Consider the following 115,343-nt stretch of genomic DNA (forward strand, 5'->3'; position numbering starts at 1 on the left):
GCGACGGCGCCGTGTAGCGCGAAGGCGGCCAGATTCGCACCGATCAGCAGGGCCACCGTGACGCGGTGGGCTCTGATGGCGATCCTGCGGGCGCGGAGGATGTCCCCGCGTACGGATCCGATCGACAGATGGGCCGCGCGCAGGACGAGCACGGGTGCGAGGGCGATGGGGAACCACCAGTGCGCGGCCCCCATGACGGGGGCGGCCACGATGAGCAGTCCGGCCACGACGGTCACCGCGACGATGAACACCGCGTTGCCCCGGGCGGACACCAGGGCGGCGACGGTGATCCGCCCGGCCGCGCGGTCGCCGGCGGCGTCGTTGGTGTTGGAGTAGAGCCCGAACAGCATCGGCCCGAACCCGAACAGCACGGCCTGGACGAGGACCGGGGCGCTCACCTCGCCGGTGAGCAGGCCGTACGGCACCAGCACCCAGCCGACTCCCAGGCCGATCAGGAAGATCTCCTGGAAACCCCGGTAGCTGATCTTCAGTCCCCAGGAGTACTGCACCGACGCCACGAAGCAGACGGCGGCCAGGGCGATCGCCCATCCCGGGCGGTGCGGCGCGGCGGCCACCACCAGCGTCCACAGCGCGGCGCCGAGTCCGGTCGCCGCCCAGGCGAAGCGCAGCGCCTGCGTCTCGGTCAGGGTGCCGGCCACCAGCGGTTTACGGGCCAGCCGCCGCCGCGCGGCATCGGCCCCGTAGTTGGCCGCGTCGCTGCCGTCGCGGTGGCCGGTGATGTCGTCGAAGCCGACCATCGCGGCCACCACGGCGACCTCGGCGAGCAGGATCAGCGCCAGCAGGCCGATGCGGCCGGGCTGCCATCGGTCGCCGGGGGCCAGCAGGGCCCAGACCAGCGGCAGGCCGATGTAGTAGTCGTAGATGTCGAGCTTGGCCAGCCGTACATAGGCCGCGAGACCACCACGCGCGGCCGAAGTCGGCGACCCTGCCGGGTCCGGCTTCGCTGCCTGGGTGGTCTCCGACGTGCCGCCGAGATCGGCTGTCGGGCCGGTGATCCGATCGGTCATCGTCTCCTCTGGAGGGTATGGGCGAACGCGCAGACGGTGTCGGCGATGTGCTCCACCTGGGCGTCGGTGAGGTGGGGGTACAGGGGCAGGGAGAGGTTGCGCTCGGCGGCCCGGACGGCGTTCGGCCAGCACGCGTCGCCGGGCGCGTACGGCGCGAACGCGGGCTGGCCGGGCAGGGGCCGCGGGTAGTAGACGTGGGAGTCGACACCGTGCGCGGACAGATGCGCCCGGAGCTCCGCACGCCGTTCCGCCAGCACGGAGTAGACGTAGTAGGAGCGGCCGTCGCCGCCGGCCGGGGGCGCGAGCACCCCGTGCGGGGCCAGGGACGCGAACCGGGTGGAGTAGTACGTCGCGATCTCGGCCCGGCGGGCCAGCCGGTCGTCGAGGCCGTCGAGCCGGTGGATCTGGAAGGCGGCCATCACCTCGTCGAACCGGCTGTTGTAGCCGATGGCGTGGTGGACGAAGCGGTGCACGCCGTCCTGGCCGTGGTTGCGCAGCATCCGCACGCGCCGGGCCGTCTCGGCGTCGTCGGTGACCACGACGCCGCCCTCCCCGGGCATTCCGAAGGTCTTGACCTGCACGAAGGAGTACACCCCCGCGTCGCCCCAGCGGCCGGCCGGCCGCCCGCGCAGTGTGCCGCCCTGGGCGACCGCCGAGTCCTCCACCAGCCGCAGGCCGTACCGGTCCGCCAGTTCCCGGAACCGGGGCATGTCGGCCATCATCGAGAACACGTGCGCGGGCATCAGCGCCCTGGTGCGCGGGGTGATGAGCGCCTCGGCCGCGGCGGGGTCGGCGGTCAGCCGCACCGGATCGATGTCGGCGAAGACCGGCCGGGCGCCGATGTTGACGACGGTGGCGGCCAGCGGGGCGCAGCCGAAGGCGGGCACGACCACCTCGTCTCCGGGGCCGATCCCCGAGGCGGCCAGCACCAGCGTGAGGGCGGCCGTGCCGCTGGAGCAGGCGATGACGTCGCCGGCGCCCAGCCTGTCGCGCAGCCGCCGCTCGAACCGGGCGGTGTGCTCGCCCAGGATGAACCTCTGGTCGTCGCCGGCACCGACGGCGCGCACCGTCTCCAGCAGAATGTCGCGCTCGCTCTCGAAGGAGTCGGGCGGGAAGAAGGAAATGGTCGCGATGGGGGGTGCGGTCACCGTCGTCTCCCGGCGTAGAAGTGCGTGATCTCGTCGCACACCCGATCGACCTCCCGCTCGGTCAGGTCGGGGTAGAGCGGGAGCGCGAGTGCCCTGGCGCAGGCGGCCTCGGCGCGCGGGAAATCGCCGGGACGGTGCCCGAGGTAGGCGAAGCAGGGCTGGAGGTGCAGCGGCACCGGATAGTAGATCTCGGTCCCAATGCCCTTGGCGGCCAGATGCGCGGCGAGCGCGTCACGCTCCTCGACCTCGACGAGGTGGACGTAGCAGACCCGGTCGCCGCCGGGGTGCGGCGGGACCGCGCCGGGCACGGACGCCACCCCCGGTACGGCGCACAGCCGTTCGTCGTAGCGCGCCGACAGTTCGGCGCGGCGGACGATGTCGGCGTCGAGACGGTCGAGCTTGGCGAGCAGCACAGCGGCCTGCAGGTCGTCCATCTTGCTGTTGAGACCGGACAGCACGGTGGGGTTGGCGATGCCGGGAAAGTGGTTCAGCGTGCGTCCGCCCCGGCCGTGATGGCGCAGCGCCCGCGCCGTCTCCGCGACGGCGTCGTCGTCGGTGAGCACCGCCCCGGCGTCGCCGATCGCGCCGAGGGTCTTGGCGGGGAAGAACGACAGCACCCCGCCGGTGCCGAGCAGCCCGGCGTGCCTGCCGTCCAGGCGCATGCCGATGGCCTCGGCGCTGTCCTCCAGAACGGTCAGGCCGTACCGCCGCGCCACCTCGTGCACCCCCCGCATGTCGGCGAGCCGGTCGAACAGGTGGACCGGCAGGACCATCCGGGTGCGTGAGGTCACCGCGGCCGCGACGGATCGCGGGTCGATGCCGTACCCGCGCTCCTCGATGTCGGCGAAGACGGGCACGCCTCCGGCGAGCACCACGGCGGAGGCCGTGGCGATGAAGGTGTAGGCGGGGACGACGACCTGGTCGCCGGGGCGCAGACCGGCGGCGCGCAGCAGCAGCACCAGCGCGTCGGTGCCCGAGTTGACGCCGACGACGTGCCTCGCGCCGGTCCACCGGGCGAGCGCCTCCTCGAACTCGGCGACCTTGGCGCCGTGCGAGAACTTACCGTTGTCCAGCACGTCGACGCAGTGTCCGCGGATCTTCGGCCACAGCTTCGCGAACGACGCGGACTGGGAGAAGAAGGGGATGGATGCGGCCTCGGCCCGATCTAATGTCGGAGGGGGAGGGCTGGTTGTCTCCACGACTCTCTTCCTGTGAGGTCTGTTGCCGTTCACACGGCCGACGGAGGCGGGTCCCCGAGCTCACGCGGGACTCTGGCGGTGCCGAGCCTCAGGGGGATGGGCTCGGGGTCGCCCCCACCCGGCTCGTGGGCCCGCGCTTCCGGTCTCACCATGGGAGCCGACCGCCGCGTCTTCCGACAGCCCGCGACGGTCGCCCCGGAATCAGCGGCCGAGTAGAGGGACGTCGTGCTTGCCGAGGTGGTAGTCGCGAACCGCGTCGACGAGCTCGGTCACGGAGAGCTTGCCGTCGCCGTTGGCGTCAAGCTCCTGGAACGCCCTGTCGGTCACGCTCCGCTCCAGGCCGATGGCGTCGAACCATTTGACGACCTCCGCCTGGCTGACCTCGCCGTCGCCGTCGACGTCCAGGACGTTGACGATGGCCTGAATCGTCGGGCGTACCACGCTGGCGAACCCGGCGTCGCCCTTGCTGATGATCTCCTGGTCGGCGACCTGGAGGAACTTGTCCTTGCTGATCCGGGAGGTGCCCGCCGCGCTGGCGAGCCGGTCGAACATGTCCAGGTACGCCTGCTTGAGCTCGGCGCCCCGCGCGGTGCCCTGGACCCCGAGGCGGTTGATGATGCCCTCCGCTTCCGATTCGAAGTCGGAGCGCTCGATCACTCCGTTTCCGTCGATGTCCCAGAGGCGGAATCGCTCTTCCAGGCGGGTGGACTCTCTGACATCTGTGGCCATTTCAGACCTTTCTCGTGATGCGGGGCCGTCTCCATCGATGAGGGCACCCCGGACCGAACGAAATCGACGGCGCAGGGAGGCTGCCGGATTTCGTTTTCCTGCTACAGGGATTGCCAGGCTCGGCATTCGGTAAACGCGGAATCAAGGAAGTTTACTTATCCCCAATAGAGAAAGCGGCGGAGCGCCTGATCACACAAAATGCGCAACCCACCCATTAAGGGTGTCGATATGATTTGAATAACCGCGAAATCGGTGAGAGGGCCGCTGGATTCATCCGTAATCATTTCCCGGGAACTCCCCCTGCCGGAACTCCACCGGCGCCTCCGGCGTCAGCCCCAGGTCCCGGCCGGTGACCACGGGATCGGCATGGACCAGCACGTTGTAGTGGTTGGGGAAGTGGCAGCCGTCGAACCCGAGCAGCACGCCGATCCAGCGACCCCCGATCCGGACCTCGTCGCCCCGGTCGAGCACCCCCGCATTGGCGATCTCGACGAAACCGACGAACCCGACACGATCGATCACCGCACCGGCATCGGTCTCGGTGTGGTCGGTGAGGACCAGCTCGTGCACCTCGCCGGCCCGCACGCACCGGCTCGCGTACGGCTCCAGCCGCATGCCGCGATCCATCCGGCGGTGGACCAGGACCTTCACAAGGGTCGCGGCCACCACGCGCTTGGGTCCGTCCTCGCAGGGGTTCACGCCGTCTCCTTCCCGGCGTCCGCCGCCAGCCGGTACACGTCCGACACGAGCCGCAGGGCGGGCAGCCCGCCGTCGCCGTCGCCCGTCCCGTCCCGCACCCGTCGCTCGAACGCGCGCAGCACGCCCACGTACTCGTGCCACAGTGATCCCTTGAACCCCGGGTGGCCGGCCAGCATGTCGGCGTGCAGGGTCCGGCCGTCGGCCAGCCGGACGTCGATGTCCTTGCGTTCCCCCTGGTAGGACCAGTCGAGCAGCACCCGGACCCGCGTCGACCCGGCGCGCAGTTCGATGTCGGCCCGCCGGTCGACGCCGGTGGCATCCCGGGTGATCCGGGCGGACACCGCCTCGGCCGGGCCCACCAGCCGATCGACCAGATCGAACGCGTTGGGCCCGTTGTCGGCCACGCATCCCCCGCCGCATCGCCCGGGGTCCAGGTACCAGCTGTCCGCACCCGCGTGCTCCTCGATGCGCTCCAGGTAACGCACCGTCAGCTCCTCGGCCCGTGCCCCGGCCGTTTCGGCCCGGAGCCGGGCGACCTCGTCGTTGTACCGGCGGTGGAAGGCCGTGAACAGCGGAACGCCCACGTCCGCCGCGAGCCGTACCAGCCGCTCCCCCTGGGCGGCGTCCAGGGCGAGCGGCTTCTCCACGCACACGGCCACCCCACGCTCCAGCGCGTCCGCGCAGACCCGCGCGTGCGCGTCGTTGGGCACGGTGACGACCACCGCGTCCGGGCGCGCCTCCTCCAGCAACCGCACGTGGTCGCGGTAGCCGGGCACCTCAGCGGCCCGGAGGGCCGGCGCCGCCGGATCCCGGTCGCACACCGCGCACAGCCGCAGCGTCGCCGAGTCGCGCAGCGCCGCCAGATAGAAACGGGAGATCACGCCGAGGCCGATGACCCCGACCCGCAGTGGAGCCGTCAACTGTCCTCCAGAACGTCGGGTACGGCCAGGCCCGCCCGCGCCGCGACCTCGGTCAGCTCCGCGTACACCGCCGCGTCGAGCGGGACACCCGTACGCAGCCGCTCCTGGGCACGCCGATGCTCGTGCCAGCCGGGGTAGCGCACCGGCCGGGCGGGGTCGGCGGGCGGGCAGGCGAGCAACGCGCCGAACAGGGTGCCCGCGTCGGCCTCGGCCCCCTCGCGCAGCGCACCCGGCGCGACCGCCATCACGAAGAAGCCGATGTCGTCGTCGCGCCCGCTCGGGCCGCCGTCTCCGCGGAGCGCGTCGGGGTGTGCGCCGAGCCCGGCGCCCGGCACCAGCGCGGCCAGCACCTCGACCGCGATGCCCAGCCCGAACCCCTTGTGCTGCGCGGCCTCACCGCCCAGCCACATCAGATGCGCCCGCCCGGCGTCGAAGGCGGCCGGGTCGGTCACGGGAGCGCCCCCGTCGTCGCGGAGCAGCCCCTCGGGTACGGTCCGACCGGCCCGCGCGGCCTGGCGAATGCGGCCGGTCGGCGCGGCGGTCGTGCTCATGTCGAGCACGAACGGGGGGTGTTCTCCGGCCGGGGCGGCGACGCTGAGCGGGTTGGTGCCGAGCATCGCGAGCGCACCACCCGGTGGCCTCGCGATCCGCTGCCCGCCGCAGTTGCTGGCGACCAGCCCGATCATGCCCCGCTCCACCGCGCGCAGCGCGTGATGCCCGGCGCAGCCGAGGTGGGTGGCGCCGCGCACGGCAGCCACGCCGACGCCGTACCGCATGGCACGCTCCACGGCCACGTCCATGGCGGCCCCGGCGATCCACAGGCCGAGCGCCCTTTCGGCGGCGATGAGCACGGCGGCGCCGCGGTCGGCGACCGTACGGGGCCGAGCCCGGGGGTCGATCCGCCCCTCGTCGATCAGCGGCAGGTAGATCCGGGTCAGATTGACCAGGCCATGCGAGTCCATTCCGGTGAGATCGCCGTAGCACAGCGCCCGTGCGGCCTCGTACGCCTGCTCGGCCGCCATGCCCCGGCCGGCGAACACCCCAGAGGTGAAGCCGAGCAGGTCGGCGTAGCGCACCCGGACGATCTCCGGCGCCGCCGGGGCGGGTCCGATACGCGATGCGGGACACGGCGCGGTGGCCGCCAAGTGCGTGTCCGCCGGCCTCATGGTCGTCCGCTCCTGTCGTCGGCGAAGGCCGCCAGCAGCCTGGCCACCGCGTCGGCGAACTCCGCGAGCTCGCCGACCCCGACGAACTCCCCCGCGGCGTGGGCGTTGTTGGCGGCCAGATCGCCCGGGCCGAGCACCACGGTGCAGGCATCGGCGATGCCCGACATCCAGATGGCGTCGCAGGTGAAGCCGGGTTCGTGGCACGGCCACGGCTCGATCCCGGCCACGTCGCGCAGCAGCCGGTGCCCCCAGACGTCGTGGTCGTCCAGGACGGGCAGCCCGCGTTTGAGCCACTCCAGCCGGGTGATGGCACGCGCGTCGGCCGCGGTCCTGGCGAACAGCGCCGTGTCCGCGAAGGCCTCGCAGAACGCGTCGAGCCCGTCGTCCAGGGCGGCCCGCAGGTCACGCTCCAGCCGCCGTCCGACGTCGGCCGAGGCGTAGGCCAGGTTGAGCAGCAGCGAGCCGCGTCCGTAGACCTTGTTGTGCCGCGTGCCGGTGTGCAGGCCGGCCACGCACACCCCGCCTTCCGTCGCCGGCCGGTCGAGCGCCCGGGCGAGATGCTGGGTGAGGAAGCCCAGCAGCACGCCGGCGTTGTGTCCGGTGGCGGCATGGTCGTCGACGGCGTCGGCGCCGTCGACCACCACACGCGCGGTCATCGCCGCCGTGCTCCGCGGCAGGAACCGCAGCCGGGTGGGCTCGCAGAAGACGTTGAGCCGCCCGATGTATCCCCGCTCCACGAGCGGTCTGGTGCCGAAGACGCCCATGGCGCCGCCCTCCTCACCGGCCACGGCCTGGATCAGTACGCCGATGTCACGGCCGATGGCCGGGCGCAGCGCCCGCGCGGCGCGCACCCCGGCGAGCAGCGCCACCGCCGGTCCCTTGGCGTCGACCGCACCGCGTCCGTAGAAGTGATCGCCGTCGAACCGGACCGGCTGGCGACCCGCGACGGTGTCCAGGTGCACGTTGAACATCACGGTGCGTGCGGCGGGCAGTTCCGGCCCCAGCCGCAGCACCAGGCTGGGCTGGTCGGCGAGGAAACCCGGCAGATCGCGTGCCGCGCGTACGGGCGCGGGGACGTCGGGGCGGTCCAGCTCGGCGGCCTCGGGGGGCGCGTGCCGTACGGCCCGGAAGCCGATCGCGGCGGCGGCCCGCGCGTAACCGGCCTGTGCCTCCCGCAGTCGTGGCGCGGGCGCACCGGCACCGGTCTCCAGCGGACCCGCCGTGGGCAGGCGCAGCAGCCACAGCAGCAGATCGCGGTCTTCGGGCGCGAGCGGAGGAGGCGGCACGACCGGCATCGGTGCGGTCAACGGGTCCTCCCCGCGTCTTCGGCGGGAGCGATCCGGCCCACCAGCCGTTCCAGCGCCCGTCCGTACGCCACGAAGGCGGCATGGTCTCCGCTGCCGGGATCGCCCACGCCGGAAAGGTGTGGGCGCAGGTGCAGATGGGGCTCGATGGAGAGCACTCCGGTGTAGCCGTGGGCCAGCAGCATGCGCAGGCACTCCGCGACGTGTGCCGTGCCGACGCCGGGCGACACGAAACCGACCCCGCCGTCCGAGCCGATCACCGCGTCCTTGACGTGCACATGCGCCACATGGCCGATGACAGCGGCGAGCATCTCCGGCGACGAGTATCCGTACGCGACGCCGTTGCCGGTGTCGAACAGCAACCGGAACGCCGGGCTGTCGATCGCGGTCACCAGGTCCAGCATGCGTTCGGCACGATCGCCCGCCCAGCCCGCGCAGTTCTCCAGCGCCAGCAGCAGCCCGGCGTCCTCGGCCCGGCGGGTCAACTCACGCAGCCGGCTCAGGGCGCGGCGTCCCCATTCCGCCTCCGGCAGTCCGCCTGAGGGATAGGACATGACGCGCACCAGGCGGGTGCCCAGGACGGGGCAGCGCCGGGCGAGCACCTCGAGCTCGGTCAGGTCGAGCGCGAAATCCCCGGTCACCGGCCGAGACCAGTCGCCGATCTTGGAGGCCACGCCGACCACGGCGACACCGGCCGTACGGATGCGATCAGCCGATCGGGCGAAGGCCGTCTCGTCCAGCCGTGCGATGGGAACACCGGCGATCGTACGCAGCTCGAGGCGGTTCCAGCCCAGCTCACGCACGGCGTCGAGCTGCCCGGGCAGATCCGGTGCCGCCTCGTCGCCGATCCCGGCCAGCGCGATCCCGCCCGACACGATCCCGCCCGGCAGCCGCCCACCGGCCACGGGCGCAGGAGCGGGAGCCGAGGCGGCCGGGGTCGGGGCCGGGCCGGGCTCAGCGGACGCCGTGGACACGCCGTTCCTCCTCGTGCCGTGTCTCCTCGTGCTGCGTCTCCTCGTATTGGGCCTCCTCGCGCTGGGTGGCTTCCCGTTCACCGGCGGCGCACAGATCCTTTGCCTCGGTGAGCAGCCGTACGGCCTCCACCTGCACGGGCAGCGCCCCCCGCGTGGCGGGGAGACGGCCGTATCGCGAGTAGGTGCAGCGGACGAAGGCGGAAAGGGCGTCGTCGTCGAAGACGGTCCGGATCGCATCACGGCCCTCGGCCACCACCCGGAGTTGCGCGGTGTGGTCCGTGTCGCTGCAGGGATAGTGGCCGGTGAGAGTCGCCCGCTCGAATTCCAGGGTGATGCGGCGCTCGCGAACGGGCGAGGTCAGATCCGAGTCGATCTCGGTGCGCACGCCGGAGTGGTGCTCCAGCCGGAGCGCGGCGCGGCCCAGGCGGGGCAGCCGGAACCGACCGGTCGCCATGTCCGCCCAGGACGCGCCGGTGATCCGGGCGCCGCCCGCGAGGGTGAGCACCACGGCCAGCGCGTGCGGCACCTCCACGTCGAAGGCGGTGGGGTGATCGGGGACCATGGCGCTGCGGGTGAACCGGGGCTTGTTCTGCACGAAGCGGATGCCGCGCAGCCTGCCGAACTCCTCCATGTCCACGGCCTCGCGCAGCCGACGGGTCAGGTCGCTGTGGAGCCATTGGGTGGCGACGGTGATCTCCAGTCCCCGGCTGCGTCGCAACCGGGCGATCGCCGCCAGTCCCACCAGATCCAGGGCCAGCGGCTTCTCCACGATGATCTTTCGATAGCCGAGCCCGGCCAGCCGCTCCAGCACGCCCAGGCGGATCTGCGGCGGCGTGCAGATGTGCACCACGGTGCGGTGCGGGGGAGTCAGCGCGGCCGCCTCCTCAAGGGTGTCGGCCATGACGACATCGGTCATGCCGGAAGGCGGCCGGAAAGGATCGTGGGCGACGACCGGCCCGGGAGCGAACAGGCCGGGGCTCAGCGAGCGCGTTCTGGCGAGCGCCGGAAGATGCAGTCCTCCCCCGGCTCTGCCCATTCCGAGGATGAAACTGTGTAACACGCAGCAACTCCGTTCTGCTCCGCCTGCGGCGCATCTCATCGAAATGCGTTTCATCGGCTGATCCGGACTCGGCGTCGGACGGCCGGGGAGGCCTCCGGCGAAATGATTCATCGACGCCGCGTCAGTGATCCGGAGCGGCGTGGATCGGTCCAAGCGTCGGATCCGCTTTCGCCCCTACGGACATCCGGCGCCCGGTGGAAAATCGCGTGTTGAATCGAATTACCGGCCATGGACATGAAACGGAGCGTCGTCGCCGGTCAGGCGATCGGAATCGTTCGCGGTGATTTCGTCGGCGGTCGAGCCGGATGGCCGCCGACCCGATGACCCTCTGGGCTCACCCGCGCCGATCAGGCGACGGAGAAACTGAACTGCCCGCTGGGCGGAGCGTGCCAGCCGTGGTTCGGGTCGACGGGGATGCCGGGGCCGAGGCACGACGGCGTGGCGTGGATGAACACCCTGGAGCCGGTGAGATTGATCAGCACGTGAGCGGTCGGCGGAAGCCGCCGGCAGCTACCCGCCGGCAGGTTCTGATACCTGCTGAGCTGCTCGACCTCGGTGGTGAACACGACGACCTCGCCCTTGACCTCATCGCTCGGTCCCGCCCCCGCGAGAAACGCCGTGGCCGACACCGCGGCCAGCCCGAGAACCGTGCTGAACACCTTCACTCCCCTCGCTCGACCACCTCAGGGCACGCCTGTAGAGCTCTCGCCGTCCGCTTCCGCCCCATGGAACACCCTTGACACGGCCATCATCAGGTAATGGAGAGTGACATGTCAATCACTCTGCGTGATTGGATTGCTCCACGCACGGCGGATACGCTCGCCTCGTCGGCGACCGGGCCGTGATGCGCACCGGACTCCGTCAGCGGGAGTCGCCCGCTTCGAGGACCATCTTCAGGCCGCGCGAGGTCGCCGGCGAGCCGGAGCGGTTGAGCGGTTGAGCGGTTGAGCGGTTGGAGCGGTTGAGCGGTTGGAGCGGTTGAGCGGTTGGAGCGGTTGAGCGGTTGGAGCGGCGAGGGGTGGCCGTACACCCGGGCGCCGGCCATCCCCGCGCGGAGAATCCCGAGCCGAGGTCAGTACTGGTTCGTCCTGGCGTCCTGGGCGAGCCCCTCGTCGATCTCCTCCACCGTCATCTCCTTGATGCCCAGATGGTCCTTGGCGATCCGGCCGAGCGTGGGCAGGCTCTTGCGGTCGGGCCAGGTCTCCGGCTGCCACAGCGACGAGCGCAGGAACGCCTTCGCGCAGTGCATGTAGAGCTCTTCGACGTCGACGAGGACGGCCAGTTGCGGCCGCCTGCCCTTGACCTCCAGGTCGTCGAAGAACGGTGCGTCCGACACGAGCGTGGCGCGCCCGTTCACACGCAGCGTCTCGTTCATCCCCGGCACGATGAACAGCATGCCGACGCGGGGGTTGTGCAGCATGTTGCGTAGGCTGTCCAGCCGATGGTTGCCGGGCCGGTCGGCGAGGACCAGCCGGTGGTCGTCGAGGACCAGCACCGAGCCGGCGGGGTCGCCGCGGGGGGAGACGTCGCAGGTGCCGTCCGGGTTCGAGGTGGCCAGCAGCACGAACGGCGAGTGCGCGATGATCGTGCGCGCGTGCTCGTCGATCCGTGCGATGTCCTTGTCCCAAATGGCCTGCGCCGGCTCTTTCACGATCTCCCGGAGCTCGGCCTCGGTCGTCACCGTACGGATCTCAGAAAAGTTCACCTTTCAAATATAAGGTAAGCCTAACCAGCGGGCCGGACCGAGGTGCTGGAGTGCGGAAACGGGCACCGACCTCGCACGTCGGGTCGCCGCGGCACGCACCCGGCACGGGGGCCGTCGCGGCGTCGGCACGGGGCCACCGGAACGATCACCCCCGGCCTCCGCACGCCGATCCGGATAAAAGACGTCTCAAACCCGAGATTGCGACAAGTCGGTTATTTCTCTTAGAGTGCTGGCAAGGCAAGGCTTACCTAACTAGGTGGTGCCGGCAGAGGGTCGCCTGTCGCGGCCCTTGAAAGCACACCTGAGCAGGGGTTTTGCCGCAACACGGTGCGCAGCTCCACGAACGCCTATCGCGAGCCAGGACGTGAGAGGGCCGCCACCAGCGGAATTCTGAGACCGGAGTACGGATTGAAGCGTCGACTAAGCCTCCGCATCCTCGCTGTGGCGGCCATCCTGACGGGCATCGTGAGCTGCGGCGGCCCGGCTGAGACCGAGCAGAAGAGCACGAGCGGCGGTTCGAGCGCCTTCCCCATGACGATCCAGCACGCGCTGGGAACGACCACCATCCCGGCGAAGCCGGAGCGGGTGGCCACGGTCAACTGGGCCAACCACGAAGCGCCGCTGGCCCTCGGCGTCGTCCCGGTCGGCATGGCCGCCGCGAACTTCGGCGACGACGACGGCGATGGGCTCCTGCCCTGGGTGGACAAGCGCCTGAAGGAGCTCAACGCCCAAAAGCCCGTCCTGTTCGACGAGACCGACGGCATCGACTTCGAGGCCGTCGCCGACACCAAGCCCGACGTGATCCTGGCCGCCTACTCGGGCCTGACCAAGCAGGACTACGACACGCTGAGCGAGATCGCGCCCGTGGTGGCCTACCCGGACGCCGCGTGGGCGACCCCGTGGCGCGAGATCATCCGGATGAACAGCAAGGCCATCGGGCTCGCCGAAGAGGGCGAGAGGCTCATCGCCGACATCGAGGGCGACATCGCCACGGTCGTCGCGAAGTATCCGCAGCTCAAGGGCAAGTCGGCGATGTTCATGACGCACGTCGACCCCAACGACGTGAGCGAGGTGGGCTTCTACACGAAGCATGACACCCGCACGTTGTTCTTCGAGGACCTCGGACTGAAGATCGCGGACAGCATCGCCAAGGCGTCCGAAGGCACGGACAAGTTCGCCCTGACGCGGAGCGCGGAGCAGATCGACCTGTTCGACGACGTCGACATCATCACCGGATACGGCGACGAGAAGGGTGAACTGATCGAGACGCTCAGGAAGGACCCGCTGCTGTCGAAGATCCCCGCCGTCAAGCGCGGCTCGGTGTACCTCCTGCCCGGGAGCACACCCCTGGGCACCGCAGCGAACCCGACGCCCCTGTCCATCTCCTGGGTGCTGGAGGACTACGTCGCAGCGCTCGCCAAGGCAGCGGACAAGGTCAAGTGACGTCGGTCGTCGACGTCGACCACGCGCCGGACGCCGCCCTCGTGCGGCGTCCGGCGCGTGTCCGCGTCCTGTGGCTGCTCGTCACGATCCTGGTCATGGCCGCGCTCATGGTGGCCTCCGTCGCCCTCGGCTCGCGTGACGTCTCCTGGGCCGACGTGTGGGCCGCGCTCGGCGGCGCGGACGACTCCCTCGAACAGGCGGCGGTGACCAAGCGGATACCGCGCACCCTGCTCGCCGTGGTGGTCGGCGCCGCGCTCGGCCTCGCCGGCGCGGTCATGCTGGGGGTGACCCGCAACCCGCTGGCCGACCCGGGAATCCTCGGCGTCAACATGGGCGCTTCGCTCTTCGTCGTCACCGCCGTCGCGTTCTTCGGGCTCACATCTCCGACCGGCTACATCTGGGTCGCGTTGGCGGGGGCCGCCGCCTCGGCCGTGTTCGTGTACATCGTCGGCTCCCTCGGGCGGGGCGGAGCCACCCCGCTCAAGCTCGCGCTCGCCGGCGCGGCCACGTCGGCGGCCTTCGCGTCCCTCGTCAGCGCCGTCGTCCTGCCGCGCAACGACATCGCGGGAAGCTTCCGGCTCTGGCAGATCGGCGGTGTCGGCGGCGCGTCGTACGAGCGCATCGGGCACGTCCTGCCGTTCCTCGCCGTCGGCTTCGTCATATGCCTCCTGTCCGCCCGTGCGCTGAACTCGCTCGCGCTCGGGGACGAGCTCGCGGCCGGGCTCGGCGAGCGTGTCGCCGTCGTCCGGGCCACGGCCGCTCTCGGCGCCATCGTGCTGTGCGGCGCGTCCACGGCCGTCGCCGGGCCGATCGGCTTCGTCGGACTCGTCGTCCCGCACGCGTGCCGTCTGCTCGTCGGCGTGGACCACCGCTGGCTGCTGCCGTTCTCCACCCTGGTCGGCGCGGCGCTGCTCACCGCCGCCGACGTCGTCGGCCGCATGGTGACGCGTCCCTCGGATGTCGAGGTGGGCATCGTGACCGCGTTGATCGGCGCGCCGTTCTTCATCCACATCGTCCGCCGGCAGAAAGTGCGTGACCTGTGAGCGCCCCAGCGGTCACCCGGCCGTCCATCCTGCAGGCCGTCGCGAGCGGACGCCGCCGGCGCTCCGCCCGCCGCCGCCTCGTCATCCTGACGCTGGCGGTGCTCGTCGTGGCCGGGTTCGCGGTGACCCTGATGGCCGGGCAGACCTTCTACCCTCCCCGCGACGTGATCCGCGTCGTCCTCGGCGAGCAGGTCCCGGGGGCGTCGTTCACGGTCGGGCGGCTCCGGCTGCCCCGGGCCGTACTCGCCGTGATCGCGGGACTCAGCTTCGGCATGGCCGGCGTCACCTTCCAGACGATGCTCCGCAACCCGCTGGCCAGCCCCGACATCATCGGAATCAGTTCGGGGGCGAGTGCCGCCGCGGCCATCGCGATCGTGTCGTTCTCCCTCGGCGGGACCCAGGTGTCGATCATCGCCATCGTCGCCGCACTCGCCGTCGCCCTGGTGGTGTACGGCCTGGCGTTCCGGGACGGCGTCGCCGGCACACGGCTCATCCTGATCGGCATCGGGATCTCCGCGATCCTCGACAGCATCACCTCCTATGTCCTGTCCCGGGCCCCGGAATGGGACCTGCAGGAGGCCATGCGCTGGTTGACCGGCAGCCTCAACGGCACGACCTGGGAACAGGTCCTGCCCGCCCTCGCCGCGCTTGTCGTCCTCTCCCCCGTCCTGCTGTCCCGGGCGCGTGACCTGTCGGCGATGCAGCTCGGCGACGACACCGCCTCCGCCCTCGGGGTCCGGGTCGAACGCACCCGCATCACCGTGATCGTCGCAGCCGTCGGCCTGATCGCCTTCGCCACGGCTGCGGCCGGGCCGATCGCGTTCGTGGCGTTCCTGTCCGGCCCCATCGCGGCCCGGATCATCGGGGTGAGCGGCTCCCTGCTCGTGCCCGCCGCCCTCGTCGGCGCGCTCCTGGTCCTCGTCGCCGACTTCGCCGGCCAGTTCGCGTTCGGCACCCGCTATCCGGTCGGCGTCGTCACCGGCGTCCTCGGGGCGCCCTACCTCGTCTATCTGATCGTCCGCAGCCATCGGGCCGGAGGTTCGCTGTGACCACATCCCACTCCCTCGCGGCCGAGCACCTGACGCTCGGCTACGGCGACCGCGTCGTCGTCGAGGCCCTCGACCTGGTCGTACCACCCGGCGAGATCACGGTCATCGTCGGCGCCAACGCCTGCGGGAAGTCGACGCTGCTGCGTTCGCTGTCGCGGCTGCTGGCACCCCGCGGGGGCCGTGTCGTCCTGGACGGCAAGGAGGTGCACCGCATGCCCGCCAAGGAGCTGGCCCGCACTCTCGGGCTGCTGCCTCAGTCGCCGGTCGCACCCGAGGGCATCACCGTGCTCGACCTCGTCGGTCGCGGACGCCATCCGCACCAGGGGATCTTCTCCCGCTGGAACGACAGGGACGACGCAGCGGTGGCGGCGGCCCTGGAGGCCACGCGTACGGCGGATCTCGCCGACCGGCCCGTCGACGAGCTGTCCGGCGGCCAGCGCCAGCGGGTCTGGATCGCCATGGCGCTGGCCCAGCAGACCGATCTGCTGCTGCTCGACGAGCCCACCACCTTCCTCGACGCCAGCCACCAGATCGAGGTCCTCGATCTGCTGACCGACCTGAATCACACCCGTGGCACCACCATCGTGATGGTGCTGCACGACCTCAACCTCGCCGCCCGGTACGCCGACCACCTCATCGCGCTCGCCGATGGCGGGCTGCACGCCTGCGGCACGCCGGCCGAGGTCCTCACCGAGGACAGCGTCCGCACCGTCTTCGGCCTCGACAGCCGCATCATCGAAGACCCCGTGTCCGGCCGCCCGCTGATGCTCCCCATCGGCCGCCACCACATCCGGCCGAGGCCGGCTCCGGCGCCGGGCCGGGTTCAGGACGCGTCTTCAGCGGCCGAGCGGGACGACCGCGTCACCGCTTCGCAGGGCTCATGAGGTCGCGACAGGTGGCGGCAGCGGCCCGGGCACTGGACGCGCATGGGCCCGGGTGACACTCCCTCGATCGGGCGAATGCCCCTATCTTGTCCGGTCATTTCGACATGATGGGGCGATGAACTGGATCGCTCCGCCAATCGACCGTGCCGAGGTGCCGACGGTCGGGGATGAACGCGCCCTCCTTGAGGCCTGGCTCGACCATCACCGGGAGACCCTGCTGCTGAAATGCGCCGGGCTCACCGCCGACCGGCTCAAGCTGCGCGCCGTCGAGCCGTCGAGCATGAGCCTGCTCGGGCTCGTACGCCACATGGCCGAGGTCGAGCGTTCGTGGTTCCGCCGCAGGTTCGCCGGCGAGGCGGTCGACTTCCTCTACTGTGATCCGGAGACCAATCCGGACGGCGACTTCGACGACGTCGACACCGCGGACGCCGAGGCGGACTTCGCCGCCTTCGCCCGGGAGGTCGAGCTGGCCCGGGCGGCGGCGGCCGGGCACTCCCTGGAGGAGACCTTCCGTCACCCGCGCCGGAACGTCGACATGAACCTCCGCTGGGTCTATCTGCACATGATCGAGGAGTACGCCCGCCACAACGGCCACGCCGATCTGCTCCGCGAACGGACCGACGGCGCCACCGGAGCGTGAGGCGACATGGACGCCGAGACGCACCGATCCGAGACGTACCGATCTGAGCCGAACCTGCCCGAGACGACGTACCGGCCCGAACCGGCTCGGCCGGGGATGCGGACACCGGAACCCGAGCTGGACTACTACGTGATCACCGGCGAGGCCGCGGCTCCCGCGGGACCGCCGGCGGGGATCGTGGCCGAGGAGTTCGTGCTCTCCGATGACGGTACGGCCACCGGCCTGAACGGCGCGGCCTGGACCCGGATGGACGGCGCCGCGGGCGGTGCCCCCGACGGCGCGTGGTGGAGCTCGGCCGAGTTCACCCGCGCGATGCGGGCGGATCCGGAGCTGCGCGGCCGAATCGTCGCGGTCTCCCGGCACGAAGCGGAGGCGGCCTACCGACGGCTCGGCGCGGGCGAGCTGCCCGGCGAGGCCACGCTGAGGACCTACTTCCACGACACCCTGCCGTTCGACGGGTCGGCGCCGCTGCGGCTCGGCCCTCCGGACGCGCCCGAGGGATTCCACGACCGGCGGGTCTATCGGATCCTGTTCGCCGGGGACCTGAGTGAGACCGGCCTGGTGAACCTGTCGGCCGGATGGCGGATGCGCGCCGCCGACGACGACGCCCGAGGTCGCGTCGTCGGCACGGCGCACATCACCCTGGCGGGCGACCTGTTCTCCTGGGACCTCCGCCGGGTCGGCGGCATGGCCTGGTCCGTCGACCTGACGGCCTGCCTGGGCGAGCCGTCCCCCCGGACGGGCGGCGTGATCCGACGGCTCCTGCGGGAGCTGACGACGGCGATGCGCCGCGAGGGTCTGATCCCGGTGACGATCGAGCGCTTCTCCTGACCCCGGCGGATTCCGCCACCATCGGAATCGTGACCGGGAAAGCGTTCGCGCTGGTGACAGCGTTATTTGTTAAGAATCTTGACAAATGAGGCCGTCGGTCCCGACCATGGGAGCACGGATCCGTACTCGTCCAGCGGCTCGCTGGTGAACACAACCACCGGCGGCGTCGCCGGTGCGCCCTCACCCCCCACGATCGGCGCCATGGCTCCGATCACTCCTGGTTCAGGAGACCTCCATGCGAAAGCGCACGTCCCGCCTGCTGACGCTGGCAGCATCGCTGCTGCTTGCGGCCACGGGCATCGTCCTCACGCAGGCGCCGGCCAACGCGGCCAACCTGCTCGTGAATCCCGGCTTCGAGACCGGAAACCTCTCGCCCTGGTCCTGCACCGGCGGGCTGGGGTCGGTCGTCGGCTCCCCGGTCCATTCAGGCACGAAGGCACTCGCCGGTGCGGCCAGTGCCTCCGACAACGCACAGTGCACGCAGACCGTTTCGGTGAAGCCGAACACGGCCTACACGCTGAGCGCCTGGGTCCGCGGAAGCTACGTCTACCTCGGTGTGAACGGCGGCGCGTCCACCTGGACCTCGTCGGCCTCGGCCTACACGCAGCTCACCGTGCCGTTCACCACGGGCGCCAACCAGACCACCGCCGTGATCTACCTGCACGGATGGTACGGCCAGGGCACCTACTACGTCGACGACGTCAACTTCGACGGCCCCGGCGGCTCTCCGTCGCCGTCGCCCTCCCCGTCCCCGTCGCCTTCCCCCTCACCCTCGCCTTCGCCGTCCCCCTCGCCCTCCCCATCTCCTTCGCCGTCGCCTTCCCCCTCGCCGTCTCCGTCGCCGTCACCGTCACCCTCTCCGGGGGACGTGACCTGCCCGGTGAAGGGCAAGCCCAGCGGCAAGGTGCTCCAGGGCTACTGGGAGAACTGGGACGGCGCGTCCAACGGCGTACACCCGCCGTTCGGCTGGACCCCGATCACCGACGCCCGCATCCGGCAGCACGGCTACAACGTGATCAATGCGGCGTTCCCGGTCATCCGCTCTGACGGCACCGTCCTGTGGGAGGACGGCATGGACAGCACCGTCAAGGTCGCCACTCCCGCCGAGATGTGCCAGGCCAAGGCCGCCGGCGCGACGATCCTGATGTCCATCGGCGGGGCGACGGCCGGCATCGACCTCAGCTCCAGCACGGTCGCCGACCGGTTCGTCCAGACCATCGTGCCGATCCTGAAGAAGTACAACTTCGACGGCATCGACATCGACATCGAGACCGGCCTCAGCGGCAGCGGCAACATCAACCAGCTGTCCGCCTCCCAGGCCAACCTCATCCGGATCATCGATGGCGTGCTCGCCCAGATGCCGTCGAACTTCGGCCTGACCATGGCCCCCGAGACGGCGTACGTCACGGGCGGCAGCGTCGTCTACGGCTCGATCTGGGGCGCGTACCTGCCGATCATCAAGAAGTACGCCGACAACGGCCGCCTGTGGTGGCTGAACATGCAGTACTACAACGGAAGCATGTACGGCTGCTCGGGCGACTCCTACTCCGCCGGCACGGTTCAGGGTTTCGTCGCCCAGACCACCTGCCTGGACAAGGGCCTGGTCATCCAGGGCACCACGATCAGGGTCCCCTATGACAAGCAGGTGCCCGGTCTGCCCGCGCAGCCCGGAGCCGGCGGCGGCTACATGTCGCCCTCGCTGGTGAGCCAGAGCTGGAACAGCTTCAACGGTCAGCTCAAGGGTCTGATGACCTGGTCCATCAACTGGGACGGGTCGAAGGGCTGGACCTTCGGCGACAACGTCAGGTCCCTTCAGGGCCGCTGACCCGCCCCCAGCCACCCACGAAGGCCGCTCCCCTTTGACCGGGAGCGGCCTTCGCCGTGAGAGACGCCGCCGATATGCCGCCTCGGGTCGCGGTCTTTCCGATCTCGGGAAGGCCTGCCTCAGTCGGCCGCGGCGGCGAGGCGGGCGGCCCGGGTGGTGAGGTAGTCCCGTTCCGGGATGCTCAGCGTGCGGCTCGCCGCCGCGCGATAGTCGTCGACGGCCGCCCGGTGCTCGCCCGCCATCTCCAGCAGGTGCGCCCGGGCCACGTGGAAGCGGTGGTTGCCCGCCAGGCGGCCCTCGGCCTCGAGTGCCTCGAGCATTTCGAGGCCGGTCGCTGGGCCGTGCGCCATCGCGGCGGCCACGGCGCGGTTGAGCGAGACCACGGGGTTGTCCGACATCCGCTCCAGCAGGCCGTACAACGCCAGGATCTGCGGCCAGTCGGTCTCCTCGGCCGTCGCCGCCTCGTCGTGCAGCGCGGCGATCGCGGCCTGGAGCTGATAGGGCCCGACCGCGCCCCTGGCCAGGGTGCGGGTGATGAGCTCCACTCCCTCGGCGATCGCGGCGCCGTCCCATCTGCTCCGGTCCTGCTCGGCCAGCGGGATCGGGACGCCGTTCTGATCGGTCCTGGCGGGGCGGCGTGCATCGGTCAGCAGCATCAATGCGAGCAGGCCGGCCACCTCGCAGTCGTCGGGAAGCAGGCGGTGCGCCATCCTGGTCAGCCTGATCGCCTCCCGGGACAGCTCGACCCGGTGCAGCTCGGGCCCGTCGCTGCTGGCGTACCCCTCATTGAAGATCAGGTACAGCACGTGCAGCACCGAGCCGAGCCTGCCGCGTCGCTCCTCCGCCTCCGGCAGCAGGAACGGGACGCCGGACGCCTTGATGCGCTGCTTGGCCCGGCTGATCCGCTGCGCCATCGTCGCCTCCGGCACCATGAACGCCTTGGCGATCTCCGCGGTGGTGAGACCGCCGACCGACCGCAGGGTGAGCGCGATCGCCGATGCCGGGGTCAGCGCGGGATGGCAGCACAGGAACAGCATGGTCAGCGTGTCGTCCCGGTCCGTCTCGTACGTCTCGTCGGCCGGCGGCGTCGTCGCCCTGCCCTCGATGGGCGCCTGCGCGGCGACGAGATCCTCACGGCGGCGCCGCGCCTGCTCGCTGCGGATCTGTTCGATCATCCGGCGGTTGGCCACCTGGACGAGCCAGCCTCGCGGGTTGCCGGGCACGCCTTCCTCAGGCCACTGGGCGGCGGCGTCCAGCAGCGCCTCCTGCACCGCGTCCTCCGCCATGTCGAAGTCGCCGAACCGCCGGGTGAGCACGCCGACGACCTGCGGCGCCAGCTCGCGCAGCAGGTCGTCGACGGCCGGGCCGCCCAGGGTCACAGCTCCGCTGGCGGGGCCGACATCACCTGGCGCACCTCGATCGGCATGTTCAGCGGCTCGCCGCCCGGGCCGGGCGCGGCCGAGACGTACGCCGCCAGATCGACCGCACGCTCCTGGCTCTCGACGTCGACGATCCAGTAACCGACCAGGAACTCCTTCGTCTCGGGGAACGGACCATCGGTGACGACGGGAGATCCGCCCGCGCCGGACCGGACGATCCTGGCCTGGTCCGGCATGGCCAGCCCCTGCGCGTCGACGAGCTCCCCGGTTTCGACGAGCTTCCTGTCCACGTCGCGCATGAACTCGATGTGGGCCTTGACGTCCTCCGGCGGCCAGGTCCCGATGGGCGGCAGGCCGGTCTGGTCGCTGAACTGCATCAGCAGCATGTACTTCATCAGATCGTCTCCCTGTCTGCGCGGGGCCTCTCCGCGACTTTCACCCATGGGTCGAAGCACGCGGCCCGATTCTCGACATCATCGCGGGAATCGACACGAGAATTCTGGGGGCGACCGCCTGAGGCAGGGGAAGAGCGGCGTCAGGCGGGGGCGGTGTACTTGTGGAGGACCTTCTCCAGTTGCCGGACGACCGGGCCCCAGGTGCTGGGCAGCGTGTAGCGGCTGGCCCGGTGCCCCTGATAGGTGAGCGTGTACTTGATGAAGTCGGCGCCCTGCGGCCGCTTCTCCGAGCAGCCCACGCGCAGGCGCTTCAGCCGGCCGCGCAGCTCGCGCATCTCCCCGCGGGTCAGGCACTTCTTCACGGCGGGCGTCTGGCGGCGGCTGAACCGGGCGCATCCGTTCGTGTAGACAGTCACGCGGTCGTCGATGCCGGCGAAGCCGCCCGTCTCGTGGAGCTGCACGAGCACCTTCTTGTGCCCGTTCGACTGTGCACTCACCTGTTGACCCGCCTGTTGCCCCACCTGGGCACCGGCGGCGGCCGGCAGTGCCGTACCGCTGCTCACGGCCAGGACGAGTGCCGCCGACGGCACGATTCGCGAAATCCTCATGCCTACTGAAACGGATCGGGGCGGTGAACGGCTCACAGCGATCTTCACTCGACGACCGGCCGGGGGAGTGTCCGGATCACGACATGGCCAGCCGCACCACGTCGGCGACGGCCCCGGCGGCGCAGGTTCCCACCACGACGTCGGCCGCCGCCAGGACGTCCGGGTGGCCGTCGCCGACCGCCGCCCCCAGCCCGGCGGAGGTGATCATATCGATGTCGTTGGGGTTGTCGCCGACGGCCGCGATCCGCTCCAGCGGCACGCCCCGGGCGGCGGCCAGCTCGCGCAGCGCGGCGCCCTTGGTCGCCCCCTCGGGCAGCACCTCCAGGTAGGTCACCTCGGATTTGACCGCCACGGTGCCCGGGATTTCGAGGCGCGGCAGCCGATCGCCGATCAGCATGCATTTGGTGATCTCATCGGCGGGAAGCGCCGTCCACGCGCCCGGATCCCGCAGCGTGATCCCGTCTCGGCGGGCGTAGGCCCGCAGCTCTGGCACGTCATGCCGGGCCAGGGCCTCGCCCGCGGAGAACGCGACCGGATAGACGCCCTCCGGAAGGTCGTCGAACAGGTCGAGCAGCACCTTCCACGCGGTCACCGGCAGGTGGCGTGAGCGCAGCACCTCCCCGGTGGCGAGGTCGACCGTCCTGGCGCCGTTGTAGAGGATCGCGGCCCCGCTCAGCCCCAGCTCGTCGTAGTAGGGGCGGGCCGACGCCTCCATCCGCCCGGTCGCGATGATCACCTCGCCGCCGGCCGCGCGGAATCGGCCGAGTGCCTCCCGGCCCGACGGCACCATGGCGAGGTCGCGTCCGACGAGTGTGCCGTCCAGGTCGGTGACGATCCAGCGGATCACGAGGCCCCCCGGCCCGGGGCGTCCCCTGCCGGCATCCCTGCCGTCTCCCCTGTCGACGCCCCCGTCGGCTTCCCTGTCGGCTTCCCTGTCGCGACGGCCGCCGAGATCGCCGGGAAGACCTCGGCCAGCACCGATCCGGCCAGGTCGAAACCGCCGACGCAGGCGAGATAGGCGCCGGGAGTAAGGACGCTGCCCGACAGCGGGATGAAGACGCCTCCGGCCCGCTCGACCAGGAGCGACCCGGCCGCCACGTCCCAGGCGTTGACGTGCGTGCCGAACGCGACGTCGGACCAGCCGGCGGCGATGTGCGCCAGCTTCAGCGCCGCGCTTCCCGGCCGGCGGGTGGTGGCGAAGGCGTACTGCATCCTGGCGAACCGCCGGAGCGCGGTCTCCTCCCCGTCGGCGGCCAGATCGCGCGGGGTCGGATAGCTCGCGAGCAGTACGGCCTCGCGGTCCGTGCGCGCGCCGGTGCTGCGGATCGGCTCACCGTTGCAGGTGGCTCCCGCCAGGGAGGCGGTGAACTCGTCGTCGCGCACGGGGTCGTAGACGACTCCCGCGACGACCCTGCCGTCCACCACGGCCCCGATGGAGGTGCAGAAGAAGGGCAGCCCTGCGGCGAAGTTGGCGGTGCCGTCGATGGGGTCGACATACCAGCTGATGTCCCCCTGCCCCCGGGTCCCCTTCTCCTCGCCGACGACGACGCTGTCCGGGCACAGGCGGGCGATGACCTCCCGGATGCGCTCCTCGGCCGCCTTGTCGTGCTCGGTCACCGGGTCGTGGAAGTCGCGCTTGGTCTGCACGGCCGGCCGGGAACGGAAGGCGCCGCGTAGCCGGTCGCCGACCGCCCGCGCCGCCTCGACCGCGATCGCGGCCAGCTCACGCGAGGTGTTCAGATCCATGTCTCCTCCAGCAGGTGCAGCAGACCGCGCGGATCCTCGACGGTCGCCTGCGGGTTCTGCCGCACCCGGTACGGGATCTCCTCGGTGCTCCGGGAGATCATCAAAACGGTGGCGGCCACGCCGGCGCGGGCGCCGCAGACCACATCTCGGTCGTAGTTGTCGCCCACATACCAGACCTGCCCCGGATCGACGCCGAGCGCCCGGCAGGCGATCCAGATCATCTCGGGGTTGGGCTTGCGCACACCGACCTCGTCGCTGTAGACCTGCACGGCCATCTGGCGGTCGAGGCCGGTGGCGGCCAGGAAATCGCGGTGGACGATGCCGCACAGGGCGTTGCTGACGACGCCCGGCCTGATCCCGCGCGCCCAGCACGCGGTCAGCAGCTCCACCATCCCGGGCCTGACCTTGCGGCCGCTGCGCAGCTCGCCCATCCGCCGGCACAGCGGGGTCGCCTCCGCCGTGACCAGTGCCCTGGCCTGGTCGGGCCAGTCGGCCGCGACGTAGTCGGCCCAGAACCCGCGATGGGTCATCTCCGCCGGGGCGAACTGCCGGGAGGTGGAGTCCTTCCAATATTTGTCGGCCCGTGCGCCCGCGCGGATGTCGCTCTCGATGTCCTCCGTTCCCAGGCCCTCGAAACCCGCCCGGAGGAGGAGGCCGTGCACCTCCGCGGCGAGCTCGGCCACCCACGACGGGCGCCTCGTGGTCTCCACGACGACCCCGCCGAAATCCAGCAGCAGGGCCTCGGGCCGGATCACGCCCGGACCTCCGCCCCGTCCAGGGAGAAGATCCGTATGCCGTCCGCGTCGAACAGGTGCATCTGCTCGGTCCAGCAGTCCAGCACGTCGCCGGGGGCGGCGTCGACCGGGGTGTAGGACACCGCGTACAGCTCGGTGTCCAGCACGCGCAGCCGTACGGTCCAGGACGATCCGGCCGGCAGCACCGCCTCCACGACGGCCTCCTCACGCCATCCGGCACCGGACGGCGGCGTGCCGAGGCGCAGCGCCTCGGGCCGGACGCCGACGGCGGCGGGAGCGCACGGGCCCACCCGCGACTCGGCGAAGCGCGTCAGCGACGCGGCCAGCCCGGTGGAGGCCCGCCCGCCGCCCGGGGGGACGACGTCGATGATCGCCATCGGGGGGCTGCCGACGAACTCCGCCACGAACCGGTTGGCCGGCCGGGCGTACATCTCCATCGGCGCGGCCAGTTGCTGCAGCTCGCCCTCGTTCATGACCGCGATGTCGGTGGCCATGGTGAGCGCCTCGAGCTGGTCGTGGGTGACGAAGACGATCGTCGCGCCGGACTCCTCGTGGATGCGCTTGAGCTCGGCGCGCATCTCCAGCCTCAGCCGGGCGTCGAGGTTGGACAGCGGCTCGTCGAGCAGCAGCACCGAGGGGTTGATCGCCAGCATTCTGGCCAGCGCGACGCGCTGCTGCTGGCCGCCCGACAGCTGGGAGGGATAGCGGTCCATGGCCGCGTCGACGTGCACCATCCGCAGCGCCGCCTCGGCCTTGGCCCGCCGCTCGGGGGCGGGCACCTTGCGCATGCGCAGACCGAACTCGACGTTCTCGCGTACGGACAGGTGCGGCCAGAGCGCGTAGTTCTGGAAGACCAGCCCCATCCCGCGTTTCTCGGGCGGGACGTAGAGACCGCGCTCGACGGAGTCGAGGATCCGGTCGTCCACGGCGATGGTCCCGGAGGTCGGCTGCTCCAGCCCGGCGATCATCCGCAGCGTGGTGGTCTTGCCGCAGCCCGACGGGCCGAGCAGACACATGAACGCTCCGTCGGGAACGGTGAGATCCAGGTTCTTCACGGCGTAGTCGCCCCCGCCATAGCTTTTGGCGACTCCGCTCAGGGTGATGTTCGGCATCTATCCTCCTATGCCGGACGCCAGGCTGCTCTTGGTCAGGCGCTGGGTGAGGTAGGTCATGGTGAAGGAGACCAGCGCGATCACGAGCACGACCGCATTGGCGAGCTGGGTGTATCCGTAGTCGACGAGGCCGATCGAGAGGGTCGTGAGCAGCTGGGTTCCGGTCGTGGTCAGCATGATCACGATGCTGAGCTCCTTGAGCCCCGAGATGAACGGCAGCACCACCCCGGTGACGAGGGCGCCCTTCTGGATCGGGAAGATGATCCGCCGCATCCGCTGCCACCACGAGGCGCCGGCGATCTGCGCCGCCTCCTCGGGCTCGACGCCGAGCTGCGTCATCGCCGCTATCCCCGAGCGCGAGCTGTACGGCAGATGCGTCACCGCCATCACCAGGATCAGCAGGAAGGTCGTGCCGTACAACGCGGGGATGGGGCCCCGGGCGACGGCGAACAGCGACAGCGAGGCGGCGGCGAAGGCGATGCCGGGGACGAGATAAGGCAGGAAGGAGACCTGGCGGAGGAAGGCCGCGACCTTGGGCGCCGTACCCCGGACCACCACGTATCCGACCAGCAGCCCGACGACCGCGCAGATCAGCGAGGCCAGACCGACGACCCGCAGCGAGTTCCAGGCCGCCTCCCACATCTCGGCGCCGCGGAACACCCCGTGCGGGAAACCGACGGCCCCGGGCAGCCGTTCGGCGAACCAGTAGTCGAGGGTGAAGGTCTTCAGGTCCATCGGCGTACGGGTGACCGTGGACAGCAGCAGCGTGAGTATGGGGACAAGCACGCTCACCCCGAAGGCCAGCAGGCCGAGCGCGAACGCGGGCCAGCGCCAGCGGCGCAGGTCGCCGAGCCGGTCCATCGCCCCCTTGCCGCCGACCGTGACGAAGCGGCGGTGCTCCCGCATCAGCCGCATGTCGGTGAAGACGATCAGCACTCCGATGATCACGATGACGGTGGCGAGCACGGAGGCCACACCGGTGCTGCGGTCGCGGATGGACTGGAACAGCCCGGTGGACAGCACCCGGTAGTCGGCCGGCAGACCCAGCACGTACGGCGTGCCGAACGTGCCGAGCACCCGGCCGACCACCAGCAGCACCGCCGACGACAGCGCCGGAAGCATCAGCGGCACCACGATCCGCCGCACGACGGTCCGCCGTGGCGCGCCGAGGATGCGTGCCGAGTCCTCCAGTTGCACGTCGATGCGGCGCAGCGCGTTGCCGACCAGGAGCAGCACGAACGGGTAGTAGTGCAGCCCGAGCGTGATGATGATCGGCATGGCGCCGTAGGCGAGCCAGTCGGGGGTGCGGATGCCCTGCGCCTGGAGGAACCCGACCTGGCCGCCGGCTCGCTCGTTCTTGAACAGCGAGAGCCAGGCCAGCGAGAAGGTCCACGACGGCAGCATGTAGGGGACCACGAGCGCGCCCGCCAGCCACTTGCGGCCGGGCACGTTGGTCCTGGTCACCAGCCAGGCCATGCCGCCACCGATGACCAGTGCGAACAGCGTGGTGCCCACGGCGATCACCAACGTGTTGAGCAGCGGCTCCCAGAACAGCAGACCGCTGATCTGGGAGCGGAGCACCCGCCACAGGTAGTAGCCGGTCCACTCTCCCGCCTGCTGCCCGGCGTGCACGTCGTCGCCGTACTGCACGCGGAAGGCGTCGGACAGCACCGCGACCAGCGGCGCCACCACGAGGTAGGCGAGCAGGACGACGAGGATCAGCCCGAGCGCCGCGGTCGGCTCGTGGCGCAGCACACGCAGCCGGTAGACCAGCCTGCGCAGCCGCGGCGGGGGTGGGGGTGGGGAAGGCGGTGTCTCCGCCTTGGTCGCAACGGCCATGTCCACTTCCTTAGGGGGTCGGTCGGCCGGGTTCGGTCGGGGGATCTCCAGGGGCGACGACGGAGGTCAGTGGCTGCGCTTGAGCATCGCGTCGGCGAGGGCGTCGGCGGCCTCCCCCAGCCGACGGCCCACCGCGTCGAGCCGGGACAGCAGCTCACGCCTGCGCAGCGTGTCCATCTCCAGCGGACCGGCGAACAACTCGGTGAGCCTGGTCTGGTAGAGCTGACGGATCCGGCTGCAGGCCTTGCGCGTGGCCAGCACGGCGACGGTGACAGAGCCGGGATCGTCGAGCATCTTCAGCACCGCGTTCTCGAGCTCGTCGAGTCCGTCGATCACGGCCTCCAGCGGTTCGACCGCGAAGTCGAGGTCCTCCGGCCCGAACAGATCGGTCTCGCGCACGTAGTCGCGCAGGTGGTCGAGCACGTCGTCGATGGAGCGGGAGAGCCGGAAGAGGTCCTCGCGGTCGACGGGGGTGGCGAGCATGCGACGCAGGGCACGTACGAGCTCGGCCCGCGCCGCGTCGCCCTCGTGCTCCACCTCGGCCATCCGGGCGCGGGCCGCCGACCGGTCGATCACGCCGGCCGCGGTCGATCGCGCCAGCACGGCCCCCGCCCGCGCGACGGTCACCTGACCGCGGACCAGGCCGACCACCCGCCATCCCGACCGGCCGCGCAGCTCGTCCCAGGCTCGCATCAGCCCCCGGGGTCGGCGGCCTCTGCCGCCGCCCTTCCGGCCGCCGCCCGGCTCTCCTCCGGTGCGGCCGCCCCTGCCGCCGCTCACAGCAGCCTCACCGCGAGGCCCGCCAGGCAGCCCAGCGCCATCGACGACGGCAGCGTGACCAGCCATGCCGTACCCACGTTCAGCACCCCCTGCCACCTCACTCTCTTGACTCCTTCGCTCGCCGCGACGCCGACGACGCCCGCCGTGATCGACTGCGTCATGCTCACCGGACTGCCCAGGGCCGAGCTGCCCAGGACCGCGCAGGTCGCCGCGGTCTCGGCCGAGACGATGTGCAGCGGCCGGGTGATCACCAAGCCGCGGCCCAGCCGCTCCCCGACACGGGTGAGGCTGGTCAACGACCCGACGAGGAAGAGCACGGCGAGCACGGCCACCCAGCCGGGCGAGACCTCGACCCGGCCCACCGCGCCGAGCCCGCCCGCCCGGCCGGCCACATCGAGCGCCACGCTCACCACCGCGATCATCTTCTGTCCGTCGTTCGCGGCGTAGGCGACGCACTGGGCCGTGTACGCCACCAGGTGGGCGGCGGACATCAGCCGGGACATCCGCCGATGGGACGGCACCCGCCGCGACAGCGCCCCGAGCAGATAGCCCAGGAACAGGCCGACCAGCGGCGCGCAGACCCCGATCGCCAGCACCGTGCCCAACCGCCGCCACGACACCGGCAGCCCGGCGCCGAGACCCGCACCGGCGATGCCGCCGATCACCGCGAGCGTCAGGCTGGTCGGCAGCCCCCTGCGGGTCAGGACGGCGATCACCACGACCGCGACCACCACTCCCGCCAGGAACGTCGCCGTGCCGCCGGGGGTGTCGAGCTCCGCCAGCCCCTCGGTGAAGGTCCGCGCGACCGCGACCCCCAGCACGTACGGCACGGCCAGGAGCGCGACCAGCAGGATCGCGGTGATCAGCCATCCCGGCGAGCGGGGAAACCGCAGCCCGAGCCCGATCAGGGTGGCGCCGTCGTTGGCCCCGCTGATCAGCACGAAGAGGATCGCCATCACGGCGAACGCCGCCGCCCACCCCATCAGACGGGAGTCGGGAGGAGGGCGAAGCGAAACGGACCTGTTCGACCGAGATCCGGCGACAGATCCGGCAACAGACCCGGCAAGCACAAAGGCATGAAGGCTCCTCGTCCGGAGGCCTCCAGTTCTAAGTGTTCGGTAGGGAAAGAGTCAAGACTTTGTCCTGACATTCGGACGAACTATCATCCTCAAGATCAAAAGGCACGCCGCCAGAGTGACGACCGGAACGTTGTGGGACCACCGGGAGGCGTGGGAGCCGTACGTCACGACCCCGCCCGATCGTCGCAGGCCGGCGAGTGCGCGGACGAAGGAGCGCAGGTAAGAATGTCTTGACAAATTATCTACCGGACGTTCATCGTTGAGCTCATGGCGCTCGATCGGGGTTCGGGGAAGGCGCCTACACCCCCTAGAAGCAAGAGGAGTGACGCCACGTGAGGCGTACCCGAAAGATCCTTCCCATCGCACTGCTGGCGGCCGCCGTCGCGTCGTGCGCGCCCTCCACGTCCATGGACACCTCCGCCGCGTCATCGGCGACCCAGGCCCTGCCCGGCCCCTCGATCGACTCGAGCTTCGATCTCAACGCACTGGTCGAGGCCGCCAAGAAGGAGGGCAGCGTGCTGGTCTACGACTCCAGCGGCGACATCGAAGAGGTGGCCAAGGCGTTCACCGCGAAGTACGGAATCACCATGGAGGGGGTGAAGTCGGACTCTCCACAGACGGCCGAGAAGATGATCAGAGAGCACGCCGCCGACAACGTCACGATCGACGCGACGATGTACGAGGACGGCGGAGTGCTCGTGGGCCAGCTGATCCCGCGGGGCGTGGTGCAGACCTGGGTGCCGGCCGACCTGAAGGACCAGATCCCGGCCGAGAACCAGAACCCGCTGCTCGCGCTCTCCAAGGCGACGGTCTTCGCCTACAACACCCGGCTGTCCCCCGACGGCTGTCCCGTGAAGAACGTGTGGGACCTGACCGAACCGGAGTGGGCCGGAAAGCTGGTCATGCAGGATCCGCTCGGCAAGCCGACCGTGCTGTCGTTCTTCACCCAGCTCGTCACACACGGCGGCCAGGCGCTCGAGCAGGCGTACCAGGAGAAGTACGGCGAGCCGCTGAAGACCGAGGAGGAGAGCGCGGCCTACGAGTGGATCAAGCGGATCGCGAAGAACAAACCTGTGCTGACCGGCTCGGATGAGGACATCTCGGGGGCGGTGGGCGCGCCGAGCGCCACCGAAAAGAAGATCGCCTTCATGTCGTTCTCGAAGTTCCGCAACAACGAGGACAAGGGATACCACCAGTCGACGTGTGAGGGCCTGGTGCCGTTCGTCGGCTTCAGCTACCCCAAGTACGTCGCGATCGCCAGCAAGAGCAGGCATCCCAACGCGGCCAAGCTGTACGTGCACTTCATCATGACCGAGGAGGGCGTCAAGCACGAGATCGGCGAGGGCGGTGTCTCCGGGAACAGCACGGTCAAGCCGATCGTCACCCCGCCCGGCCTGCCCGACTGGCAGGGGCAGCTCTTCCACACCGACCCCAAGGGGCTCGTCCAGGACCTGCACAACCGGCAGGGGATATCGGACTTCTGGCGTATCAACCACGGCTGATCCGAGCCGTGGGCGGCTCAGTCGGTGGGCGGCTCAGTCGGTGGGCAGCAGCGTGCCGAGCGGCCCGAGGTCGAGGTTCAGGTCGCTGAGCGACAGCCCGAAGCGGTCGCACAGCTCGGTCATCGCCTCCTCCAGGCGCATCAGCGTCAGGCCCAGCGTCTCGACCTGCTCGTCGGAAAGATCGCCCTGGTCCATCCGCCTGATGCACTGGCGCTCGACGAGCTGGCGGATCAGCTCCACCAGCGTGAGCACGAGGCGGCTCAGGTCGCGTTCGACCGCCTCCGGGTCGGTGTTGAGCCGCCACTGGGTCGCCGGCCGCCCGCCGTCACACCGGTCCCGGCTCCGGTCGTCATCGGTACGGCTCATGCTCTCGCTCCTCATATCCCAGTTCAGGACCGACGACATCGGCCTCCCGTACGGACGCGATGAGCGCGCGCAGAGAGATCCGGACGAGATCGATGTCCGCGATGGACAGCACCAGATCCCCGGCGACCACGACGCCACCCGCCAGCAGCCGGTCGAGGAGGTCGACGAGCGCCACGCGCTCGGCCGGCAGGCGTCCCTCGGCCGCCAGTGCCGCCCCCCTGCCGCTTTCGACGGTCATGGCGATGCCTCCGGGGGAACATCCCCGTGTGTCTCGGCGGGCAGCTCGGTGAAGGAGTAGGGCGCCCAGGGGCCGTTGATCTCCACGTCGATCCCCTCCTCGCGGAACGAGGCGGGCACCGCGGCGAACTCCTCCTCTCGGCCCGCGTCCACGAGGTAGGCGCCGTTCAGCACCATCCAGTCGGTCCTGCCGGACAGCCGCGGGTCCTGGGGGCGATGCCGGCGTGCGGCCACCGCCACGGTCTCCAGGGCGGCGTGCAGCCGCTCAGCGCGTTCCGCCGCCGCCCGCCACAGGTCCTGCCGGCTGCGCAGCGATGCCTTGCGCCGCCGGAGATAGGCCGTGCCCGGGCTGTCCGCCGCCGCACCCGCCGCGCCTGCGGCGGATCCGCCGGTCGGCCCGCCGCCTGGTCCGGGCGCCGCCGCGTCCGGCTGCACGTACGCCTTGACACCCCACTCCCGCCGGCCCGCGACCCGCGCCAGCACGGCGGCGAAGTCGGCGTGCCTGCGGTCGAGCAGGCCGCGGACCTGCTCCTCGCCGCTGTAGACGGTGACCAGCCGCACCGGCGCGGTCGGTACGGCCTCCGCGAGGGTCTCCACCACGTGGTGATGGGCCCGGGCCACCCCCTCGACCCAGTCCAGGTCCTCCAGGTGGCGGCGCAGCGGCTCCTCCCCGAACCGGTCCAGCGGCACCCGGCTGACGTGCGCGAGCAGTCCTCGGTGCCCGATCACCTGGACGGGCGCGCCGAGGATGCCGGTAAGTCCTTCCCGCCGGCCGTCCTCTCCCAGGTCGCCGGTCACCGCGTACAGGTACACGCCCTGGCCACCGTGATCGTCCCGCTCACCCACCGTGCCGCTCCGTCCCGCGTCGCCGACGCTCGCCCGTGATCTCCGGTCCCGCGCCTTCCCGACCCGCGTCCCCCTGAGCCCTCTCCTCCAGGGCCGTGTCTTCAACAACCGTGTCTTCAGGAGCCGTGTCTTCAAGAGCCGTGTCTTCAAGAACCGTGTCCTCCGGAGCCGTACGTCTCGGCAGGGAGGCGTGCTGCTCGGCGGCGGCGAGACGGTCGCGCAGCCGCCGGTTCTCCTCCAGCAGCTCACGGTTCTTCCCGGTCAGCCAGGGATCGTGCTCCCACCAGTCGATGCCGAGCTCACGCGCCGTGTCCACCGACGCGATCACCAGCCGCAGCTTGATCGTCAGCAGCTCGATGTCCAGCAGGTTCACCCGGATGTCCCCGGCGATCACGATGCCCCGGTCGAGCACCCGCTCCAGGATGTCGCCCAGGTTGGCCGACTCCCTGGCGGCGGGGGCGGCCGGCACGTACGAATCCCGCAGGACCGGGCGAGCACGCGGATCGGTCATCGCGGCAGGCCCTCGACGCAGTCTCCGGTGCCCCGCCGATAGCGCCGCACCCGTCGGTAGGCCAGCAGGTTCCCCTCGTCGTCCATCTCCGCCTCGTAGACCGCGAGGATGTCGCCGGACGACGGGATCCGATGGTCCTCGACCACCTCCACACCGACCACCCAGCCGTTCTCGAGCGGCTCCACCAGCGTGACGCCCTCCGGGACTTTCGCGGTCAGGTCGGCTATGTAGCGCGCGCCGGCCCGTCCCGCCGTCGCCGCGTTGAGTGGGCGCTGCCGGGCACGGGACTGTTCGACCCGCTCGTCGCCCTCCTCCGCCTCGGACACGGCGGTGCGCCCGTACGGCCCGGCCTGGTATTCGTAGCGCGATCGTCGGCTGGGAGGCATCGCATCATCACCCTCTCCGCGGGCCGCTCATCAGCCGGAGCACCTCTTCCACGGCCTGTGCCTCCTCCTCTTCGGAGATCTCTCCCGCGCGCCTGGCCTCCTCGATCGCCTCCAGGCGCCGCCGGACCGCCGCCGGGTCGCGCAGTTCGCGCTCGGCCTGTTCCTGGATCAGCTCGCCGAGCCGGATCACCGCGTGGACGGGGGCGAGCGGCCAGCCGAACAGCACGCCGAACAGTCCCATCTGTCCTCCTCCTTCACGCGCTCGGGTCGTCCTCCCTGCCGCATCCGGTGCCGTCTCACCCGTGCCATGTGCCGTCTCATCCGGTGGTGACGAAGTCGTACAACGCCATCGGGCCGAGCAGGCGGAACTCGACGTGGTCCGCCCACTCGCGGCACAGTTCGTCCAGCGTGTGCTCGAAGTCGGGGATGCGGTCGGCCTCGACGAGAAACGCGACGTGGGCGGCGTCCCGCTCGTGTGTCGGCTCCCGGACGTTGGCGGCCGCCGTGCACGAGGCGAAGTGATCGATCAGCCGTCGGGTGTCGGCCTCGCGTTTGGCCTCGATCGCCTGGGTGATCACCTCGCCGAGCCTGATCCGTTCTGGGCGGGTGGCGTCCTCCGGCAGGTCGCGGATCCGGTCACGCAGCCGTCTGGCCTCGGGGATCTCGGCCAGCACCGCCGTCAGGATCGGGCGTTCCGCGTAACGGGCCTTCACGACGTACTGCACGCGGCCCTCGATCTGCTTCAGGGCGGTGGCGAACTGGTCGTGATGCGGGGTGAGCAGTTCCTCGACGACCGCGTCCGGCGTGGTCAGCACGGCGCCGAACCGAAGCGGCAGCACGGGCACCTCGACGGCGGCGGCGTCCAGCAGCTCTTCGTGTGCCACGAGATCCCGCGCCCGCCCCAGGGGACGGCTCACGTCGACGTCGCTGATCAGCGCGGCGATCTCGCCATGCCGTACGATCTTGACCTGGTTGGGCGGGTCGCCGACGCCGACGGCGTCCGGGCTGGTCTCGACGTCGGCGGGCACGATGCCGTAGACGTAGCACGCGATGTCGCGCGGGGCGGCCCCGCCCCGGTCGGCGGTCCTGTCGGCGGCCTTGTGGGCGGTCTTGTCGGCTGCCCGGCCGTCCGCTCTTGCGGTGGTTCCCGATGCGGCGGCTCGGGACGCGGCCCGCGGCGTGGCCTGCGACGACGCCCGGGCGCCGCCGGACATCCCGGTGTGGCCCGGCATCTCAGCTCCCCTCCCGTCGACGGCGCGGGCGGGACGCCGGTTCGTTCTGCTCCGCATATCCGGAGACGAAGTCCTGCAGTTTCTCCCCGGCCGCCTCCAGCACGCCCTTGGCCACGCCCTTCGACTTGCCCTGCGCCACACCCTCGGTCATGCCGCTCAGGAATTCCGGCAGCGTGTCCTGGGTCTTGGAGAGATCCAGCCGATTCACGGCCTCGGCGAACCGGAGGTAGGTGTCCACGCTCGCGATGACGATGCGCGCGTCGATGGTCAAGATCTCGATGCCGACGAGTGACACCCGGACGTAGGCGTCGATGACGAGGCCCTTGTCCAGGATCGTGTCGATGACGTCTGCCAGGCCGGATCCGGATGAGCGACCGGGTAGGCCGCCGCCTCCGGACGGAACGGCTACGGTCATGCGTTCCTCCCCTTCGATGTGCGTGTCTCCGCCATGGGCGGCCGGCGGCGCCGTACGGGCCGCTCCATGGGTTCACGACCTCGGCGGGCTCTCTCGAACGGGACGGAGGCGTACTGTCCTGCCTCGCGCTCGCCCGCCGCCTCCTCCGCCTCGGTCTCGGTCTCGGGTTCCACCTCGGCCTCGTACTCCGCCTCCGCCTCGGGTCCGGGCTCGCCGGGGAACCCGTGCTCCTCCTCTTCGCGCAGGGCGGCCTCCTGGTCCTTGACGACTCGGCTGTCGCGGATCTCGCCCCGCCAGCCCTCGACCTCCTCGGGGTGCAGCAGGGTCTGGGTCATGACATGCCGCCGGAAGTGCTTGAACTCCAGTCGGGCCCGGCGGCCCTGGGCGCGCCACAGATTCCCCATGCCCTCGAACAGCCCCTGGGGGTGATATTCCAGAACCAGCAGGACACGGGTCAGCCGAGGCGCGAGCTCGTGGAAGGTCACCGCGCCGTCCACGTACCCCTTCGCCCCCTTGGAACGCCAGATGATGTGGCTGTCGGGGACCTGCTCGACGATCGTGGACTCCCAGGTGCGGTGCGACCACCAGATCTGGGCCTTCCAGGCCAGCTTCTCGTCGGACTTCTGCTCGACCGACTCGACCTTCTTCATGAAGGACGGAAAGTCCTCGAAGCGTGTCCACTGGTTGTAGACCACCGGCAGCGGGGCCCCGATGTCGAGCGTCTCGACGATGTTCGTGACCTTCAGCTTCTTGCCCTTGCCGCCCTTGCCCTTCTTACCTCCGCCGAAGATGCCCTTGATCTTCTCCTTGGCGTACGCTCCGAGCGCCGCACGGATGGGATGGCTGCCGCCGTCGCCGCCATCACCGGTGAGCGCCTGGGCCATCGAGGCGAGCAGCCCCGTTCCGCGCCCCGTCACCGCGCCGAACAGGCCCGACTCGCCGTGCTCGACGTAGTCGGTCAGCCGACCGGCCATACCGTCGACCTTGTCGGTGATCGACGAGAGCGCCCGCTCCGCCACCGCCGTCGCCAGGTTCTGCACCTCCCGGCCGAGCCTGCGGGTCGGCATCTCGGGGACCGCCGTCTGCCCGGCTCCCGTCTTCGGTGTCCCCGTCTTTCCGGCTCCCGTCTTCCGCACCCCCGTCGCCAGGGTGGTCGTCTTCCTCAACTGCTCGGTCATCGGGCCTCACCTCCGCCGGAAGACCGGCCGCGACGGGCGCTGGACGCGCGGCCTGGGCCGTTCCTCGGCTGCGATCTCCTCGGGCTCCTCCTCTTCGTACGGCTCCTCCTCGAAGCCCTCCTCTTCCGCGTAGCCCTCTTCTGCCTCGGGCTCCGCGGTCTCCGGAGCGGGCCGCCCCGTGGGGACCTTGGGATGGCGGAGGGCCTCGGCGCGCTCGTGCAGCTTGTCGCTCAGCGCGTCGATCTGCTTGCTGGTCGCGGCCACCACGGCCGCCTTGCCGATGTCCAGCAGGTCGCCGCGCACCCGTTCAGTGATCTTTCCCAGCTCGGGAGATGCGCCGCCGAGGACCTTGACGCCCTGTTGCAGGAGGCCGCCCGCCGTCCCCTCCCCACGCAGCCGGTTCGCCAGAATGATCAGCGCCAGCACGGCCACCAGGCCCAGCTTGCGGCGCCGCCCAAGGTAGTAGCCGGCGAGGACGGCCAGGGCCACCTTCAGTCCGTCTTTCATGATCGCCCCTCCTCGTGGCATCGCCGAGGGCCTGCCGTACGGTGATCCCGGACAAACCGGATGCATGCCCTAGAAGGGGGACTAGAAACGCAAATCTGCACATAACGGACCGCCCGCCGACCAAGTCGTGTTTCGCGCGGTCAGGCGGTGATCAGGGATTCAGGCATGGGCCGTACGGCTCAGCCGGCCCGCTCCGACAGGAGATCGGCGAGTACGGCGGCGTTGCTGTGCGCCACGTCCTTCGTCGCGGTCAGCAGCGTCAGCGGACCCTCTTCGCACAGCCCGCGTAGCCGGTCGAAGGCGGCCCGCCGGGCGGGGTCGGTCAGCTCGTCGAGGTAGCGGTGCCGGAACTCCTCGAACCTCTCCGGCACGTGGCCGTACCACTTGCGCAGCTCAGACGACGGTGCGACGTCCTTGAGCCACTCGTCCAGGTGTGCGGCCTCCTTGCGCAGGCCCCGCGGCCAGATGCGGTCGACGAGCACCCGTGCCCCGTCCCCGGACTCCGGGGCGTCGTAGACGCGGCGAACCGCGATGGACGACGACGGCATCTGTCCCACCCCCTGCTCAGGATATGCCGATCCCCGCCGCCGGGCTCAGCGTACGAGCGGTGCGACGGACAGAATCGCCTCATAGTCCCGCGGATTGTGCGTGGTCGCCAGCAGGCTCCCGACGGCCGCGGCGGCGACGAGCACGATGGCCACCTGGCGCTTGGTGAGCCTGCCGCTTTCCCTGCTGCGTGCGGCGAGTCGCAGGCCGACCATCGAGGTTCTGAGCAGGACTCCCATGACCACGCTGAGCAGGATGGGCACCACCGTGTCGGGCAGCGGGGTGAAGCCCGCGCACAGGACGCCGACGGCCGGGCTGACGCAGGCCGCGACCAGCCACGGTGCGAGGCGCTGCCGGGCCACGCCCAGCAGCGCGGCCAGCGCCAGCCCCTCGCTCGCCGAATGGACGGCCAGGGCGATGACGACCACCGCGGACGTGGTCAGCGCCGGCGACGCCCCCTCGATCCCGCGTTGCAGGGTGAATGCCGCCGCGGTTCCCAGTGCGCCGAACAGCGCGGCGTCGACGGCCACCCTGACCCGGCGGTGCCGGCCGGGAGCGTGCAGCCCACCGAGCCGGGTGGCCGGGTGATCGGGTGTCCGATCGGCTCCCCCGCGGGTGAAATAGGTGGTGACGAGGAATCCGAACCCGGCGGCGAGCCCGAGCCACCACAGCGGGGTGCCGGCACGGAATGCCGCGAGCCACGCGCTGGGCAGCAGGTCGACCACGGCCGTGACCAGCATCACCGCCGAAGCCGCCGCCAGCCATACGGCGATGCGCCGGGAATTGCGCCTGGCCGGCCACGCACCCACCATGGTGGCGGCGCAGACGAGCAGCACGGCCGCCCATGCCTCCCGATCGGCGGCCTGTCCTTCCAGCACCGGCCCCACGGCCCGTGCCCAATCCGAAATCGGCATCGGTGAGACCTTCTGTCGTCGCTTTCCGACACGGACTGAGGGGCTCAGCCCTCTGGAAGTGCGGCGTCCCGTGACCCCGCGGACTGCATGGTTCCCGTCTCGCACCCGTCCGGGTCCTGGAGGCCGTCGAGCAGGTTGTGCAGCCGGTTGAGCTGGCCGTCCAGGCTCTCCTTCAGCTGGTTGCCGAAACCGGCGACGAAGGCGTGCAGGCCCTCGATCCGGCGTTCCAGGGTCGCGTCACGACAGTCTCGGATCTCCTCCCGAAGGGAGGCGGCGCGCTCCCGGGCGTCAGCGAGGATCGCCTGCGCCTTCTGATGGGCCATCGTGATCGTCCGGTCGGCCGCCTCCTGGACGATCTCCACGATGCGCACCGCGTTCTCCCCCGAGAGCGGTGGCTCCTGCTGCGACCGAACCGCCCTGAGCTCCTCGTTCTCCCGCAGGAGCCGGGTCAGCGTGATCTCCACCAGGCCGAGGAACCTGTCCACCTCCGCCAGGTCGTACCCCTCGCGCAGCCGGACGACGGTGAACACCTGGTTGCGTACGGCCGCCGGACTCAGGAATCCCGCCACCGCGTAGGAGTCGGAGCGGGGGCGTAGGGACGGCTCGCTCTCCGCCACGCCCGCCGAGCCGTACCCCTGCCCATGTCCCTGGCCCATGCGCCTCACCGACCTTTCCCCCGGCAGTCGTGCCCCGTGGACTACTCATCACCTTCAGTAGTTGTCCAATTACCCGGGGCGTACACATGTGATCGACAGCCGAGGGATTCTTTGCCTTTCTCAGAGTCGGGCGAGGCGCACCGGCGGACTCAGTCGTCGTCCCATTCGCTCTCGAATTTGACGATCTTTCCGGTTTTCCGGGAGACGTAGACCTCGTACTCCCACTGTCCCTTGCGGAGTTCGACCTTCCAGGTGCGGTGACCATGCTCCCGCTCACGCTCGACCTCGGTGACCCGGGCCCCGGGGACGCGCTTCTTGGCGATCTCGACGGCCTTCTCCCGGGAGACGCCGGCGGTGGAGGCCGTCGAAGCGGTGGTGGCCGTCGAAGCGGTGGTGGCCGTCGAAGCGGTGGTGGCCGTCGAAGCGGTCGAGGTGGTCGAGGTGGTCGAGGCGCTCGAAGCGGAGGTGGCGCCCGCGGTGGCGGTCCCGGCGCCGGCCAGCAACGCGATGCCCACGAGGCCGGCGATGCCCGCGAGCGCGATTCCCGTCGTCTTTCCGACAGCTCGATTTCTCATGCCATCAGGATCGCGCCGGGCAGGCTAACACCGCGCTAAGCGAGTCCTAGATTCACGCGAACCTCCGCGCCGCCCAGCGTGGAGCGGCCGAGGTCGAGCGAGCCGCCGGACGACGTCGCGACACGGCGGGCGATGTCCAGGCCGAGCCCGGTCGACCCGGCGCCGCTCTCCCCACGCCGCGGCCCACCCGCCGTCCCGAAGCCGGGTCCGGCGTCGGACACGGTGAGGACGACGGCGCCGCCCGGTCCGCCCGGCGCGAGCCGTACCGCGAAGGACGTCCCCTCGGCGGTGTGCGCGAAGACGTTGCCCAGCAGGGCGTCGACGCAGTCGGCCAGGTCTTCGGCGGACACCGCCACGACGAGCGGGCCGGGAGCGAGGTCGAGCCCGACCTTTCTGGACTGGTCCTCGGCGAGCACCGACCAGAACCTCACCCGATCCGCGACCACGGCGGCCGCGTCGCACGCTGCGCGTTCCCGCGATCGTCGCCGGACGTCGTTGATCACGGCGGTGACCGCTCGTTCCAGGTCGTCCACCCTGGCCTCGATCCGGGCCGCCTCCTCCGGGTCGGTCAGGGACTCCGCCTCGAGACGCAGCCCGGTCAGCGGCGTACGCAGGCGATGGGACACGTCCGCCGCGTTCTCACGTTCCTCGGCGAGCAGGTCGGTGATGCGTCCCGCGAGATGGTTGAGCGCCAGACCGGCCGCCCGGACCTCGGGCGGGCCGTCCGGCCTCGCCCGCGCCGCGAGGTCTCCGGCGGCGAGCCGGTGGGAGACACGGGCGAGGGCGGTGGTCGGCCGGACGATGGCGCGGGCCAGCCGGTCGGCGACCAGGATGCCGAGCCCGACCAGGACCACGCCGAAGATCAGCAGCGCGGTCCAGGTCTCCCGGACCCCCCGGGTCAGGGCGGCGTCGGAGAGGAAGACGCGCACCACAGCGGTGCCGCCCGGCGCGCCGTGCACGGACATCAGGATCACCCGGCCGCCGGGTGCCAGGGCGGTGACGCTGCGTCCCCGTGCCGCGAGATCGACGGCGGGGGTGTGCTCCGCCGGGGCGCCGAGCGTCCGGCCGTCGGCCAGGAAGACCGTCACCGGGTCGCCGATCGACGCGCTGACCTGTTCCACGGTCAGCCGCAGCGTCTCCTCGTCGACGGAGCCGGCCGCCACCGCCACCGTCTCCGCCGCCCCGGTCGCCGCGTCGACGGCCTCGGACTCGGCCGTCGTCCGGACGAGCAACGCCAGCGGCACCAGCAGGGACACGAGCACCAGGGAGGTGGTCGCCCCGACCAGTACGGCGAGCCAGCGCCTCACGACGGGGCGCACAGGCGCACGCCGACGCCCCGGACGGTCTGGAGATAACGAGGCTCCTGGGCGCTCTCCCCGAGCTTGCGGCGCAGCCAGGACAGGTGGACGTCGACGGTCTTGTCGGCCCCGCCGTACGGCACCTGCCAGACCTCGGTGAGCAGCTCGCGCTTGGTGACGACCTCACCCGCACGGGCCGCCAGGTAGTGCAGCAGCTCGAACTCGCGCGGCGTGAGCTCCAGCGTGGTGCCGTCGAGGGTGGCCTCGCGGGTGCGCGGGTCGACCCGCAGCCCGCCGACGGTCACCGAGGTGTCAGCCGAGCCGGCCGTGCCCGCCCGCCGCAGCACGGCCCGGATCCGCGCGTCGAGCTGGGCGGCGCTGTACGGCTTGACCACGTAGTCGTCGGCTCCCGCGTCCAGCAGGCGGATCATCTCGGAGTCGCCGTCCCTCGCGGTCGCCACGATCACCGGGACCCGGCTCACCGCCCGGAGCATGCGCAGCAGATCGGCTCCGTCCAGGTCGGGCAGGCCCAGGTCGAGCACGATGAGATCGGGGCGGTCCGAAACCGCCGCGCGCAGGCCGTCCATCGCGATGTGCGCGGAGGAGACGGCGTGGCCGTGGTCCCGAAGGCCCCGGGTGAGGGTGGCGCGGATCGTCGCGTCGTCTTCGATGAGCAGCACGTGAACCATTTGCCGTTACGGTAGCCCCGGTTCTGCGGCGTGGACAGGTCCGTTATCACGCTCTTAACCATCGTTTAGCCTGGCCGGTGGAAGAGTGGACGATGTGATCGGACGTCTCGCACTCGCGATAGCCGGCTGGCTCGTCGCGGCGGTTCTCGCCTCGGGCGCCGGCGTCATGCTGATCAGCCTGTTCGGCGGGCACTACACGGACGCGGCCAACCGTCCGATGACGCCGGACGAGGTCCGCAGCGCGCTCACCCTGAGCCGAGATCCCCGCGCCGCCTCCGGCTCTCCGGGTTCCCCGAGCCACCCGAGCTCACCGAACGCAGCGAGCTCGCCGAGTCCCTCGGAGCTTCCGGGGAGGCCCTCTCCCGGGACGGAAACGCGTGTCCGGTTGATCCCCACCGCCGGCGGACACGTGATCGCCGGATGCGAGGGCGGTCTGGCCAGGCTGCGTTCGTGGACGCCGGCCCAGGGGTTCCAGGCGGACGACGTCGAACCCGGGCCGGACGACAAGGTCCGGGTGAAATTCGAATCCGACGATCCCGACATCGAAATCGAGGTCGAGGTGCGGTGCGTCGGCGGAGCGCCGGACGCCCGGGTGACAGAACACGACTGAGCGTCGGTCGACGGCGAACGGCCCGGCGGTTGCGGGGCGACCGAAGGAGACGGCCGGGCGCGTGCGTCGGCCGTCTCCGACGCCGAAGGCCCCGACCCGGATCGGCGTCATCCGTCATCGCTGCTCGCCATCCTGCGGACTTACGTCAGTATGTTAAGACATATGAATATCCTATTGCATTGACCTCATTTCATAGTTACCTTCGCGGTGACATCATCCCCCCAACCGAGGAGGCGCGATGCGTCCCCTGCCCGGTCTGCTCCTGGCAGCGATGTCGATCACGTTGGTAGGAGCTCTGGCGGCACCCGCGTCAGGTCAAGGGGTTCCCACGGTGGACCCGGAACTGGAGACCCCCGCCCTGTTCGACGACGAGGCGGGCGGCAATGCCAACGGCGACGACCCCGCCATCTGGGTCGACCCGAACGACTCCGGCAGGAGCGTGGTGATCGGTACGGCCAAGGAGGCCGGGCTGTTCGTCTACGATCTCGACGGACGGCAGCGCCAGCACTTCCCCGCTCCCCCCGGACCGACCCCCGACGACGAGGTCGGCAGGTTCAACAACGTCGACGTCACCTACGGCTTCGACGGCCGCGACCTCGCGGTGGTCTCCGACCGGGGCCGCGACCAGATCAGGATCTACTCCATCTCGCGCGGCGGGCTCACCGACGTGACCGACCCGGCCGCGCCGTTCGTGTTCAACGCCACCCAGGAGCAGGTCAACGACAAGGAGACGGCGTACGGCCTGGCCACCTGGAAGGACTCCACCGGCACCTACGCGCTGGTGAGCCGCCGCCACAGGACCTCCGTCGGACTGGTCAAGCTCCTGGCCAAGCCCGGCGGCAAGGTCGGCTACGAGGTCGTCAGGACACTGGACCTGCCCGCGTCGTTCACCCTGCCCAACGGCCAGGTCTGGACGCCGTGCGATGAGCCCGGCAGGGAGCCCCAGGTCGAGGGCATGGTCGTGGACCAGGAGAGGGACGTCCTCTACGCGGCTCAGGAGGACGTCGGCATCTGGCGGATGCGGGCCGACCTCACCGGCACACCGGTGCTGGTCGACCGGGTGAAGGAGTACGGCGTGCCGGCCACCTACGACCCGGCCACCGATGAGTGCACGCCCGGTGTGGATCCGGGCTATGGCGGGCGGCACCTCGCGGCGGACGCCGAGGGCCTCACGATCTACTATCGGGAGGACGGCAAGGGCTATCTGCTCGCCTCCAGCCAGGGCGACAACACCTTCGCCGTTTACCGCAGGGAGGGGTCGAACTCCTACCTCGGCCAGTTCCGGATCGGTACCGACGACGGCGTGGACGGCGTCGAGCACAGCGACGGATCGACCGTGCTGAACGTCCCACTGGGCGAGTTCGACGAGGGACTGTTCGTCGCGCACGACGGCGCCAACACGCCCGCGACCCCGGACCGGGAGAACACGAACTTCAAGTTCGTCGGCTGGGACGAGATCGCCGATGAGCTCGACCTGGACGTGGACACCGACGGCTGGGACCCGCGCGACTGACGACGGCCGCGACCCGGTCTCGTCAGGTTCAGCGGCCGCCGCAAAGGCGCCGGCGACGAGGTGAGCCCCCGGCGATCACCGGGGGCTCACCGCTTTCCGTTCCGATACGTCACCCGGTCGTCGCACACCGCGTGAACGGGCTGAAGGCCCAGCAGCCGGCCCGGTCCGCCGGCGGCGCCGCGGTCTTGGCCGCCGACTCGGCGCTGGGCGGCGCGAACGCCCAGTTCGGCGTGGCCGACGGGGAGAGCGGTTGACCGGAGACCCAGGCGCTCCGCGGGACGGTACGGCCACGCCAGGGCGCGAGCGTCCAGCACTCCGCTGCGCCCTCGCCGTACCCGCAGGCGTCCGCCTCGGCACCGGAGACGAGGGCGGGCACCGCCCCGGGAATCTTGAGCGGCGGGATGGGCCGGACGTCGAGTACGCGAGCGGGCTGCGACGGCTCGAACGTGGGCGGTGTCGGGAGGAGAGTGGGCAGCGGAGGAACAGGCGCCCGGGTCGGTGTGGGGGCCGGAGGGCTCGTCGTGGGAAGCGGCGTGGCCGGGCCCGTGGGAGTGGCGGTCGACGTCGGGAGCGGCGTCGGGAGCGGCGTCGGCGACACCTCGCCGGACGGGCTCGGTTTCGGCGCCGGCGGCTGCTCCGTCGGTTTGGTGGTGGGCTTCGCCGTCGGTGTGGCGGTCGGCTTGGGGGTGGGCTTCGCCGTCGGCTTCGCGGTGGGCTTCGGTGCAGGCTTGGCCGTCGGCTTCGCTGTCGGCTTCGTAGTGGGCTTCGCCGTCGGCTTGGGGTTGGGCTTGGCCGTCGGCTTCGCGGTGGGTTTCGGTGAAGGCTTGGCGGTGGGAGACGGGCTCGGCGCGGTCGTCGGATTCTGAGTCGGCGTCGGATTCTGGGTTGAGCCGGGCGCCGGGCTGGGCGTGGGATCGGGCTTCGGGCCCGGCGAAGCGGTGGCCACCGGAGTGGCGCTCGGCGTCGCGCTCGCGGTGGGTGCAGGGCTCGCGATGGGCGACGGGGTTGTGGCGGGTTGTCCGCCGGGCTGAGCGGAAGAGGCCGAGGCCGTGTTCGCGGTCCCGCCCGCCGACCCGTCAGCCGGCTGGGATCGTGACCGACGCGCGGTGGCCGTGGAGTCCGAGTCGGACGTCCGACTCGTGCGTCCGGAGTCGGCGGTGGCCGAATCCCGCCCGTCCGATTCACGGGATCTCGATTCACGAACCCTCGACGTGGACGCGCCGGAGGTCGACTCACCCGACGTGGATCCACTGGAGCCGGAATCGCCGGAACTCGACTCGCTGGAAGACGACTCACCGGAAGACGACTCACCTGACGCGGATTCGCCGGAACTCGACTCGCTGGAGGTCGACGCAGCGGAGGCGGACTCGCCGGAAGACGACTCGCCGGAGGTGGACTCACTGGAGGTGGACTCACTGGAAGACGACCGGGAGTCGGCTGCGGCGGACCGATCGCCGCCGGTGTCCGCCGACGTCGAGTCGTCGGAGGCCCCGCCGTCCCCGGCCGACGTGCCGTCGTTCGAGGACGCCGAATCGGTGGAGGCCACCGAGTCGGTCGAAGCCCGGGAGCCGCCTCTGGACGCGGTGCCGTCCCCGGCCGAGGTCTCCCCCCGGGGCGTCCTGTCGCCCGTGGCGGCCGGTTCGATCAAGGAGACGGGAGCCGGGGACATCGCGTCGTGAGGTGGAACCGTACCTGGCGTGTTCGACGCCTGTGTCGACCCGAGCGCGGCGGCGCTCCACGGCTGGGCGACGACCGCGCCCGCCGTCGCGGAGACCGCCGCCAGGAGCAGGCCGGAGACCAGGGTCGTACGTCTTGGGGACATGCGAGGGGTCATGTGAGGCTCTTCTCGGTGCGGTGGGGGGTGGTCAGGGAGTCGGCCGGGGGCCGGTGATGGACTTCCAGCCGGCGGCGGCGAATTCGGGAGTTCCGGGGAGGGCCGCGGCGGGCACGGCGGGAGGCGTGGGATCGGGAATGTTGACCCAGTCCCCCTGGCCCGCGCCGCGCGCGTCGGGAAGCCATGTCATGAGCAGGTTCATGGCATACGGACTGGAGTAGACGGACGTGTCGTCGTCTCCTCCCTTGGTGGCGGTCACCAGGACCAGCACGGAGACCTGGACCTGGTCGTCGTCTCGGGCCTGCCACTGGACGCCGATGGTCTGCGTACGCAGCGCCGCCCCTTCGGGGAGTTCCCCTTTGGTGGGCAGTCCGAGGGTCTCCCGCCATCCCCGCACGACGGCCTTGGCGCCCTCGCGGGCGGCCTCGCGCTGGTCCGGCGGGGCGTACAGCACGGCCGCCTGCTCGGCCCGGGCGCCGTCCAGCGTCCAGGCGCCTTCGAGCGTGGCGGAAGCGGCGGACACCGCCCCTATCTCGGTCTGGGGAAAACCGATCGGGAAGCCGGCCGCGCCCTCGCGCCCACCCGGCTCCGCCAGCGCGACGGCGGGTGCCGTACGGACGGGGGCCGGGACCTCCTTCGATTCCGCCCGCCGGGTCTGCAGCACGATCACCACGGCCGCGAGCACGGTGACCAGCCCGACGATCACCAGCAGCACATGGCGCGGATTCCACCGCCGCTGCGGGCTGAGATCCCAGTCGAGATCCGAGTCCCAGTCGAGCATCGGGTCCGGTGGGGGATCGCGATCGATCGTCGCCACTAGCTGCTCCGGTCGGGACGCTGACCGAACGCCTGGCCCGCGGCGGCGGCCAGACGCAGGTAAGCGCCGCGGGTGGTCGGCCGGAGCCGGGTCAGGTCGACCTCGGCCCCCTCCTTCAGGTGCGGATCGAACGGCACCCGTACGACGGCCCGGCAGCGGTGCGTGAAATGTCGCTCCAGCAGGTCCACGTCGACGTGCGATTTCGGCTCCACCGCGTTCAGCACGACGATGGCGTTCTTGACGAGGCGGCCGTGGCCGTGCGCGGTGAGCCAGTCGAGCGTCGCGGCGGCGGAGCTCGCACCGTCGACCGCGACCATGGTGACGAGCACGATCTGGTCGGCCATCTCCAGCGTCGCGCCCATCGCGCCGTGCAGCAGCCCGGTGCCGCAGTCGGTGATGCAGATCGAGTAGTACCGCTCGATCAACCCGGCGACCGTACGGTAGTCCTCCGCGTCGAACGCCTCGCTGACCGCCGGGTCCGAGTCGGACGCCAGGACCTCCAGCCGGGCCGGCGACTGCGAGGTGAAGGCCCGGGCGTCGGCGTAACGGACGACGTTGGGCGCCTCGGCGAGCAGAGTGCGGATGGTCGCGGCGGTCTCCGACTTGACCTTGAGCCCCAGCGTCCCACGGTCCGGGTTGGCGTCGATGGCGATCACCCGGTCGCCGCGCAGCGACGCCAGCGTGTTGCCTAAGGCGGCCGTCGTCGTGGTCTTGCCGACGCCGCCCTTGAGGCTCATGACCGCTATCCGGTGATGACCGCTCGCGACGGGGGTCTGGGCGTGGGCGATCAGCGTACGCCGTTCCAACTCCGCTGTGGACTCCGCCGGGATGATCCTGCCCCCGGTCAGTCGGTACACGAGCCGCCGCCACCCGCCCGCCGGCTCACTGCGGCGGTTCGTGAGCAGATGTTCCGCCGTGAGCGGCACCGTCTCCGGGAAATGCTCGGCTGCCGGAGTCGGCGCAGGGGTGTGGGTCTCGCGCATGGCCGGGGTCCTTTCGCGGAGAAAAGATGAGGGGGGCTGTCAGCATGTACGCCAGTGCACCGTCACGATCGCGCTCTTGGAGCGGGACGACCCGTGCAGGACCAGCGGGGCCGACACGGGCGGAGGGGGGCCGCACCAGTAGCGCACCCGCGCCGCGCGCACGCTCACGGTGTCGCTCCGACCGGGCCGCAGCGTGCCGCTCGACGGCTTGACGTCCAGATCATTCGCCGTTATGCGCCACTTGAGGGGCTTGTCGGAGGTGGTCGAGAGAGTGATCTCACCTCGGCCGAAATCGTCGAGCTCGACCTCTGACGGGATCCGCAGGCCGCCGACCGACAGGATGTCGGTCTCCGCGCCCTCACCCTCGGCCTTCAGGACCTCGGGCTCCGAGGCACCGGGCACCGAGGCGGTGGACTCCGAGATGGCGGGCTCGGCCGTATCGGCATCGGGGGAGGCGGCCGACGTCGGCGCTCCGGTGGTCCCGTCGGCGGTGCCGCCGACGGCCGTGGCTCCCGCGGCGGAAGGGTGGAGAGATCCGGTCGCCTCGCCGGTCTGGCCGGCCGGGGCCAGGAGATTGATCCCGGCCACCGTGCCCGCCGCGCCCGCGACCACGATGATCACGATCCGGATGGCGGTCGCACGGATCAGCGCTCCCACCCGTGCGATCATCTCGAGGATTCTGACCGGGGTGCCGCCCTCGAGGTCGAAATCATCGTGATCCCGGCCGCGAGGCAGCGCGTGCCGTGCCGTACGGGCGCCCGGTCCGAGCTCCCTGGGTCGCCTGCCGGCGGCGGGATCGGCGCCCGGGACCGAGAAACTGCTCAGCGCGGGCGCCTCGCTCGGGATCGACACGTGACCCGGCTCGGCAGAGCCGCCCGGGCCCGGCTCGGCCCCCGCCGGGGTCTCGTCACCGGTACGTGCCGGGATCGCGCGAGCTCTGATCTGGGAGAGCAGCGCGTCGTACAGCGGCGTCTCCGCCCGGCCGTCCCCCGCGGGCAGTGCCCGAGGCTTGGGCGGCCGCGGAGACGTGGGCGGCCGCGGAGACGTGGGCGGCGGAGACGTGGGCGGCTGCCGGGCCGGCGCGGCGGCCGCCGGGCTCGCGACGACGGGCGCGGCGAGCGGCACGCCGAACGACGCGGGAGGCCCGTGAGGGGACGGAGACCGCGTGCCGGCGTCGGGCTCGGGCGGTGGTGGATCGGCCTCGGTGAGGCGTTGTCTGATTTCGGGGGTGAGGGCGGCGATCGGCGGGTGGGAGAGGATCTGCGGCACCGTGTATCGGATGTTGATCGGCCGCTTGCACACCAGGCACGTCACGATGTGCCTCAGCAGGGCCGTACGGGCACCCGCGTCCGCGGCGGCCGGGTGAGCCGACCGCGTCGTCGATCGCTCCGGGTGGGCGGGGAAGACCGCGGCGGCGAGTGGGCCGAGGTCCGGGCAGAGGGGACGCCCGCGCGCGAGGCCGTCGAGCCCGCTCACCAGGATCTCGACGATGTCCTGCGTCCGGGCGACGAGCCTGCCGACCTCACGGAACGGCAGCGCCAGCACATACGAGAGATCATGGGGGGTCAGCTCGTGGCGGTACAGCAGGCGCAGCGTCTCCGCGCCGAGCGGATCGACCAGGGACCACGCCCGCCTGACCGCCTCGTCGTCGGGTGTACCGGGGCCCGGGCCCGGCCGGAACCCTTCCCTGCGTTCGGGGTCGTCGGCGCACCCACGGCGTACGGCGGCCAGGAGCCGGGCGCGGTCTGTAACGTTCCCGGGCTCGTTCTGACGGACGCAGGCCGCCAGGGCGGCGGTGACCACCGTCATCGTCCGGGCCGGATCGAGGTGATGGGAGGCGTAGTCGACGAGGTGGGCGCCGTGTTCGCCCACCCAAACCGCCACCGTCCCGCGTCCCGGATCGAGCGCGGGATCCCCGGTACCGGTCGGCGGGTTCATCGGCGTCCGGGCACGGGGGCAGTGGCGTATGAGGCATGTTCGGCGTGAGCATCACTGCGACTTTGGAGCCGCACGCACCTTGCTGGAAAATCTGCTACATACCGATACATAGATTGAGATCTTAGACTGACACCCTTCTGTTGGGAAGGAAAAGAACCTCAGAAATCATCACTTCATGATAACCCCAAATAGCGAAGATATGGTCATCCGAAAACGGCATGGCAGGACCATCCGTTTCAATGCCCATGACCTCCGACTTCTCTGGAGACGCTCCTCGCCGGATCACCGGACTCGCCCGGATTCGGAAATATAAGTATGGCGACTCGGCCAGGCCCGGTAACGCCGGTCGCGGATCACACACACCGGGGATGCGAATGTTTTTCATTATCAGTCGAGTGGCGCTGTGAACGGGATTTACCAGCCGATGACGTCATGGTCAGACTCCGCCATCGGCACCGCCCAGCCCGGGTTATCGACCGGCCGCGGCTCGAGTGACGCGACCGGTCGGCTCGGGTGACGCGACCGGCCTCGGCCGAGACGGGTCCGGCATGCGGATCAGGTCGTCGTCCCGGCGCGGGCCCGGCGGGCGCACTCCCTGACGGCCAGGAAGACGGCGAGGACTTCCGGGCCGAGCAGCAGTGCCGTGCACAGCAGCGAATACCAGAACCGGAGGTCGAACGGTCCGAGGAGCAGGCCGGTCACGGCCCACTCGATCACGGTCACGGCGACGGGGACCACGAAGAAGAGGAACCAGGCGAGGACTCCGGCGAACCCGGCCACCCACAGCCAGCGGAACCAGCGGCCGGTCCGCAGGTCGGCGGGGGCGGCCCCGGCGAGTTCCGCGGCCTGCTCGGAAGTCAGCCGGCCGAACGCACGGCGCAGCGGCAGCGTCTTGACCCGCCACAGGTCGCGGCAGCCGAGGGCGTTGGCCGGCACCGCGACCGGGCCGGGACCATGCTCGCCGAATGCATGGAGATGTCCGCCCGCGTCGGCGACGCCCTGGGGGAGGCCCTGTCGGCTTACACGCTGGGCGAGGTCTGCCGGTGGCGGGGTGACGAGCGCGCCGCCCTCGACCGTTTCATGGCCTGCTACGCCCTGCTGGGCTCGTACGGCGAGCACGTCTGGTACACCCGCACCCGCGAGCAGATAGCCCGCTCCCGCACCGTCCTCGGTCGGCACCGCCCGGCGTCCGCGGGCTTCCGCCCTCCGCGCTCACCGAATGCGATGCCGGGCCGGCCGCTGGGGAGTCAGCCGAGTCAGCAGCCGGGCGACCAGCGCGGTGGCCGGGGTGAGCAGCGCCGCCATCACCAGGGACGCGACGATCACGCCGAGCAGGAACCCCACCGCGACGTCATGGGGGTAGTGGACACCGACGAAGACCCGTGAAGCGGCCGCGATCACGGCCAGCGCCGGCGCGATGACGATCATCCGACGCCAGGCGATGACCAGGGCCGTGGCCGCGGCAGCGGCGAACGTCGCGTGGTTGCTCGGCAGCGACCAGTCCCCCGCTTCCGGACAGGTCGCGATGATGAGCGTCTCACCGGACAGCCAGCACGGCCGGGGCATCCTCAGGATGCTTTTGATCAGCTCGCTGCACAGGTACGCCGTCACCGTCGCGACGGGCCCCAGAAGGGCCAGCGCCAACGCCCGGGGGTCAGGCCGTCCTGCTCCCCCCTGCCCCGCGCCCCCCTGGTCCGAACCCCACCGGTCCGAACCCCACCGGTCCGCGCCCGACCGGCCCACACCAGGCCGGTCCGCACCCCGCCATGCCCGCCACAGAACGACGGCGAACAAGGCCGCCATGAGCGCCGGGATCGCGTCGGTGCCGATCTCGGCCCAGTCCCTGACCCACGACGGTGTCCCCTGGGCGAAGCCGACGACGTCCCGGTACCACCCGATGCTGACATCCGGAACGTCTGGGACGTCATCGATCTCTTTAAGCACGTTTCCTCCGCATTCGCGTTCCCATGGTTTTACAGACCTTAGGGAGTGTCCGACAAACGCGGACCACCGCGAACGCGGATCAGACGGAAGCGGCTCAGGGGGAAGCGGATCAGGGGGAAGCGGATCAGGTGAAGTCGAGTTCGCCCGTGCGGGTGCGCTTCAGCTCGAAGAAGTACGGATAGCTCGCCATCGCGAGCGCACCGTCGAAGACCTTGACCGCCTCCTCACCACGCGGGATGCGGTTCAGCACCGGTCCGAAGAACGCCACGCCGTCGATGTGGATCGTCGGCGTGCCGACGTCCATGCCGACCGGGTCCATACCCTCGTGGTGGCTCCGGCGCAGCGCCTCGTCGTAGTCGGTCACGTCCGCGGCTTCGGCGAGCTCGGCGGGCAGGCCGATCTCGGCGAGCGCTTCCTTGATCGCGACGCTGTAGTCCTTGATGTCCTGGTTGTGGATCCGGGTGCCGAGCGCCGAGTAGAGGTCGCGCAGCACACCCTCGCCGCTGTGCTCGGCGGCCGCGATGCACACGCGTACGGGGCCCCAGGCACGGCCGAGCAGATCGCGGTACTCCTCGGACAGGTTCTCCCTGTCCTGGTTGAGCACCGACAAGCTCATCACCCGGAACCGCAGCTCGATGTCGCGCTGCTTCTCCACTTCCAGGATCCATCGGGAGGTGATCCAGGCGAAGGGGCAGACGGGGTCGAAGTAGAAGTCGACTTTGGGGCGCTGCACGCTTTCCGTCATCAAATGTTCTCCTGATTCGAACGGCCCTGGGTAGGAGTGGCGTGACCGAGCCAGGCCGGTGCCGGGGTCGCGACCGGCCGCCGTGGTCCGCCATCTGGGTTCGTCTCAAGCAACCTCGGGATGCCTCTCCTGATTCCCGGCGGCGTTCCCACCGGGTTCCCATCGGGTTCCCATGACGTCCCCGTCGGCGTTCCCGTCGGGTGCCGTCCGCGGTCCCGTCGGGTCCCGTCGCGGTCCCGTCGGGTCCCGTCGCGGTCCCGTCGGGTGCCGTCCGCGGTCCCCATCGGCAGGCCCGTGGACAGGCCGGCGGGCGTCCCGGAGACATCCCGGAAGCATCCCGGATGCGGCATGCGCCTCCGGCGCATGGGCCCCGTCAGGACCGCTTGATGATCTTATAACCGAGACTTATGGTTGCCGCCATGGAGCCATCAGATTTACTGGAGCACGCCCGCTCCCGCTCGTCCGACCCCGCCGATCCCCTGGAGACCCTGTCGGCCGCGATCGCCCTCGGCGTGGAGTCGCCCGGTGACGCGGACCCCCTGATCGACCTGGCCGTACGGGAGGCCCGCGCCGCGGGGCTGTCCTGGATCGCCATCATCGAACGGTTCCGGCGCGTCAGGCATCCGGCCAGGCGACGGCGCTTCACTCCGGCCTTCGCCCACCGCCACCTGGTCAACCGGCAGCGCAAGCGCGACGCCGCCTGCTCCTTCTGCCGGCGTCCGCCCGGCCCCCGGGTCCACATGGTCCACGGCGAGGGCGGCCGCATCTGCGACCGCTGCGTGGCCCTGGCCGGCCAGATCGTCGCGGGGCTCAACCGCCGCCGCGGGTGAACGGCCGCCGTTGAAGAGGCGGCGGCCGCCGCGAGTCCGGCTCACGTGACGGCCAGCCGCCGGCCGTATCGCTCGTCCCGCCAGAGTTCCCCGCCGAGCACTTCCGCCATCGTCGTCGCGGCGTCGTAGACATCGACATGCCGCACGTAGAGCGGAGCGAACCCGAACCGGATGATCTCCGGCTCCCGGTAGTCGCCCACGACCCCGCGATCCGCCAGCGCCCGGATCACCGGATAGCCATCGGCGTGACGGTAGCTGACCTGGCTGCCCCGCCCGGCCGGATCGCGCGGCGTCACCAGCGCCACCTCCGGGCACAGCGCGTCGGTCAGCTCGATGAAGAGGGAGGTCAGCGCCACGCTCTTGGCCCTGACCGCGGCCATGTCGACCCGTTCCCAGATGTCCAGCGATGCGCCCAGCGCGGCGTACGACAACACGGGCGGGCTGCCCACGGCGAACCGCCGCACCCCGGGCGCCGGCCGGTAGCTCGGCTCGAAGTCGAACGGCGCCGCGTGCCCGTGCCAGCCGGACACCACATTGTGCACGGCCTCCTGATGCCGGGGAGCCACGTAGATGTACGCGGGCGCCCCCGGGCCGCCGTTCAGGTACTTGTACGTGCAGCCGACCGCGAGGTCGATCTCGCCCACCTCGACGGGCACGACGCCCGCGCTGTGGCACAGATCCCAGATCATCAACGCGCCCGCCGAGTGGACCCGGGCGGTCACCTCGGCCATGTCGCGCATCGCGCCGGTTCGGTAGTCGACGTGGGAGAGCAGGACCAGCGCCACGTGGTCGTCGAGCGCCTCATCCAGCGATCCGCCGTTCCCGCCGATGTCCCTGATCTCGTACGGCCCCAGCACCCGGGCCGCGCCCTCGACCACATAACGATCGGTCGGAAAGTTGTCCAGGTCGGAGACGATGACGCGGCGGTCCGGCCGCAGCGGCAGCGCCGCCGTCACGGCCTTGAAGATGTTCACCGAGGTGGAGTCGCCGGCGAGCACGTCACCCGGCCGGGCTCCGATCAAGGGCGCGATCCGGTCGCCCGTCGTCTGGGGCAGGTCCCACCAGCCGGCGGTGTTCCAGCTCGCTCCGAGATGCACGCCCCACTCGGTCTCGACGGTGTGGGCGACCCGCTCGGGGGTCCGGCGAGGCAGTGCGCCGAGCGAGTTCCCCAGGAGGTAGATGACTCCGGGAGGCAGCGAGAACTCCTCCCGGAAGTCCTTCAGCGGGTCCTCGGCGTCGAGGGCCTGGCATTCAGCGCGGGTGATGGCCACAGGTCGGCTCCCTTGGTTGCTGCGGTTATGTCCATAAATAACCCTTTATGGGCTGGTCTCGCCAGGTGGCCACGCCGGGTGCGACAGAGGAGGGCGGGCGGAGGATCAATAAGGATCAATGCGGCCAAGACAGCGTCGCGGTAACGGACGGCTATAACCCCCAGAGATCACCACACGAGCACGATGCGCTCAAAATAAGCACGGGATCAACGACAGACTCTGTGCAATCGTGGACAGGACGGGGCAAGTTCTCTGGAGACGCCAATCCCCGTTGGTGACAGAGGGTGATCAAACGTGACGGAGTCCCCCGTGCCCCCACCGCCCCCGGTACCCCCGAGGCATCAGGATTCACCGGTCTATCGCCGCATCGCCGATCGTTTGCGCGATCAGATCCTCTCCGGCGCGCTGGACGACGGGGATCGACTACCCGGCGAGAACGCGCTCATGGCCGAATATGGCATAGCTCGGGCGACAGCACGCCAGGCACTCGCCGTACTGATCAACGAGGGCCTGGCCGTACCGCGGCGTGGTTCGGGAGTGTATGTCCGATTGTTCCGTCCGATCCGGCGGCACGGATCACGGCGGCTCGCCAGAGAGCAGTGGGGTCAGGGCCGGGCCATCTGGGACTCCGACACACCGGGCCGGGCGTACGCCGTGGACGAGCTCGACCTCCGGCGGGAATCCGCGAACGCGCCGGTCTCCCGAGCGCTGAGGTGTGACGAGGTGTGGGTACGGAGCCGTCGCTATTCGGTGGACGGACGGCCCGTGCAGCTCGCGACCTCGTACTTCCCCGCCGACATCGTCGAGGGAAGCGCGATAACGCTGCCGGACACCGGGCCGGGAGGCGTCTACGCCCGCCTCGGCGATCTCGGCTACCCGCCCGTGCATTTCACCGAGGAGGTGCGTGCACGGATGCCGCAGCCGAGGGAGGCGAAGCTGTTGGGGCTCCCGGCGGGCACCCCGATCATCGTCATCTCCAGGGTCGCCTTCGCCTCCGGAGGCGTACCGGTCGAACTGAACGAGATGACCCTCGACTCCGCCTCCTACGTGCTGCAGTACGACTTCGACGCGTGACGCCAGGAGCTTCCAGGCGATCACTCTCCGATGTAGTGGAAGCCCGGCTTGGGGTGCATGAGGAAGTCATGGTGGGAGATGTTCCACGCGTACGCTCCCGCCATGGTGAACTCCACGACGTCGCCGGGCTTCAAACCGACGGGGACGCGCCGGGCCAGTACGTCCTTCGGCGTGCAGAGCTGGCCGACGATCGTGGTCGGTTCGCCGGACTCCGCGATGACCATGGGCTGGCTGTGTCCCCTGGTCGCCGGGGTCCGGATGTGGTGGGTCCCGCCCGCCACCACCGCGAACAGCTCGCCGTGGACGCGCTTGACGTCGATCACGCGGGTCACATAACGCCCGCAGTAGACGGTGAGCGACCGCCCCGGCTCCACCCTGAGCACCTCGTCTGGACGGCGCAGCTCGGCAAGGCCCCTGCCGTACGTCTCCCAGTCGAAGCGCAGGTCGGGATCGGTATAGGAGACCGACATCCCGCCGCCCAGGTTGATCTCGATCGCCTGGTCGGCCCCGGTGGCCCGGCCGCCCCTGGTAGAGCGGCCGAAGCCCATGGTGTCGTCGACACCCGGGGCGCCGTCGACATCCGTGGCGCCGTCGACACCGGTGCCGCCCACGCCTGCGGAGGGGCCGACACCGTGCTCGACGAGGCCGAGCCCGCGGACATAGTCGAGCGTGGCCGCGGCCAGCTCCAGCATCCGGTGTGCGTCAAGACCACTCGCCAGATGCGCGTGGATCCCCCGGAGCCGGACCGCGTGCTGACGGCCGAGCAGTTCCAGGCATTCCGCTATGCCCCCCGGATCCATTCCGAAGGGAGTGGCGCCCCCGCCCATCGCCAGCGCCGCACCGTCGACGGGGAGATCGAGGTTGACGCGCAGCAGCACGTCGGCGGAGCGTCCTGACGCGATCAGACGCCGGAGTTCGCCGGCGCTCTCCACATGGAGCCGGGTGACCGGGCTGAGCAGCTCCTCGTCCGTTTTCCCCGGACCGCCGAGCGCGACGGGCATGTCAGGGTGCAGCCCCCGCACATGGGCCAGCTCCCCACCCGAGGAGACTTCGAAGCCGTCCACGTGGCGCGCTAGCACCTTCAGCAACTCGGCGTCGGGATTCGCCTTGACCGCATAATAGAGTTCGACGTCGCCGAGAGCGTCCTTCACGGCCTTCGCATGGGCGTCCAGCTCCGTCAGGTCGTACACGAAGGCGGGCAGTGGCCCGGCCGACCCCGGTTCGAACGCCCACGACCGCTTCGGAGCCTTCTCCTGAGGCCGACTCTGCCGTTCTGTCGTCATATTTCCCCCGATCGTGTCCGTACGAGATGTGACCGATAGGTTGACCTGACCGTCCCGATCATTGATTTCTCTAGAGATGTCCCGCACCTTGGTGAGAGAAGTCAAGAACAGCCGCACGTTCAGGCGAGGGAAGGTGACGGATGCCCTTTGACCGGCACCTTGCCGAGATTGCCCGAGACTTTCCGGAATGGACAATTTGGCGGAGTGACGTAGGCCGATGGTGGGCCACTCGGCATCGCCCGCTCACGCCGGCCCAGCGAAGTGCCGGATGCGCGATGACGGTCGACGCCGACGAGGCCGACGGGCTGCGTCAGCAGCTTCACGAGCAGGAGCGACGCGCCGCTGCCGCCAATCCATGAGCGCGGAAGCCCCCGACCCGATCGGGGGCGGGGGCTTCCGCTACCAGAGACTCGCTGAATCGCCTTACCAGATCTTTTCGCCAGATCTCCGTGGCAGATCTCCGCGACGGATCTCCGTGCCAGAGCCCCGCGCCGGATCGCCTGTAGATCGTCTGGCGGGAGGCCAACGCGTACGCGTGCACCTCAGCGCCGCGTCAACCGTCGTCAACCATCAACGGCATCGAGGCATCAAGGGCGCATGGACCCCTGTCGGGAGTTTCCGACAAATGCCGCCCCTCGCGGGCGGGGTCCAGGTGGACGCGTCGCAAGGCGGAGGAGGAGCCGACAACAGCATTGTCGGCGCCGTCTCCGCCGAGTGAGGCAGGCGCCGCCTGGGCCACGCGCAGCACGGCCGGATTCGTCAGACGTCACCTAATCGGACGCTCGACGGACCCGACCGAAATCGACGTCGTCCTCTACCACCACGGACTCCGCCGTCACCGCGTCCATCATCACCGGCTCCGCCATCACCTGGTCCGTGTCGACGGACGTCTGCTCCTCCTGCCGCGTGTCCTCCACGATCACCCGCAGATCCATGTCCTCAGCGGCTGCGGCATGCCCCTGGACGTCCGCGACGGCATCGGCCGGCGCCACCGGTACAGGCGAGGACTGGGCCTCTTCAGGGGCGACCGATTGGCCCGGCTGATGAGCCTGCTGCTGGTAGGGCTGGTACGGCATGGGCGGCAGGACGGCGGCCTCGTCGATCAGCGGCCCCGCTGCCGTCTCCCGCTGCAGCAGGTCGCCCAGAACCGTACCGATCTCGTTGAGGCGGCGCATCACCTCGGTGTGCGTATCGGTGAGATAGGCCACACGACGGCCCGTGTGTTCGTCGAGCGTCGCCACCCGCTGCTGTGCCGCGCCGAGAATGGCGTCGGCGTGGGAACGCGCCTCGCCGAGAAGACGGTCGGCCTCGGCCCGTGCGTTCTGCCGGGTCTCCTCTGCCTCGGCCCGTGCCGTACCCAGAGCCTCCTCGGCGTCCGCACCGGCCTGTGCCAGCAGCCGCTCTGCGGTGGCGGTGGCATCGGCGATCCGGCGCTCGGCCTCCTCCTGCGCCGCTCCCCTTATGGCCTCGGCCTGCTCTCGCGCCGACGTCACCAGCCGCTCGGCCTCGGCCACCGCGTTGTCGTGCAGCCTGGCCGCCTCCGCCTCGGATGCCTGCTTGTTGGCCGCGGCCTCCTCATGGGCGAGCTTGAGGATCTGGCTCAGCCGCTCGCCGAGTTCGTCGGGGTTCTGTGGCGACTCCGTCAGCTTGCGCCGGGCCTCGGCTAGCTCGAGACGGCTCTGCTCGGCCTGGTCGATCGTACGCGCGAGGCGCTCCTCCAGGTCTCGGATCTGGTTGCGGGTCCGGACCATGTAGTCGTGGACTTGGCGGCGGCTGTACCCGCGCATCACCACTTCGAAGGAGTCGTCGCTCATCAGGTCGGGGAAGTTGTCGGTCTGATTCGTCATCGGCAAGCCCTGGGAGTTGGAAGGTAACGACGGAACGCCCGTCCGGACACGACTTTCCTGCTATCCGACCTCCCTCGCAACCTGAACGCCGCACCTCCCGAAGAATCACCACCGTTCGGGCAACAGACGCGGCGGGTGGAAGAGACGACAGGCAGCGGGGGCCGACGAGCGCAGGGGTCAGCCGAGCCCCGCGTCGACGACCGGCAAGGAGCGAGTGCCGGAAGACGCCATCGACCATCCCATAGGTGACGGTGCATGGACGACATTCGACGGACGAACACCCGGTGCAGACACCCCATCTATGGAACCCCGTCTCACCCCGTCCCCCGTCAACCCCGTCTCGTCTCACCCCGTCCCCCGTCGTCGTCTCGTCTCGGTGGAAGCCGATCGGTGGAAGCCGGTCGGTGGAAGCCGATCGGTGGAAGCCGGTCGGTGGCGGTGGACAGGTCGGTGGCACGTGATTGTGGAGTCCGCTCTTGACTCGACATATCCACAAGTTCGCACCTCCCCCTGTCCACACCCCGCGGCACGGAGTAAATATCTTCTCCTGATCTGCCATCCCATCTCCTCGATCCCTCATTTCCGACATAACGAACATCCGTTGCAATCGATATTTATCTCTCATAATTATTTTCAATTAATCGAGGAAAGCTGTTGCCGTTCACTAACTTGCTGTGAGATTATTAGTACAGATTTTCGATGCGGCAGTGACTCGCGAGAAGTCGGGAAGGGGGACGCGTGGAGCCGGCAGAGCTGACCCAGCCGCTCGGATCGTTCGATCCGGATTCGTCGCGTTCTGGGGGACGGTCGCTGCTGGGTCCTGAGTGGTGGGCTGCGGTGCGGGCCGAGGCGTCGGCGCGTGCGGCCGCCCGTTCCTCCGACGATCGGGGAGGTACCGCGTCGTGGTCTGGCTGGCCTGACTGGCTTGCCACCGTTCCCGGCCCGCCCTCGGATGTCGCATTCTCAGACGGAGTGGCCGGGAGCAGTGTGCCTCGGAGCAGCGTGCCCGGGAACGGTGCGCGCCCAGGAGAACGTGAAGGCGACGCGCGCAGCGGCGGTGTAAGCGCTCCTGTGTCCGCTGGTGCGGCTCGTACGGCCGACGTTCCCCAGGCGCGCATCGATGACCGTGATCACGATGCTCTTCGGCGTGTCCGGGAGGCTGCGGATGTCCCTTCCGGTGGCTCCTTCAGTGGCTCCTCGAATGGCTTCTCCGATGATGCTTCGGGCGCTTCCGGAGGCGGCAGCTCGGGTGATGCTTCGGGCGCTTTTAGGGGTGGCGTCTCGGGTGGTGCTCCAGGCGGTGTCCTGGACGGCCCCGCAACTGGTGCTTCAAGCGGTCCCGTGGACGGTTCCCCAGGTGACTCCTCAGGTGATCCTTCCGGTGCTGCGACGGTCGGCCCTCCGGGTGATGCTCCGAGCGGTGTCCCGGGCGGTTCCCCGGGTGATGCTTCGGATGCTTTTGAGGTCGGCGCCTCGGGTGTCCCTGCAGAGGGGTCCCCGGGCGGTTTTCCGGGTGGTTCTTCGGGTGGTCTGAGCGGTGCGTGTGCGGCGGATTCCGCGGACGCGGACGGGGTGTTGTCGTGGCCGTTGGTGAGCCAGGTGCGGGAGGCCGCGCTGGCGTTGGCGGTGACGGCGCTCCCAGGCTCTGCGGAGGTGTGTCTGGCGCAGGTGGAGGAGTTGGCGTTCGCGCGGGATCGGCTGGAGGCGGCGATCGCCCTACGGGCCGCGCGGGTGCACGCGGCCGGAGCGGCCCGCCAGACCGGGCACGCCTCGACGCGGACGTGGCTGCGGTCGGTGTGCGGGATGAGCCGCCGGACGGCCTACCGCACCGTCGCCCTGGGCATCGAACTGGCACGCCTGCCCAAAGTACAAGCACGGTACGCCGCCGGGAACCTGACCGAGGCGGTGGTGGCGGCGATCTGCGCGGCCACCACCGGACTCAGCGATGAGGACGCGGCCAAGGCCGAGACGATCCTTGTGGAACTGGCCGATTGCGCCGGCCCGCAGGAGATCGCCAAAGCGGGACGGTATCTGCGGGCGGTCCTGGACCCCGATGGGGAGGTCAAGGACGCCGCCGCCGACTACGACGCCCGGTTTCTGCTGTTGCGGGAGACCGAGAGCGGTGGGGTGGAGGGGGAGTTCCGTCTGCCGCGGGAGGCCGCCGCCCGGCTACGGGCCCTTTTGGACGCCTACGCCAAACCAAAGGCCCAGGGAGATGACCGGCCGCTTCGAGTCCGTAACGCCGACACGCTGATCGCACTTTTGGAACAGCAGATCACCACCGAACTCCTGGTGTTGATCAACGCTGAATCCCTCCCCGACGACCCCACCCCCCACAACTCCGAACACGGCACCGCCCCCGGGGAGTCCACCCACCACAGCACCACTCCCCGCGACGCCACTCCCGGCGACGCCGCACCTGACGATGTCGCGCCCGAAGACAGCGCATCCGAAGACGGCACCTCCGAGGGCACCACGTCCGGTGACACCGAGCCTGAGGACACCGCGCCCGGCAGCACCGTGCCTGACGACGTCACTCCCGGCAAGACCGCGCCCGACGACACTGCGCCTGGTGATACCACGCCCGACGGCACCATGGCTGGTGACAGCGTGCCCGACAGCACCGGGCCCGACAGCACCGTGCCTGATGTCACCATGCCCGAGGGCACCATGCCCGAGGACACCATGCCTGAGGACACCGCGCCCGGTGACGCTGGCCGGAGCGACGGCCCGGCACATGCGACCGGCAAAGGGACCGGCCCGGAAACCTGCGATGACGCCGGTGACGACCTCGATCCTGATCACACTCCCGGCGCCGCTTCTGCGCCCGCGCCCGCCCCCGAATCCACTCCCGCTCCCGAGCCTGCTCCTGGATTCTTTCCCGGGGCCGACCGCAGAGACGACCCCGGAGACCCCGGCAGAGGTGACCTCGGCGATCCCGGCGGTGGCGATCCCGGACGCGGCGATCCCCGTGGGGGTGTGGACCCCGGGGGTGCGACTTCCAGGAGCACAGGCTTCCGCTTCTGGAGCGTCGACGGCGGGTTCGGGGACAGCGGACCCGAGGCCGGGGACTGGCGGTGGCAGTCGGTGCTGCGCACCCTGCCCGGGCTGCTGCTGTCCACCGGACACCTGCTGCCCATCACCGACATCCACCGCCTGGCCCGCACCTCCACCCTGGTCCGCCTGGTCATGAACACCGAGGGGCAGGTCCTGGACATGGGCCGCAAGACCCGCCTGGCCACCCCCGCCCAACGCCGCGCCGTCGCCGCCCGCTACGACACCTGCTGGGTGAAAGGCTGCCCCCTCCCGGCGAGCATGTGCCAGATCGACCACATCGACAACTGGAGCGAAGGCGGCCGCACCGACCTGGCCAGACTCGGCCCCGCCTGCCAATTCCACAACCGCGACCGCTACCTGCACCCCGACCGCTACCAACGCCGCAAGACCGGCCCCGACCGCTGGGAGTTCATCTACATCGGCCCCTCACCCGCCAGAAGGCACCAGCGCACGTGATCGACTGCATCGGTCACGGCTGTCGTGAGATGCCGGGACGGGCTGCTCACGGTGCCCGTGGAATCATGGCGGCATGCCGTACATAGCTGGCCTGGACGACGACGACACTCCGACCATTCATCCCGAGGCCTGGGTGGCACCGGGCGCGGTGGTAGTCGGGCGGGTGAGGCTCGATCGGGGGGCCAACGTCTGGTACGGATCCGTGCTGCGGGGCGACGACGAGCGGATCGAGGTCGGCGCGGACTGCAACATTCAGGACCTGTGCTGCCTTCATGCGGATCCCGGAGAGCCCACGGTCCTGGACGACCGGGTGAGCCTGGGCCACCGAGCGATGGTCCACGGCGCCAGGGTGGAGACCGGGGCACTCATCGGGATCGGCGCGGTCGTGCTCGGCGGCGCGGTGATCGGAGCGGGTTCCCTGATCGCGGCCGGAGCCGTGGTCCCACCGGGCAGGAAGATCCCGGCGGGCGTCCTGGTCGCCGGGATCCCCGCGAAGATCGTTCGCGAACTCACCGATGACGACCGGGCCTCCTTCGCCCAAACGCCGGAGCGATACCGGGCGAAGGCGCGCCGCCATTCGCAGGCCGTGGAGTTGTGATGCGTCTCGCGATGCGGCCGTTGTGAGGCCCAAGCCGCTTTCACAAGGCAAGCTTTCGTCACACTGGCTTCGCTCTGACTGGTTTGACTCCGACTGGCTCAGCTCCGACTGGCCTAACTCGAAGTGGTTTTACTCAGCGAAGTCGGCGCGGGCTATGGGACGCGGGCTTTCATGATGAGTGTTCCTACCAGCGGTCTGTGGTCGGAAAGCTCAGGCCGAGTCTTGATCACCTCGGCACCCGCCGTACGGTAGTCGTCCTCACTGGCGAAAATGTAGTCGATCTTTCGGCCGCCCCTGGTCGTGGGTGCGGCCGCCCGGTCGGTTTCGCCATTCGGCACCGCATCCACCTCGGTGTATTCGCCCTTGCCCAGGCCGAGGCCGTACACGGGAGCGAGCTGGCGGTCCTCGGGCAGACGATTGAAGTCACCGCTCAGGATCACCGGACTGCGACCGGCGTACCGCGCGACGATGTCGATTACCTGGCGGGGGGATTCGGTGTCCGAGATGTGTGTCACGCAGCATACCGAGCGGCGGGGACCCGTGGTGGTTCGCGCGCATAGCAGGCCACGCGGGTGAATCGTGGTGTTCTCGCTGGCCGGAGCCCGGTCAACCCTGAGCATCCGCCGCAGCGGAGCTCCGTCGACTCGGCCTTTCAGCACCAGGGCCATGCCGAAGCGCTTTCCATCGGGCGGCGGCGTGGCCTTCGTGGTGAGGAGGTCGCTCCACAGCCGACGGCATTTGTTCCCGCCGCCCCGGGCTATGCCGTACCAGACCATCCGGTAGTGGGGAAGCTCACGCTTCAGGAGGTTCACCTGGGCGTAGCACATCTCCGTGAAGGAGGCGACGTCCACTTTCCGGCTCCGGATGAGCCCGGCTACCCGGCTCGCCCACAGCTTGCGCCGTCCCCGGGTCAGATTGCGGGTGCAGGTGCCGTCTCGGTTGTCGGCCGCGCAGACGTTATAGGTCAGTACGTTGACCCGGTGTCCGCCGGCCCCGGACCTGTTCTCGAGTCTGCCACCGACACGACCGCCGACACGGCCATCACTCCTGCCACCGACACGGCCGTCAGTCCTGCCACCGACACGGCCGTCGGCACGGCTGTCGGCACGGCTGTCGGCGGCCCCGGAGCCTCCGGGCACGCCCCGGGCGCCGGCGTGCCCAACGGTCGTGGTGCAGGCCACCGTCATCGAGATGACCGCGAAACCGGCGACCACCACCAGCACCGGCCATCCAGCCCGGTCATGAGCGACAAATCCCCTCATAACCGGTGACATAGCCAGAAATCGATCAACCCACCCAGGCGCCAGTGGTGAAATTTCCGACATTGATTGCCATGACCGGTGCAGCGACCGATAGGTAGGCCATGAAAACCCAGGGCTTTCGTGCTCCGGCGATGCCGATCGACAGGTAGAGCGGCCACCACAGCAGCGAGGCTCGGCCCACCGACATATAGAAGGACGACATCGCGAGCAGCGCCACGGCCTGCGGCGCGAGATAGGCCAACTCGGCCCACCGGCGACGGACGAGCTGCCAGATGATCAGCACCACCAGCACGGCGGCCGCCAGGATCTCCTCACGATAGGACGTCTGCAGGCTCACCGGGTCTTCCAGCGAGCGCTGCCATGTGTTCTTGAGCACGGTCCAGGGCAGTTCCGCGTATCGACCCCAGTACTCCGCCTCGACGTGCTTCCACTCCAGCGGGTTTCCCGTACGACCCCACAAATAGAGCATGTAGGCCAGCACCGGCACCCCCGGCAGCGCCAGCCAGGGTGCCTTGCGCCAGCCGACGCCGCGCAGACCATTGCGTGCGACGAGGAACATTACGGCCAGACCGAGGGCGAGGAAGAGCCCGGAGATGCGGACACACGACGCGAAAGCCGCACAGACGGCGGCGGCCTCCCAACGGCCCTTGCGGGCCAGCAGCCACGCGGGGATGGCCAGCGCGAGGAACGGCGCCTCCGAATACCCCGCGAGCATGAACACTGCGAAGGGGCTGAGGAAGAACGCCAGTACGGTCCAGACGCCGCTGCCCTCGCGGTACGACTCGCTCAGCCGCGACAGCGCCACCGCCACGACGGCGCTCGCGACGAACGAGACCAGGACGATCGCGAGACTCCAGTCCTCGATGACCACGTGCATGGAGCGCAGGAGCAGTGGCAGGCCCGGGAAGAAGGCGGTGAGCTTCGGCGCGTCGGGCATGTCCGGCGGGCCGTCATAGCCGTACTGGGCGATGGCGATGAAATTGTCGGAGTCCCACGGCGTGAGCCGGTCGAGGATGGGAGCCTCCGTACGGCCGGGGGCCGCCAGAACCATGTAGATGTACGTGGCGACGTGCCAGAAGAACCAGATGAGCAGGGCCGTACGGTCACCCGGGCGGGACAGGACCCGTGACGACATCCCAGACGAAGACGACATGGCGCTGGACATGCGAGATGACAGGTCAGGCCGCGGCGGCGGGTCCACCCGCCCACCGTCAGGCTCCGCCGCGTCCTCGGCAGCCACGCCGCGGGCAACCGTATTCTCCGACGCGGCGTCGTCGGAGACCGTCTCCTGCTCGGACCCCCTGCGCTGATTCTCCGTCACGATGGCCTATTCCATACGCCGGGAAAGGGTTATGCCAAGAGGTTACGATCACTTTGTGACCGCCCATCGCCTCATTCGGCGTTCCGGCAGGTCAGCCTGTTGCACTATATGAAACTTGCAGCGCGGAACTACCGCGGAGCCACCGCCGAACCACTGCCGAAACTACCCCGGAGCCACTGCGGCAGTGACGCGGCAATGCCGTGGCGGTGCTGTGGCAGGGCCGTGGCGGTGCCGCGCGACCACTGCGGAACTAGCATGGCCGCGTGTGGTGGGACGGGTTCACGGCGACGGAACGGGATGTTCGCGCCATGGTCGGTGATCCGCGTTGGATCACGCTTCCGCCGATCACGAAGACCCAGGCCATCGCCCAGCGCGTGCTGACCACTCCGGACGGCTCGCAGTGGGTGTTCGGCGCACACGCCCGGTGGTACCGGCTCGACCGCGCCGACGGCCGCTGGCATCTGTCCGCTCCTCCGTCGCATCCCGCGATCAGGTCGGCCGCACGCCCGGGAGCACCCGGAGCGCCCCGAGCCCCGGGAACGCCGATGGCGCCGGGAGTATTCGGGACGGTGACACCGCCGGTGCCGCCCCAGTTGATCCCCACGGGTCCCGACTTCGCCTACGACCGGGGGTCCGTTCAGGCGTTCGTGGGGCCCGACGTGCCGCATGACGTCACCGAGGGGATCCGGGTGCTGATCAAGACCCATCGGGGCGCACCGCTCGATGAGTTCCCCCTGACCGGAGGGTTCGGGGAGGTCTTCGCCCGGGATGTCGCCGGAACGATCGCGGCCATCTGGGGCACGATCATGTGGTGCGCCTACGCGCCCGCCTTCGACGGCAACGAGGTGCTGCTGTCGACTTTCGGCGAGTTCTTCGCCCGGCCGCTACCGGGTGACGACTGGGTGCGCTGGCTGCCCATGGGGTCCTTCGACGCTCTTGTGACCATCTACGTCGAGCGGATGCGGTCGGGAGCCGAGCAGGCCGGCCTCCACCTGGCGAGCGTGATGGCCGAGACCGCGGCGGTGCTGCGCGCGGACGCCCGGTTCCGCCCACGGGCCGACGCCCTGCTCGCGATGGTCGGCCCGCTGTCCGCCCAGCCCTGGCTCGACCACCAGGCTCTCCACGCCGGTGCCGTACGGCAGGCCTGGCTGGCACGCTGTCCGCCGCACCTGGTCGCGGCGACGCTGCCCGAACTCTCGGCCGGGGACCACTTCCTGCACAGTCTGTACGACATGGTGGAGGCGCTGGGCTACCTGGCCGCGCGCGGGGTCGATCCCAGAACGGCCGCCGCCGCGCTGCTCGCCGCCGACGTGGCGGGGGTGTGCGGCACAGCGGAACCACATTGGGCGCCCGGCGCCTCCGGCACCGCGGACATCGTGACGCGCATCTACCCGTGGATCGACGACGAGTTGCGTGACGCGCTGTATGCCTCGCTTTCGGATCCACGGCATCCGCTGCGCGGGTGCTGGCCGCGAAACGGCACCCTCCCGGTCGCGATTCTTCCCCCCGACCGGGACACCGCTGCCGCACTGCTCGGCTCTGCCTACGCCACCGGGCTGGCCTGGTGCCGGCTCACCGGCACCTCCACCCCGACGAACGGTTTCGCCGTCTGCCGGGCGGTCGTCCAGTGCCTGATCCACGAGCGCGACGATCCGCTCCCCCCGTCGTGGGCGGGGTCATAGCCGTACCACCCCAAGATCCGAGAGTTGGTGATATTTCCGTCTTACCCGCTTAGCAATCCTTTCCCACCATCACCAACCGTTTCATCAAATCGTGATCCCGGTATCGCGGAAATGGTCACGGGGGGACGGATGACGCCCGGCGGAATGGTCCCGATGGGCCATGTCCCGGAAAGGTACCCGGACGTAACCTCGTGATGGGTGTTGGCTGCGGAAGGAAGGACGACGCGGTGGGGCACGACGACCTGGACTCTCGGGTCCATGACCGTGTCGCGTTGGACGAGATCGCGCTCTATGCCGAGGTGCTGGAGGCCGTGAACATCGCAGACGACCGACTGACCTTGGAAGAGCTCGACAACGCGCTGGGGTTGCGGACTTCGGCGAGCCACTGAAGCCATAGCGGCCGCCCCGGACTCCTCTCGACGAGTCCGGGGCGGTTTTCGCCGCTACTCCGCGGCACGGCCCCGAACGGGGCGAGCTCAGGCCACACGGTCCCGTACGGAACCATTCCGGCTCACGACCGGACGAGACGGGCGATGGCGGCCGAGGCCTCCTTCACCTTCTCCTCCGCCTGCGGCCCACCGTGGCTCACGGCCTCCGCGACACAGTGCCCGATGTGGTCCTCCAACAGCCCGAGGGCCACGGCCTGCAGTGCGCGGGTGGCCGCGGAGACCTGGGTGAGGATGTCGATGCAGTACGCATCCTCCTCGACCATCCGCTGCAGCCCGCGGATCTGGCCCTCGATCCGGCGCAGGCGGGTGAGGTATGCCTGCTTGTCCCCGCTGTACCCGTGCATGCCCCCACCATACCCTCTCCCCGTATCGAAACCCGGTGTCGAAGCCCATATCGCACCCCTTATCGACCCCCCATATCGCCCCCATGTCAACACCGGGGAGCGACGCCGGGAGACGACGGTGGAAGACGACGCCGGGAGACGACGGTGGGAGACGACGGTGGGAGACGACGCCGGGCCGCGGCTACTCCCGAGAGCGCAGGCCGTACATCAGTTCCTGCCAGCGGCCGACGATGGCGGGCGCCGCGTGCGCCGACGCGGACTCCAGCGCACCGGCGGCGAGCGCCATGCGGCGGCGCTCGTCGTCGACGAGCCCGAGCAGTGCCCCGGCGTACGACTCGATCTCGTCGTCGCCTTCGGGGACCAGGACGCTGTCACGTCCGGGACGCAGGAAACCCCGTGGGCCGCGCGCCCCGTCGAATCCGACTATCGGCACCCCGCAGCTCAGCGCCTCGATCACCGCCATCCCGAGCACCTCCTGTCTGGACGGCACCGCGATGATGGACGCCTTGGCGAACTCGCCCGGCAGATCGGGCGTGACGCCCATGAAGTAGACGTGGTTGTGCAACTCGAGCTCCTGGACCAGGGCACGCAGCCGCCGTTCCTCGGGCCCACTGCCATAGAGGCGCAGCCGCCAATCTGGGCGCTTGTCCGCGACTATCGCGAACGCGCGGATCAGCCGGTCGTACGCCTTGCCCCGCACCAACCGGCCGCCCGCGCTGACGATCCTGTTGTCCATGCGCGAACGCGGCCACGGCCCCGTCGGGAGCGCGTCCGGGATGGCGTGTACGGACAGATCATCCTCAAGTAGGTCGGCCCACTCCTCCCGTCCGCTCTCCGTGCTGGTCACGACGGCGTCCAGGCGCGGATAGAAGCGCTGGACGGGGCCCGGTACGGCCGGCCGGGTCCACTCCCGCGCGATGCGGATGACGTGCCGCGGCGCGTGCCTGGCCGCCTGGACGCTCAGCGTCGGCCGGGCGGTCACCAGCACCTCGCTGCGCAGCCCGCGCAGCATTCGCCACAGGGCGACCTCGGTGCGCATCTGCCCGCGTGGCAGCAGCCTGCGTGCGCGGGGACGGGCGTCCACCAGCCACCGCATCGTGACCCGACGGTCGACGGGGAAGAAGGGCGTCTCCCTGGTCCGCCGTACGCTCACCACCTCCACCTCGTGCCGTGCGGCGAGTTCTCCCGCGAGGTTCAGGGTGGCGCGGACGTCTCCGCGCATGCCGTACGCCGAGGGCACCAGGAAGGTGATCTTCACACTCCCACCTCAAGCCGCAACTCGTCGTCGATGGTGAAGGCGGGTCTGATGGGAACGCCGTCCATCAGGGCATGGGGGTAGGGGACCCGGCGCCGCTTGCCCTCGACGTCGTCGAGCCGGGCGCCCAGCGGCAGCCGCCGGCCCATCCCGTCGACGTCCAGGTGGGGCACCCAGACGCCCTGGCCGTTCGGGGTGGCGGCGAGCACGTCGCACAGCGACAGCGCGGCGTGGAACCGGACCCCGTGGACGGTGGCCGCGACGACGATCTGGGGTGCGGCCCCCGCGGTCTCGGCCGGTAGGTCACCGTGCAGTGGGTCACGGTGCAGTAGGTCACCGTTCGACAAGTCGCCGTCCAGGTCGGCGAGCCGCATGGTCAGCCTGGCCTCGTGATGCTGCTCGTCGTCGCCGAGGCCGGTGTAGGCGAGCAGCCCGGTCACCTCGAACCGCCCTTCCCGGAACCACACCGCCCGGACATCCGCGATCGGCTCGGCGTGATCGATCTTGATGGCCAGGAAGCCGTTGCGGGTGCGATAGGTGCGGTAGGCCATCGTGCGCCGCCCCAGCGCGTACGCGTCGAGCCGGTCGAGCGAGAAGCCCGGGTCGACGCTTCGGATCCGGGTCCGGGAGTCGCCCTGCTGGAGATAGGCGTCCCATCGACCGGGGGTGAGCGCCAGCGGCGCGAGCGAGACCGCGACGCTCGCGTCCGACGTCCGCAGGCGCCCGCTCCGCCGGTCCGTGGACCGCTCGCCGTCGGGGGAGCCAAGTGTCACGTGACGTTCCACCCCGCTGCCCCGCTGGCGCAGGACGAGCAGGGTGCCGTCGGCCAACGGCTCCTCGACGGCGATCCGGAGGGAGAGGACATCGGCCAGGGTGACCTCCGCGTCGGTGACGACCAACCCCGTCAACCTCGTTGCCGAGCGCACCGTCCAGCTCCCTCCCCGTCGATTGAGCCAACGTTGAGGTTACCGTGATTCTCCTGTTATGTGGAGAAAGACTTTGTCGCCGTCACCAGATAAACCCCACTTTCTCGCGGATTGACACACCGCCTACACAAATAGTGCATTCTTTCCGCAAAGACGCTTTACGCTCCCTTGACGGATTTGATCAGAAGCTGGGCGACGTCGACGACCTCGAGGGTCTCCTTGGCCTCGCCCGCGTTCTTCTTCTCATTGATCGCGTCGCCGAGCATGACCAGGCAGAACGGACAGGCCGTGGAGACGGTGTCCGGATCGGTGGTCAGCGCCTCGTCCACCCGCTCGGTGTTGATGCGCTTGCCGATCCGCTCCTCCATCCACATGCGCGCGCCGCCGGCGCCGCAGCAGAACCCGCGGTCCTTGCAGCGGTGCATCTCCTGCGCCTGGACACCGGGGACCTTGGCCATGATGTCGCGCGGCTGGGCGTACACCTTGTTGTGCCGGCCCAGGAAGCACGGGTCGTGGTAGGTGATCTTCTCCTCGATCGGCGTGATCGGGGTGAGCCTCCCCTCCTCGACCAGGCGGGCCAGCAGCTGGGTGTGGTGGACGACCTCGAACATGCCACCGAGCTGCGGGTACTCGTTGGCCAGGGTGTTGAAGCAGTGCGGGCAGGTGGCCACGATCTTCTTCACGCCCGCGTCGTTCAGCGTCTCGATGTTCTGCTGGGCGAGCATGTTGAACAGGAACTCCATGCCCAACCGGCGGGCCGGATCCCCGGTGCAGGCCTCCATCGGGCCCAGCACGGCGAACTTCACCCCGGCGATGTGCAGCAGCTCGGCGACCGCCTTGGTGGTCTTCTTGGCCCGGTCCTCCAGCGCCCCGGCGCAGCCGACCCAGAACAGGTACTCGGTGTCGGCGGGCATCTTCTCGTCCACGATCGGGACCTCGAAGGCGAGTTCCTCGATCCACTCGGCCCGCTTCATCTCCGACATGCCCCACGGGTTGCCCTTGTTCTCGAGGTTCTTGAGCATGACGCCCGCCTCGGAGGGGAAGGACGACTCGATCATCACCTGGTAGCGGCGCATGTCGAGAATGTGGTCGATGTGCTCGATGTCCACCGGGCACTGCTCCACGCACGCGCCGCAGTTGGTGCACGACCACAGCACGTCGGGGTGGATGACCCCGTCCTCGGCCACCAGCGGCTTGTCCAGCAGCGCCAGCACGTCCTCACCGAAGCCGGCCCGCTCCTCCTCGCCGGCCAGCAGGTACGGCGCCACCGCCAGCGCGTGGTCACGCTGGTCCAGGATGAGCATCTTGGGCGACAGCGGCTTGCCGGTGTTCCACGCCGGGCACTGGGACTGGCAGCGGCCGCACTCGGTGCAGGTGTAGAAGTCCAGGAAGCCCTTCCACGTGGTGTCCTGAATCTTGCCGCGGCCGAAGACGTCGACGTCGGGGTCGGCCTCCTCGAAGTCCAGCACCTTGCCGTTGCTGCGCATCGGCTGCGCCGCGCCCATGCCGTCCGGACGACGGGAGAACAGCACGTTCAGCGGCGCGGTGAAGATGTGCAGGTGCTTGGAGTTCACCACCAACACCAGGAACACCAGCATGAAGCCGATGTGCAGCAGCAGCGCGACCTGCTCCAGCAACTCCGCGGCCGTCTCACCGTGCGGCAGGATCTTGGCGACCGCCTCGGAGGCGAACGCCCCGGACTTGTAGGGGAAGTTGCCGGTGTTGACCGCGGCGGCACGGGCCAGGAACAGCGTCCAGATGATGTTGAAGATCATGAACAGCGTGAGCCAGGCGCCGCCCAGGTGCGAGCCGGCGAACCGGGAGTCACGCCCCAGCTTCTTGGGCGAGTTCTTGATCCTGATGACGGAGAAGGCGACCAGGCCGAGCAGACAGGCGACCGCGATGAAGTCCTGCAGGAAGCCCAGCACCGGCCAGGTGCCGATCAAGGGAATGTGGAAGTCGGCGTGCCCCGTGATCGCGCCCTTGATGATCGCGCCGTACGCCTCGATGTAGACGGTCAGCAGAATGAAGAACGCCCACATCACGAAGAAGTGCGCGGTGCCGGAGGGCGTCCATTTCAGCAGCTTGCGCTGACCGAAGACCTCCACCAGCTGGGTCTTGATCTCGGTGCCCACGTTCGCCTTGGCGTGCTCGATCCGCTCCGGGGCGGGCTGGCCGCTGGTGGCGAGCCGGAAGAGGAACAGTACACGGCGTCCGGCCAAGGCGACCGCGGCCACGGTCATGACGAGCCCGATTATCGCTACCCAGAGCACGGGTTCCTCCCATATGGAACGGTGACAGGGCACACCGAATGGTACCGTCGAGTAACATATGTCCATCACCGATGGCTACTTGAAGGCCGATGCTAGAACAAGGCTCTGGCCCAGATTACGCGGGGTCAGGTCATGCGGCGTCCCGGTGACGCCGTCCGACCGGATCAGGCCACACGGTCAGATCACCCGATCAGGTGACGTGGTCAGGTCACGCGGTGAGGTAGCGCTGAACGGTTGGGGCCAGCAGCTCGACCAGTTCCTCGGTGCCGGCCGACGCCAGCGGCTCCAGCCGCATGATGTGCCTGGCCATGACCATACCCAGCATCTGGGAGAAGGCGGTCTGCATCCTGATCTGCGGAACGCCCAGCTCCGCGCCGACCCGGCCCAGCACGGCGGACGAGAAGAACTCCCGCACCATGGCCACGCCCTGCTCGTTTACCATGGCGGTCCGCAGCAGGCCCAGCACGTGCTCGCGCGCGTTCGGATCACCGGTCATCGTCAGGATGAAGCGCACCAGGCGTTCGCCGACCTCCTCACGCGGACCATTGACGATCATGGGAATCACGACGGCCGGATCGAACGGCAGTCGCATGGCCGCGACGAACACCCCGTCCTTGGTCTCGAAGTAATGGTGGACCAGGGCGGGGTCGACCCCGGCGGCCCGTGCGATGCCCCGGATCGTGGCCTTGTCGAATCCCTTCTCGGCGAAGACCTTGCGCGCAGCGGCGAGGATCTCCCCACGGGTGTCGGCCGAGCCGGGCCGGCGGCCGGGCCGCCCCGGCCGCCGCCGTGCCTCCGCCGTGTCCGCCACGTGCGGCAATGTCTGGTTGTGTTCCGTCATGCTCGATCATGAAGCCGCCGCGGACGCGGCGAAGTTCAGCCGGGCGAAGGCGAGTGCCTCGGCGAGGTCGTCGATCCGCTCGGTACGGCTGGCCGCCTTACGCGTGTTGATCTCCAGCACGATGAGGCCGGTGTAGCCGGTGGTCGCCAGACGCTCCAGGATCTGCGCGCACGGCTGCGTGCCCCGCCCCGGCACCAGATGCTCGTCCTTGTTGGTGGTGCCGATGCCGTCGGCCAGGTGGAGGTGGGCGAGACGGTCCCCGAGCTTGACGGCCATCTCCATCGCGTCGGAGCCGGACACCGCCGTGTGGGACAGATCGAGCGTCACCTGCGGGAAGTCGTAGTCGACCGGATCCCAGTCCGGCGCGTACGGCACGACCTCGCTGCCCCTGGCTCTAAGGGGGAACATGTTCTCCACTGCGAAGACGATGTCGGTCTCCTCGCGCATGCGCGCCAGCCCGGCCTCGAACTCCCTGGCGTAGTCGCGCTGCCAGCGGAACGGCGGGTGGACCACCACGGTGGAGGCGCCCAGCCGCTCGGCCGCGTCGCGGGCCCGCCGCAGCTTGACCCACGGGTCACGGCCCCAGACCCGCTGCGTGACCAGCAGACATGGCGCGTGCACGGCCAGGATCGGGATCTCGTAATGATCACTGAGCCGCTGAAGGACGTCGACGTCCTGGCTCACCGGATCCTGGCCCACCATGATCTCGACGCCGTCATAGCCCAGGCGTGCGGCCAACTCGAAAGCATCCGGCGTACGCTCCGGATAGACCGACGCCGTCGAGAGCGCCACCTTCGCGTTGGGCACGCGGATGTTACTCATCAAGCCCGCCTCCCCTGGCGGTCCCTGCGCCCGTTCACGGATCCAGCCTAAGCCGCGTGCGGGCCCGGTGAGGCCTATCGTGGGCGCATGGCGCGGATCGTGAGCGGGGCCATACCCAGCCCGAACATCTGGAACTCCCCCCAGGTCTACGAACTGGAAAATCGCGCGGTGGATCCAGACGGCGCCGTGGATTGCGCCATGCGGGCGATCCGGCCCTGGGACGGCGCGACCGTGCTCGACATCGGCTGCGGGACCGGCTTCCACCTGCCTTCGCTGGCCGTGACCGCCGGGCGCGTCGTGGGGATCGAACCGCACGCCGACCTCGCGGCCATGGCCGCCGCACGCTGCGCCGCACTGGGCAACGTCGCCGTCCGTACGGGCACCGCCCAGTCGCTGCCACTGCCCGACGCGTCGGTGGACGTGGCCGTCGCCCGCTGGGCCTACTTCTTCGGACCGGGCTGCGAGCCGGGCCTGCGGGAGCTGACCCGGGTCGTACGGCGCGGCGGCGCGGCCTTCGTCGTGGACCTCGACGGCTCCCGTGGCGCCTTCGGCCGCTGGTTCCTCCGGTCGGTTCCGTCCTACTCTCCCGAGGCGGTCGAGCGGTTCTGGGTACGGCAGGGCTGGCAGCGTAGGGAGCTCGACCTGCGCATGGTCTTCGGGTCACGGGCGGACCTGGAGGCGGTGCTCCGCATCGAGTTCACCCCGGAGGTGGCCGAGGCGGCCATCACGGAGACGCCCGGCCTCGAACTCGCCTACCCCAACGTCCTGCGCTGGCGGTATTTCTGAAGCGACTCCTGAATCCCATGGGGATTGTCAGCCGGGCCAGGTAGCCTCCCGGTCGTGAGCAAGGCAGCGAAGCCGGCGTACCGGTGCGGCGAGTGCGGGTGGACGACCGTCAAGTGGGTCGGCCGGTGCGGGGAGTGCCAGGCCTGGGGCACGGTCGAAGAGGCGACCGCCCGGCAGGGCGTGAACGTGGTCAAGCCCGGCGCCGTGTCGGCTCCTGCCGTGCCGATCGGCCAGGTGAAGGCCGAGACCGTCAGCGCCAGGACGACCGGGGTCGATGAGCTCGACCGCGTCCTCGGCGGCGGCCTGGTGCCCGGCGCAGTCGTGCTGCTGGCCGGTGAGCCCGGGATCGGCAAGTCCACACTCCTGCTGGAGGCCGCCGCCCGCACGGCACGCGGGGAGACCGTGCTCTACATCACCGGCGAGGAGTCCACCGCCCAGGTGCGGATGCGGGCCGACCGGATCGGCGCGATCGAGGACAGGCTGTATCTCGCCGCGGAGACCGATCTGTCCGCGCTGGTCACCCATGTCGAGAAGGTGCAGCCGACGCTGCTGATCGTCGACTCGGTGCAGACGATCGGCTCGGCCGACGCCAGCGGCGTGCCCGGCGGCGTCACCCAGGTCCGCGAGGTCGCGGGCAACCTGGTGCGCCTGGCCAAGGAGCGCGCCATGTCCACCGTGCTCGTCGGCCATGTGACCAAGGACGGCTCGATCGCCGGCCCCCGGGTGCTCGAGCACCTGGTGGATGTGGTCCTGCATTTCGAGGGCGACCGCAACTCCCGGCTGCGGCTGGTGCGCGCGGTGAAGAACCGGTTCGGCCCGGTGGACGAGGTCGGCTGCTTCGACCTGCACGAAGGCGGGATCACCGGCATCTCTGACCCGAGCGGCATGTTCCTGTCCCGGCACCGCGAGCCGGTGCCGGGCACCTGCGTCACGGTCACGATCGAGGGCACCCGGCCGTTCCCGGCCGAGTTGCAGGCCCTCGTCGGCCCGACCGAGGCCCCGCAGCCGCGGCGGACCTCGTCCGGTCTGGACCCCTACCGCGTGGCGCTGGTGCTCGCGGTGATGGAGCGGCGACTGCGTGCCAGCGTCAGCAAATGCGACGTGTTCACCGCCACCGTCGGCGGCATCAGGCTGACCGATCCGTCGGTCGACCTCGCGCTCATGCTGTCGGTGGTGAGCGCCTTCGGCGACACCCCGCTGCCCGCCGGGCTCGTCGTGCTCGGCGAGGTCGGGCTGGCGGGCGAGCTGCGCCAGGTGCGCGAGGTGCGGCGGCGGCTCGCCGAGGCGGCCCGGCTGGGCTTCACCCGGGCCATCGTCCCCACCGGTTCGCTGGACGACGAGAGCAACTCGCTGGAGTCCGCGCCGCCGCGCCGCGGCAACGTGGTCGCCCGTGGCAACCTGATCGCCCTGCGGCCCTCCGACGCGCGGACCAGGGCCTTCGCGCCCGGCTTCGAGGTGACCGAGGTCGACAACGTCTGGGACGCCCTCGCCCACGTCAAGTGAGACAGGGGTGAAGAGGGGGTACGCCGGTAAGCTGGCGGGACGGCCGTCCGATCGCGAGGGAGAGGGTGCTGGACGACGACAAGGGATCGGACGAGCGCAGGAGGGCCGTGCTGGCCGCCATCGCGCCGGGCACCGCCCTGCGCGACGGGCTGGAGCGCATCCTGCGCGGCTACACCGGCGGTCTGATCGTCTTGGGCTACGACCGCACCGTGGCGGAGATCTGCACCGGCGGTTTCACGCTCGACGTCGAGTTCTCGGCCACCCGGCTGCGCGAGCTGGCCAAGATGGACGGCGCGATCGTGCTCGACCACGCCGGCTCGCGGATCGTCCGGGCGGCCGTGCACCTCGTGCCCGATCCGGCCATCCCGACCGAGGAGTCGGGCACGCGGCACCGCACCGCCCAGCGGGTGGCCAAGCAGACCTCGCTGCCCGTCATCGCCATCAGCAAGTCGATGCGGATCATCGCGCTCTATCTTGACGGCAAACGATACGTCCTGGAGGACTCGGCGGCGATCCTCTCGAAGGCCAACCAGGCCCTGGCGGCCCTGGAGCGCTACAAGAAGCGGCTCGACGAGGTGTCCGGCACCCTGTCGGCTCTGGAGATCGAGGATCACGTCACGGTCCGGGACGTGGCCGTGGTCATCCAGCGGCTGGAGATGGTCCGTCGGATCGCCGGGGAGATCGAGGAGTACGTCGTCGAGCTCGGCACCGACGGCCGGCTGCTGTCACTCCAACTCGACGAGCTCGTCGCCGGCGTGGACACCGACCGCGAGCAGATAGTCCGCGACTATCTCCCCGACCCGCCCGCCTCGACCGGTTCCCCCGCCTCGTCGGGCCCGCCTGCCCGGCACCCCCGGAGTTTCACGGACGCCATGCACGAGCTGGACGAGCTGTCCTCGGCCGATCTGCTCGATCTGGTGAAGGTCGCCCACGTGCTCGGCCACTCGGGAGTGGGCACGTTGGACGCGCCGGTGAGTCCCCGCGGTTTCCGGCTGCTCGCCAAGGTGCCCCGACTCCCCCGGGCCATCGTCGACCGGCTCGTCGACCACTTCGGGGGGCTGCAGAAGCTCCTCGCCGCCAGCACCGACGACCTGCAGGCCGTGGGGGGCGTCGGCGAGGCCCGGGCCCGCAGCGTCCGTGAGGGGCTGTCCCGCCTCGCCGACGCCACCATCCTCGATCGCTACCTCTGAGCCTCGGTCGCCGTACCCAGGCCTCGGTCGCTGTTTCCAGGCCTCGGTCGCCATTGCCGAGCCGAGCCTCAGCGCAGGTGGAACACGACCTTAGGGCTCTTGAGATGGCCGGAGTGGGCGCTCGCGACGTACGTGCCCGGCCCGGCCGTCGGACGCTTGCCCGAGCAGACGGTCCCCGAGCGGCGGCGGTCCCAGGTGATCGAGCGGACGTACGGGATGCCGCGTTCGAGCGTCTGCCGGTCGACGCCCTCACCCGCCACGCAGTCCGCCGTCGACCAGATCCGCTGCCCGCCCGACGTCACCCGCATCTCCAGCGTGCGCGGCCCCACGTCGACCGTGCACTCGATCCGATCGGTGCTCACCACGGTCAGGAGGAACGTGGGCGCGGCGTCCCCGGCGTACACGTTCTGACCACTGCGCAGGGCGATCACCAGGTTCTTGGGATCGCAGGGATCGCCGGGCCGCCGCGGCTTCGCCGGCTTGGGCGACGGAGAGCGCGAAGCGGACGGCGACGGAGACGGTTCGGCCTGCGCGGCGAGGGCGGCGGCGCCCGTCGGCGACGGGCTCCCCGAGGCGGGACTGGAAGGCAGCGAGACGACCATCGGGTCGGAGGCTCCCGGGGTGGCCCTGACGCCACCCGTCTTGTCACCCGGCTTGCCGGAGGCGCTCGTGCAGGCCCATGCCACCACCGCCACGACGACGAGCATGCCCGTGAGCACCGACACCCTGCGGCGCCAGTAGACGTCCGCCCCCTCGACACCGACATCACCACGGAACGTGTCCGGATCCATACTCTCAGTATGGTGAGCCCTACCCTTCCAGGGGAAACGGCACGCCGCGACAAGAGGATCCGGTGGCGGAGCTCAGGCGGCACTTATGGTCGGATGTGGAACTTGTGGCCGGATGCGGAGGGGCGGACAGGGTCTGGCGGACAGAATCTGGCGGATAGGGTCTGATCGTGGCCGTCTCGCTTCGTGAACCGATCCTCCAGTGGTACGCCGAGCACAATCGGGACCTGCCGTGGCGGCGTCCCGAAGCGACCCCCTGGGGCATCCTGGTCAGCGAGATCATGCTCCAGCAGACGCCGGTGTCGCGGGTGCTGCCCGTCTGGACGGACTGGATGGCACGCTGGCCGTCCCCCGAAGCCCTCGCGGAAGAGCCCCCGGGCGAAGCCGTACGCCACTGGGGACGCCTCGGCTACCCGCGGCGTGCCCTGAACCTGCACGCGTGCGCCAGGGCCATCACGGCGGAGTACGGCGGGCGGGTGCCGTCGACGTACGACGAGCTGCGCGCGCTGCCGGGGATCGGCGACTACACGGCGGCCGCCGTGGCGAGCTTCGCCTATGGCGGCAGTCACGCCGTCCTGGACACCAACGTCCGCCGTGTGCTGGCCCGAGCCGTACGCGGCGAGGAGCACCCGCCGAAGACGACGACGGCCGCCGAGCGGCGCCTGGCCGAGTCTTTGATCCCGCCGGTCGGCGCGCCGCGCTGGGCGGTCTCGATCATGGAGTTGGGCGCCCTTGTATGCACGGCCCGCGCGCCCAGGTGCGAGCGCTGCCCGGTCTCGGCCCAGTGCGCATGGCGGTCGGCCGGGCGGCCCGCCGGCCCGGCGCGGCGGGGCCAGACCTACGCGGGGACCGACCGGCAGTGCCGCGGACGCCTGCTGGCCGTGCTGAGGGACGCGCACGGCCCCGTGCCCAAGGAGGCCCTGGACGTGGTCTGGGCCGACCACGTCCAGCGCGAGCGCGCGCTGGACGGCCTGCTGGACGACGGCCTGGCCGAGGTGCTGCCGGACGGCACCTACCGGCTCCCCGCCTGACCGCCGGGCCGCCTGGAGCCCACGACGATTGCGCCGCCTGATCCCGCTGACTGCGACGGGCCGGATCAGGCGGCGAGCTTGAGGCCCAGCGCGGTGAGGTGGTTGCGCGTCCAGTCGAGTTCGTCGGCGAGCCGGGCGACGAGCGCGGCCGGACCCTTCGTCTTCGGAGCCGTGCCGTGGTGCGCCTCGACCTCGACGTGTGCGGTGCCGTTCACCGCGCCGGACAGGATCGCGTTGAGCGTGTCCTGAAGCACCGGCTGCGTGCTGGGTATCTCGTGCCCGTGGTCGTGCACGTGACTCAGCTTCACCACCGGGGCGCCCGCCTGGGCCAGGCCCCGCAGCGCCGCGTCCCGCTCCTCCGGGCCGCCGGACAGGTGGCAGGCGTCCAGGCATACCCCGAGATGCTCGGAGTCGATGTCGCAGACGCGTTCCAGTGCCTGCTCCGTCGTCTCCAGGACGCAGCCCGGCCACGGTTCGAACCCGACCCGGATGGTCTTGCCGGTCACGCTGTAGAGGCCGCGCAGCTCACGGGAGAGCCGCTCCAGGCGGCGTGAAGCTATGTCGTGGAGATCGCTCGGCCAGTCGCGGCGCCAGCCGATCGGAATCGTCGAGATGCTGCCGAAGCGGACGTCCTCGGGCAGCAGGAACGCGAGGATCTTCGCGAGCGCCATCGTGTAGCGGTAACGCTCGGGCTTGGCCCAGTCCGGCCCCGGCACCTCCTGGTTGCGGCCGCCGGTGCCGTTGAGGCTGACCACCTCCAGGCCCCGCTCCTCAAGCGAACGCCGCAGCCGTACGAGCTCTATGCGATCGGCGATGAGATGGTCGGCGACGGGCGGCGCCAGCCACAGCCCGATCCCGAGCCGGTCGACGCCCAGCTTCCGGCGCACCGGCACCGCGTAGCGGGTCAGGTGGGCGATCAGGTTCTCCAGGTCCTCCGCCGGGTGTACCCCCGCGTTGTAGGCAAGGTGAACGAGCGTCCCGTCCTCATGCAACAGGCGCATAAGGTACCTCCCAGGCGTTGTGCGCTTTGCGTACCGTCGGCTCACGCGCTCGCTGTGGGCAGGCGTGATGCCGGAGTGATCCTCTTGCGGCCGGGACGCGGCCCGGCTCCGATCGAGTCTCCCCCGTTCACTCGGGTCCTCGCGTCCGCCGCTGAGCTGATTGGCCGCTACGCCGCCCGGATGACACGCGTACGTGTCGGGGGGCGTCTGACCAGGTCGAATCTGCCACCCCTCCTGGTGGCGTCCCGGCTTCCCGACCGCGGCGCCGCGATTCTCTACAGAGTGTAGTACTACATCGCGTGGCGCGAAAGCGGACTGCGATATGTGACTGGCCACACCGGTGATCGGCCGCACCCGCGGCGGGACGAACCGGCGGCGGGACGAGCCGGCGGCGGGGCGGCGAAAAATCGAGGGGCGCCCCCCGTAAGTGGGGGACGCCCCTCGTTCTGCTCAGCCGAGTTTCCTCAGCCGCTGTCTTCGGTCGGCGCCGGAACGGCACCGGCCCGGTGGCGGCTCACTGCTGGATCGGCTCCGCGATGGCCGCTGCCGAGTCGGGGACCTGCGGGGCCTTCGTCTCACCGACGAAGGTGAACTTCGCGGCGTCGCCCTCGCCCTCGATGTCGATCTTCACGACCTGACCCGGACGCAGCTCGCCGTACAGGATCTTCTCCGACAGGATGTCCTCCAGCTCGCGCTGGATCGTCCGGCGGAGCGGACGGGCACCCATGACCGGGTCGTACCCACGGTCGGCCAGCAGCTGCTTGGCCGCCTGGCTCAGGGTCAGACCCATGTCGCGGTCCCTGAGCCGCTCGTCCACCTGGGCGAGCATCAGGTCCACGATCTGGATGATCTCCTTCGGCGTGAGCTGGTGGAAGACCACTATGTCGTCGACACGGTTGAGGAACTCGGGCCGGAAGTGCTGCTTGAGCTCCTCCTGGACCTTCGACTTCATCCGGTCGTAGTTCGACTCGGTGTCGTTGGCCTTCGCGAAGCCCACCCCGATGCCCTTGGAGATGTCCCGGGTGCCGAGGTTGGTCGTCATGATGATGACGGTGTTCTTGAAGTCCACCACCCGGCCCTGGGCGTCGGTCAGGCGACCGTCCTCCAGGATCTGCAGCAGGGAGTTGAAGATGTCCGGGTGGGCCTTCTCGATCTCGTCGAACAGGACCACGGAGAACGGCTTGCGCCGCACCTTCTCGGTCAGCTGGCCGCCCTCCTCGTACCCGACGTAGCCGGGCGGAGAGCCGAACAGCCGCGAAACGGTGTGCTTCTCCATGAACTCGGACATGTCCAGCATGATCAGCGCGTCCTCGTCCCCGAACAGGAACTCGGCCAGCGCCTTGGACAGCTCCGTCTTACCGACACCCGACGGGCCGGCGAAGATGAACGAGCCACCGGGACGACGCGGGTCCTTCAGTCCGGCCCTGGTCCGGCGGATGGACCGGGACAGGCCCTTGATGGCGTCGTCCTGCCCGATGATCCGCTTGTGGAGCTCGTCCTCCATCCGGAGCAGCCGCTGCGACTCCTCCTCGGTCAGCTTGAAGACCGGAATGCCGGTGGCCGTCGCGAGGACCTCGGCGATGAGCTCCTCGGTGACCTCGGCCACGACGTCCATGTCGCCGGCCTTCCACTCCTTCTCACGGCGTTCCCGCTTGAGCTGGAGCTGCTTTTCCTGGTCGCGCAGCGCCGCGGCCTTCTCGAAGTCCTGCGCGTCGATCGCGGACTCCTTCTCGCGCCGCACGTTGGCGATCTTCTCGTCGTACTCGCGCAGATCCGGCGGCGCGGTCATCCGACGGATCCGCATCCGGGAACCGGCCTCGTCGATCAGGTCGATCGCCTTGTCCGGCAGGAACCTGTCGCTGATGTAACGGTCGGCCAGCTGGGCGGCGGCGACCAGAGCGCCGTCGGTGATGGAGACCCGGTGGTGCGCCTCGTAGCGGTCCCGCAGCCCCTTGAGGATCTCAATCGTGTGACTGAGGCTGGGCTCGGCCACCTGGATCGGCTGGAACCGCCGCTCCAGGGCGGCGTCCTTCTCCAGGTGCTTGCGGTACTCGTCGAGCGTCGTCGCGCCGATGGTCTGCAGCTCACCACGGGCCAGCATCGGCTTCAGGATGCTGGCGGCGTCGATCGCGCCCTCGGCGGCGCCCGCACCCACCAGCGTGTGCAGCTCGTCGATGAACAGGATGATGTCGCCGCGGGTACGGATCTCCTTGAGCACCTTCTTCAGGCGCTCCTCGAAGTCACCGCGGTAGCGGGAACCGGCGACCAGCGCGCCCAGATCGAGGGTGTAGAGCTGCTTGTCCTTCAGCGTCTCGGGCACCTCACCCTTGACGATCTTCTGGGACAGTCCCTCGACGACGGCGGTCTTGCCGACACCCGGCTCACCCACCAGAACCGGGTTGTTCTTGGTCCTGCGGGACAGGACCTGCATCACCCGCTCGATCTCCTTCTCCCGGCCGATGACCGGGTCGAGCTTGCCCTCGCGTGCGGCCTGGGTGAGGTTGCGGCCGAACTGGTCCAAGACAAGAGAGGTCGACGGAGTGGACTCCTGCGGACCCCCCGCCGCCGCCGGCTCCTTGCCCTGGTAACCGTGAAGCAGCTGGATCACCTGCTGCCGCACCCTGTTGAGGTCGGCCCCAAGCTTCACCAGCACCTGGGCCGCCACGCCCTCGCCCTCACGGATCAAGCCCAGAAGAATGTGCTCGGTACCGATGTAATTGTGACCAAGCTGCAAGGCCTCACGGAGCGACAGCTCAAGGACCTTCTTGGCACGCGGGGTGAAGGGAATGTGCCCCGACGGCGCCGACTGGCCCTGGCCGATGATCTCCTCGACCTGCTGGCGCACACCCTCAAGACTGATGCCCAGGCTCTCCAGAGCCTTGGCGGCAACGCCCTCACCCTCATGGATCAAGCCCAGAAGAATGTGCTCAGTACCGATGTAGTTGTGGTTGAGCATCCGGGCCTCTTCCTGGGCCAGGACGACAACCCGCCGCGCACGGTCGGTGAACCTTTCGAACATCTCGTCGCTCCTCACAGAGCGGTCAGGCGAGCGCGGGAGATCCGGCCCGTCGTTCCGCATGGTAGCCCCGACCCAGCGACCGCTCCTCTGTTGAAGGGTTCCCCGAGAGCAGGGCGTTCACGCTCTATCCAACCCCTTGCCGGGCGTGACATGTTCCCGATACGCCGCAAGCGAACGAGGTTTTAAGAGGGATGGACACGATCTCTCTCATGCCCTCTCCACATGCACAATCGTGCGGTTATCCCGATCGTCAGAACATCCGACGACCGGCATAACCGCACGATCAAGGGCGTAGTTAGTGTGCCGCCTCGTACGCTTCGACGATCGACTGGGCGATTCGACCACGTTCACTGACGGGGTGACCGTGCGCCTTAGCCCAGGCCCGGATCTCCGCGCTCTTCTCACGGGACATCGCCCGCTGTCCGGCACCGCCACGACGGCGACCACGAACCGGTGCGGACTCCGCACGCCGCGCGCCGCTGACGAATGGCGACAGGGCCTCACGCAGTCGCTTGGCGTTGCCCTCGCTCAGGTCAATCTCATATGACGTGCCGTCAAGCCCGAAGTTGATCGTCTCAGTGGCCTCGCTGCCATCGAGATCATCGATGAGAATCACCTGCGTATGCCTGGCCATCCGGCAATCCTTTCGCAGAGCATAGTTTGTTTCGTCAGCCAAACATATACCCGGTTTCGCCGTTTGACAATTCACCTATGCGGTTTCTCGGCGACCTCTGAGTCCGGCGGGTTCTCACGGGGCTCACGTGCCGTCCGTAGACCCGCCGCGTCGGAACGCACCAACTTTACGATGCCGTACACGACGGCTCCGGCGGCGACCACGGAAGGTATCAAGGCGGACAATACCTCTGTCATTCTGCCTCGCTCGTGCCGGGGTGTCTTACGGCACCCGGGTGGAATTCGGGTCGGGTCCTGGCCTCTCGGGACATCTTGTCAGAGCAGGCGCCCCGTCGCGCTCTCGGGTCGCGTTCAACAAATCATGTCCAGGTGCCCGGGGCCCGGATGTCGCCTCGCCGCATCGTCGCCCCTCCCGCGAAAACTCCTCGCGGGCTCGGGCTTTCCGCGTAGATCCGAGGGCGGTCTCGGCGCCCGCGGCTCCACTGCGGACTCCTCCTCCACCTCATGGCGATCCATCTGCGATCCACACGCACACCGGACGGCATTCGTCAAACACTCCCGGCAGCCGCCACAGACCACGTACGCCCATCCAGCCTACCCGTGATGCCGAAGGTAATCTCCGTCTCTCCAGCCGTCTTACCGGATGCACTCGAAATCGTACCCAGAATGCCAAGTGAGAGGAACCGCCGAAGCGACATCCACGGTTTCGACTGAGATCCGTACCGGTCCGCGCGGAGTCGGCCCCGCATCGGCGCGACATCGGCAGGTCGGCGGCACTCCGCCGGGCAGGCCCCTTCTCCACATGCCTCACCTCGGGAAACACACTGCTCAGCAGCGAGCAGGCGGCGGGCCCGCGGCTCGTCGACCGGCCGGTGGACAGCCGCCATAGACGCACCCGCAATGTGAAGCAGGGAAGACGGGGGAACGACAAAACATGCGTTGATCTTGAAAAAGCTCACGACGCCGGCCGTTGAGCGCCGACCTCCTCCCGCGATCTCAGACAAACTTCCTGTGAGCCAGTTCACCCGCGACTCCACTTTGCGTGATCTTGCCACGCGAGGTCGCCGCCATCGTTCACTCCGGCCAAGCGCCTTGAATGCGAGTTTCTGCAAGATCCCTGAAAGGAGGTCGCACGGGCGGATGAGACCTCCCGACAACTTCTGCACGATCACCGCACGCGATAGGTTCCGGCGCCCGGGGAAGTCGAGAAGACCGGGGTGAAGGCCGAGCGCGAAGGTCGACCATGAAGACCGACGGTGAAGGTGGCCCGCGAAGACCGCTCTTGAAGGTCGGCGAAACACGACGAAAACCGGTCGGCGGAGCATTCTACGGAAGTTCCCAGAAGATCGACGGGGAGTACCGAAGATCAGTTGAGGTCGTCCGGAAAAAATCACGTCGACGGGGCCGAAGGGGGGACGGGAACGATTCGAGCGATCCAAACGACCTACCATTCCACGATCGGTACGGCCGGGAAGGCGAACCGGGCCGGACGACCCGGAGACGACCATATGGATTCCAGACCATGGATTCCGGACCGCTTGGGATTCGGCCGACGAGCGGCGCGGCGTCGATCGGACCCTACCCCGATCCGCTTCGGCGTGGGCGGTCCCACGGGCGTTGGCCGGGCATCCCACGGTTTAGCCCCTCCTGTTACGGGCTTTCCGCGATGCATCACCCGAGCCATGTTTCAAAAGTCATACCCTGCCACGCACGGTCCAGCCGGCTCCTCGCCGCGTTCTCTTCCACCCCACGGGAGTTCACCCCGGACTCCGCCGCGGGGGCCCTTCGCGTCGTACAGCGCTTTTGAAACACGCCCTACGCCCCTTCTTTGGGGGAGGGTACGAAAAAACGGGGCCGATGGTCCGTTCCATCGACCCCGCCTTATGGCACTACTTGACCTTGACCACCACCGTGCCCGCCGCCTTGTCATGCAGGGCCTGCTGCAGCGGCTTGTCCCAAAGGAGCCAGAGCACGTTCAGGAGGGCGAAGACGCCGATCAGATACTCGACGACGGGAATCCACCGCAGCAGTTGCGGCCCGAACAGCACGCCGGCGCGCTTGCCCGCGACATCCGGAGACAGGCCGCCCTGGGTGAGGGTGCCGCCGACCGGGACCACCTTGATGCCCATGGCGATCTTCCCGATCGTCTGCCCGCGCATCTTCAGCATCAGGAACTCGTACCCGATCATCACCACACCGCTGAGGATCGCGATGAGCAGCGCGGCGAGGAAGTAACCGCTCGGCTCGACGTACTCGCGGGTCCTGAGGTTGATCGACCCCTGAGTCACCACGATCGCCGTGATGATGGCCGAGATGATCCCGAAGGGAATGCCGACGACGATGCCGTCGATGATCCTCGCCACGAGACGCTGCCACCACTCGGCGAGCGGGGCCGGAGCGCCGGGCGGGACCGCGGCGCCGTACGGCTGGCCGTAGGCCGCCTGCCCGTAACCGGGCTGCCCGTAGCCCTGCTGGCCGTACCCCTGCTGCTGGCCGTAGGCGGGCTGCTGCTGGGCCTGGCCGTACTGGTCGTGGCCGTACTGCTCCTGACCGTACTGCTGCTGGCCGTACTGCTGCTGTCCGTATTGGGGCTGCGCGTACCCCGGCTGCTGGCCGCCGTAGTCCGGCTGCTGACCGTAGCCGGGCTGCTGTTGACCGTATCCCTGCTGGCCGTATCCCTGTTGCCCGTACTGCTGCTGGCCATGGCCGGGCTGTTGACCGTAGCCGGGCTGCTGGCCGCCGTAACCCGACTGCTGACCGTACGACTGCGGCCCGGTCTGCTGGCCGTACTGCTGCTGGGCCTGACCGTACTGCTCCTGGCCGTACTGCTGCTGACCGTACGACTGCGGGCCGGTCTGCTGGCCGTAGCCCTGCTGCTGACCGTATCCCGGCTGTTGGCCGTAGCCCTGCTGGCCGTACTGCTGCTGCTCGTACTGCTGTCCGTGCCCGGGGGTCTGCGGCGAGCCCTGCTGCTGGGGCGGGTTCAGATAGTTGACGACAGTAGCCTCAGGGTCGAACGCCTGCCTGTCCGCGCCGGCACCGCGGCCGGAAGGCGGCGCTGGCGTACCATCCGAATCGCCCTGCGGATACGGTGGCTGTCCGGTGCTCACCGTGTCACCTCGTTTCAGATACGCATGCGCCCGCGGTTCAGGCTCCATGCTGATATCGCCCAAAGTAGCGACCGGCGTATCAACAGTCACCTTTGCATTTGGTTTCCCATATAGTCAAGCAGCGCAAGGATCACCCACGGTAGAGGTGCAGCAACATACGGGTGTTGCCGAGTGTGTTGGGCTTCACATGCTCAAGATCCAGAAACTCGGCGACGCCTTCGTCGTAAGAAGCCAGGAGTTCGGCGTAGACCTCGGGTGACACCGGCGTGCCCTGGATGGGCATGAAGCCGTACCGGCTGAAGAACTCGACTTCGAACGTGAGACAGAAGACGCGCCGCACTCCCAGCTCACGCGCCGTCTCTATGAGCGCGGAAACGATCCGATGGCCGACGCCCCGGCCACGGACCTCGGGGTCGACGGCGACCGTGCGGATCTCCGCCAGGTCCTCCCAGAGCACGTGCAGTGCACCGCAGCCGATGACCCGCCCAGCGCTCTCCGCCACCCAGAACTCCTGGATGTCCTCATAGAGCGTGACCGTGCTCTTCTCCAGCAGGCGGGGCCCGACTCCGGAGTACGCGTCGACGAGGCGGCGGATCACCCGTACGTCGGGCGTCCTGGCACGACGTACGACAAGGGCCGGTGGACCGGACTCGGCTGGCGTCTCCTCGGCGACCTGCTCCATGAACGGTCAGCGTAGCCCTGCGACCGAAGCGACCGGATTAACGGTCACACCATAACGGGGAGGGCGCGGACCAGAGTAACGCACAGTCGCGGCGAAAGTACCGTGAGTGGGAGTAGTGATTAACGTCACCTTGCCCAATTTTTAGCTAATTGAGACACCGGGCCGACGGACCTTCATGATCTTACGGGGAAAGTAAAGGCAGGTTGATGAGGGTACGCGCACGCCGAGACCGTGACCCGAACGTGATCGTTCAGTTGTGAAATCTAGATGGGATCGGGAGTTCCGGTTGAGCAGGAACTCGGCGTGCACTAATGTCCAGCGACGATGCCGAGTCTTCAACGCACCAGGTGTGGAGGGGAACCGGGGACCCAACTGTACGGATCGCGGTCCGGCTCGATGCCGGACCCCGTCGATAACGGGGTGAATCCGAAAGGTAGGGCTACTCCGGCCCGAACCCGTCAGCTAACCCGGTAGGCGTCCAGTAGTGCCGTACGGACACCGCGCGGCCGGCGAACGGCCGTAACAGGCGGTCCTCCGATGGCACAGCCGAGGAGAGGAGCTTGGTAACGCATGCGTGGAGGACGGCCCGCAGGCAGGCACGCCCGAGCCCGAAAGGCCGGGTCCAGGAGCATCCGCCGGTTAGCCCTCGTGGGCGTCGCACTCACCGTGATCACCTTTGGTGCCCCCACGGTGGCCGCCACCGCCGAACCCAAGCCGGATCTGAAGAAGCTCGCGGCGGAGGTCGAACGCCTCCACGAGGAGATTGAGAGCCTCGCCGAGCAGTACAACGGTGAGCGCGTACGGCTCAAGGCCGCCCAGCGCTCCGCCGCCATCGCCAAGAAGAACCTCGCCAAGAGCGAGGCGGAACTGGCCGACCGCCGCCAGAAGGCGAGCGCGCTCGCGCAGAACTCCTATATGAACGGCGGCATCGGCCCGCTGCTCCCGATGGTCGGCGCCACCGACCCCGAGACCTACCTCGACCAGGCCTCGACCACCTATGCGCTGCAGATGCAGCAGGGTCAGGAGGTCACCGAGGTCACCAACGTCATGAAGGCCGCCGAGCGGGCCAAGGCCAGCGCCGCCGCCCGCCAGGCCGAGGTGAAGAAGTTGCTGTCCAGCCTCGAAACCCGCAAGGAAAAGATCAGGGGCCTGATCAGAAAGACCGAGAGCAGCCTCTACAGCAGGGTCGCCGGAAGCATCGGCGGCCGGGCGACCCGGATCTCGTTCCCCATCGTCGGCAACGGCAAGGCGGCCGAGGCCGCACGCTGGGCGCTGACCCAGCAGTTGAAGCCCTATGTCTGGGGCGCGGAAGGGCCCTCGTCCTACGACTGCTCCGGCCTGGTCATGGCGGCCTACCAGCGGGTCGGGATCAGCCTGCCGCACTACACCGGTGACCAGTGGACGGCGGGCGCGCACATCAACCGCGAAGACATGCGTCCGGGCGACCTCGTGTTCTTCTACAACGACCTGCATCACGTCGGCATCTACATCGGCGGCGGCTACATGGTCCACGCGCCGCGCACCGGGGACGTCGTACGCGTCGCCAAGATCGCCGGTCGGCCGTTCGCGGGAGCCGTACGGATCGCGGACTGAGCATCTCCGGCTGAGCATCGCGGACTGAGCATCGCGGACTGAGCATCGCGGACTGAGCATCGCGGACTGAGCATCGGGACGGCTCCCCCGGCCGAGGCGGACACGCACCGGGAACACCCGGCCCGTACGTCGAAGCGTCGTTCGCCGATTCGGTGCGACGTCGCCGGGAACCGACTATGAAGACCGGGGCGCGCTCAGCGCGTCCCGGCCGACCGTTGCGCTCTCGTGAGAGGAGCCGCGATGACGAGGGCCTTCGCGCTGTGGGGCGGTGGGAGCCTGGGGGCCGTCCAGGTGGGCATGCTCCGCGCACTGACGGCGCACGGGGTGCGCGCCGACATGGTGGTGGGCGCCTCGGTGGGCGCGCTCAACGGCGCCTACTACGCGGCCCACCCCGATGCCGAGGGCGTCGAGGAGCTCGCCCGCCTGTGGCTCACGGTGAGCAGCCACGACGTGTATCCGCTCAGCAGGCAGGAGGCGCTGCGCAGCCTGGCGGACAACCTTCCCTTCCATCCGCTGCGTGGCGCGCTGCGGGCGATCGGCACGCTGAACTACACCTTCCCGTTCAACCCCGTGACCGTCCTCGGCACGGCACTCGGCACCCGCAACCACCTTTTCGACAACAACGCGCTGCGCCGGTTCCTGGAACGCTTCATCTCGTTCGAGTACCTGGAGGACACCCGGCTCCCGCTGTTGGTGCTGACGACCGACGTCCTCAGCGGGCGGGCCGCCGTGCTGTCGCACGGACCCGTGCTTCCCGCGCTGCTGGCCAGCACCGCCATTCCCGCGCTCTATCCCAATGTGCGGATCGGCGACCGCATTCTGATGGACGGCGGCGTGGCCGACCAGACCGTCCTGGATCTGGCCGTCAACGCGGGCGCCGACGAGGTGTACCTGTTCGCGCCCGGCTTCTCCTGCCATCTGCCCGCGCCGCCGTCCACCGCCATCGCGATGGCCCTGCACGGCTACAACCTGCTGAGCGAGCAGCGCATCAGCGCCTCCATCAGGCACAACCGGCGTCGTACGACGATGCACGTGCTCCCGCCGCTGTGCCCGGTCGAGGTGCTGCCGATAGATTTCCGCCAGACGGCCGACCTGATCGAGCGCGCCACCCAGGCGACCCTGCACTGGCTCCACAGCCATGAACCGAAACCGGGCGTCGCACGATATCTGTCCGATCCCGTGGCCGACGAGGAGCATCCGCTCCATGTGGAGCCGGCCGCGCCCGTTCCCTCGACCGGCGGGCGCACCCGCCGCCGACCGATCGGATCAACCGATTAGACCAACCGCTTGGAGAGCGGTCCGAGGCATACGCCGGGAGATCAGATCAGGCGGCGGCGGGCCGCCCAGGCGACCGCCTCGATCGCCGTCTCCACGCCGATCCTGTCGCAGATGCCGCGCAGGCGCCGCCGTACGGTCCGACCGCTCACGTCCAGACGGCGGCCCACCCGATCGGCGCTGACGCCCTTGGCGAGCTCGGCGAGAAGCAGCAGATCGTCGTCGGTGAGACCGGCACGGTCCAGGTCCGAGGCGAGATTGTCACCTCGGGAGACGACGTCGGGAAACCCCATCGCCTGCCCCTCCCTACGATGACGAATGGCCGACCCACCCTCCACGGGTAGGTAAACACCTCCCACGAAACTCGTCAAGTGTCGAAGCGCACGCCCGCCCTTCGCCGCGCTTCTCCGGGTTTCACGAGGTGTTACGGGCATAGACCAGGCGGAGTCCGATCAGTGTGAGCCAGGGTTCGTGTACGTCGATCGTGCGGGCCTCGTCGACGACCAGCGGGGCGCCGGTGCCGGTGGCCACCACCGTGACGTCGTCGGGGTCGGCGGCGAGCTCCGCCGTCATCCGGTCCACGATGCCGTCGACCAGCCCGGCGAAACCGTAGATTATGCCGGACTGCACCGCCTCCACCGCGTTCTTGGCGATCACTGACCGCGGCCGGATCAGCTCGACCTTGTGAAGTTGCGCCCCGGCCTCGGCGAGCGCGTCCACCGAGATCTCCAGGCCGGGGGCGGTGACGGCGCCGATGTACTCGCCCCGCCCCGACACCGCGTCGAACGACGTCGCCGTGCCGAAGTCCACGATCACGCACGGCCCGCCGTACAGGGTGGCGGCCGCGAGCGCGTTCACGATCCGGTCGCTGCCGACCTCCTTGGGATTGTCCATCCGCACCGGGACACCGGTGCGCACACCGGGCTCGACGACCACGGTCGTGACGTCACCGAAGTAGCGGCGCGACATCTCCCGCATCTCGTTGAGCACCGACGGAACCGTCGAGCAGATCGCGATGCCGCCGATGTCGGCGTCCTTGAGGATCGGCGACTGCCCGAGCAGGCCCTGCAGCACGACGGCGATCTCGTCCGCCGTGCGGCGGGGATCGGTCGCGATGCGCCAGTGCTCGATCACCTCTTCACCCTCGAACAGGCCAAGCACCGTGTGGGTGTTGCTGACGTCGATGGTGAGCAGCATGCCCCGATTATGCACCACGAAGATCCAGTCCGATGTCCAGTGCCGGTGCCGAATGCGTCAACGCCCCGACCGCCAGGTAGTCGACCCCGGTCTCCGCCACGGCGCGCGCCGTGTCCAGGGTGAGCCCACCGCTCGACTCCAGCCGCGCCCGTCCGTTCACCAGACGTACGGCCCGGGCGAGCTGCTCGACCGTGAAGTTGTCGAGGAGGATCTCGTCGGCACCCTCGGCCAGGACCGGCTCGATCTGGTCGAGGCGATCCACCTCGACCTCGATCGGCAGGCCGGGGAAGGCCTGCCGTACGGCACGGAACGCCTCGGCGACCCCGCCCGCTGCCACGACGTGGTTGTCCTTGATCAGCGCGGCGTCGTAGAGGCCCATGCGGTGGTTGACCCCGCCACCGCAGCGCACCGCGTACTTCTCCAGCGCACGCAGACCGGGCAGCGTCTTGCGGCTGTCGCGCACCCGCGCCCCCGTGCCGGCCACGGCGTCCACCCAGCGCCGGGTGAGGGTGGCGATCCCGGACAGGTGGGTGAGGAAGTTCAGCACGGTCCGCTCCAGCGTGAGCAGGTCGGCCACCGGGCCGTGCACCGTCATGAGGACGTCGCCGGGCCCCACCCGGTCGCCGTCGGCCACGCGCCGTTCGATCGTCACGGGCCCGGTGGCCTGACGGAAGACGGCCTCGGCGATCGGCAGGCCGGCCACCACGCCCGCCTTGCGTGCGACCACGTCGGCCACGGCCGTCTGCCCGGCCGGGATGGTGGCCGCCGAGGTCACGTCCTGTCCGCCCGCGAGGTCTTCGGCCAGCGCGGTGCGCACGAGGTCGCGCAGCCGGTCGGGATCGATGCCGAGCCCGGTCAGCTCGGTCCCGAGTGGGGCCTCCGGTTCCGTACGCCCCGGCTGCTCTGCCTGCTCTGCCTGCTCGGGCTGCTCCGTGTGGGGCGCGTACCGCATGGTCAGTCCTTTCGCTCCCAGGACGATGTCGATGTGCGACCGCCAGCGGTCGTCGTCGCGGTCGGGATGGTCCTCACGCCAGTGCGAGCCGCGGGTCTCCTCGCGTCCCGCGGCTGCGGCCACCAGGGCGGACGCCACGGTCATGAGGTTGGTCGCCTCCCACGACTCGGTGCGTGGCTCGACCGCGACGGGCGTCCACCTGGCGTCCCCGAGGGCACGGGCGACCTCGGCGAGGCTTCGCGCGCTGCGCAGCACGCCCGCCCCCCGGCTCATGTGGTTCTGGAGCCTCGGCCGGGTGCGCGGATCGACCAGCCCTTCCGGCCGATCGTCATGCTCTACGGGCTCGCCCGGCGACAGGTCCCGTACGGCGAGCTCGCAGGCGATGCGCTCGGCGAAGACGAGCCCCTCGAGCAGGGAGTTGGAGGCGAGCCGGTTCGCGCCGTGCACGCCGGTGCAGGCGACCTCGCCGCAGGCGTACAAACCGGGGACGCTGGTCCGGCCGGACAGGTCGGTGCGCACGCCGCCGCTCGCGTAGTGGGCGGCGGGCGCGACCGGGATCGGCCGCTCGACCGGATCGATGCCGTGCTCGCGGCAGACCGCCAGGATCGTGGGGAACCTGACCCGCCACTTCTCCTCGCCGAAGTGCGTGGCGTCCAGGTAGACGTGATCGGCGCCGGTCTCCCGCATCTTCCTGGTGATGGCCTTGGCGACCACGTCGCGCGGCGCGAGATCGGCCAGCTCGTGCACGTCGCGCATGAACCGGTCGCCCGCGGCGTCCACGAGCACCGCGCCCTCGCCCCTGACCGCCTCGGAGACGAGCGGCTGCTGGCCGGTCGAATCCTCGCCGAGCCACAGCACGGTCGGGTGGAACTGCACGAACTCCAGGTCGCGTATCACTGCGCCCGCTCTCAGGGCGAGCGCGACGCCGTCGCCGGTGGAGACGGGCGGGTTCGTGGTCGCGGCGTAGATCTGGCCCATGCCGCCGCTGGCCAGGATCACGGCCCCGGCGCGTACCGCGCCCACGCCGTCTCCGGCGCCCTCGCCCATGACATGGAGGGTGACCCCGCACGCGTGGCCGGCCGCGTCGAGGAGCACGTCGAGGGCGAGCGCGTGCTCGATGACCTCGATCCTGGGCTCGGCCAGCACGGCCTCGACCAGCGCACGCTGCACCTCGGCGCCGGTCGCGTCGCCGCCCGCGTGCACGATGCGGTTGCGCCGGTGTCCGCCCTCGCGGGTCAGCTGAAGCTGCCCGTCGGTGTCCCGATCGAATCGGGCGCCGTGGTCGATGAGCCGCTTGAGCGCGTCGGGGCCCTCCGTGACGAGGATCCGTACGGCGTCCTCGTCGCAGAGTCCGGCGCCGGCGACGAGGGTGTCGTTGAGATGCTCGTCCGGGGTGTCCTCGGGGTCGAGGACCGCGGCGATGCCGCCCTGGGCCCATCGGGTGGACCCGGCGGAGAGCGCGTCCTTGGTGACGACGAGCACTCGTCCGGCGGGGGTCAGCTCGGTGTAGCGGAGGGCCACGGTGAGGCCCGCGATGCCGGACCCGACGACTACCGCGTCGGCGTGCACGCTCCATCCGGGAGCAGGGGCAGTGAGCTTCCTCGGAATCGCCACCATGCGGGGGTTCCCCTTTCGTCAGTATGACGATAACGCCCCCATCGCGGTGATGCGTCCCCGCCCCGCCCCTTTCGATCAGTCGCGCTTTCCCGAAACGACCACTTTCCTGATCAGACCGCTTCTCCGGTCGGCTTGCCTTTCCGGTAAGCCGCTTTTCCCGTCAGTCACACCGGTCAGACGCTTCCGATCAGTCGCACCGGTCAGTCGCTTTCCGATCGGCCGCTTTCCGATCGGCCGCTTTCCGATCGGCCGCTTTCCGATCAGCCGCTTTCCGATCAGCCGCTTTCCGATCAGCCGGACAGCCGGATCACGACGTTGTCGATCAGGCGTGTGGTGCCGACCCTGGCCGCCACCGCGAGCACGGCCTCGCCCCGGTGGTCGTCGCCGACGTCGGTGAACGTGGCGGGATCGGCCAGCACCAGGTAGTCGAGCACGAGGGGCGGCTCCGTCCGGGCCGCCTCGGCCAGTACGGCGCCGGCCGCGCGGAGGACCTCCTTCGGCGTGCCGTACGTGGCGCCCTCGCGGAGCGCTCGCGACAGGGCGAGGGCGGTGGTCCGCTCGTCCGGGGAGAGATAGCGGTTGCGGCTGGACAGCGCGAGGCCGTCGGGTTCGCGCAGGGTCGGTCCGGCGACGACGGAGACCGGCACGTTCAGGTCGGCGACCATCCGACGGATGAGCGCGAGTTGCTGGGCGTCCTTCTGCCCGAAGACCGCCACATCCGGCCGGACCAGGTTGAACAGCTTGAGCACGACGGTCAGCACGCCGTCGAAGTGGTCCGGACGGAAGGCGCCCTCGACGATCGTGCCCATGTGCCCGGCGGACACGCCGACCTGTCGGTCGGGCAGGTACAGATCGTCGGCCGACGGTGCGAAGACGACCGAGACGTTCTCCTCGGCGCATGCCGCCAGGTCCGCCTCGAAAGTCCGGGGATATCGGGAAAAATCCTCACCTGGGGCGAACTGTAGGGGATTGACGAAAACGCTCACCACCACGTGATCGGCATGCTCGTGCGCCAGCCGGATCAGCGACCGATGGCCCTCGTGCAGCGCCCCCATCGTGGGAACCAGGGCGACCCTGCCACCGGCGTGCTCCCTCGCCTTCATGGCCTCGGCGAGTTCCGCCAGGGTGCCCGCGACGGTCAAGTCCATACATTCCCTCCCAGCGCGTCCAGGAGGCGCTCGGCCGTCTCGGGCTTGAGCAGCCCGGCGGCCAGCGCCCGGTCCGCGGTGAGCCTAGCGAGGGCCACATAGGCGTCCGCGGCCTCGGGGGCGGCCAGGATGAGCGCGTCGACATGTTTTCGCACCGTTCCCGCGTCGCCGCGCACCACCGGCCCGGTCAGCCCGCTGATGCCCAGGCGCAGCACGTTGTCCAGCGCCGCGCCGAGCAGCGGGCCGAGCATCCGCCCGGGATGCTCGACACCGATCTTCGAAAGCAGCTCCTGCGACTCGGCGATCAACGTGACCATATGGTTGGCGGCATTGGCCAGGGCGGCGTGATAGAGGGCGCGATCGGACTCCGCGATCCAGACGGGCTCACCCCCCATCTCGATCACGAGTGCCTCGGCCACGGGGCGCAGCACGAGCGGGGCGGTCACCCCGAAGGAGCATCCGTTCAGCTTGGTGAGATCGTCGTCGCGACCGGTGAACGTCATCACCGGATGCAGCGCCAGGGGCAGCGCGCCCGCTTCGGCCGCCGGGTCCAGCACGGCCAGGCCGTACGCGCCGCTGGCGTGGACGAGCAGCTTGCCGCGCAGGTCGGCGCCGGTGGCGGCCAGACCGGAGACCAGTTCGGGGAGCACGTCGTCGGGCACGGTGAGCAGCACGATCTCGGCCTGCCGGATCACCTCCTCCGGCCTGCTCAACTCCACGCCGAGCCGCTCGGCCGCCTGCCGGCGGGACGCGTCGGAGACCCCGCTCGCGGCCACCACCCGATGTCCGGCGAGCCGGAGCGCGGCGCCCAGCACCGAACCGACCCGTCCCGCGCCGAGCACTCCCACGGCGAGCCGTCCCGGGCGGTCGCTTGTCTCCATGAGGCCTCCCCTCCGCCCCGCCCAGCGTAGCCGTGCGGGGCTGCCCGGCCTTGACCCATGGTCCGATTTTGTCCCACTTCCCCCTGCACTATGTTGAGCCACGAGTACGAAGGTGACTACTTTTCGTCATCTTCCACGGCCTGGGTAACGTGAGGCGTGTGTGGTTGACCTGGCGCGCGGCCATGCAACGCGCGCTCTACGGGGACGGCGGCTTCTACCTACGGGAACGGCCCGACCGGCATTTCCGGACCTCGGTGCACGTGTCGGCGGTCTTCGCCTGGGCCGTGCTCCGGCTGGTCGAGCGGGTCGACGAGTCCCTCGGCCGCCCCGAGGTGATCGATCTCGTCGACGTCGGCAGCGGCGACGGCCTGCTGCCCGCCCGCGTACTGACGATCGCGCCGCCGGGACTGGCGGAACGGCTGCGGATCACCGCCGTCGACCTCTCCCCGCGTCCCCCCGGCCTGGACACGCGGATCGCCTGGGCGGACGCCGTACCCGAACGCGTCGAAGGGCTGGTCATCGCCAACGAGTGGCTGGACAACATCCCGGTGGACGTCGTCGAGCGCACCCCGTCGGGGCCGCGCCTGGTGCTGGTCGACCCCGAGACCGGCGCGGAACGCCTCGGCCCGCCTCCCTGTCCGGAGGATCTGGCCTGGCTCGACCGCTGGTGGCCGCTGTGCGGTGCCGCCGACAAGCCGCTGGGGGGTGCCGAGAAGCCGCTACGCGGCGAGGGACTCATCGGCCGGCGCGCGGAGATCGGCCGGCCGCGCGACGAGGCCTGGGCCACCGTGATCGTACGGCTCGCGCGCGGCACGGCGATCGCCGTCGACTACGCCCACCGCGTCGACGACCGGCCAACCCTCGGCAGCCTCACGGCCTACCGGAACGGCTCGATGACGTCGGCCGTGCCGGACGGGTCGTGCGACATCACCGCGCACGTCGCGCTGGACGCGTGCGCGGCGGCGGGCGAGCGGGCCGGCGCCGTGGCCACGACGCTGACCACCCAGCGAGAGGCGCTGCGCGATCTCGGCGTCACCGGCGTCCGGCCGCCGATCGAACTCGCCGCCGCCGATCCTGTCGGCTATGTCCGGGCGCTCGGACGGGCGGCCGAGGAGGCCGAGCTGATCGATCCCGCCGGCCTCGGCGGCTTCGGCTGGCTCGCCCAGGTCAAATGGTGACCTTGAGCGACTCCAGGCCCCGGATGATGTAGTTGGGCTTCCATGCGGGTTCCTCGGCAAGCTCCAGCCTGGGCGCCATCCGCAGGAGTGCGCTGAACGACTCCGCCATCTCGACCCGCGCGAGCGGCGCGCCGAGGCAGAAGTGGATGCCGGCTCCGAACGAGATGTGCGGATTGTCGGCTCGGCCGATGTCGAGGCGATCCGGGTCGGCGAAGGCCTCGGGGTCGCGGTTGGCCGAGCCGAACAGCAGCGCCACCTCGACCCCGCGGGGGATCGTCACCCCGCCGACCTCGATGTCCTCCAGCACCCACCGCTCGAACATCTGCGCCGGGGTGTCCCAGCGCAGCAGTTCCTCGACGGCCGTCGGCATCAGACCCGGGTCGGCGCGCAGCCGCGCCAGCTCATCCGGGTTGCGGAACAGCGCCCACCAGCCGCTTCCGGTGGCGTTGACCGTCGCCTCGTGGCCGGCGTTGAGCAGCAGCACACAGGTGCCGATCAGCTCGTCCTCGGTGAGCCGGTCCCCGTCGTCCACGACCTGGGCCAGCGCGGAGATCATGTCGTCGCCCGGCCGGTCCCGGCGCGTCCTCGCGAGATCGCGCAGATAGGCGGCGAACTCCTCGGCCGCTCGCACCGCCGTGTGCTGCACCTCCGGCGAGGGGCTGAGCTCGTACATCCCGCAGATGTCCGCCGACCACGGCCGCAGCAGGTGCCGGTCGGCCTCGGGCACGCCGAGCATCTCCGCGATCACGGTAACCGGCAGCGGCTCGGCCACCTCGGCGAGCAGATCGCCGCCACCGCGCTCGACCAGTCCCTCGGTCAGCTCGGTCGCGATCTTCCGTACCCGGGGGCGGAGCGACTCGACCATCCTGGGCGTGAACGCCTTGGACACCAACCGCCGCAACCGGGTGTGGACCGGTGGCTCGACGTCCAGCATCCCGGCGCGGATGACCCGCCAGAACGGCTCCTGGAACTCCGGCTCCGGCTCCCTGCCGAACTCCTCGTGCGTGCCGAGATGGAGGTAGGACCGGCCCAGCCGCCGGTCGCGCAGCAGCGCGTTCACATCGGCATGGCGGGCGATCAGCCACTGGCCCGTCGGCTCGAAGAAGCTGACCGGGTCGTTCTCGCGCAGGGCGCGATAGGCGTCGTACGGGTGAGCGATGAACTCGGGATTCCAGGGATCAAACTTCACAATGCACACCATACGCATCTATCAGGGCATTCGTCTCGCAGAGCGGTGACCACGAATCGGATAGGGCCCGGGAGCCGAATCAGCTCAGACCCGGCAGCCGAATCAGCCGGGGTTCGGGAACCGAATCGGCTGGGGCCCGGGAGCCGCATCGGGTGGGCCCGGGAGCTGCGCCGGGAGGAAGCCGCGGTCCGCCGCGAAGCCCGCTGGTGCGGGCTGTCGCGTGCGGTCCTCGCTCCCTCCCGCTCCGCCCCCTCGATCCCAGTAGACGTCTGATCCCGGTGGACGTCGTGGGCGCTCAGGTCGTCGGCGCTCAGGGGGGCGAGAGGGCTCATGGTGACAGGCCGGGCCGATGGGTTATAGTGCGACTCAGGTCATGAGTGCCAGCGCCAAGCCCCGGCTCGCTGGCCGGCAACCCTCGCGTCCGCGGCGGGGTGCCCCGGGTGAGGACCGGGTCCGGCACGAGGTGTGCCGGACAAGCGCGGGCTCCGCCGTACGACGCCATGGCCGGGGTCCCCGACCCCAAGGAGGCCTGGCGTTGTCCGCTGTTCTCAGTATTCTCACCCCCGCCGCTCTCACCCCCGCCACCGATGCCGCCGCCGTCGATGTCATCAGCACCGATATCACCCCAGCCGCCGATGTCGCCGCCCATGGTCCGGTCTCCTCCGGTCCCCGCCCCATCCCGGCCGTTCTCGGCGGCGACCTGCGGGTTCCGGTCAAGGGCGGCAGGCTCGTGCCGTACGCCAACCTGGACTACGCGGCGAGCGCGCCCTGTCTTGAGCCGGTGAACGCGGCCGTCGCCGCCGCGCTCCCGGCCTACTCGAGCGTCCATCGCGGCGCGGGGTACGCCTCGCAGCTCACCACCGCCCGATATGAGCAGGCCAGACACAGTGTGCGGGCCTTCGCCGGGGCCCGGGAGGACGACGCGCTGATCTTCACGCGTAACACGACCGACGCGATGAACCTGCTGGCCCGCTGCCTGCCCGAGGACACCACGGTGGTGGTGTTCGACTCCGAGCACCACGCCTCGCTGCTGCCCTGGCCCCGTGCCGTACGGCTCGCGCCGCCCGCGTTCCCGGGAGAGGCGGTGCGGGCGGCCGACGAGGCGCTCGCGTCGATCGAGGGCCCCGCGCTGCTGGTCGTCACCGCGGCCTCCAACGTCACCGGCGAGCTGTGGCCGATCGCGGGACTGGCGCACATCGCCCACCGGCACGGCGCGCGCATCGCGGTCGACGCCGCCCAGCTCGTCCCGCACCGGGCGCTCAACCTCACCGCGCTCGGCCTCGACTACGTCGCGTTCTCCGGGCACAAGCTCTACGCGCCGTTCGGCGCCGGGGTGCTGATCGGCCGGCCCGACTGGCTCGCCCGGGCCGAGCCCTACCTGCGGGGCGGCGGCGCCGTGCGCGCCGTCGGCGCCGTGTCCGAAGCCGCCGATTCCGCCGGCTCCGCCGGCCACGCGGAATGGAGCGACGACCCCGAGGCCAGGCACGAGGCGGGCACCCCCAACGTGCTGGGCGCGATCGCGCTCGCGGCCGCCTGCGACGCGCTGCGCGCCACCGGCTGGAGGTCTCTCGTCCGGGAGGAGAAGCGGCTGCTCGCCCGCCTGCGCGCCGGCCTGGCCACGATCGAGGGGGTGCGGGAGCTGTCGCTGTGGGGGCCCGACCACCCGCGCGTCGGCATCGTGTCGTTCACGGTGGCCGGTCACACGGCCAGGGAGGTGGCCGAGACGCTCTCGGCCGAGCACGGCATCGGTGTCAGAGACGGCAAGTTCTGCGCTCACCCGTTCGTCCGGCACCTCCTCTCGACATCGGGCGATGTCGCCGAGGACGGCGGGTGCGCGGACGGCACGACCGGAGCGATCCGGGCGTCGATCGGCATCGGCTCCACCGAGGAGCACGTCGACCGTCTCATCGAGGCACTCAGACGCATCTGACGGATCATGCCCGGGGCGCATGAGGCGATGTTCTGTCGGAGGCGCCCACTACGTTGGGGTGATGCCGAAACGCCGTGGACACACCTATGAGCAGCCCCGCGAGCTCGCCGCGCTGCCGTACGCGGATCATCTCGAGCCGTTCGACGGCAGATTGGTCGGCAACGGCGACTACGACACGCTCCTGTTCGACGGGCAGGAGTTCGAGGACGAGGACGCCGGCGCCGCCAGATTCATCGAGTCGGCGTTCACGTCGGTGACGTTCGTCGGCGGCCGCTTCCGGCGTGCCCGCTTCACCGACGTGTGGCTGCACACCGCGCGCTGGGTGGGCGCCGATCTCACGGAGAGCACATGGGCGGACGCCGAGATCATCACGAGCGCTGCGGCCGGTACGGCGATGCCCGGCGCGGAGCTGAACCGGGTGACCTTCCACCGATGCAAGCTCGACTCGGTCAATTTCCGGGCCGCCGAGCTGCGGGAGGTGGTGTTCGTGGAGTGCACGCTGCGCGACGTGGACTTCGCGGGCGCCACGTTGACGGGCGTCGCGTTCCCCGGTTCCGCCCTGGAAAGGGTGCGGTTCGACAAGGCGAAGATGGCCGACGTCGACCTGCGGGGCGCCACCTCCCTGGGCCTCTCCGACGGGTACGACGCGCTGCGCGGCGCGACCATCAGCGGCCTCCAACTGATGGAGCTCGCCCCGATGTTCGCCCACATCCTGGGCGTCACCGTGGAAGACGACTGAGAGCGGCGGCCGGCCCGCGGGCTCACTTCACCCCCGGGGGGCTCGTACGACCTTCGTGACGAAGCGCACCTGTGTCGCGCCGAGAGTTCCCGTGATGTGCCAGCAGCCGAGTCTCGGGAAGTCGAACCCGCTGACCTGGAGGCCGGGCACCGAGTAACCTTCCGGCACGTCGCCGACGACGGTCTCCCCCGTGTCCAGGGAGACCGCGCGGATCTCCAGGCGCTCATCACGGTCACGCCACCACGGCAACTTGATCCCCCATTTGCCGTCCTCGGGCCGCGGATAGGCCTGCCGCGCCTGGGCGGGAAGCACCCAGAGGCCGCCCCCGCCGTACCACTCGGCGGCTTCGTCCGCCGTGCCCTCTCCCTCCAGCCATCTCACCAGCGCGCCGGGGGGCTCGACGGGCCGGTCGGCGGGCCTGGTCACCGGACACGTCCCCTTGGCCACCGCCGACGCGGGCTCGCCCACCGTCACCGGCACACTGACCGGCTCCGCCACCGGCGATCCATCCGGCGTGGGCGAAGGCGGCGGCGAGGGCGTCGAGACGGCCTGCGGCCCGCCGCACGCCGGAAGCATCACCACGAGCGACATCACGAGCGCCGAAACGCTCACCTTCGGGGTCCGACGCATCCGATCCTCCCCTTCGTCGGAGAGTGGTTCGGGTGAACCACACCCTCACTACCGCGACCGGCGCCGAAAGGTTCGCCGGCCTCGCGCGTGCCCGTCGCCGCACGCGGTCACCCGGCGGGTAACGTGATCCAATGAGCAAGCCATATCTCGAGCCGCCGGAGTGGTTCGCCACCCTGCCCACGGTGTACGCCTCGGCGTGTCTGCTGCTCACCGACGTCCACGACCACGTCCTGCTGGTGAAACCCAACTACCGGCCGGGCTGGGCGATCCCCGGCGGCATCGTCGAAGCGGGCGAGTCACCCCACGACGGCGCCCGCCGCGAGGTCCACGAGGAGCTCGGCCTCCGGGTCGAGGCGGGCGCGCTGCTCGTGCTCGACTGGGCGCCGCCGCTCGGCGACCGGCCGCGGTCGATGGTCAACTTCCTGTTCGACGGCGGCACGATCGCCGATGGCACGCCGCTGCTGCTACAGGAGGAGGAACTGGACGACGCGGGATTCTTCCCCTGGGAGCAGGCCACCGCCCTGCTGCCGGCCGCCACCGCGCCGCGGCTCCCGGCCGCCCGCCGGGCGCGCAAGGACGGACATGCCGTCTACCTGCCCAATGAAGCGGCGCTGTGACGCCATGGGCTGACCCGGCCTCCATGCCGTGCTCTTCGCCGCGCTCTTCGCCGTGCTCTTCGCCGTGCACTTCGCCGCGCACTTCGCGGTGCACTTCGCGGTGCCGTACGAGCGTGGGAGCATGGACGGTATGACCGAGGAGGGCATGCGGCGGGAGCGCGTGGTCGGGATCGGCTCGGGCGCGGCCGCCGTCCAGCCGAAGGAGCTGGCCACCGAGGACATGGTCCTCAACATCGGCCCGCAGCACCCGTCCACGCACGGGGTGCTGCGGCTGCGGCTCACGCTCGACGGTGAGCGGATCGCCGCCGCCGAGCCGATCGTCGGCTACATGCACCGGGGCGCGGAGAAGCTGTTCGAGGTGCGCGACTACCGGCAGATCATCGTGCTCGCCAACCGGCACGACTGGCTGTCGGCCTTCGCGAACGAGCTGGGGGTCGTGCTGGCCGTCGAGCGCATGCTCGGCATGGAGGTCCCCCGACGGGCGGTGTGGGCCCGGACGCTGCTGGCCGAGCTCAACCGGGTGCTCAACCACCTCATGTTCCTCGGCTCCTATCCCCTGGAGCTCGGCGCGATCACCCCGGTCTTCTACGCCTTCCGGGAACGCGAGACGCTGCAGCACGTCATGGAGGAGATCTCCGGCGGCCGCATGCACTACATGTTCAACCGCGTCGGCGGGCTGAAGGAGGACCTTCCCCTCGGCTGGCTCGACCGGGCCGCCCAGGCCGTCGCCGACGTACGGCACCGCCTGCCCGACATCGAGGAGCTGATCTCCGGCAACGAGATCTTCCTGGCCAGGACCAGGGACATCGGCGTCCTCGACCGTGACACGATCATGCAGTACGGCGTGAGCGGCCCGATCGCCCGGGCTTCGGGGGTGGACTTCGACCTGCGGCGCGACGAACCCTACCTCGCCTACGGCGAGCTGCCCGTCAAGGTGGTGACCCGCTCGGCCGGGGACTGCAACGCCCGGTTCCAGGTGCTGCTCGACCAGGTCAAGGTGTCCCTGGATCTGGCCGACGCCTGCGTGGAACGGCTGCGGGAGCTTCCGCCGGGGCCGATCAACCAGCGGCTGCCGAAGGTGCTCAAGGTCCCCGAGGGCCACACCTACGCCTGGACCGAGAACCCGCTCGGCCTCAACGGCTACTACCTGGTGTCCCGGGGTGAGAAGACTCCGTGGCGGCTGAAGCTCCGCAGCGCCTCGTACAACAACATCCAGGTGCTGCGGGAGATGCTGCCCGGCCACCTGGTCTCCGACATGGTGGCCATCCTCGGCTCGATGTTCTTCGTCGTTGGAGATATCGACAAATAACCCGATAGTTCGGTCCGGAGGCGGTCTGGCCATCAATTTTTACCCACTTTGAGAAACTCTTGCCAGAATGTCGGGCGTGAGCGACCCCACTCGACAAATCGGTTCGTACACCCTCATCCGCGTCCTCGGTGAAGGTGGGATGGGCATCGTCCATCTCGCCCAGGACGGCGACTTCAAGCTGGTCGCGGTCAAGGAACTCCGTCCCGAGCTGGCGGCACGCCCGGATTTCCTGCGCCGTTTCACCAGGGAGGCCGCCGCTGCGCGCAAGGTGGCGCGGTTCTGCACCGCTCCGGTGCTGGATGCGGGCATCGACGGAAAAACCGCCTACATCGTCACCGATTATGTCGAAGGGCCTGATCTACGCAGCGTAGTCAAGGAGCAGGGCCCGCTGTCCGGAGCCAACCTGGAGGCGCTGGCGGTCGGTGTGGCCACCGCGCTCACCGCGATCCACGAAGCGGGCGTCGTGCATCGGGACCTGAAACCCGCCAACATCCTGCTCAGCCCCGTAGGTCCCCGTGTGATCGATTTCGGGATCGCCCAGTTGGCGGAGCCGGAGGTGACCCGGTCGGCGACCGTCATGGGGACACCGGAATACATGTCCCCGGAGCAGGCCAAGGGCGAGCCGGTCACCGCGGCGAGCGACGTGTTCGCCTGGGGCGGCGTGGTCGCCTATGCGGCCACGGGGCGACCACCGTTCGGCACCGGCCACATGCCGGAGGTGCTGTACCGCGTGGCCCACCATGTGCCCGACCTGAAGGGCGTGGATGAGCGGCTCAGGCCGTTGGTGGAACAGGCGCTGGACAAGGATCCGTCCCGCAGGCCGACGGCGCAGCAGCTTCTGGATCGCCTGCTCGGCCGTGAGTCGATCACGGCGGCCTCCGCCACCCGCCTGGTGACCGGCACCTGGACGCCGTCACCGACCCTCCCGCCCAAATCGCCGATCTCCCCGCCACGGCGGCCGATCCGCAGCCGCTGGATGAAACCGGCGGCGGCGATCGCGGTCGCGGCCATGGCGCTGGGTGCATCGGTACTGGTCTGGCGGCCGTGGGAGGTGGCCGCACAGCAGGGGAGCGGGACGCGAGGGACGCAGCAGGACGGCGTGCTGGCCGAGCGGGACACGATCACGAGCGACGAGAAGAACCAGAGCATTCCGGTGCACATCACGATCGACTCCCTCGTCCGCCAGGGTGACGAGGTGACGCTGTTCTGGACGCTCAGGAACGACAGCCCGTCGGGCGCCGAAGTCCGCCTGGAGTCGGTCTTGGACGGCGGGTTCCAATCCGACACCAAGAAGATCAGCCTCTCATATGCGGGTGCGACCGAACCCGTCCACCCGGCGATGCGGCAAGACAAATGCGTCTGTACGCACTGGGGTTACGGCGACACCATTCCGGCCGGCCGATCACGCAGGTTTCACGCGATCTTCGATCGCCTGCCCGGGAAAGTCGAGAAGGTCGATGTCGATCTGGTACTGCTCGGCCGTGTGAAGGACATCCCCGTCACCGAGAGCTGAGCCCGGGATCACTCCTCGCCTTCCGGCTTGCCGGGGACGCGGCAGCAGTACTCAAGGAACAGCGCCGCGCAGATAAGGATCACGCATGACAGGAACGATCCTCCCGCGATCAGCGCGTCCTGGCGGGGTTTGGGCAGCTCGAGCATGTCGATCACGCGGCACACGAACCCGGCGAACACCCCCGCGAACACCGCCCCCGCGTACGCCGTGGCCTTGGCCAGCGCCGCCAGTCTGGCCACGGCCAGCGGCTCGACGGGCTTGGTGTCCGGCCTGCGCAGGATCCTCGCACGTGTCAGCCAGCCGGTGTACGCCTCGCCGAGTGCGAGCAGCAACGTGGTGGGGATGGCCGTCCACGGGAGGGTGGGCAGCACGGCGTAGGCCTGCTGCAGCACACCCCAGGTGACGAGCCCGAACACCACCACCAGACCGACGAGGACGCCGGGGTTGCTGGGTTTCACGCACGCTCCGTTTCGATGGGGCCGACCGGGGATCCTTCCGTTCAGTCGGGAGGTACCAGTGAGAAATCGGGCCGTAGCCGTACCCCGCTCTGGTCCAGGTCGGCCAGCAGGGCCGCGACCGGGCCATGGCCGGGAAGCACCGCGTCCGGATCGATCTGGGCCCAGGGGACCAGCACGAACGCCCGCTCATGTGCCCTCGGATGGGGCAGGGTCAGCTCCGGGTCGTCCGAGACCATGCCGCCCACCATGATCAGGTCGACGTCCAGGGTGCGTGGCCCCCACCGCTCCTCACGTCTGCGGCCGAACGCGGTCTCGACGCCCTGGGCCCGCTCCAGCAGCGCACGCGGATCCTGCATGCCCTCGGCGATCACGACGGCGTTGAGATAGGGCCCCTGCTCGGGACCGCCCACGGGATCGGTCTCGTACACGGGGGACACCGCCACGAACGTCAGCCCCGGAGCGTCGAACAGCACATCGAGCGCGCCCTGGAGATAGTCGATCCGGCGGCCCAGGTTGCTTCCGAGCGAGAGCACCACCCTCATGCGCGGCTCCTTCTGATGGTCACCACCACGTCGTCGAACGGCAGCGGGATCGGCGCCGCCGGTTTGTGCACACTCACCTCCGCCGCCTCGACCACGTCATGCGCCAGGCAGGCCGACGCGAGGCGGTCGGCGAGGGTCTCGATGAGATCGACGGGCTCACCGGCCACGATCTCGGCGAGCCGTACGGCGAGAGCGCCGTAATCGACCGTCCTGCTCAGATCGTCATGCGCCGCGGCGGGCGCCGTGTCCAGGAAGAGCGTCACGTCGACGACGAACTCCTGGCCGAGCTCGCGCTCGGCGGGAAGGCACCCGTGCCTGCCGCGCACCCGTAACCCGGCGAGCCGGATGGTGTCACCGCTCATGGCCGTCCGCTTCCGCCTCGTCCTCCGCCTGGAGGATGGGGGACCCGTGGTGCATCCAGAGCCGCCAGCCCGACTCGGTCCTGATGAAGGTGTTGCTGGCGACGACGAGCCCCGTCGCGAAGCCCAGCTCGTCGGCCCCGGCCGGGACCAGGACGTCCTCGGTGCAGGTGATGACCGCGACGTCCCCGCTCAGCATGGTGCGCACGTCGGTCAGCACGAACTGGATGTACGTCGTGTTGGCCATGAACAGCGCCCACGACCGGAGCACCGCCGTCCGCCCGCTCAGCATGGCCCAGCCGGGATGCACGCACATCGCGACCCGGTCTTCGGTGTCCTCGATCCAGATCTCGGACATCTTGTCGAGGTCGCCGCTCTCGAACGCGTGGTAGAACGCCTCGTTGAGTGCCTCGAGCTCCTCGATATCCGTCATTCCTGGCATCGCCATCCCTCTTCAGCCCGGCCCCGACCGGTGCCCGTGCCGGCACCGTCTCTTTCGGCGGCCCGCCACGCCGCGGCGACGCGTACGGCGTCCGCGTTGGGGCCGACCTTGTGCACCCGCACACACCAGGCGCCGGCTCGCGCGGCGAGCGCGGTGACGGCGAGAGTGGCGTCGTCGCTGCGGCCGAACGGCCGCGGGGTGCCGTCCGGATCCGCGAGCAGGCGGCCGAGAAACCGCTTGCGCGACGCACCGATGATCAGTGGACGGCCGAGCCGGTTGAGCGTGTCCATGCCGGCCAGCACGGCCCAGTTGTGCTCCGCCTGTTTGGAGAACCCGAGACCGGGATCGAGGATGATCTGCTCCTCCCTCACGCCTTCGGCGAGCACGGAGTCGACTCGCTTGCGCAGTTCTTCGGCGACCTCGGTCACCACGTCGTGATAGAGGGCGCGGCTGTCCATGTCGCGGCTGTGGCCGCGCCAGTGCATCACCACGTACGGCACGCCGGTGGCCGCCACCACCCGGGGCATCTCGGGGTCGGCCAGGCCGCCGCTCACGTCGTTGACGAGCCGGGCCCCGGCCGCGACCGCCACCTCGGCCACCTCGGCGCGCATGGTGTCCACACTGACCGTGACGCCCTCCCCGGACAGTGCCCGGATCACCGGCTCGACCCTACGCAGTTCCTCGTCGAGCGAGACCCTGGCGGCGCCCGGGCGGGTGGACTCGCCCCCGACGTCCACGATGTCGGCGCCCTCGGCCACCAGCTCGAGGCCGTGCCGGATCGCGATGTCGGGATCGAACCACCGGCCTCCGTCGGAGAAGGAGTCGGGGGTGACGTTGACGACACCCATGACCAGGCAGCGGCCGGGGTCGGGCATCCCGGGCACGCTCCATGCGGTCATGGAGTCCAGCCTAGATGCTCAGGGGTCACGATCGGTCCCATGGGGGTGCGCCTGTGGACGGACAGGGGCCTGCGGGAATCGGAAGCGGGCCGCCGAGAGATCAACCGCGCAGGATGAGCGACATGGCCTCGGCCCGGGTCGCCTCGCATGTGCGGAAGTCGCCGCGGACCGCCGACGTGATCGTTTTTGCGCCCGGCTTGCGGACACCGCGCATCGTCATGCACATGTGCTCGGCTTCGATCACCACGATCACCCCGCGCGGCTCGAGCACGGCCATCAGGCCGTCCGCTATCTGCGAGGTCATCCTCTCCTGCACCTGAGGCCGGCGTGCGTAGACGTCGACCAGCCTGGCCAGCTTGGACAGGCCGGTGATCTGCCCCTTCTGGTTCGGCGTGTAGCCGATGTGCGCGACGCCGTGGAACGGCAGGAGGTGGTGCTCGCAGGTGGACATCACCTCGATGTCCTTCACGAGCACCATCTCGTCGTGATCGGCGTCGAACATCGTGGTCAGCGCGTCCTCGGGGCGCTGGCCGAGCCCGGCGAACTGCTCGGCGTACGCGCGGGCGACGCGTGCGGGCGTTTCGCGCAGCCCGTCACGATCCGGGTCTTCCCCGATCGCCAGCAGGATCTCGCGGACGGCCTTCTCGATCCGATCGTGATCGAAGCCGGGGAAGGGGGGAACCATCGTCAGGCCTCGTCTCGCTGCGCGGACTGCTCACCGGCCCCCGTCCACGGCGCGGGGGTGGCGCCACCACCGGCCGGCAGTGCCGAGCCGTTGCCGTTCGCCCGCTCCTTCGGAGTGATGACCGGGGGGCGGTCGGACGGGAGGCGCTTGCCGTACCCGGCGTAGGAAGGCCGCTTCTCCCTGGTCACCACGGGCGAGAAGATCTCCAGGACCTGCTCGCGGGAGAGGGTCTCCTTCTCCATGAGTTCGAGGACCAGGTTGTCGAGCACGTCACGGTACTGGACGAGGATCTCCCACGCCTGATCGTGCGCGCTCTCGATGAGGCGGCGGACCTCCTCGTCGATCGCCGACGCGATCTGCTCGGAGTAGTCGCGCTCGTGGCCCATCTCCCGGCCGAGGAAGACCTCGCCGTTGCCGCTGCCGAACTTGCGCGCGCCGAGCCGTTCGCTCATGCCGTACTCGGTGACCATGCGGCGGGCGATCGAGGTCGCCTTCTCGATGTCGTTGGACGCGCCGGTGGTCGGCTCGTGGAAGACGAGCTCCTCGGCCGTACGCCCGCCGAGCAGCATCGCGAGCTGGTCCATCATCTCGGAGCGGGTCGCGAGGAACTTGTCCTCCATCGGCAGGGTCATCGTGTAGCCGAGGGCGCGGCCGCGCGACAGGATCGTGATCTTGTGGACCGGGTCGGAGTTGGGCAGCGCGTGGGCCACCAGTGCGTGTCCGCCCTCGTGGTACGCGATGATCTTCTTCTCCTGATCCGACATGACCCGCGACTTGCGCTCGGGGCCGGCCATCACACGGTCGATGGACTCCTCGAGCGTGTTCATCGTGATCAGCTTCTGGTCCTGCCGTGCGGTGAGCAGGGCGGCCTCGTTGATCACGTTCGCCAGGTCGGCGCCGGTGAAGCCGGGGGTCCGCCGCGCGATCACCTCGAGGTCGACGTCCTGCGCGAACGGCTTGCCGCGGCCGTGGACCTTCAGGATGCCCTTGCGGCCCTCGAGGTCGGGCCGGTCGATGACGACCTGCCGGTCGAAACGGCCCGGACGCAGCAGGGCGGGGTCGAGGATGTCGGGCCGGTTGGTCGCGGCGATCAGGATCACGCCGCCCTTCACGTCGAAGCCGTCCATCTCGACGAGGAGCTGGTTCAGCGTCTGCTCGCGCTCGTCGTGGCCACCGCCGAGGCCCGCGCCGCGGTGCCGGCCGACGGCGTCGATCTCGTCGATGAAGATGATGGCCGGGGCGTTGGCCTTGGCCTGCTCGAACAGGTCGCGGACCCGGGAGGCGCCGACACCGACGAACATCTCGACGAAGTCGGAACCCGAGATCGAGTAGAACGGCACGCCGGCCTCACCGGCGACGGCCCTGGCCAGCAGGGTCTTACCGGTGCCGGGCGGGCCGTACAGCAGCACGCCCTTGGGGATCTTCGCGCCGATCGCCTGGAACTTGGCCGGGGCCTGCAGGAACTCTTTGATCTCCTGGAGTTCCTCGATGGCCTCGTCCGCACCCGCGACATCGGCGAACGTGGTCTTGGGGGTGTCCTTGGTGATCAGCTTCGCCCGCGACTTCCCGAAGTTCATGACCCGGGAGCCGCCGCCCTGCATCTGGTTCATGATGAACAGGAAGATCAGGACGATGATGATGATCGGCAGGAAACTGACCAGCAGGCTGACGAGGAAGTTGTCCTTGGGAACCTCGACGGTCCAGCCCTGCTTCGGCTTGGCCGTCTCCAGTGCCTTGGTCAGCTCAGGACCCTGTCCGTAGACCCAGGAGGACTGGATGCGGTCGGTCTGCTTGCCCCCGACCGCGATCGGCGAGTTCAGGGTCAGCTTGGCCTGCTGCTCCTTGTCGACGATGGTCGCACTCTTGACATTGCCCTGCTGAATCTGCTGGACGACCGTGGAGGTGTCGGCGGGCGTGTAGTTGCCGTCACCGCCGAACATCGTGGTGACGAGCAGGATGAGCAAACCGATGCCCAGGATCCACAGCAGTGGCCCACGTGTAAATCGCTTGAGATCCATCCGTTGCGGAACCCCGGGGGGCCCGTTCCTTCCTGACCGAGGCCTGGCCCCGGGAGGTCCCGGGGTCGCGGCATCCCTTACCGCTCCTACTGACTACCGGAGGTTACCTTCGGCACCCTACGGATATCCGAAGGTACACCCGCCCGCCGCTCGGGGTAACCGCCCGCACGGCGTCCGGCTTCGCCATTCCAACGTACGTCAGGCATTCCCGTGTTCCCCTACCTGGGAGCGAATGACACCCCATTTGGAAGGGGGATTCGCTCAGGGCTTACTCGCCTCCGTAGACATGTGGTGCGAGAGTGCCGATGAACGGCAGGTTACGGTACCGCTCCGAGTAGTCGAGGCCATAGCCGATGACGAACTCGTTGGGGATGTCGAACCCCACATAACGCACGTCGATCGGCACCTTCACGGCATCCGGCTTGCGCAGAAGTGCGCAGATCTCCACGGATGCGGGATCACGCGACTTCAGATTGTTCATGAGCCACGACAGCGTGAGGCCGGAGTCGATGATGTCCTCGACCACGAGCACGTGCCGGCCCGCGATGTCGGTGTCGAGATCTTTGAGCACGCGGACGACCCCGGACGACCTGGTCCCGGCGCCGTAGGACGAAACGGCCATCCAGTCCATCCGCACCGGAATGTGCAGCGCTCGCGCGAGGTCCGCCATGACCATGACGGCGCCCTTGAGCACACCGACGATCAGGAGATCCTGCCCTGCGTAGTCGGCGTCGATCTGGCCGGCGAGCTCTTTGATCTTGGCTTGGAGTTCCGCTTCCGAAATGAGGACGCTGGAGAGGTCCTTGCCCATGTCGGCTGCATCCACCTGGGGGTTTCCTTACGCGAGGTTGTCGACGAAGTACAGGGTGCCATAGCGCCGGACCACTCCGACCCCGCCGGGCAGGTCGACGCCCTTCTGCCCGTGCCAGTCCGTGACCAGGCGATCCGCCGCTTCGATGTGGACGGCGGCCAGCGCTGACGCCGGAGACCCCGCGGCCACGGCGGCCCGCCGCAGCACCCGCCGCCGTACGGCCGCAGGCGCCTGCGCGAGCACGGCCGCGATCAGCCCGCCGTCGGACATCAGCGATTTGGCGTAGACGTCGTCGGCCCACTCGTCCAGCGCGTCCGCGTCGTCTCGGCAGAGCCGTGCCGTACGGGCGAGCGCCTCGGCGACCCCCGGCCCCAGCGCCGCCTCCAGCACCGGCAGCACGTCGTGCCTCACCCTCGGCCTGGTGTAGGCGGGGTCGACGTTGTGCGGATCGTCCCAGGGCGACAGGCCGAGCGCCGCGCACGCCTGCCGGGTTCTCGCGCGGGCGAGGCCGAGCAGCGGCCGACGGTAGATGCCGGACACCTCCGGCATACCGGAAAGGGAACGGCTGCCGCTGCCACGGGCCAGCCGCATGAGCACGGTCTCCGCCTGGTCGTCCAGCGTGTGGCCGAGCAGCACGGCCGCCGCATCAAGACGCCGCGCGGCCTCGGACAACGCCTCGTAACGCGCGTCACGCGCCGCCGCCTCCGGACCGCCGTCCCCGTCCACGACCACGGTCAGGGCTTCGGCGGGGTCCAGGCCGAGCGTGGGCGCGAGCCGTACGAGCTCCCGGGCCCGCTCGGCGGAGCCCTCCTGCAGACCGTGATCGACGGTCAGCAGCCCGGCGCGCAGGCCGAGGCGCGGCGCGCAGAACCCGAGGGCCGCGGCGAGCGCGAGCGAGTCGGCCCCTCCGCTGCACGCGACCAGCACAAGCACGCCCCGGTCGGCCCGGCGAGGTTTCCCGCCCGGCTTCCCGGGCTCGCCACCGGACAGATCGGCCAGGCACAGTCGTACGGCACGGCGCACGTCGGCGACAGCGGGATGCGGACCCATACCCCCATTCTCTCCCGGTGATCTCTCAGCGGGACGAGACCCGCGGCATCACGCCGGGGCGCGGGGTCATGCGGAGGTGAGGACGCGCGACATCCAGGTGTCGGGGGCGGCGATCTCGTCGCGGGTGGGCAGCGTCTCGGGGGAGGTCCAGACCTGGTTGAACCCGTCCATCCCGGCCTCCTCGACCACGGTCCGGACGAACTTGGAGCCTTCGGCGTACTGCTTCATCTTGAGCTCGATGCCCAGCAGCCGGCGGATGAGCTGGTCCATGCGCGATCCGCCCTCCCGGCGGCGCTGGAACTTGGCTCTGATCTCGGCGACCGACGGCACGACCGACGGCCCCACCGCGTCCATGACGTAGTCGCCGTGTCCCTCCACCAGCGTCATCACCGCGGTGACGCGATCGAGGACGGCCTTCTGCTCGGGGGTCTGGATGGCCTCGATGAGATTGCTCTCGCCGCCCTTGAAGGCGTCGGCGACCGCGCCCGAGGCGGCCCGCAGCCGCTCCAGCAGGGTCATGAGGTCCATCTCGGAGGCCAGGAGGAACTCGGTCATCTGGCCCCGGACGTACTCCCTCAGCCACGGCACCCCGGTGAACTGCACCCGGTGGGTCTCCTCGTGGAGGCAGACCCACAGGCGGAAGTCACGGGGGTCGACCCCGAGCTCACGCTCGGCGTGCACGATGTTGGGCGCGACCAGCGTCAGCCGCCCCGCCGGGGCGACCCCGCTCGGGTCGGGCGGGAGGAACAGCTCGTACTGCCCCAGCACCCGGGAGGCGAGGAACGCCAGCACGGCGCCCACCTCGAGGCCGGTGATGCGCGAGCCGACGGCGGACACGATCGCCGGCATGCTCGACATCTTGTCGGTCAGCGGCTCCAGCACCACCCGGAACCCGTCCACGTTGGCCCGGATCCAGCCCGGCCGGTCCACGACGGTCGCCGCCTCGGGCGGGGCCGAGTCGAGACGGGTGAACTCCCGCACGTGTCCTTCGGCGTCTCGGGACAGGCGCCGCAGCTCGGCGACCGCCTGTCTGGCCTCCTCACGGCTCACCTGTGGCCCGGGGCGCACGAGGCGAACTCCGGTCGCGACGGCCAGATCCCAGTCGATCACCTGCATACCCACCACCGTACGTTCTCCGCGTTCCCCCCGCGCGAGGGGACGCCGAATCAGCTCTGGGAGACGATCGTGGCCATTTTGTCGAGCGCGGCGATCGCTCTGTCCGGATCAGTCACCTCGTCCGCCATGAACGCGAACGTCACCAGCCGCCCGCCGGCCGTGTACGCGATGCCCGCGAGGGTGTTCACGCCGTTGAGCGTCCCCGTCTTGGCGCGGACCAATCCGGCACCGGGCGCCGATTCGGATTTTCCGTACCGGCCGTGCAGGGTGCCGGTGAACCCGGCCACGGGCAGCCCGCTGATCAGCGAGTTCAGGTCGGGGTGGGCGGGAGAGGACGCGGCGGCCAGCAGACGGCCGAGCGCGGCCGGGGTGACGCGGTTGCGTGTGGACAGCCCGCTGCCGTCGTGTACCTCGACGCCCTGGTCCAGGTTCAATCCGGCCAGGATCCGGTGGACGGCGTCGGTGGCGCCCCTGAAGGTGTGCGGCAGGCCCTCCTTCACCGCCACCTGACGGGCGAGGGCCTCGGCGAGATCGTTGTCGCTGAGCGTGAGCATCCGCTCGACGAGGGCGTAGACCGGCGGCGACTCCACCCGGGCCAGTTCCTGACCCGCCGCGTATCGGGCCGCGCCGTCCTTGGCCGCGGTGTCCTGAACCGTGCCGTCCTGAACCGTGCCGTCCTGAACCGTGCCGTCCTGAGCCGTGCCGTCCTGAGCCGTGCCGTCCTGAGCCGTGCCGTCTTGCGCGGTCCGGTTTTTTGCGTTCTGTCCTTCGGGTCCCGGGGCGGCACCGGGCCGGATGTCGCCGCCGACGGCGATGCCGGCCCGCCGCAGCAGCGCGGCGAAGGCGGCGGCGGTTTCGCGCGGCGGGTCGGTCAGCCGTCCGCCGCCGGTCGTCCGGCCCTCGTCCATGGTCAGTGCCGTGACCGGTGCCACACTGCCCTCGGGGATGTAGTTCGGCTTCCAGCCGGGCGCCGACCGCGGGCCGCCGAACAGGGACGAGTCGTACGACAGGTTCACCCGGGTGATCCCGGCCGCCTTGAGCGCCTTGGCCGTACGCGAGGCGAGCTGCGCGAGCGAGGCCGGTCGCGGATATCCGCCGTCCTTACCGGTGCCCTTCGGCCCGGCGAGGGTGGGGTCGCCGCCCCCGACGAGAACGATCGAGTTCCTGGTCCTCCCCCGGACCACCCGTGTAGCGAACCTGGCGTCGGGACCGACCGAGGCGAGCACGGCCACCGCGGTGACGACCTTGGTCGTCGACGCCGGGGTGACCGGCCGCGCCGAATCGCCGTCGAAGAGCGACTCCCCGGTCCTGGCGTCGAGTACGACGCCCGCCACGTTCTTCCCCAGCCCCGGGGCACCCATGGCGTCACGCAATCTGGAGGTCAAAGTACCCTTGACGGGAAGGACCCCGTCCCCAGCCGCGGCCAGAACCGGACCCGCGGTGATGATGGGGGTGGGGGCCGGTTCCGGGGACGCGATAGGGGCCGGCGTCCGGGTGCCGTCATGGATGACCATGTAGCCATAAACACCCGCGACGACGACGAAGATCTGCAGGAGGGCGAGGGTGGCCACCACCATCCACCGCTCACGTCGCAGCACCACGAGACCCTCATTTCGCGCCGACCGGAACCACGCCTACGAGACATTAATGCCCATCCGGGACACCGGGGGCTTGAGCGGAGGAACCAGTGGAGTTCGACGTTGTCGTGGAGATCCCCAAAGGACAACGGAACAAGTACGAAGTGGACCACAAGACTGGCCGCATCCGGTTGGATCGCCTGCTCTTCACGTCGACCCAGTACCCCGCCGACTACGGCTTCATCGAGAACACTCTGGGTGAGGACGGAGATCCGCTCGACGCGCTGGTGTTGCTCCAGGAACCGACCTTCCCCGGCTGCCTGATCAGCTGCCGCGCGGTCGGCATGTTCCGCATGACCGATGAGAAGGGCGGCGACGACAAGGTGCTGTGCGTCCCGTCGACGGATCCGCGCATGGAGCACATCCGCGACATACATCATGTCGCCGAGTTCGACCGGCTGGAGATCCAGCACTTTTTCGAGGTCTACAAGGACCTGGAGCCCGGCAAGTCCGTCGAGGGCGCCAACTGGGTCGGCCGCACCGAGGCCGAGTCCGAGATCATGGCGTCTCTCAAGCGGTTCCAGGAAGAAGAGGGCGGCGCCGAGGAGCATTGAGCCGACCGTAGCGCGAAGTGGTCCGCCGGTCAGGTCGCGGGCCTGGTGGCGCCGACCAGATCGTGCCGCCAGATCGGTGAGATGCGCA

At 69.9% G+C, this 115,343-nt stretch carries 111 protein-coding genes, 2 pseudogenes and 2 riboswitches (1 of these 115 running past the window's edge); of the genes and pseudogenes, 31 read left to right on the forward strand and 82 right to left on the reverse strand.

All coding sequences use genetic code 11. The features are described from left to right. The 12 genes from AP234_RS25945 to AP234_RS26000 form a co-directional block, all read right to left on the reverse strand. A partial coding sequence (locus AP234_RS25945; protein WP_152990619.1) for a UbiA family prenyltransferase occupies positions 1-1,028 on the reverse strand: 1,028 nt, incomplete at its 3' end. Continuing rightward, complete coding sequence (locus tag AP234_RS25950; RefSeq protein ID WP_055482360.1) at positions 1,025-2,176, reverse strand: DegT/DnrJ/EryC1/StrS family aminotransferase; 1,152 nt, start codon at positions 2,174-2,176, stop codon at positions 1,025-1,027. The genes AP234_RS25950 and AP234_RS25945, both read right to left, overlap by 4 nt. After that, positions 2,173-3,375: a DegT/DnrJ/EryC1/StrS family aminotransferase gene (locus AP234_RS25955; protein WP_152990620.1), complete on the reverse strand. Its 1,203-nt coding sequence runs from the start codon at positions 3,373-3,375 to the stop codon at positions 2,173-2,175. Before AP234_RS25955 ends, AP234_RS25950 begins: the two co-directional genes overlap by 4 nt. Positions 3,376-3,576: 201 nt before the next feature. Further along, positions 3,577-4,104: an EF-hand domain-containing protein gene (locus tag AP234_RS25960; protein ID WP_055482362.1), complete on the reverse strand. Its 528-nt coding sequence runs from the start codon at positions 4,102-4,104 to the stop codon at positions 3,577-3,579. A gap of 270 nt (positions 4,105-4,374) precedes the next feature. Next, complete coding sequence (locus AP234_RS25965; RefSeq protein WP_055482363.1) at positions 4,375-4,803, reverse strand: DUF6917 domain-containing protein; 429 nt, start codon at positions 4,801-4,803, stop codon at positions 4,375-4,377. Continuing rightward, positions 4,800-5,723: a Gfo/Idh/MocA family protein gene (locus tag AP234_RS25970; RefSeq protein WP_055482364.1), complete on the reverse strand. Its 924-nt coding sequence runs from the start codon at positions 5,721-5,723 to the stop codon at positions 4,800-4,802. Before AP234_RS25970 ends, AP234_RS25965 begins: the two co-directional genes overlap by 4 nt. After that, positions 5,720-6,889, reverse strand: a complete 1,170-nt coding sequence (locus AP234_RS25975; RefSeq protein ID WP_055482365.1) for an Ldh family oxidoreductase — start codon at positions 6,887-6,889, stop codon at positions 5,720-5,722. Before AP234_RS25975 ends, AP234_RS25970 begins: the two co-directional genes overlap by 4 nt. Further along, positions 6,886-8,196, reverse strand: a complete 1,311-nt coding sequence (locus tag AP234_RS25980) for a M20/M25/M40 family metallo-hydrolase (RefSeq protein ID WP_235558378.1) — start codon at positions 8,194-8,196, stop codon at positions 6,886-6,888. The genes AP234_RS25975 and AP234_RS25980 overlap by 4 nt, the downstream gene beginning before the upstream one ends. Beyond that, positions 8,193-9,167: a sugar phosphate isomerase/epimerase family protein gene (locus AP234_RS25985; protein ID WP_235558379.1), complete on the reverse strand. Its 975-nt coding sequence runs from the start codon at positions 9,165-9,167 to the stop codon at positions 8,193-8,195. Before AP234_RS25985 ends, AP234_RS25980 begins: the two co-directional genes overlap by 4 nt. Then, positions 9,148-10,083, reverse strand: coding sequence for an oxidoreductase (locus AP234_RS25990; protein ID WP_235558380.1), 936 nt, complete (start codon positions 10,081-10,083; stop codon positions 9,148-9,150). Before AP234_RS25990 ends, AP234_RS25985 begins: the two co-directional genes overlap by 20 nt. Positions 10,084-10,574: 491 nt before the next feature. After that, complete coding sequence (locus tag AP234_RS25995) at positions 10,575-10,886, reverse strand: hypothetical protein (protein WP_235558381.1); 312 nt, start codon at positions 10,884-10,886, stop codon at positions 10,575-10,577. Between the two features lie 413 nt (positions 10,887-11,299). Beyond that, a complete protein-coding gene (locus AP234_RS26000) occupies positions 11,300-11,932 on the reverse strand; it encodes a pyridoxamine 5'-phosphate oxidase family protein (RefSeq protein ID WP_055482368.1) in 633 nt (210 codons plus the stop codon). 441 nt (positions 11,933-12,373) lie between these two features. On the opposite strand from AP234_RS26000, the gene AP234_RS26005 reads away from it, so the two are divergent. The 7 genes from AP234_RS26005 (at position 12,374) to AP234_RS26035 (ending at position 19,647) form a co-directional block, all read left to right on the forward strand. Further along, a complete protein-coding gene (locus tag AP234_RS26005; RefSeq protein WP_235558382.1) occupies positions 12,374-13,375 on the forward strand; it encodes an iron-siderophore ABC transporter substrate-binding protein in 1,002 nt (333 codons plus the stop codon). Beyond that, positions 13,372-14,418 carry a FecCD family ABC transporter permease gene (locus AP234_RS26010; RefSeq protein WP_055482370.1) on the forward strand — a complete coding sequence of 349 codons (1,047 nt, stop codon included), beginning with the start codon at positions 13,372-13,374 and terminating at the stop codon, positions 14,416-14,418. The genes AP234_RS26005 and AP234_RS26010 overlap by 4 nt, the downstream gene beginning before the upstream one ends. Continuing rightward, the gene (locus AP234_RS26015; RefSeq protein WP_055482371.1) at positions 14,415-15,467 is read left to right on the forward strand and encodes an iron chelate uptake ABC transporter family permease subunit; all 1,053 of its coding nucleotides are present in this window, start codon (positions 14,415-14,417) and stop codon (positions 15,465-15,467) included. The genes AP234_RS26010 and AP234_RS26015 overlap by 4 nt, the downstream gene beginning before the upstream one ends. Then, positions 15,464-16,351, forward strand: a complete 888-nt coding sequence (locus AP234_RS26020) for an ABC transporter ATP-binding protein (protein WP_055482372.1) — start codon at positions 15,464-15,466, stop codon at positions 16,349-16,351. The genes AP234_RS26015 and AP234_RS26020 overlap by 4 nt, the downstream gene beginning before the upstream one ends. 115 nt (positions 16,352-16,466) lie before the next feature. After that, a complete protein-coding gene (locus AP234_RS26025) occupies positions 16,467-16,991 on the forward strand; it encodes a DinB family protein (protein ID WP_055482373.1) in 525 nt (174 codons plus the stop codon). A gap of 6 nt (positions 16,992-16,997) precedes the next feature. Next, positions 16,998-17,822, forward strand: a complete 825-nt coding sequence (locus AP234_RS26030) for a hypothetical protein (protein WP_055482374.1) — start codon at positions 16,998-17,000, stop codon at positions 17,820-17,822. Between the two features lie 235 nt (positions 17,823-18,057). Continuing rightward, on the forward strand, positions 18,058-19,647 hold the full coding sequence (locus AP234_RS26035) for a carbohydrate binding domain-containing protein (RefSeq protein WP_055482375.1): 1,590 nt from the start codon (positions 18,058-18,060) through the stop codon (positions 19,645-19,647). 119 nt (positions 19,648-19,766) lie between these two features. On the opposite strand, the gene AP234_RS26040 is transcribed toward AP234_RS26035, so the two are convergent. The 10 genes from AP234_RS26040 to AP234_RS26085 form a co-directional block, all read right to left on the reverse strand. Then, positions 19,767-21,026 carry an RNA polymerase sigma factor gene (locus AP234_RS26040; protein ID WP_083502447.1) on the reverse strand — a complete coding sequence of 420 codons (1,260 nt, stop codon included), beginning with the start codon at positions 21,024-21,026 and terminating at the stop codon, positions 19,767-19,769. Next, positions 21,023-21,421, reverse strand: coding sequence for a YciI family protein (locus tag AP234_RS26045; protein ID WP_055482376.1), 399 nt, complete (start codon positions 21,419-21,421; stop codon positions 21,023-21,025). The genes AP234_RS26040 and AP234_RS26045 overlap by 4 nt, the downstream gene beginning before the upstream one ends. A 140-nt stretch (positions 21,422-21,561) precedes the next feature. Continuing rightward, entirely contained in the window at positions 21,562-22,029 is a 468-nt protein-coding gene (locus AP234_RS26050) for a hypothetical protein (protein ID WP_152990621.1), read from the reverse strand. Positions 22,030-22,105: 76 nt separating this feature from the next. Further along, positions 22,106-22,876 carry an HAD family hydrolase gene (locus AP234_RS26055; RefSeq protein ID WP_055482378.1) on the reverse strand — a complete coding sequence of 257 codons (771 nt, stop codon included), beginning with the start codon at positions 22,874-22,876 and terminating at the stop codon, positions 22,106-22,108. Continuing rightward, the gene (locus AP234_RS26060; RefSeq protein ID WP_083502448.1) at positions 22,873-23,775 is read right to left on the reverse strand and encodes an inositol monophosphatase family protein; all 903 of its coding nucleotides are present in this window, start codon (positions 23,773-23,775) and stop codon (positions 22,873-22,875) included. The genes AP234_RS26055 and AP234_RS26060 overlap by 4 nt, the downstream gene beginning before the upstream one ends. Beyond that, positions 23,766-24,530: an HAD family hydrolase gene (locus AP234_RS26065; RefSeq protein WP_055482379.1), complete on the reverse strand. Its 765-nt coding sequence runs from the start codon at positions 24,528-24,530 to the stop codon at positions 23,766-23,768. Before AP234_RS26065 ends, AP234_RS26060 begins: the two co-directional genes overlap by 10 nt. Then, positions 24,527-25,642: an ABC transporter ATP-binding protein gene (locus tag AP234_RS26070; protein WP_055482380.1), complete on the reverse strand. Its 1,116-nt coding sequence runs from the start codon at positions 25,640-25,642 to the stop codon at positions 24,527-24,529. The genes AP234_RS26065 and AP234_RS26070 overlap by 4 nt, the downstream gene beginning before the upstream one ends. Then, positions 25,643-27,481, reverse strand: coding sequence for an ABC transporter permease (locus AP234_RS26075; protein WP_055482381.1), 1,839 nt, complete (start codon positions 27,479-27,481; stop codon positions 25,643-25,645). Between the two features lie 66 nt (positions 27,482-27,547). Then, positions 27,548-28,261, reverse strand: a complete 714-nt coding sequence (locus AP234_RS26080; protein ID WP_200926723.1) for a DUF47 family protein — start codon at positions 28,259-28,261, stop codon at positions 27,548-27,550. Beyond that, positions 28,258-29,244 carry an inorganic phosphate transporter gene (locus AP234_RS26085; RefSeq protein WP_055482383.1) on the reverse strand — a complete coding sequence of 329 codons (987 nt, stop codon included), beginning with the start codon at positions 29,242-29,244 and terminating at the stop codon, positions 28,258-28,260. The genes AP234_RS26080 and AP234_RS26085 overlap by 4 nt, the downstream gene beginning before the upstream one ends. A 428-nt stretch (positions 29,245-29,672) precedes the next feature. On the opposite strand from AP234_RS26085, the gene AP234_RS26090 reads away from it, so the two are divergent. Beyond that, entirely contained in the window at positions 29,673-30,842 is a 1,170-nt protein-coding gene (locus tag AP234_RS26090) for an ABC transporter substrate-binding protein (RefSeq protein WP_055482384.1), read from the forward strand. Positions 30,843-30,875: 33 nt separating this feature from the next. Here the strand turns inward: AP234_RS26090 and AP234_RS26095 are convergent, their stop codons facing one another. From AP234_RS26095 to AP234_RS26170, 16 genes are all read right to left on the reverse strand, one after another. Beyond that, positions 30,876-31,208 carry a gas vesicle protein K gene (locus AP234_RS26095; RefSeq protein WP_055482385.1) on the reverse strand — a complete coding sequence of 111 codons (333 nt, stop codon included), beginning with the start codon at positions 31,206-31,208 and terminating at the stop codon, positions 30,876-30,878. Then, a complete protein-coding gene (locus AP234_RS26100) occupies positions 31,192-31,446 on the reverse strand; it encodes a gas vesicle protein (protein ID WP_055482386.1) in 255 nt (84 codons plus the stop codon). The genes AP234_RS26095 and AP234_RS26100 overlap by 17 nt, the downstream gene beginning before the upstream one ends. Continuing rightward, complete coding sequence (locus AP234_RS26105; RefSeq protein ID WP_055482387.1) at positions 31,443-32,291, reverse strand: GvpL/GvpF family gas vesicle protein; 849 nt, start codon at positions 32,289-32,291, stop codon at positions 31,443-31,445. Before AP234_RS26105 ends, AP234_RS26100 begins: the two co-directional genes overlap by 4 nt. Continuing rightward, complete coding sequence (gene gvpJ, locus AP234_RS38860) at positions 32,284-32,802, reverse strand: gas vesicle protein GvpJ (RefSeq protein ID WP_083502450.1); 519 nt, start codon at positions 32,800-32,802, stop codon at positions 32,284-32,286. Before gvpJ (AP234_RS38860) ends, AP234_RS26105 begins: the two co-directional genes overlap by 8 nt. Beyond that, positions 32,799-33,188, reverse strand: coding sequence for a gas vesicle protein GvpO (gene gvpO, locus AP234_RS26115; protein WP_083502451.1), 390 nt, complete (start codon positions 33,186-33,188; stop codon positions 32,799-32,801). Before gvpO ends, gvpJ (AP234_RS38860) begins: the two co-directional genes overlap by 4 nt. Positions 33,189-33,195: 7 nt before the next feature. Then, entirely contained in the window at positions 33,196-33,429 is a 234-nt protein-coding gene (locus tag AP234_RS26120) for a gas vesicle protein GvpG (protein ID WP_055482388.1), read from the reverse strand. A gap of 76 nt (positions 33,430-33,505) precedes the next feature. Further along, positions 33,506-34,420 (reverse strand): GvpL/GvpF family gas vesicle protein, encoded by a 915-nt coding sequence (locus tag AP234_RS26125; RefSeq protein WP_235558383.1) that lies wholly within the window; start codon positions 34,418-34,420, stop codon positions 33,506-33,508. A 1-nt stretch (position 34,421) separates the two neighbouring features. Continuing rightward, complete coding sequence (gvpJ, locus tag AP234_RS26130; protein WP_055482389.1) at positions 34,422-34,835, reverse strand: gas vesicle protein GvpJ; 414 nt, start codon at positions 34,833-34,835, stop codon at positions 34,422-34,424. Then, the gene (locus tag AP234_RS26135; protein ID WP_055482390.1) at positions 34,832-36,013 is read right to left on the reverse strand and encodes an SRPBCC family protein; all 1,182 of its coding nucleotides are present in this window, start codon (positions 36,011-36,013) and stop codon (positions 34,832-34,834) included. Before AP234_RS26135 ends, gvpJ (AP234_RS26130) begins: the two co-directional genes overlap by 4 nt. A gap of 6 nt (positions 36,014-36,019) precedes the next feature. Beyond that, positions 36,020-36,520, reverse strand: a complete 501-nt coding sequence (locus tag AP234_RS26140; protein ID WP_055482391.1) for a hypothetical protein — start codon at positions 36,518-36,520, stop codon at positions 36,020-36,022. Between the two features lie 179 nt (positions 36,521-36,699). Continuing rightward, on the reverse strand, positions 36,700-37,068 hold the full coding sequence (locus AP234_RS26145; protein ID WP_055482392.1) for a DUF488 family protein, N3 subclade: 369 nt from the start codon (positions 37,066-37,068) through the stop codon (positions 36,700-36,702). Positions 37,069-37,113: 45 nt separating this feature from the next. After that, complete coding sequence (locus tag AP234_RS26150) at positions 37,114-37,980, reverse strand: hypothetical protein (RefSeq protein WP_055482393.1); 867 nt, start codon at positions 37,978-37,980, stop codon at positions 37,114-37,116. A gap of 44 nt (positions 37,981-38,024) precedes the next feature. Beyond that, positions 38,025-38,636 carry a DivIVA domain-containing protein gene (locus AP234_RS36620; protein ID WP_055482394.1) on the reverse strand — a complete coding sequence of 204 codons (612 nt, stop codon included), beginning with the start codon at positions 38,634-38,636 and terminating at the stop codon, positions 38,025-38,027. A gap of 149 nt (positions 38,637-38,785) precedes the next feature. Beyond that, positions 38,786-39,211 (reverse strand): PepSY domain-containing protein, encoded by a 426-nt coding sequence (locus tag AP234_RS26160; protein WP_055482395.1) that lies wholly within the window; start codon positions 39,209-39,211, stop codon positions 38,786-38,788. A 35-nt stretch (positions 39,212-39,246) separates the two neighbouring features. Further along, positions 39,247-40,530, reverse strand: a complete 1,284-nt coding sequence (locus AP234_RS26165; protein ID WP_235558384.1) for a sensor histidine kinase — start codon at positions 40,528-40,530, stop codon at positions 39,247-39,249. Beyond that, entirely contained in the window at positions 40,515-41,198 is a 684-nt protein-coding gene (locus AP234_RS26170; RefSeq protein WP_055482396.1) for a response regulator transcription factor, read from the reverse strand. Before AP234_RS26170 ends, AP234_RS26165 begins: the two co-directional genes overlap by 16 nt. Before the next feature lie 94 nt (positions 41,199-41,292). Here AP234_RS26170 and AP234_RS26175 point away from each other — a divergent pair, with 94 nt between their 5' ends. Beyond that, positions 41,293-41,808, forward strand: coding sequence for a septum formation initiator (locus tag AP234_RS26175; protein WP_152990622.1), 516 nt, complete (start codon positions 41,293-41,295; stop codon positions 41,806-41,808). Positions 41,809-42,139: 331 nt separating this feature from the next. Further along, positions 42,140-43,321 carry a phytase gene (locus AP234_RS26180; RefSeq protein ID WP_235558385.1) on the forward strand — a complete coding sequence of 394 codons (1,182 nt, stop codon included), beginning with the start codon at positions 42,140-42,142 and terminating at the stop codon, positions 43,319-43,321. A gap of 109 nt (positions 43,322-43,430) precedes the next feature. On the opposite strand, the gene AP234_RS36625 is transcribed toward AP234_RS26180, so the two are convergent. Continuing rightward, positions 43,431-43,697 carry a hypothetical protein gene (locus tag AP234_RS36625; protein ID WP_152990623.1) on the reverse strand — a complete coding sequence of 89 codons (267 nt, stop codon included), beginning with the start codon at positions 43,695-43,697 and terminating at the stop codon, positions 43,431-43,433. Between the two features lie 157 nt (positions 43,698-43,854). On the opposite strand from AP234_RS36625, the gene AP234_RS36630 reads away from it, so the two are divergent. The 3 genes from AP234_RS36630 to AP234_RS37395 all read left to right on the forward strand — a co-directional run bounded on the left by AP234_RS36630 (position 43,855) and on the right by AP234_RS37395 (position 45,159). Further along, positions 43,855-44,187: a hypothetical protein gene (locus AP234_RS36630; protein ID WP_152990624.1), complete on the forward strand. Its 333-nt coding sequence runs from the start codon at positions 43,855-43,857 to the stop codon at positions 44,185-44,187. A 183-nt stretch (positions 44,188-44,370) separates the two neighbouring features. Then, the gene (locus tag AP234_RS26190; protein WP_055482400.1) at positions 44,371-45,000 is read left to right on the forward strand and encodes a hypothetical protein; all 630 of its coding nucleotides are present in this window, start codon (positions 44,371-44,373) and stop codon (positions 44,998-45,000) included. Between the two features lie 18 nt (positions 45,001-45,018). Next, positions 45,019-45,159: a hypothetical protein gene (locus tag AP234_RS37395; RefSeq protein ID WP_160330486.1), complete on the forward strand. Its 141-nt coding sequence runs from the start codon at positions 45,019-45,021 to the stop codon at positions 45,157-45,159. Positions 45,160-45,186: 27 nt separating this feature from the next. Here the strand turns inward: AP234_RS37395 and AP234_RS26195 are convergent, their stop codons facing one another. The 6 genes from AP234_RS26195 to AP234_RS26220 form a co-directional block, all read right to left on the reverse strand. Next, positions 45,187-45,972, reverse strand: coding sequence for a hypothetical protein (locus AP234_RS26195; RefSeq protein WP_055482401.1), 786 nt, complete (start codon positions 45,970-45,972; stop codon positions 45,187-45,189). Continuing rightward, entirely contained in the window at positions 45,972-46,955 is a 984-nt protein-coding gene (locus AP234_RS26200) for a MinD/ParA family ATP-binding protein (protein ID WP_083502452.1), read from the reverse strand. The genes AP234_RS26195 and AP234_RS26200 overlap by 1 nt, the downstream gene beginning before the upstream one ends. 39 nt (positions 46,956-46,994) lie before the next feature. Further along, positions 46,995-48,839 (reverse strand): hypothetical protein, encoded by a 1,845-nt coding sequence (locus AP234_RS26205; RefSeq protein WP_152990625.1) that lies wholly within the window; start codon positions 48,837-48,839, stop codon positions 46,995-46,997. Positions 48,840-49,448: 609 nt separating this feature from the next. After that, on the reverse strand, positions 49,449-50,072 hold the full coding sequence (locus tag AP234_RS38175; protein WP_055482403.1) for a hypothetical protein: 624 nt from the start codon (positions 50,070-50,072) through the stop codon (positions 49,449-49,451). Between the two features lie 33 nt (positions 50,073-50,105). Beyond that, positions 50,106-50,837, reverse strand: coding sequence for a phosphatase PAP2 family protein (locus tag AP234_RS26215; protein ID WP_055482404.1), 732 nt, complete (start codon positions 50,835-50,837; stop codon positions 50,106-50,108). Between the two features lie 124 nt (positions 50,838-50,961). Next, a complete protein-coding gene (locus tag AP234_RS26220) occupies positions 50,962-51,582 on the reverse strand; it encodes a DsbA family protein (protein WP_055482405.1) in 621 nt (206 codons plus the stop codon). Positions 51,583-52,001: 419 nt separating this feature from the next. On the opposite strand from AP234_RS26220, the gene AP234_RS26225 reads away from it, so the two are divergent. Beyond that, entirely contained in the window at positions 52,002-52,412 is a 411-nt protein-coding gene (locus AP234_RS26225) for a ClpX C4-type zinc finger protein (protein WP_055482406.1), read from the forward strand. A gap of 41 nt (positions 52,413-52,453) precedes the next feature. Here the strand turns inward: AP234_RS26225 and kynU are convergent, their stop codons facing one another. Further along, the gene (kynU, locus tag AP234_RS26230) at positions 52,454-53,683 is read right to left on the reverse strand and encodes a kynureninase (RefSeq protein ID WP_055482407.1); all 1,230 of its coding nucleotides are present in this window, start codon (positions 53,681-53,683) and stop codon (positions 52,454-52,456) included. Positions 53,684-53,977: 294 nt separating this feature from the next. On the opposite strand from kynU, the gene AP234_RS26235 reads away from it, so the two are divergent. Further along, positions 53,978-54,757, forward strand: a complete 780-nt coding sequence (locus tag AP234_RS26235; RefSeq protein ID WP_055482408.1) for a GntR family transcriptional regulator — start codon at positions 53,978-53,980, stop codon at positions 54,755-54,757. 20 nt (positions 54,758-54,777) lie between these two features. Here AP234_RS26235 and AP234_RS26240 read toward each other — a convergent pair whose 3' ends face one another. Together AP234_RS26240 and AP234_RS26245 are read right to left on the reverse strand one after the other, a co-directional pair. Continuing rightward, on the reverse strand, positions 54,778-56,040 hold the full coding sequence (locus tag AP234_RS26240; protein ID WP_063843091.1) for an alanine racemase: 1,263 nt from the start codon (positions 56,038-56,040) through the stop codon (positions 54,778-54,780). 770 nt (positions 56,041-56,810) lie between these two features. Beyond that, on the reverse strand, positions 56,811-57,887 hold the full coding sequence (locus AP234_RS26245; RefSeq protein ID WP_055482409.1) for a hypothetical protein: 1,077 nt from the start codon (positions 57,885-57,887) through the stop codon (positions 56,811-56,813). A gap of 1,590 nt (positions 57,888-59,477) precedes the next feature. Here AP234_RS26245 and AP234_RS26255 point away from each other — a divergent pair. Further along, positions 59,478-61,400: a DUF222 domain-containing protein gene (locus AP234_RS26255; protein ID WP_160330487.1), complete on the forward strand. Its 1,923-nt coding sequence runs from the start codon at positions 59,478-59,480 to the stop codon at positions 61,398-61,400. 73 nt (positions 61,401-61,473) lie between these two features. Further along, entirely contained in the window at positions 61,474-61,998 is a 525-nt protein-coding gene (locus AP234_RS26260; RefSeq protein ID WP_055482412.1) for a gamma carbonic anhydrase family protein, read from the forward strand. A 152-nt stretch (positions 61,999-62,150) separates the two neighbouring features. Here AP234_RS26260 and AP234_RS26265 read toward each other — a convergent pair whose 3' ends face one another. Together AP234_RS26265 and AP234_RS26270 are read right to left on the reverse strand one after the other, a co-directional pair. After that, complete coding sequence (locus AP234_RS26265; protein ID WP_055482413.1) at positions 62,151-63,221, reverse strand: endonuclease/exonuclease/phosphatase family protein; 1,071 nt, start codon at positions 63,219-63,221, stop codon at positions 62,151-62,153. A 64-nt stretch (positions 63,222-63,285) separates the two neighbouring features. Further along, the gene (locus AP234_RS26270) at positions 63,286-64,581 is read right to left on the reverse strand and encodes a mannosyltransferase family protein (protein ID WP_152990627.1); all 1,296 of its coding nucleotides are present in this window, start codon (positions 64,579-64,581) and stop codon (positions 63,286-63,288) included. A gap of 263 nt (positions 64,582-64,844) precedes the next feature. Between AP234_RS26270 and AP234_RS26275 the strand changes: the two genes are divergently transcribed. Further along, positions 64,845-66,263 (forward strand): hypothetical protein, encoded by a 1,419-nt coding sequence (locus AP234_RS26275; RefSeq protein WP_235558387.1) that lies wholly within the window; start codon positions 64,845-64,847, stop codon positions 66,261-66,263. A 511-nt stretch (positions 66,264-66,774) separates the two neighbouring features. Here AP234_RS26275 and AP234_RS26285 read toward each other — a convergent pair. From AP234_RS26285 to AP234_RS26310, 6 genes are all read right to left on the reverse strand, one after another. Further along, on the reverse strand, positions 66,775-67,056 hold the full coding sequence (locus AP234_RS26285) for a metal-sensitive transcriptional regulator (protein WP_055482417.1): 282 nt from the start codon (positions 67,054-67,056) through the stop codon (positions 66,775-66,777). Positions 67,057-67,237: 181 nt separating this feature from the next. Then, positions 67,238-68,314, reverse strand: a complete 1,077-nt coding sequence (locus tag AP234_RS26290; RefSeq protein WP_055482418.1) for a glycosyltransferase — start codon at positions 68,312-68,314, stop codon at positions 67,238-67,240. Then, positions 68,311-69,237 carry a hypothetical protein gene (locus AP234_RS26295; RefSeq protein WP_235558388.1) on the reverse strand — a complete coding sequence of 309 codons (927 nt, stop codon included), beginning with the start codon at positions 69,235-69,237 and terminating at the stop codon, positions 68,311-68,313. The genes AP234_RS26290 and AP234_RS26295 overlap by 4 nt, the downstream gene beginning before the upstream one ends. Positions 69,238-69,395: 158 nt before the next feature. After that, positions 69,396-71,510 (reverse strand): (Fe-S)-binding protein, encoded by a 2,115-nt coding sequence (locus tag AP234_RS26300; protein ID WP_055482420.1) that lies wholly within the window; start codon positions 71,508-71,510, stop codon positions 69,396-69,398. Positions 71,511-71,718: 208 nt separating this feature from the next. Then, positions 71,719-72,351: a TetR family transcriptional regulator gene (locus AP234_RS26305; RefSeq protein ID WP_055482421.1), complete on the reverse strand. Its 633-nt coding sequence runs from the start codon at positions 72,349-72,351 to the stop codon at positions 71,719-71,721. Between the two features lie 6 nt (positions 72,352-72,357). Continuing rightward, positions 72,358-73,173, reverse strand: coding sequence for a sugar phosphate isomerase/epimerase family protein (locus AP234_RS26310; RefSeq protein ID WP_055482422.1), 816 nt, complete (start codon positions 73,171-73,173; stop codon positions 72,358-72,360). Positions 73,174-73,260: 87 nt separating this feature from the next. On the opposite strand from AP234_RS26310, the gene AP234_RS26315 reads away from it, so the two are divergent. The 3 genes from AP234_RS26315 (at position 73,261) to disA (ending at position 76,652) form a co-directional block, all read left to right on the forward strand. Further along, positions 73,261-73,959 (forward strand): methyltransferase domain-containing protein, encoded by a 699-nt coding sequence (locus AP234_RS26315; RefSeq protein WP_055482423.1) that lies wholly within the window; start codon positions 73,261-73,263, stop codon positions 73,957-73,959. A 54-nt stretch (positions 73,960-74,013) separates the two neighbouring features. Beyond that, the gene (gene radA / locus AP234_RS26320; RefSeq protein ID WP_055482424.1) at positions 74,014-75,462 is read left to right on the forward strand and encodes a DNA repair protein RadA; all 1,449 of its coding nucleotides are present in this window, start codon (positions 74,014-74,016) and stop codon (positions 75,460-75,462) included. 65 nt (positions 75,463-75,527) lie between these two features. Further along, positions 75,528-76,652 (forward strand): DNA integrity scanning diadenylate cyclase DisA, encoded by a 1,125-nt coding sequence (disA, locus tag AP234_RS26325; RefSeq protein WP_152990628.1) that lies wholly within the window; start codon positions 75,528-75,530, stop codon positions 76,650-76,652. A gap of 68 nt (positions 76,653-76,720) precedes the next feature. Here the strand turns inward: disA and AP234_RS26330 are convergent, their stop codons facing one another. Beyond that, on the reverse strand, positions 76,721-77,443 hold the full coding sequence (locus AP234_RS26330) for a hypothetical protein (RefSeq protein WP_055482425.1): 723 nt from the start codon (positions 77,441-77,443) through the stop codon (positions 76,721-76,723). A 167-nt stretch (positions 77,444-77,610) separates the two neighbouring features. Here AP234_RS26330 and AP234_RS26335 point away from each other — a divergent pair, with 167 nt between their 5' ends. Beyond that, entirely contained in the window at positions 77,611-78,471 is an 861-nt protein-coding gene (locus AP234_RS26335) for an A/G-specific adenine glycosylase (protein ID WP_083502456.1), read from the forward strand. Between the two features lie 65 nt (positions 78,472-78,536). On the opposite strand, the gene AP234_RS26340 is transcribed toward AP234_RS26335, so the two are convergent. The 5 genes from AP234_RS26340 to AP234_RS26360 all read right to left on the reverse strand — a co-directional run bounded on the left by AP234_RS26340 (position 78,537) and on the right by AP234_RS26360 (position 86,916). Next, entirely contained in the window at positions 78,537-79,472 is a 936-nt protein-coding gene (locus tag AP234_RS26340; protein ID WP_055482427.1) for a TIM barrel protein, read from the reverse strand. Positions 79,473-79,986: 514 nt separating this feature from the next. After that, positions 79,987-82,491: an ATP-dependent Clp protease ATP-binding subunit gene (locus tag AP234_RS26345; protein WP_055482428.1), complete on the reverse strand. Its 2,505-nt coding sequence runs from the start codon at positions 82,489-82,491 to the stop codon at positions 79,987-79,989. A gap of 295 nt (positions 82,492-82,786) precedes the next feature. Further along, entirely contained in the window at positions 82,787-83,125 is a 339-nt protein-coding gene (locus AP234_RS26350) for a histone-like nucleoid-structuring protein Lsr2 (protein WP_055482429.1), read from the reverse strand. A 1,888-nt stretch (positions 83,126-85,013) separates the two neighbouring features. After that, on the reverse strand, positions 85,014-86,234 hold the full coding sequence (locus AP234_RS26355) for an RDD family protein (protein ID WP_055482430.1): 1,221 nt from the start codon (positions 86,232-86,234) through the stop codon (positions 85,014-85,016). 130 nt (positions 86,235-86,364) lie between these two features. After that, positions 86,365-86,916 carry an amino-acid N-acetyltransferase gene (locus tag AP234_RS26360; protein WP_055482431.1) on the reverse strand — a complete coding sequence of 184 codons (552 nt, stop codon included), beginning with the start codon at positions 86,914-86,916 and terminating at the stop codon, positions 86,365-86,367. A gap of 315 nt (positions 86,917-87,231) precedes the next feature. Then, a riboswitch (cyclic di-AMP (ydaO/yuaA leader) is annotated at positions 87,232-87,408 on the forward strand. 156 nt (positions 87,409-87,564) lie between these two features. Here AP234_RS26360 and AP234_RS26365 point away from each other — a divergent pair. Beyond that, on the forward strand, positions 87,565-88,509 hold the full coding sequence (locus AP234_RS26365) for an NlpC/P60 family protein (protein ID WP_235558389.1): 945 nt from the start codon (positions 87,565-87,567) through the stop codon (positions 88,507-88,509). Positions 88,510-88,749: 240 nt separating this feature from the next. Then, positions 88,750-89,787, forward strand: coding sequence for a patatin-like phospholipase family protein (locus tag AP234_RS26370; RefSeq protein WP_055482433.1), 1,038 nt, complete (start codon positions 88,750-88,752; stop codon positions 89,785-89,787). A 41-nt stretch (positions 89,788-89,828) separates the two neighbouring features. Here AP234_RS26370 and AP234_RS26375 read toward each other — a convergent pair whose 3' ends face one another. The 5 genes from AP234_RS26375 to AP234_RS26395 all read right to left on the reverse strand — a co-directional run bounded on the left by AP234_RS26375 (position 89,829) and on the right by AP234_RS26395 (position 95,579). After that, positions 89,829-90,077: a LuxR family transcriptional regulator gene (locus AP234_RS26375; protein ID WP_235558390.1), complete on the reverse strand. Its 249-nt coding sequence runs from the start codon at positions 90,075-90,077 to the stop codon at positions 89,829-89,831. A gap of 121 nt (positions 90,078-90,198) precedes the next feature. Next, the gene (locus AP234_RS26380; protein ID WP_055482434.1) at positions 90,199-90,981 is read right to left on the reverse strand and encodes a type III pantothenate kinase; all 783 of its coding nucleotides are present in this window, start codon (positions 90,979-90,981) and stop codon (positions 90,199-90,201) included. Positions 90,982-90,988: 7 nt separating this feature from the next. Beyond that, positions 90,989-93,550: an L-aspartate oxidase gene (locus AP234_RS26385; RefSeq protein ID WP_055482435.1), complete on the reverse strand. Its 2,562-nt coding sequence runs from the start codon at positions 93,548-93,550 to the stop codon at positions 90,989-90,991. A 290-nt stretch (positions 93,551-93,840) separates the two neighbouring features. Further along, the gene (panC, locus tag AP234_RS26390; protein WP_055482436.1) at positions 93,841-94,698 is read right to left on the reverse strand and encodes a pantoate--beta-alanine ligase; all 858 of its coding nucleotides are present in this window, start codon (positions 94,696-94,698) and stop codon (positions 93,841-93,843) included. Then, positions 94,689-95,579, reverse strand: a complete 891-nt coding sequence (locus tag AP234_RS26395; RefSeq protein WP_055482437.1) for a DUF2520 domain-containing protein — start codon at positions 95,577-95,579, stop codon at positions 94,689-94,691. Before AP234_RS26395 ends, panC begins: the two co-directional genes overlap by 10 nt. A gap of 158 nt (positions 95,580-95,737) precedes the next feature. On the opposite strand from AP234_RS26395, the gene AP234_RS26400 reads away from it, so the two are divergent. Beyond that, positions 95,738-96,757 carry an SAM-dependent methyltransferase gene (locus tag AP234_RS26400; RefSeq protein ID WP_055482438.1) on the forward strand — a complete coding sequence of 340 codons (1,020 nt, stop codon included), beginning with the start codon at positions 95,738-95,740 and terminating at the stop codon, positions 96,755-96,757. Here AP234_RS26400 and AP234_RS26405 read toward each other — a convergent pair. Continuing rightward, positions 96,747-97,946 (reverse strand): cytochrome P450, encoded by a 1,200-nt coding sequence (locus tag AP234_RS26405; protein WP_200926725.1) that lies wholly within the window; start codon positions 97,944-97,946, stop codon positions 96,747-96,749. The genes AP234_RS26400 and AP234_RS26405 overlap by 11 nt on opposite strands. Before the next feature lie 369 nt (positions 97,947-98,315). After that, positions 98,316-98,431: riboswitch (SAM riboswitch) on the forward strand. Positions 98,432-98,622: 191 nt separating this feature from the next. Here AP234_RS26405 and AP234_RS26410 point away from each other — a divergent pair. Together AP234_RS26410 and AP234_RS26415 are read left to right on the forward strand one after the other, a co-directional pair. After that, positions 98,623-99,876, forward strand: coding sequence for an aminotransferase class V-fold PLP-dependent enzyme (locus tag AP234_RS26410; RefSeq protein WP_235558396.1), 1,254 nt, complete (start codon positions 98,623-98,625; stop codon positions 99,874-99,876). Between the two features lie 61 nt (positions 99,877-99,937). After that, a complete protein-coding gene (locus AP234_RS26415; RefSeq protein WP_055482497.1) occupies positions 99,938-100,615 on the forward strand; it encodes a pentapeptide repeat-containing protein in 678 nt (225 codons plus the stop codon). A 27-nt stretch (positions 100,616-100,642) separates the two neighbouring features. Here AP234_RS26415 and AP234_RS26420 read toward each other — a convergent pair whose 3' ends face one another. Then, on the reverse strand, positions 100,643-101,245 hold the full coding sequence (locus AP234_RS26420) for a hypothetical protein (protein WP_055482440.1): 603 nt from the start codon (positions 101,243-101,245) through the stop codon (positions 100,643-100,645). A 131-nt stretch (positions 101,246-101,376) separates the two neighbouring features. Between AP234_RS26420 and AP234_RS26425 the strand changes: the two genes are divergently transcribed. The 3 genes from AP234_RS26425 to AP234_RS26435 all read left to right on the forward strand — a co-directional run bounded on the left by AP234_RS26425 (position 101,377) and on the right by AP234_RS26435 (position 104,684). Beyond that, positions 101,377-101,862, forward strand: coding sequence for an NUDIX domain-containing protein (locus tag AP234_RS26425; protein WP_055482441.1), 486 nt, complete (start codon positions 101,377-101,379; stop codon positions 101,860-101,862). Between the two features lie 145 nt (positions 101,863-102,007). Beyond that, positions 102,008-103,171: an NADH-quinone oxidoreductase subunit D gene (locus AP234_RS26430; RefSeq protein ID WP_055482498.1), complete on the forward strand. Its 1,164-nt coding sequence runs from the start codon at positions 102,008-102,010 to the stop codon at positions 103,169-103,171. A 76-nt stretch (positions 103,172-103,247) separates the two neighbouring features. Next, positions 103,248-104,684 carry a serine/threonine-protein kinase gene (locus AP234_RS26435; RefSeq protein ID WP_160330488.1) on the forward strand — a complete coding sequence of 479 codons (1,437 nt, stop codon included), beginning with the start codon at positions 103,248-103,250 and terminating at the stop codon, positions 104,682-104,684. A gap of 8 nt (positions 104,685-104,692) precedes the next feature. Here the strand turns inward: AP234_RS26435 and AP234_RS26440 are convergent, their stop codons facing one another. The 12 genes and pseudogenes from AP234_RS26440 to AP234_RS39680 form a co-directional block, all read right to left on the reverse strand. Then, positions 104,693-105,142, reverse strand: a complete 450-nt coding sequence (locus AP234_RS26440; RefSeq protein WP_055482443.1) for a DUF3180 domain-containing protein — start codon at positions 105,140-105,142, stop codon at positions 104,693-104,695. Positions 105,143-105,183: 41 nt separating this feature from the next. Continuing rightward, the gene (gene folK / locus AP234_RS26445) at positions 105,184-105,684 is read right to left on the reverse strand and encodes a 2-amino-4-hydroxy-6-hydroxymethyldihydropteridine diphosphokinase (RefSeq protein WP_055482444.1); all 501 of its coding nucleotides are present in this window, start codon (positions 105,682-105,684) and stop codon (positions 105,184-105,186) included. Further along, complete coding sequence (folB, locus tag AP234_RS26450; protein ID WP_055482445.1) at positions 105,681-106,046, reverse strand: dihydroneopterin aldolase; 366 nt, start codon at positions 106,044-106,046, stop codon at positions 105,681-105,683. Before folB ends, folK begins: the two co-directional genes overlap by 4 nt. After that, a complete protein-coding gene (locus tag AP234_RS26455) occupies positions 106,036-106,476 on the reverse strand; it encodes a nuclear transport factor 2 family protein (protein ID WP_200926726.1) in 441 nt (146 codons plus the stop codon). Before AP234_RS26455 ends, folB begins: the two co-directional genes overlap by 11 nt. Next, entirely contained in the window at positions 106,473-107,384 is a 912-nt protein-coding gene (folP, locus tag AP234_RS26460; RefSeq protein ID WP_055482446.1) for a dihydropteroate synthase, read from the reverse strand. The genes AP234_RS26455 and folP overlap by 4 nt, the downstream gene beginning before the upstream one ends. A gap of 100 nt (positions 107,385-107,484) precedes the next feature. Then, the gene (folE, locus tag AP234_RS26465) at positions 107,485-108,069 is read right to left on the reverse strand and encodes a GTP cyclohydrolase I FolE (protein WP_055482447.1); all 585 of its coding nucleotides are present in this window, start codon (positions 108,067-108,069) and stop codon (positions 107,485-107,487) included. Positions 108,070-108,071: 2 nt separating this feature from the next. After that, complete coding sequence (gene ftsH, locus AP234_RS26470) at positions 108,072-110,087, reverse strand: ATP-dependent zinc metalloprotease FtsH (protein ID WP_055482448.1); 2,016 nt, start codon at positions 110,085-110,087, stop codon at positions 108,072-108,074. Between the two features lie 268 nt (positions 110,088-110,355). Further along, entirely contained in the window at positions 110,356-110,913 is a 558-nt protein-coding gene (gene hpt / locus AP234_RS26475; RefSeq protein ID WP_083502459.1) for a hypoxanthine phosphoribosyltransferase, read from the reverse strand. 12 nt (positions 110,914-110,925) lie between these two features. After that, entirely contained in the window at positions 110,926-111,948 is a 1,023-nt protein-coding gene (tilS, locus tag AP234_RS26480; RefSeq protein ID WP_055482450.1) for a tRNA lysidine(34) synthetase TilS, read from the reverse strand. Between the two features lie 66 nt (positions 111,949-112,014). Beyond that, a complete protein-coding gene (locus tag AP234_RS26485; protein ID WP_200926727.1) occupies positions 112,015-113,064 on the reverse strand; it encodes a zinc-dependent metalloprotease in 1,050 nt (349 codons plus the stop codon). Between the two features lie 50 nt (positions 113,065-113,114). After that, positions 113,115-113,705 (reverse strand): annotated as a pseudogene (gene dacB / locus AP234_RS39675) (D-alanyl-D-alanine carboxypeptidase/D-alanyl-D-alanine endopeptidase); the annotation flags it as partial. A 261-nt stretch (positions 113,706-113,966) separates the two neighbouring features. After that, positions 113,967-114,641: pseudogene (locus tag AP234_RS39680) on the reverse strand (D-alanyl-D-alanine carboxypeptidase); the annotation flags it as partial. 110 nt (positions 114,642-114,751) lie between these two features. Between AP234_RS39680 and AP234_RS26495 the strand changes: the two are divergent. Further along, entirely contained in the window at positions 114,752-115,255 is a 504-nt protein-coding gene (locus AP234_RS26495) for an inorganic diphosphatase (protein ID WP_055482451.1), read from the forward strand. Between the two features lie 29 nt (positions 115,256-115,284). Here AP234_RS26495 and AP234_RS26500 read toward each other — a convergent pair whose 3' ends face one another. Beyond that, positions 115,285-115,343, reverse strand: the 3' portion of a protein-coding gene (locus AP234_RS26500; protein ID WP_055482452.1) for an NlpC/P60 family protein. The gene runs 1,117 nt beyond the window's last position; 59 of the gene's 1,176 nt are visible here — the last part of the coding sequence; the start codon falls outside the window, past its right edge; it ends in the stop codon at positions 115,285-115,287.

The sequence above is a fragment of the Sphaerimonospora mesophila genome (assembly GCF_001417795.1).
GTDB classification, from domain to species: domain Bacteria; phylum Actinomycetota; class Actinomycetes; order Streptosporangiales; family Streptosporangiaceae; genus Sphaerimonospora; species Sphaerimonospora mesophila.

Excerpts from the sequence above, each read along its gene's own strand:
- AP234_RS26100 (WP_055482386.1), bottom strand. The coding sequence starts at position 31,446 with ATGACCGTCGAAAGCGGCAGGGGGGCGGCACTGGCGGCCGAGGGACGC.
- AP234_RS26095 (WP_055482385.1), bottom strand. The coding sequence starts at position 31,208 with ATGAGCCGTACCGATGACGACCGGAGCCGGGACCGGTGTGACGGCGGG.
- AP234_RS26340 (WP_055482427.1), bottom strand. The coding sequence starts at position 79,472 with ATGCGCCTGTTGCATGAGGACGGGACGCTCGTTCACCTTGCCTACAAC.
- AP234_RS26140 (WP_055482391.1), bottom strand. The coding sequence starts at position 36,520 with ATGAAAGACGGACTGAAGGTGGCCCTGGCCGTCCTCGCCGGCTACTAC.
- AP234_RS26330 (WP_055482425.1), bottom strand. The coding sequence starts at position 77,443 with ATGGATCCGGACACGTTCCGTGGTGATGTCGGTGTCGAGGGGGCGGAC.
- gvpJ (WP_055482389.1), bottom strand. The coding sequence starts at position 34,835 with ATGACCGTAGCCGTTCCGTCCGGAGGCGGCGGCCTACCCGGTCGCTCA.
- AP234_RS36620 (WP_055482394.1), bottom strand. The coding sequence starts at position 38,636 with ATGGGCCAGGGACATGGGCAGGGGTACGGCTCGGCGGGCGTGGCGGAG.
- AP234_RS26260 (WP_055482412.1), top strand. The coding sequence starts at position 61,474 with ATGCCGTACATAGCTGGCCTGGACGACGACGACACTCCGACCATTCAT.
- gvpO (WP_083502451.1), bottom strand. The coding sequence starts at position 33,188 with ATGCCTCCCAGCCGACGATCGCGCTACGAATACCAGGCCGGGCCGTAC.
- AP234_RS26375 (WP_235558390.1), bottom strand. The coding sequence starts at position 90,077 with ATGGGGTTTCCCGACGTCGTCTCCCGAGGTGACAATCTCGCCTCGGAC.
- folE (WP_055482447.1), bottom strand. The coding sequence starts at position 108,069 with ATGGTTCCCCCCTTCCCCGGCTTCGATCACGATCGGATCGAGAAGGCC.
- AP234_RS26135 (WP_055482390.1), bottom strand. The coding sequence starts at position 36,013 with ATGACCGAGCAGTTGAGGAAGACGACCACCCTGGCGACGGGGGTGCGG.
- AP234_RS26200 (WP_083502452.1), bottom strand. The coding sequence starts at position 46,955 with ATGCGCGAGACCCACACCCCTGCGCCGACTCCGGCAGCCGAGCATTTC.
- AP234_RS25990 (WP_235558380.1), bottom strand. The coding sequence starts at position 10,083 with ATGACCGATGTCGTCATGGCCGACACCCTTGAGGAGGCGGCCGCGCTG.
- gvpJ (WP_083502450.1), bottom strand. The coding sequence starts at position 32,802 with ATGACCGATCCGCGTGCTCGCCCGGTCCTGCGGGATTCGTACGTGCCG.
- AP234_RS26455 (WP_200926726.1), bottom strand. The coding sequence starts at position 106,476 with ATGACGGATATCGAGGAGCTCGAGGCACTCAACGAGGCGTTCTACCAC.
- AP234_RS26075 (WP_055482381.1), bottom strand. The coding sequence starts at position 27,481 with ATGGCCGTTGCGACCAAGGCGGAGACACCGCCTTCCCCACCCCCACCC.
- AP234_RS26035 (WP_055482375.1), top strand. The coding sequence starts at position 18,058 with ATGCGAAAGCGCACGTCCCGCCTGCTGACGCTGGCAGCATCGCTGCTG.
- AP234_RS26060 (WP_083502448.1), bottom strand. The coding sequence starts at position 23,775 with ATGGATCTGAACACCTCGCGTGAGCTGGCCGCGATCGCGGTCGAGGCG.
- AP234_RS26085 (WP_055482383.1), bottom strand. The coding sequence starts at position 29,244 with ATGGGGTGGGCGGCGGCGTTCGCCGTGATGGCGATCCTCTTCGTGCTG.
- AP234_RS26425 (WP_055482441.1), top strand. The coding sequence starts at position 101,377 with ATGAGCAAGCCATATCTCGAGCCGCCGGAGTGGTTCGCCACCCTGCCC.
- ftsH (WP_055482448.1), bottom strand. The coding sequence starts at position 110,087 with ATGGATCTCAAGCGATTTACACGTGGGCCACTGCTGTGGATCCTGGGC.
- AP234_RS26160 (WP_055482395.1), bottom strand. The coding sequence starts at position 39,211 with ATGAGAAATCGAGCTGTCGGAAAGACGACGGGAATCGCGCTCGCGGGC.
- AP234_RS25960 (WP_055482362.1), bottom strand. The coding sequence starts at position 4,104 with ATGGCCACAGATGTCAGAGAGTCCACCCGCCTGGAAGAGCGATTCCGC.
- AP234_RS26430 (WP_055482498.1), top strand. The coding sequence starts at position 102,008 with ATGCGGCGGGAGCGCGTGGTCGGGATCGGCTCGGGCGCGGCCGCCGTC.
- AP234_RS26125 (WP_235558383.1), bottom strand. The coding sequence starts at position 34,420 with ATGCCGGGCCACACCGGGATGTCCGGCGGCGCCCGGGCGTCGTCGCAG.
- AP234_RS25975 (WP_055482365.1), bottom strand. The coding sequence starts at position 6,889 with ATGAGGCCGGCGGACACGCACTTGGCGGCCACCGCGCCGTGTCCCGCA.
- AP234_RS26120 (WP_055482388.1), bottom strand. The coding sequence starts at position 33,429 with ATGGGACTGTTCGGCGTGCTGTTCGGCTGGCCGCTCGCCCCCGTCCAC.
- AP234_RS26345 (WP_055482428.1), bottom strand. The coding sequence starts at position 82,491 with ATGTTCGAAAGGTTCACCGACCGTGCGCGGCGGGTTGTCGTCCTGGCC.
- AP234_RS26050 (WP_152990621.1), bottom strand. The coding sequence starts at position 22,029 with ATGAGGATTTCGCGAATCGTGCCGTCGGCGGCACTCGTCCTGGCCGTG.
- AP234_RS26225 (WP_055482406.1), top strand. The coding sequence starts at position 52,002 with ATGGAGCCATCAGATTTACTGGAGCACGCCCGCTCCCGCTCGTCCGAC.
- AP234_RS26070 (WP_055482380.1), bottom strand. The coding sequence starts at position 25,642 with ATGCCGAACATCACCCTGAGCGGAGTCGCCAAAAGCTATGGCGGGGGC.
- AP234_RS26145 (WP_055482392.1), bottom strand. The coding sequence starts at position 37,068 with ATGCCGTCGTCGTCCATCGCGGTTCGCCGCGTCTACGACGCCCCGGAG.
- folB (WP_055482445.1), bottom strand. The coding sequence starts at position 106,046 with ATGAGCGGTGACACCATCCGGCTCGCCGGGTTACGGGTGCGCGGCAGG.
- folK (WP_055482444.1), bottom strand. The coding sequence starts at position 105,684 with ATGAGGGTGGTGCTCTCGCTCGGAAGCAACCTGGGCCGCCGGATCGAC.
- AP234_RS26395 (WP_055482437.1), bottom strand. The coding sequence starts at position 95,579 with ATGGAGACAAGCGACCGCCCGGGACGGCTCGCCGTGGGAGTGCTCGGC.
- folP (WP_055482446.1), bottom strand. The coding sequence starts at position 107,384 with ATGACCGCATGGAGCGTGCCCGGGATGCCCGACCCCGGCCGCTGCCTG.
- AP234_RS26360 (WP_055482431.1), bottom strand. The coding sequence starts at position 86,916 with ATGGAGCAGGTCGCCGAGGAGACGCCAGCCGAGTCCGGTCCACCGGCC.
- tilS (WP_055482450.1), bottom strand. The coding sequence starts at position 111,948 with ATGGGTCCGCATCCCGCTGTCGCCGACGTGCGCCGTGCCGTACGACTG.
- AP234_RS26150 (WP_055482393.1), bottom strand. The coding sequence starts at position 37,980 with ATGCCGATTTCGGATTGGGCACGGGCCGTGGGGCCGGTGCTGGAAGGA.
- AP234_RS26310 (WP_055482422.1), bottom strand. The coding sequence starts at position 73,173 with ATGAGTAACATCCGCGTGCCCAACGCGAAGGTGGCGCTCTCGACGGCG.
- AP234_RS26380 (WP_055482434.1), bottom strand. The coding sequence starts at position 90,981 with ATGCTGCTCACCATCGACGTCAGCAACACCCACACGGTGCTTGGCCTG.
- AP234_RS26305 (WP_055482421.1), bottom strand. The coding sequence starts at position 72,351 with ATGACGGAACACAACCAGACATTGCCGCACGTGGCGGACACGGCGGAG.
- AP234_RS26385 (WP_055482435.1), bottom strand. The coding sequence starts at position 93,550 with ATGGTGGCGATTCCGAGGAAGCTCACTGCCCCTGCTCCCGGATGGAGC.
- AP234_RS26220 (WP_055482405.1), bottom strand. The coding sequence starts at position 51,582 with ATGACGGAAAGCGTGCAGCGCCCCAAAGTCGACTTCTACTTCGACCCC.
- panC (WP_055482436.1), bottom strand. The coding sequence starts at position 94,698 with ATGGACTTGACCGTCGCGGGCACCCTGGCGGAACTCGCCGAGGCCATG.
- AP234_RS26350 (WP_055482429.1), bottom strand. The coding sequence starts at position 83,125 with ATGGCCAGGCATACGCAGGTGATTCTCATCGATGATCTCGATGGCAGC.
- AP234_RS26370 (WP_055482433.1), top strand. The coding sequence starts at position 88,750 with ATGACGAGGGCCTTCGCGCTGTGGGGCGGTGGGAGCCTGGGGGCCGTC.
- AP234_RS26030 (WP_055482374.1), top strand. The coding sequence starts at position 16,998 with ATGGACGCCGAGACGCACCGATCCGAGACGTACCGATCTGAGCCGAAC.
- AP234_RS26285 (WP_055482417.1), bottom strand. The coding sequence starts at position 67,056 with ATGCACGGGTACAGCGGGGACAAGCAGGCATACCTCACCCGCCTGCGC.
- AP234_RS26415 (WP_055482497.1), top strand. The coding sequence starts at position 99,938 with ATGCCGAAACGCCGTGGACACACCTATGAGCAGCCCCGCGAGCTCGCC.
- AP234_RS26315 (WP_055482423.1), top strand. The coding sequence starts at position 73,261 with ATGGCGCGGATCGTGAGCGGGGCCATACCCAGCCCGAACATCTGGAAC.
- AP234_RS26045 (WP_055482376.1), bottom strand. The coding sequence starts at position 21,421 with ATGAAGTACATGCTGCTGATGCAGTTCAGCGACCAGACCGGCCTGCCG.
- AP234_RS26025 (WP_055482373.1), top strand. The coding sequence starts at position 16,467 with ATGAACTGGATCGCTCCGCCAATCGACCGTGCCGAGGTGCCGACGGTC.
- AP234_RS26485 (WP_200926727.1), bottom strand. The coding sequence starts at position 113,064 with ATGCAGGTGATCGACTGGGATCTGGCCGTCGCGACCGGAGTTCGCCTC.
- AP234_RS26240 (WP_063843091.1), bottom strand. The coding sequence starts at position 56,040 with ATGACGACAGAACGGCAGAGTCGGCCTCAGGAGAAGGCTCCGAAGCGG.
- AP234_RS26245 (WP_055482409.1), bottom strand. The coding sequence starts at position 57,887 with ATGACGAATCAGACCGACAACTTCCCCGACCTGATGAGCGACGACTCC.
- AP234_RS26420 (WP_055482440.1), bottom strand. The coding sequence starts at position 101,245 with ATGCGTCGGACCCCGAAGGTGAGCGTTTCGGCGCTCGTGATGTCGCTC.
- AP234_RS26170 (WP_055482396.1), bottom strand. The coding sequence starts at position 41,198 with ATGGTTCACGTGCTGCTCATCGAAGACGACGCGACGATCCGCGCCACC.